Genomic DNA, 82,070 nt, shown 5'->3' with positions numbered 1-82,070 from the left:
GTAGGTTAGAAGGTAGTAAGGAAATAGCCTTACACCACTTTTTGAGACGTAACTCAGATTATCACCATTTACTGTGTTTTTTAGGGCTGTAAGTTATGTTTTTGGCCCTGTATATACAGATTATGTGACTTTGCTGTGGTCGGCCTTCTAAAAACGCGCAGATTATCCGACACAGGTGTGTTCTGACAGCGCCAACGTCACCCAAACAAAAAGCCCCGCTAGCAAGCAGGGCTTTGAAGTACAGTTTTGTCGCCGGTCACGATTTCACACATCGTCACGTGCATCGCGCTCGGCGCGTCGCGAACAAGAAAGCTTACTCCTCCTCGAGAGCAGCAGCAATCTCGTCGGTGATGTTCATGGTGCTGTAGACGTTCTGGACGTCATCGAGCTCGTCGAGCTTATCGATGAGGCGCTGAACCTTCTTTGCATCAGAAACAGAGACGTCAGTTGGGGTGGTTGGAACCATGGTGAGCTCGGAACCCTTAACCTCGATGCCCTGAGCCTCGAGGCCCTTCTGGACGTCCTGCATCTTGTCGTATGCAGTCCAAACGATCCACTGATCGCCAGCGTCCTCGTAATCGTTTCCGCCAGCCTCAGCCACTGCCATCATGAACTCGTCCTCGTCGACAGCGTTCTCGCGGTCAGCAACCTTCTTCTCCTCAGAGACAATAACCTTGTCAACTGCGATGGAGCCCTTGCGCTCAAACTGGAACGCAACGGAACCAGCAGTACCAAGATTGCCACCGGAGTGGGTAAATGCGGAACGAACGTCTGCTGCGGTACGGTTCTTGTTGTCAGTCAGGCAGTCAACGTAAACTGCGACGCCTGCAGGACCGTATCCCTCGTAAACGATCTCCTCGTAAATGGCAGCATCAGCGCCAGCGCCAAATGCCTTATCGATAGCGGCCTGAATCTTTGCGTTAGGCATGGAAACCATGCGAGCACGGGCAACAGCGGCAGACAAGCTAGCGTTGTTGTCCGGATTTGGGTCGCCACCCATCTTTGCGGCAACAGTAATGTTGCGGGAAAGCTTAGAGAACAGCGAGGAACGCTTAGCGTCGATAGCTGCTTTCTTGTGCTTGGTTGTGGCCCACTTAGAGTGTCCGGACATTGCACTCTCCTTCTTTAGAGGTTCGAAAACCTAATTATCACATTAGCCCTTATACGTTACACGAAATCAAGAAGCGAGAAAAGACTTATTTTGCAGATATGGAGACTTGCGCACGCCTGACGCCGAGAAACCCGTGGGCTCGCAAACCTGCGCACCTCCACGCAAGTCCGCGCACCATCGCACACCTCCACGCGCAACACGTCCGCTCCTACTCCACCAGCTCAACGTGGATGGACTCCGCGATCTTCTCGACCAGCGCAAAGTCGCCCAAGCCAGCGCTCATCGCAACGTTTCCGCCGGTAGCCATCGCGCGCGTCAGAGCCTTCTCGACAGCCGACGGATCCTCAAGCCAAACCGACATGAAGCTTGCCAGCGTCGAATCGCCCGCGCATGCCGTCGAAAGCACCTCTACCTGCGCAGCATTTGCGTGCCAGACGTGCTCACCATTGAAGAAGTACGCGCCTTCGCCGCCAAGCGTGAGCAGGATGTTCTTTGCTCCGCGTTCGTGAATCTTGTGGAGGGCGAGAAGAACGTCGGCCTCGTTATGGACGTCGACACCAAAGATCTCTGCCACTTCTTCGTCGTTTGGCTTGATGAGCAGTGGTTTTTTCTCGACAAGTTCTGCAAGGTGTTTATGTGAGATGTCCAGGACCAGCTCAGCGCCGCGCTCATGACACAGATCAAAAAGCTCGTCGTAGAAGGTTGGATCCATCTCAGGAGAAAGCGAGCCGGAGACCACCAGCACGTCTAGGTCGGGCGCAGTGCGCAGCAGCTCAAGCATCTCGTCTTGCTTGGAACGAATAACGGGAGCGCCTGCGTTAGGGAACTTAAGCTCGCCTTCTGGCGTGGTCACAAAAATATTTACGCGGGTGATGCCGTCAATCCACACAGGCTTGACCGAGCAAATCTTAGATGCCTCTTCAACAATATAGTTGCCCGAGAAGCCGCCAAAAAATCCCAGGATAGTGGACTCAACGCCGTAGTGAACAAGCGTAAATGAAACGTTCAGACCCTTGCCGTTTGGTGTATATACGGCATCAGTTGTGCGGTTGACGTGTGTATAAGAAGGAACTCCCGAATTGACGTTCATGTCGATTGCAGGATTAGTGGTAAGTGTGTAAATCATCAAAGCTCCCTCTGAAACAAATATGGACTCGACGAAATCGCCGAGTCCATATTTTACTTCGATTATCTGAGTCTGCACCCAAACTGTACGTAAATTCTGGGCAAAACTCAAACGCCGCCGAGTGTGCTAAGCGTAACGCTTAGCCCTCGACAATCTGGTTGCCGTTCTTGCGGTACTCGTATGCCTTGAAAGCAACAAAGAGAATACCGCCAACAACAGCGCCGATGAGAATGGCGAGAACCCACTTGAGGCCGCCATCGACAACGGGAAGAACCAGGAAACCACCGTGAGGTGCTGGGTCGTGGACACCAAAGAGCAGCGTCAGGATGGAGCCGATGGAAGAACCGATCATCATGATAGGCATGACAGGCCAAATGTTCTTGGTCATGAATGGAATAGCGCCCTCGGTAATGTGGGTGCAGCCAAGAATGAAGTTGACCAGACCAGCGTTGAAGTCGGACTTGGTGAAGTACTTCTTACCAACGACAACAGCAAAGGTGGTAATCAGTGGAGGAACAATACAAGCAGCAGAAACTGCAGCCATAAAGTTGGTACCAAACTCATAAGTTGGGGTACCAACACCAGCAGCAAGAGCCTCGGTCAGAAGAGCAGTACCGGTGACGTAAGCTGCCTTGTTGACTGGGCCGCCCATGTCAAATGCGCACATGCAACCAATTGCAAGACCAAGGACAATTGGACCAGAAGCAGAAAGGCCGCGCAGGAAGTTCATCATGCCGGTGTTGATTGCTGCCATAGGACCAGAAATACCCAGCATAACCAGGCCAACAATGGTGGTGGAAAGCAGTGGGTACAGGAAGATTGCCTTCAGGCCATCAAGGTTCTTTGGAAGACCTGCAAGGAGCTTCTCAAGACCAACGATGACATAACCGGCAAGGAAGCCGCCAACAATACCACCCAAGAAGCCAAAACCAACGCCAGCGCCACCAGCATCAATCATGCCAGTGTTAGGGTTGATTGGAAGACCCTGGATAGCAATCATACCTGCAACAAAGCCAGGAACAAGAGCAGGACGCTTGCCAATAGACTCTGCAATGTAAGCAGAGAGAACTGGAACCATAAGGCCCATTGCAATGCCGCCGATGATCTTGAGCATGGCAGCAAAGCTGTTGTAGTCAGGTGCAGTGGAGCTGAAGGAAGTAATACCCCAGAGGAATGAAACAGCCGTCAGAACACCACCAGCAACAACAAAGACCAGCATGTGGCTAACGCCGTTCATGAGGTGCTTGTAGATGATGTGGCCTACAGACTCCTTCTCAATAGTGCTTGAGACTGGAGCGTCGTCTGCCTCTGCAAGCTCGCCCTCAGGCTGAGCAACAAGAGCGCGGTCGATAAGACCCTCTGCATCCTTAATAGCTGCAGTAACACCAACATTTACCATTGGTTTTCCGGCAAAACGCTCAGCCTGAACGTCCTTATCGGCAGCAACAACTACTGCCTTGGCGTTCTTGATTTCAGCTGCGGTGAGCTCGTTCTCTACACCGACCTGGCCGTGCGTCTCAACCTTAATGGTAAGACCTTTAGCTGCGGCGGCCTTCTCAAGGGCCTCCTTAGCCATAAAGGTGTGCGCAATACCGGTTGGGCAACCAGTAGCAGCAACGATGTCATACTTTGACTCGTCAGCCACAGCACTCCCCTTTCATCCTAGTGCTCGGAACTATTCCAAACACAACCAAAAAAGCTGCTCAATGTTAGCACTGAGCAGCTTTGACAACTACGTTTTTACATAAATTGTAATCAGAAAATTATGTTATTGAACGTACTTTCATTTAGTACAGCGTTTATGACAAAAACTTTGATGTTTTTCTCGCCAAGAGCCCTCACGTACGTACCCTTTTCCAGACGAGAAGATCATGCGCCAAAAACTTGCTTCTACTCAGCGCTCTCCTGGCCAAAACGCTCTTGCCTCAGGCGCAGCGCCTCGTATGCGCAACCATACATTGCAGCCTGATTGCCCAAGCTCGCAGCCTCAATACGAGCGCCCTTGCTTACCGGTAGAGCGTACTGCTCAAAACACTCGCGAAGCTCGGTAGCAAACGTTGCAAACGAACCCGCAACACCGCCTCCAATCAAGAACATGGCAGGATCAACTACGCACGACACCTGCGCCATAGCAAGACCCAGGTAGTGGCACATCTTATGGATAGCAAGGGTTGCGCACTCATCGCCTTGAGCATGAGCCCTAAACACGGACACCGTATCAGTCTCGTGCTCAATAGTCACAGGAACAACACCTCGAGAAACGCATTCCTCCAGGTACAGGCGGACAACACCCTTAGCAGAAGCATACTGCTCCAGGCAACCGTGGCGACCACAACCGCAGGTCAACGTCTCTTCTGGCTCAACAATGATGTGACCAATCTCACCGCCCGCGCCAAAAGCACCCGCAGCAAGCTTGCCGTCTACAACAACACCTGCACCAACGCCGGTACCCAGCGCAATCAGCACAAACGACGGCACGCCCACGGCAACGCCAGCCCACGCTTCGCCCAGAGCAGCGGCGTTAGCATCGTTGACAAACGCGATAGTTGCGTTTGGCAGGCACATATTGATTGCCTGCACCAATCCTTCAGGATCAATATCTACATTGGCGAGAAGACCAACGGTTCCGTCATCTGCAACAGGACCTGGAATATCCAAACCACACGCAATAACATCGTTACGGCTTGCTTTTTGGCCATGAACAATCAGCTTAATAGCATCGGTTACCGTCTGATAACCATCCTGGTTATCAAGTGCGGGCGTCTTGACCTTCTGCTCAGAAAGTAGCTCTCCCTCTGCAGAGAAGAGTCCCAGCTTGATGGTGGTGCCACCAACATCAATGCCCAATACGTATTCCATAAAACCCCCTAGTTACCGCGCTTAAGCGCACCCTCAACAAGTTGCGCAAGAACGTCTTCAACAGCGTATCCTGCAGCCTCAATAGCCATTGGAACAAGGGAGGTCTCAGTGAGTCCTGGGAATGTCTTCAGACCCATGACCATAACGTGATGTCCATCCCAAATAAAATCAATACGAGCAAGATCTCTGCAGCCATAAGCGGTGTACACCTCAAGAGCTGCGCGCTCAAGAGCCTCACGAGCAGCGGCTGGATCTGCGCCAAGTGCTGCCAAAGACTCAGGACGAACTGGACAGAAATGCTGAATACGCTCTGGATCAAGGCGAGCATCCGTGTCATAAATACCCTTGACCACTGAAATCTCTACCGGTGGCAGGGTTTTCTCGCCGTCTGCATCAGAGAGCACAGTAACGCTTACTTCAACACCATCAACCCACTGCTGGATAATGACGGAATCGTCAAAACCAAGTGCGCCGAGAAGTGCTGGTCCTAGCTGGTCAGCGCTATCAACCTTAGAAAGGCCCATAGCAGAGCCGCCGTGAACAGGCTTGACCGCAAGAGGGAAGCCAACGCCACCGCCCAAGCGCTCAGGAACCAAGTCCAGAGCAGCTGCAGCGCCAAGGTCTTTGAATGCGCTTGCGGTCAGTACAATCTGAGGAGGCCAGATGACCTCGGACTCCTCCTTTGACCAGGCCTGACGCACAATAAATGGCATGTCAGCTTTGTTCCAGGCTGCTCTACAAGATGCAGGCCTTGATCCCACATACGGAATCTTGAGGAACTCCAAAAGCGCAGGTACTGCACCATCTTCTCCGCCCGCGCCGTGAAGACACACAAAGGCAACATCGGGTTTCTCGGCACGAAGGGTGTCTACCAGGTGTGCGTCAGCATCAAGTGGTAATACCTCATACCCACGCTTCTCCAAAGCCTCAGAGACAAGAGCTCCACTTTTGAGCGAGAAGTTCCTCTCAAATGAGGCTCCACCCATAATGACAGCAACTTTTGTAGCCATACTTAACACTCCCTTGCAGAGGATTGAGATTCAGAATGAGAAGACTCAGGTAGAGCGCCCGCCTCTAGGAATGCGCGATACAGCGCCATGCGATCTTGGACGCACAAAGACAGCCTGCGGATTGCCTCGTGGATGCGCTCTGGCGTCTCAAATGAGTAGCACAGACGCATACTTGAACTAATACGCTGGTCAGGATAGCAATAAACACCTGGTACAAAGGCAACTCCCTCCTCAATTGCACGAGGAAGCAACTGCTCAGTATTGAGGTATGGCGGGAAGGTTACCCACAGGAACAGGCCACCCTCTGGCTTAGTCCAGGTAACATCTTTGGGGAAGAACTCTGCAAGCGCTGCGAGCATGGCGTCTTTTCTCTCTTTATAGCGAGACTTAGACACCTCAAGGGCCGCCTGCCAATCAACCTCATTGAAGTAGTGCTCGGCAAGAATCATGTTAAAGGGGCTGGTACATAGGTCGGAGCCAGACTTTGCAAGGTTGATGCGCTCAAGGAAATGACGAGGTGCAACCATCCATGCAAGACGCAGTCCAGGGGCAAAAATCTTCGACGTGGTTCCCAAATAAATGACACTTGGATCAAGCGTCTTAAGGCGCGTTAGATCTTCTCCCTCAAAGCGAATAAGACCATACGGGTCATCCTCAACAACAGGGATGTTGTACTGGCGCGCCAGCTCAAGAAGGCGCAGACGTCTTGGCATAGACATGGTGATGCCGGCAGGATTGTTAAAGTTAGGAATGACGTAGATGAACTTAGGCTTTCTGCCTTGGTCCGCAAGCTCTTTAAGTTTTGCCTCAAGCAGGTCTGTTCTGATACCCTCTTCGTCCATATCAATGGTGTGAACAGTAGGCTCATACGCAGAAAATGCCTGGAACGCACCAAGATAGCTTGGACCCTCACAGATAATATCGTCACCTGGGTTAAGAAAGACACGGCCCAAGAAATCAAGCGCCTGCTGAGAACCAGAAGTCAAAATCATCTCGTCAGGATCGGCCTCGACGCCCTGAGCAGCTAAAATCTTGCAGATGGTCCTTCTGCACTCAATACGGCCATCGGAGTTGCCATACTGAAGAGACCTAAGTCCCTCAACAGCAACGCAGCGTCGAGCGCACTCTGCAACCTGGTCAAGTGGCAGCGAAGAAATGTCTGGCAGACCACCAGACAGCGCAATGACACCTGGACGAGACAGGGCCGCAAACAAATCTCGTACTTCGCTTTTTCGCATGGTTTGAACGCGATCTGCGTAAAGATCACTCCATACGTCAAACGAGATTCTGCTGTCATCCATAGAACTCTTACTCCTTACAGGCCATCTTTAGGCAAAAATTGTGCCGAAAAGATGTGCTTATTGTTTTAGGACGTAGTCTTTTTAGTATCGCTCAAATAACAATAAATAACAGGGTAAAATATGACGCAATTGCTAAACGGTTGCATATAACCGGCAAACATACTGGTCACACCTATTTTGTAGAGAGGATTTTTATGGACAGCGCACATAACACTGTTGAACTGAACGCAGCGCTTTCAAATCCCCGCGATGATATCGCCAAACTTGATGAACTTGAGAAGAAGCTCTTTGCCTTCAACTATGCAGCTAATGAGATTGGCTCTTTTGGACCATGCATTGATCCAAAAAAGGCTGCTGAAGAGCGTGGAGAAGCCCTGGCAATCCTTGGCGAGCAGATCCAGGAGACCCTCTGTGATCCTGCTGTTGGCGCACTGCTTGACAGACTTCACGAGAATCGCGCTCTACTTGATGAGACTCATCGCGCACAAGTTAAAATTCTGCGCCGCGACAGAAGTCAGCTGGTAGATGTACCTGTTGAGCTTCAGAGTAATTTTGTTCGTCTTACCACAGAGGCTAATGAGGTCTGGGAGCAGGCAAAGAACAGCGATGACTGGTCACTCTTTGCGCCAAAGCTGGATAGCTTAATTGAGCTTCGCAAAGAGATGTGCCAAGCACGCGATGCTTCCAAAGATCCATATGATCTCTTACTCAGCGATTTTGAGCACGGCACCAACAGAGAGTTCTACAACACCTTCTTCAATAACGTTAAAGAAGTGGTAGTTCCCCTAGTTGCTGATTGCATGGCTTCTAAGCGCCAACCAAGCACCAAACCTCTTGAGGGTAAGTTTGACGTTAACCGTCAGTGGGATCTTGCAAAAGACCTGGTAAAACTCCAGGGCCTTGACGAGGACGCTTATTGGCTTGGTAAAACTGAGCACCCTTACACCGGTGGCCCTGGTATCGGCTTTGTTATGGTTGCCAGCCACGCTTACGAGAATAACGTTCTCTCCAATGTCTATTCCATGCTGCATGAGAACGGTCACGCCCTCTACGAGCAGGGAATCAACTGGGAGTACCGCTTTACCTCTCTGAGCACCGGCACTTCTATGGGCATGCACGAGTCTCAGTCCAGGTTCTTTGAGAACTACGTTGGCCTTTCTGAGGCATTTGCTGAGCCTCTTATTCAGCTTATGCGCAAGCATTTCCCTGGTCAGCTGAATCGCGTTACTGCCTTCCAGCTCTTCTCGGCAGCTAATAAGGTACAGCCAAGTCTCATCCGCACTGAGGCGGACGAGCTCACCTATCCTCTGCACATCCTCATCCGTTATGAAATGGAGCAGGCACTTTTGTCTGGCGAGATTACTGCAAAGGATGTCCCAGCTCTTTGGGCCGAGAAGTACAAGCAGTACCTGGGTGTTACGGTTCCCAACAACACCGAAGGCGCTCTTCAGGATGTTCATTGGTCATGGGGTGAGTTTGGCTACTTCCCAACCTATGCTCTTGGCAGCGCTTATGGCGCACAGTACAAGCACGCCATGATTGCTGAGGGCATGGACTTTGACGCCGTCTGCGCATCAGGGGATCTTGCCCCTATTAGGGAGTGGCTGGGCAGCCGTATTTGGACCTGGGGTCGTGCAAAAGACTCCAAGGAGCTCATCATGGGTGCATGCGGTGAGCCTTTTGACGTCCATTACTACACCAAGTATCTGACCGACAAATACTCTCGCATCTATGGTCTGGCCAGCGCATAAGCGCACGCCGTAGACGCGAGTAGAAATATCTGTCCTCTACCAATTAAACGAAAGAGATGAAATGAAAAAGTTTATCGAGGAGTTTAAAGAGTTTATCCAGCAGGGCAATGTTATGGACATGGCTATTGGTATCATCATTGGCGGCGCATTTACCGCTATTGTTACCTCCCTTGTCAATGACATCATCAACCCATTTATTAAGCTGATCTCTGGTGGCGGTACCGAGGTTTCTGGTCTTTCTATTCCAGTTCCTGGCACCCAGAACGGCATTGACTTTGGTGCATTCATCAGCGCAATCATCAACTTCCTGATCATTGCATTCATTGTCTTCTGCATGGTTAAGGCCCTCAATAAGTTCATGAAGGCTTCCAAGCTTAAGAAGGACGAAGAAGAAGCTGGTGAAGAGGTTGCAGCTCCACACTGCCCACACTGCCTTGAAGAGGTTAAGGAAGGCGCAACTCGCTGCCCACACTGCACTGGTGAGATTGAGGGCGGCGCACACGCTGCGTAAGCTTTACACCAAGCTTTACATCACCGCCCTTTTACACGCGTAAAAGGTTAGCAAGAAAAAAGCAGGCATATCATATGCCTGCTTTTTTGTTAATAAAAGATGTTAGAAAAGGTTGCGGTTATTTCTTACCAGTACCACCCTTGCCGCCGCCACCATTTCCAGATGAGCTGCCGCCATTTCCAGATGAGCTGCCGCCATTTCCAGAACCAGAAGAAGTAGGTGTTACCAGCGTATAGCCGCCCTTACCATCTGGCTGCCAAGGGAACTCAGCCTTTGGTGGATACTCATATTTAGCCCAATTATCCTCGCGGTGATTAATGAGGGCAAACTTGAGAGTATATCCAGGGGTATCAATGCTAAGGAGTTTCTTATCCTCCGCAGTAGTGTACAGAACAGACTTAGCTATCTGTCCGTCTTTTGAAAAGCCCTGAGCAAGAATAGGGAAAGAAAGACCATCTGCCGAAGGCTCCTCTGCAACAATCTGAATAGGGGCAACACTACCGTCTGGATAGAACAGTGCAGCATTTCCTTCCTTATGAGCAGAGAAGGTATACGCTGCACCCGAACCCTTATTCATAGACTCAATCTGTTCACTAGTTAAATCTTCTTTAGAGCCATCTGCATAGTGCAGACCGAAGAGATAGTACGTACCTGGAATGGTGGCAGCAAAATTGACTACCTGACCATCAATATAAGCAATCTGTGAAGTATCGTCAGGATTATCTGAAAGCTTTTTGAAATTAAACGTAATCTCACTTTTGGCATCACTGTATTTCAGATAGTTGTTATCGTCCTTATCAAAAAGCATTGGCACACTATCACCATCATCATACGTACACTGAATGGCAACAGTTCCTTTTGCTTCCCACTTACCGTCATTCTTCACGCCTTTAAAATTGTGCATGAAGAAAGTACCGTCTTCTTTGAAAGAATAGTAAAGAACGGTTCCATCGTTATAGCCCTGATTAAGCATGCCGCCATGGTCAAAGGTTTTGCCTTCCTTTGATCCACCCTTAGTTCCAACACCATTGTCAACACACCAAACACCAGTAACAATCTTGGAAAGATCTCCGGTTAGTGTTGGATTATCTGGAGTCTCCTCAAGCTTAACCAGATTTGACTGAGAAGTCGCATCGCCAGTACCGCCCTGATCGCCATTCTGAGGATCTTGACCAGCTCCACCAAGAACGGAATCAGGATTCAAAATTGCCTGAAGGGCATCACTATTACAAGCGGCAAGCGTGCTAGCAGCACCACCTGCAGCCAATCCCGCAAAAGCGCGACGAGTAATCATCTCTTTGTTCATACGTTCCTCCTATAAGCGTATGGGAGTCCCAACTTTTTATATTCTACTTGAAACGAGTCAAATGTTACAAATTAAGCTGCATTCGACTCATTTATCGTCCTATTTTATATGAGGAAGATGAGAGGTAATCAACGTCATAGTGCCCGTAAAGCGCAGGCTACCAGAAGACGCAGGTGCAATAAAATGCGAGCCCTTGCAAATCCTATGCTCTACTCCGTTGCCACCGTCAGCGCAAACCGCACCTTCTCCCTCAATGACACTTACGCACATAAACGGCCATGGCTGAGCAATAGTTTTTGACTCATGAATCTCATATTTTTCTACCGAGAAATACTTGCAACTCATAAGCTCAGTTTTGCCGTCAATTTCTGGAGCTGTGATTTCTCCAGATGTTGGAGCTTCCTGTGCATAATCGATGACTTCAAGACTCTGTGCTAGATGCAAGTCACGAGGTTTACCGTCATCACCTAAACGGTCATAGTCGTAGACGCGATACGTAACATCGGAGCTCTGCTGAGTTTCAAGAATAAGCGTGCCCGTTCTAATGGCGTGAACGGTTCCAGGATCAATCCTAAAGAAATCTCCAGCCTTGATAGGAACGTAATTGAGCAGTTCAGTCCACTTTCCCTGCTCAACCATGGCTGCAAACTCTTCTTTTGAGGAGGCATTTTGTCCTACAACAATATCGCCATTCTCTTTTGCATCAAGAATATACCAGCACTCAGACTTTCCCAGAGAACCATTCTCGTGTTCTGCTGCGTACATATCATCTGGATGAACCTGAACAGAGAGATCATCTTTTGCATCAAGAATTTTAATAAGAAGCGGAAAACGGTCTCCTCCTGCATTACCAAAAAGCTCTCGATGCGTTGACCAAAGCTCCGAAAGAGTTTTGCCAGCATATGTACCAGAGGCAACTTCACAGTCTCCGCTAGGATGTGCACTGATCGCCCAGCACTCTCCTACTGAGCCTTCAGGGATATCATAGCCATACTCTTCAGCAAGTCTTCTTCCGCCCCAAATCTTATTGTGAAAAAGAGGCTTTAAAAAGATAAGGTCGTTATATGACCCGTCTGTGTTTTTATCTAAATCTAGCATCGTAGCTCCTTATATGCAGTGCATACATGCTTTTCTAATAGCTAACAACTCTATAGTCTAACGGATTCTAATAACCTCAACACTAACTCATTTAGCTGCTTTTGACGGGGTTTCTCGCTAACAAAAAAGGCTCAGCTAAAAGCTGAGCCTTTGCAGTCAACGAACTAAGTGAACTTAGAACATAACGTTGAAGGAATCCATGCTGTAGTCAGAACCATAAAGAGCAAGGATGGTACCACGAACAGTTGCGGATGCGTCCATCTTTACACCTGGGTCAAAGAATGCAAAGCCCTTGGTAGTTGCGTTAGGAGCTGCGTTAACAAACAAGCTCAGCTCATCCTTGCCAATAGCGGTGTCGGTGGTCTGAATGAAGATGTTGGTATCGGTCTTGTTAACAACCTCAACCAGATAGCCGTTGGAGTTCTCAAAGTCAACACCAATGCCGGTAACGGTAACGGTAATCTTATCGGTGTCAATAAGAACCTCAGTCTTATCGCCAGTCTTCTTAATATCATCAACGTACTTCTGAACGTTGGTAACCTGCTCTGAAGTGTTGTGCTTGTCCATCAGAGTTTGATAGAGCTGCTGAGAGTCAGAGTCACCAGCACGAGTATCTGAAGGCTTGGTTGCGGTATTTGCATCAGGTGCAGTCTGCTGCTGTTGCTGCTGCTGACCACCGCCAGTAGTGGTTCCTGGATCAGCAAGATTTGGAATAAGATTGCAGCCAGCAAGTGCAAGAACGGCAGAAGCGGATGCTGCTACGAGGCCGAGCTTATTAAACTTCATAAAGGTCTCCTTTGGGTGATTTATACCTTATAAGAGGATAACGGAAATAAGTAGATATTGTCAATTTTTATGCACAGATGAGCATCTAATGTTCTTCAACTAAGGCTTTAATGCCACCTTGCGTAAACATTACTGCTGAATTTATGTGACCGTCAGCCTCTTCACGAGTCTCATCATTTTTAAGAATGTTGACAATGGTGGTCATTTCAGTTTGAGCAAGCCAGGTAATAATAAACTCATCATAGGGTTTAACCTGTGCAACGTTAGGATAAAGAATGGCTCTGATGGTTGCAGAGATAACCTCAGTCAATTCTTCAAAGAAATGGACAACATGCGGGTTTTCTCGGTTGTTCACAAGAATCTGCACCACGTACCTATTGCCGTACAGAAGGTCTAAGAATTTCTCGAGTGTTTCTTTATTACCCAAAGGAGTGTCTTCAAGATCTCTTTCCTCAGAGACCAGCAGATGATCTTTGTAATCCTCGAGAATCTGAATTGCGCCTTCAGTGACAGGGATCAAAACATTCTTAAAGAGGTCCTCTTTATTCTCAAAGAAGAAATAAAGAGCGCCTGTTGTAACACCTACATGTGCACAAATCTGTCTCAGTGAAGCTTTATCGTATCCCTGTAAAGCAAACTCTTGCTCTGCGGATTTAAGAAGCCTGTGACGTGTGTCACAACTTTCTGTTTGTGGTCGCCTCGACATTGCTGCCGCTCCTTTATAAATGTTTTAAATCCCCTTGTAATAAGGAGATTCCCCCAAATCAATACTACCTTGTTTTAGGGGGAACATATAACAGAAAGTTAACTAATTATGCAGAAATCTATAAGCGTTACATAACAACTTTTGTGATATTTACTTAATTCTTTGATATTGATTAGACGAGAAACACGTCAGAAGCATAATAAAACCCTGCTATGTTACATAACAGGGTTTTAAGACATACCGTTAACCCAAATTATCCTTGCGCTTAATAAATTCTCCGCAGATATATGACTTTCTCAGATACTCGCGATTAAACGGATCTTTGACGGGAACAAAATCCTCTGGAGACTTAGCAAAGTGCATGGCAAAAAGCTCATGGATATGTGGATCAGCCAGCAAATAGCCGCGCGAGCAGTACGCCTGATACATCTGGGCGTCCTCGTTAAATTTAAACGAGCTAAAAGCGCAGTCTGAACAGTGTAGTCCAGCCATCTTGCACATCTCCTACTCTTCAGATAGCCCCATGCAATCTGAACAACGCTGAATCATACGCGTATACAGCAAGTATGGCATTGTAAACAATAAAAATAGTCAAAAATACTTATTCGACGCCAAGAATTTCCGGGAGCGTGTAATCTGAGCCGTTCCCCGAGGAAACAACAGGTTGGAGGTATTCTCTATTGTCATTTCCGTCATGCATAACAGTAGGATTTGGAAGATTAACACCCTCAGCTAAATTCTTCTTCTGCGTCTCTGTAAGCTCCACGCCAGCATCAACAAGATCTTTAAGATGCTCAACCCAAAGTTGATCAAGACTTAAGGAGAAGAAGTCAGCGATAACCTTTGCTTTATCAAATGAAGGCCACTTACGACGCTCAGTGCAAATGTAAGAGACATACGCACGTGACCAATGTGAGAATTCGCACAGGTCTACCTGGCGCTTGCCACTTTCTTGTAACAACCTTGCTACTGTCCTACCCAAACCTGGGTCGGTCTTTTTGGTAACACCTGCCTTAGCCATCTCACAGCCCCATCTGCTCAAACGATGCCTTAAAAACATGCGTATGTTTTATGCATAGTCCCGTGTTGTTACCGTATCATACTACACTAAAATATCTTCAGATACAATTTGTTATGTTGTTTTACAAGCGGAAATTTGAAGAAGATTGCATACCTGTTACGTAAATAAATCATAAGTAGCCCTGCCGCTTGGAATTAATTGGCTATACAAAAGATATGCAAAAATCAATTGAACTATGCAAAATAATGTATCAGCGATTTTATGCAATAACAAAGAGCCTCTACGCCATCTGGCTTCAAGATTTTGAATGATCCATGCAGCTGGTTTCTGACACGTATAAAACCGCAGGAAAATAGCCTAGTAGCTGTATTTTTACTTTTAAATACTTGAAATAATGGGTATATCAAAGATAGAGCAAATAGCTCTAAAGGGATTGCCATGAGGCAGGGCGACATGTGTGCGACCACGTTAATAGTCGTCCTGCCTCCATGGCATACGTTGCCTCGCAAATCGAGAAAACTAAATGGTCGGGGCCATTTAGCGATGAAATTGAGTGTTGGGGGAACTCAATCTCTCAACGCAACGTGTAAACTATTGATAGCAGAAAAAACTTTTTATATATTCGGGAATTAGAAGAATTTTTAAATTCATATAACACTTCCCGATTTTAGCGTAAAAATAGCGCAAGTGCCACACCAAATCCAAGAAATGGTGCAAAAGGAAATGTATACATAAATATACTATCTGAACTGGCAATTTCTTCTTTATTTCTGTCTTCTCTCTTTAAAAATTTACGCCAAATAAAGAACAGAAAGGAAAACATAACACCTAAAATATTTGCTAAAAATAAAAAGACAAATGTCTCTTTTATTTCAAGATAAAGGCATGTTGAGAGAATTAGTTTAATATCTCCTCCTCCCAGAGAAGACATATGACCTATAAATTTTGTAACTATACCTACTGTAATCAGTACACATATAACAAAGAGCTCACTCCATAATGCATTCATCAGTAACTCAGTTCGCTTTTCATTTGCCACAAACCAAATAGGCCATAAAAAAGCGAGCAAAATAGGGATTCTATTTGGAATAGTGCGATTTCGCATATCCGATATTGAAGCCCAGATATACATGACAAAAATAACCAACTCTCTCATAAACACCTCCTCCGTCAACCTTAGCAGCATGGACAAGAATCAACTTTCCACAAAGGTGCCGTTATTTAACTTATTGATGTAACAAGCTGAACATTCAACGTTCTTCTCGCCGCTCTTGGTTTTAGAGAGTCTTTTTGATCCTTCGGGATTTTCTTGCGACAAAAATCGGAAAGCCGTGAATGGTACACTTAGCACTCAGTTTCTAGAAAGGTTTTTCATGTCAAGCTCTTCGTATAAATCAAAACAAATGATTGTTATTCGTCGCGATCTTAAGATGCGAAAAGGTAAAATTGCTGCTCAGGCAAGTCATGCGTGTGTTGAAGCCACGCTTATGGCACTTGCAAAAGAGCATAGACTTGATCAGGTTCGTGTCGCTGATGATCAGAATTGGGTCTATTTGGACCATGCTGACGAAGATACCTCTGCAATCACTAACTGGTTTGATGCTGGCGTTGCAAAGGTATGCGTCTACGTTGATTCTGAAGAAGCGTTGCTTGAGCTTGCTGCTGAAGGAAAAGCTCGTGGCTTTGTTGTGGCCCTTATTAGGGACGCGGGCTTTACCGAGTTCCATGGAGAACCAACATTTACCTGTCTGGCGTTTGAGCCACTGGCTGCAGAAGATATTGATCCGTTAACGGGCGAGCTGCCTCTGTACTAGCGAGAATACCTACATCAAGAAGGTATGGCTCATAACCTCGTCAAAGATAGTGGTAACTACAAACATACCAATTGAGGCATAAAGGATTGCTGCCTGCCAAGAAAGGTGATTGGTCTCGATTTTTGAAATACGAGGATCAAGCTTTCCTTCTTTAAGGCTGATGGGGTCATCAATATCGCGCGTAAAGCCCATCTGACGGTCCTCGTACTCTTTTCCACTAAAGAGCAGACCAACGCCGCAAGCAATAATTCCCAAAGAAGAAATGACGTACATAACACGGCGCACCCAGTCGATGCCCGTAAACATATCCATACCACTGGTAAAGTACGCAAATGCAAAGATAACAGCACTCATTCCAGCTGCTGTAAGACAACCATAACCAAATGCACGCAAGGCACTCAGTGCCAGCTCTTTGAACTTCTCGCCACGAGAAGGTGTTTGTGAAAACTTGCTATCCATACACAACTCCTTGGTTGTTTATTTGTTTTCTGTATAGCTTATAGCGTATAGGAAGTCTGCGCTTGATGATACAATTTCTACAGTAAATCTTGGCAGGAGGACGCATGCGTATCGGCTTTGATAACGAGAAGTACATCACTATGCAGGCGGATCGAATCCACCAGCGTATCAGTGAATTTGGCGGCAAGCTCTACCTTGAGTTTGGCGGTAAACTGCTCGACGACAACCACGCTTCTCGCATCCTCCCTGGATTTGCTCCAGACGCAAAAGCTCAGATGCTTCAGCAGCTTGCTCACGAGGCAGAGGTTGTCTTTGCCATCAACGCAAACGACATTGAAAACGGCAAGCGCAGAAGCGATATTGGCGTTACCTATGCCGATGACGTGTTGAGGCTTATGGACATCTTCCGTGCTCGCGGCCTTGCCATTGGCGGCGTTGTCATTACGCAGTACTCTGGTCAGCCAAAGGCAAAGGCCTATCGTGCGCGCCTAGAAAACATGGGCATTGCCGTGTACCGCCACTACCCCATTGAGGGCTACCCCTCCAATATTGACCTTATCGTCTCGGCGGAGGGCTACGGTAAAAACGAGTACGTAAAGACTACGCATCCTCTGGTTGTTGTGACAGCACCTGGTCCTGGCTCAGGCAAGCTTGCTGTCTGCCTCTCGCAGCTCTACAACGAGAACGCCCGTGGAGTCCGCGCAGGTTACGCAAAATTTGAGACCTTCCCCGTTTGGAACCTTCCGCTCAAGCACCCCGTAAACGTTGCCTACGAGGCAGCTACGGCAGATTTGGGCGACAACAACATCATCGATCCGTATCACCTTGAGGCTCACGGCAAAGTTACCGTTAACTACAACCGCGACGTTGAGGCTTTTCCTGTGCTCAAGGCCATGATGGAGAAAATCGCAGGTACCAGCCCGTATCAGTCTCCAACCGATATGGGTGTCAATATGGTTGGCAACTGCATTATTGATGATGAGGTTTGCCAGGAAGCTTCCAAGGCAGAGATTGTACGCAGGTGGTTTAGGGCTGCCGAGAAACTCGAGCGTACGGGCATGGGTGAGCGTGAACTCACAAAGATTAATCTCTTGATGAAAGACGTTAACGTTGACCAGAACTTCTCGCCAGCTCATGCAGCTTGTCTGCACAAAGCAGAAGAGACAGGAAAGCTTGCGGGTGCCATGGTTATGCCTGACGGCACCATTATTACCGGCAAGACTTCGGAGCTGTTAGGTGCGCCAGCGTCGCTTTTGCTCAACGCCCTCAAATACGTAGTTGGTATTGAGAAGAAGACGTTTATTGTCTCAGATGAGGTCCTAAGGCCTATTTGCGCACTAAAAGAGAACAACTTTAAGCTGGCTCGCACCAGCCTCTGCGCTGATGAGATGCTCATTGCGCTCTCCATCAGCTCAATTACCAACCCATTGGCCGGAAAAGCCGTTGATGCCACCCAACTACTCCATGGATGCGACGCGTATTTCTCGTCAATTATTCCAAGCGATGACGAGTCCATCTATCACAAGCTGGGCATTAACGTGTGTTGCGAGCCAATTTTTGAACAAGGACAATTCTTTCACCAGTGATTTTTAAGAGCTCACATAAAAGCAAGAAAACGAGAAACTCTACGACTCGTTCTAAAACTAAACATACACCTGCTTCTGCAAACGCTTCAAAACGTAAGCAGCGGGCGATGCATATACTTGAGCAAAATTCCCAGAATAATCCTGTTGTTACCTGGGGACTCATTACGCTGGCCATTGTATTTGTGCTGGCATTGTTGCAATCGTGCCAGGGACTTTTCTCCCTCTCTTTTGACAACAACCTGATTATCAAAAACGAGGTCCCCTATGAGTGGGAAAACCTCACCTATGATGCAACGGGACGTGCGCATTATGTGGTGGATGGAGAAGAGCTCACACGCACAGGCGTTGACGTCTCTTCTCACCAGGGTTTTATTGACTGGGAAGCTGTTGCTGCCGATAACATTCAGTTTGCCATGCTTCGCATTGGTTACCGAGGCTCCACCGAGGGTGGTATTCGCGCGGATGAGCTGTTTGAAACCAACCTAAAGGGTGCGCAAAGCGCTGGTCTTGATGTAGGTGTGTACTTCTTCTCGCAGGCTATTAACGTGGAAGAAGCTCGCGAGGAGGCTGCTTTTGTTCTGCAGCAGCTAAGGGAAGCGGGAGTTACAAAGCTTGCTCTCCCTGTTGCGTTTGACCTGGAGCCTTCTCCCGATTACAGCGGCCGCGCCGACAACCTTTCCCCTGCAGAAACTAACGCTATTGCGCGCGCGTTTTGCACCACTATTCAAGAAGCGGGATACCGCGTTATTGTGTATGGCAACAAAGTTGATCTAAATCGCTTTGACCTGGTCTCGCTTGACGAGCCTATTTGGCTGGCACAATACGTTGATCAGCCAGACGTAAACTTTAACTTTTTGATATGGCAATACACCTCAACAGGACAAGTTGACGGTATTACCGGTTCAGTTGATTTGAATTTGGACTTCTCACGCGTCTCTACAAGTAAGAGCCCAAAATAGAGCTGCCACGCCCGAAGCCGCTAGTCGCGTCCGCAGGAGATTGCGCAGACACGTTCGCTGGAGTCTCCGCAGTTCAAAAGGCTATCCGACCTTAACAGAGCCAGTCAGGGTAACGGTAGGGTCAAGTGCCTGAGCATGCGCAAAAGCGCCTCCTGGGCTACATGAACTTACTAGCGTAAATACAACCCACAGAATAATGGCTGCAAGCAATACCGCCAGCGCCACACGACCCAGTCTCATGCGAGAAGAACGACGTCTTCTAGCCGCATATGCTGCCTGAGCTTCATCTCTGGGGTTGAGCGTGCCATAGTGATTGCCGTAAACAGTTCTTGCTCGACCACGTGCACGAGCGGCATCTGCACGGGCATGGTTAACGGGATTTGTTGGGCGATCTTGCGTCATCCTACGCTGTGCCTGTGCACGGCTTCCAACAGCTGCGTGACGACCTCGAACCGCACGCGGAGAGGTAGAAGACTCCCCATTACGGGAGACAGTAGGTGGAACTTGAGCTGGACGCTTTTTCTTACCAAAACCAAAGAGGTTGTTCTCTGCCATCAACAATCCTTGCTAAAAGATTCGTTTACCGAAAAAAGAATACACCGACTTTGCTTTTCTCGCCTTGAAAAGCATCTATCCCGTTACAATAAAGCGCTATACAGACTGATTTTCTGTAAAGTCTGCACAATTGGAGTTCATGGGGGACGTGTGAAGAAACTTTTACTGATGGCAACAGGAGGAACTATTGCTTCTGTTTCCACTGAATCGGGCTTGGCTCCCTCACTTTCAGGAGAAGAGCTTTTAGCCAACGTCCCTCTTGTTCATGACCTCTGCGAATTTGATTTCAAACAAGTCATGAATATCGATAGCACCAATATGCGTCCTCAAAACTGGCTTCAGATCAGAAACGCCATTATTGAGTCGTACGATGCCTACGACGGCTTTATTATCCTTCACGGCACCGATACCATGGCATATACCGCCGCTGCCCTCTCCTACCTCATCCAAAATAGCGAGAAACCCATTGTGCTCACAGGCTCTCAACAGCCAATGGCAAATCCGTTTACTGACGCCAAGCTCAACCTCTACCACTCCGTTCTCTACGCACTCGACGACAGAAGCGCCGGAGTTGTGGTGGTTTTTGGCAACGAGGTTATTGCCGGCACCCGCGCTCATAAACAGCGCACACTGAGCTTCAATGCATTTACGAGCATGAATTATCCACCGCTTGCTCACATCCGTGGCAACAAAATTATTCGTAGTGCGCCAAATGAAGAGCAGGTAGATGGCGGTCTTACAACCTATGAAACGCTCAATACGCGTGTCATTGTGCTTAAACTGACCCCCGAGCTTAATCCATCTATCTTCTACCTTCTGAAGAATGACTACGACGCCATTGTGCTTGAAACCTTTGGTATTGGTGGCATCCCCTCATACGACGGCTCTTTTGAGGAAGCTATCACCGATTGGATCGCGTCTGGTCGCACCGTAGTTATTACCACACAAGTTCCTGAAGAGGGTCTTGACCTGGGTGTATATGAAGTTGGTAGAACCTATCAAGATATGCCCGGCGTTCTCTCTGGAGACGATATGACTACCGAAGCCCTGGTTGCAAAAACTATGTGGATGCTTGGTCAGACCTCCGATCAACGAGAGCAAGAAAAACTGTTCTACCAGGTAATTTGTAACGACAGAATTCCACAGTCCGTGGATACAGAAATTTGCGAGTAGCCGATGAGAGACGCCACATTTAAACCTACCGTGCTCTACCTAATTGCGCTTATCATCTGCGGTTCTAACGGAATCGTTGCAAGCTTTATCAATCTTCCTAGCTACCAAATTGTCTTCTTCCGTATGCTTTTGGGTACGCTCTTTTTGCTCGCGGTTAAGCTTGTGCAAAAAGAGGCTTTTACCATTCAAAACTACCCCAAGGACTTCCAGGCGCTCATTGGATCAGGCATTGCCTTGGGTCTTCAGTGGACCTTCCTTTTTGAGGCGTATCGCCTGGTAGGCGTTGGTATTGCAACGCTTGAGTATTACTGCGGTCCCGTTATTGTAATGGCGCTCTCTCCCCTTTTATTTGGCGAGAAACTCACTGCTAAAAAGATACTAGGATTTCTTGTAGTTGTTATTGGAGCTGCCCTTATTATTGGCTATGGAGTTGGACTGAACCTCTCGCCAGTTGGCCTTCTTCTAGGCGCTCTCTCTGCTGTTCTTTATGCCGTTATGGTTATTTGTAACAGGCAGCTCAAAGATGTTTCTGGTATTGAAGGCACCAGCATTCAGCTGGGCCTTGGCTGCGCTATTGTTGCTCTAGTTACTGTTGTATTCCATGGCATTGAGCTGCCCGCGGACCCAGCGTCGGTAAATTGGCTTGCCGTTTTAACCATCGGCCTCTTTAACACAGGCCTTGGATCATTTTTGTATTTCCCACAACTTACCAAGATTCCAGTTCAGCGCGTGGCAGTCTTTGGCTACCTTGAACCACTATCTGCAGTTATTTTCTCAGCACTTATTCTTGGCGAGCCTTTTGGTCTTCTCAAAATAATAGGCACCGTCTGCATCATAGGCGGTGCCATCTTTGCTGAGCTATCAGGCGCCTCTTCGAACAAATCAGAGGCTATTGAAACTCCACTGTAGCGTCTAAGCTGTGAGCAAGCCGCGCACCTGCGTGCGGGTCGCGCTTAAGCTGCTGCTTACATTGGCATAATTGGAGCGACAAAGACGCGAGCGGCGTTCTCGCGGTCAAGGTCATACAGGTTCTTTGGATCTCCACCAAAGATTTCTACTGCCTTGAGAAGATCGGAAGCATTTGCCTCTTCCTCACCCTGCTCCTTAACGTACCAGTCAAGCAGCTGCATAGTGCGGAAATCGTTTGCCTTCTGAGCAACGGCATAGCACTCGTTAATACTTGCGGTAATGAACTGCTCGTGCTCGTATGCCGCCTTGATTGGCTCAACTACCTTGGAGAAGGTAAGGTCTGGCTTTGCGATTGCCTCCATGGTTGGAGTCCAATCGTTATCAAGCAGGTAGCGACGAAGAATACGTGCGTGAGCAAGCTCTTCCTGAGACTGGATGACATACCAGTTTGCGAAGCCCTTCAGGCCCTGCTCCTCATAGAAATCTGCAAAGGTTAGATACAGATAAGCGGAATAAAACTCTTTGTTGATCTGCTGAGTAAGGATGTTACCAACGTTTGTGTCAAGTGCCATGTTCTTCTCTTTCCTCATAACAATGTTTTCTCATAAAAAATGAGAAGCTCTTTGGCTTCTCATTTTTAATACCCAGTTGTTAGTCTCTTAAACAGATTGCACAAAATCTTAATGATAAAAATAGTTACTATTTTTATCTTCTATTTGAATGCGCTGCGCTTGCGCCACCTATACGTTAGTCGCGGGTGAGCTTGCGGTGAATGCGATGAGGACGAGCAGCCTCCTGACCAAGTCTTTCGATACGATTGGCCTGGTAAGCCTCAAAGTTGCCCTCAAACCAGAACCATTTACCCGGGTTCTCGTCGTCACCCTCCCACGCAAGAATGTGCGTAGCAATGCGGTCCAAGAACCAGCGGTCGTGGCTGGTTACTACCGAGCATCCTGGGAAGCGCTCAAGTGCATCCTCAAGGCTTTCCAGCGTCTCAATATCGAGGTCATTGGTAGGCTCGTCCAGAAGCAGGAGGTTTCCGCCCTGCTTGAGCGTAAGGGCAAGGTTTAGACGGTTCCTCTCGCCACCAGAAAGGACACCAGCGCGTTTCTGCTGGTCAGGTCCTTTGAAGCCGAAGCTGGCCACATAGGCACGGCTTGGAATCTCCGTGTCTCCCACCTTGATGAAGTCGTTTCCGTCGGAGACAACCTCCCAGATAGTCTTGTCCGGATCGATCCCCTGCCTCAGCTGGTCAACGTAAGAAATCTGGACGGTCTCGCCGATCTCAAGTGTGCCAGAAGTGAGCTCCTCCTGGCCAACAATAGCCTTGAACAGCGTGGATTTACCGACACCGTTAGGGCCAATCACGCCAACGATGCCGTTTCTTGGCAAGCTAAACGAGAGGTCATCGATAAGAACGCGGTCTCCAAAGGCCTTGTGGATGTGATCGGCCTCCAGGACCTTCTGGCCCAGACGCGGACCAACAGGAATCTGAATCTCGGTGAAGTCGAGCTTCTTGGATGCACGAGCTTCTGCTTCCATCTGCTCATAGCGATCAAGACGCGCGCGGTTCTTTGCCTGGCGAGCCTTAGGAGACGAACGAACCCACTCCAGCTCAGCGCGCATTTTCTTTGCACGTTTGGCGTCCTGCTGGTTTTGAGCCTCAAGGCGAGCTGCCTTGTTCTCCAGGTAAGTTGAGTAGTTTCCCTCGTAAGGATAGAGCTGTCCGCGGTCAACCTCGCAGATCCACTCAGCGACGTCGTCGAGGAAGTAGCGATCGTGCGTGACGGCCATGACAGCGCCGGGGTAATCATGCAGGAACTTCTCAAGCCAGAGCACCGACTCCGCGTCAAGGTGGTTGGTGGGCTCGTCAAGAAGCAGCAGGTCAGGAGCCTCGAGAAGCAGACGACACAGGGCTACACGGCGTTTCTCGCCACCAGAGAGATGAGTGACGGAAGAGTCTGGATCCGGGCACTGCAGCGCGTCCATGGCCTGGGAGAGCTGGCTGTCCAAGTCCCAGCCGTTAGCTGCGTCAATCTCGGTCTGGAGCTGGCCCATCTCTGCCATCAGCGCGTCAAAATCAGCATCAGGGTTGCCCATCTCAACGCCGATCTCGTTGAAGCGCGCGATCTTAGCAAGCAGGTCACCGAAGGCGAGCTCGATGTTCTCCTTGACTGTTTTGGTTTCATCCAGCGGTGGCTCCTGCTGGAGCAGTCCAACGGTGTAACCTGGGGTTAGCTTAGCCTCGCCGTTGGAGACGTCCTCCATGCCGGCGATAACCTTGAGCAGCGTAGACTTTCCCATGCCGTTTGGGCCCACAACGCCGATTTTTGCACCTGGGTACACGCCGACGGTGACGTCGTCAAGAATGACCTTCTCACCGACTGCTTTACGGGCCTTGTACATCTGATAGACAAACTCTGCCATGTGCTCCTCCTTAAGGGGCTGTCAGATGAAATATTCACATAGTCCATTCTAATGAAATATTGCGAGGACTCCACAGTAGAAGGAGCAGGAAAAGAGGGCGCGCGGGTGCGCTGCGGGGTGCGCGAGCGCGTCACGAGGCGCGCGGGTGCGGTTGCAAAACACGAAAACACACCTAAGTCAGATAATCTGCTCAAAAAGCGTATACATTGCACTCAAAACCTCTATATCTTGCAGATTATTTGACTTAGGTGTGTTTTTCGCCCCGGATTTAGCAGATTATCTGACATAGGTGTGTTGTTGAAGGCTTGAAAATAGTGGTAGTTAAACTATTTATGTATTGTTATTCATCATTACGTATATCGAACATTATTTATACATGAAAATGAATTAAGCCATAAATTGCAATCATGACTTGCACTAAATTGCCGTCTTCAGACGGTTTGTCGCGAGGATTACCAGATTTCCAAGCCATCTAGCACACTCGAAATGCAAATTGCCATTCAACTGCACGTCACAAACGAGCTGGAAGAATGGCAATAAACTGTAGTTGACGTAGCCTTTGTGGGTTTGACCTGACCTCTGCAGTTCAGCGTAGCCTTTTATGGCGTAGCCTGGGCTTTTAAGGTTTGACGTGGCCCTGATTTGCTTTATCTACGGCGTCTTTGACCATCTGCGCGTACAAGGTGCCACCACGATTAATGGAATCTGAATCAGAGCCAAAGTGAACGTAGTCAGTACCTGCCCAAATGTCAGGATTATCCTGAGCAACCTGAGCCCAATCCGCAATGGTAATGAAGTCGTACTGTTGAGCAAGCTCAAGCTCGTGCGCGCGAATAGCATTTGCTCCAGCATTTGGATCGGAGTTTCTACCGTCGTACGGAGTCACAAAGATCAAACGATGGCCTCGCGGCAGCATGTCTACAATCTTGTCCACTGCATCGGAGCCGCCAACAGGATTTGTGCCCAGGGCAACAACAACGTCCTGGTAGAGGGTGTTATTGTCAATCGCAGACTGCAGCAAATCTACGCCCATCGCCACGTTTCTACTAACCGAAGCGTCGATTTGAGCATCGGGCAGCGCATCCTGCAGGTAAGAACGAGCACGCAGCGAAACAGAATCGCCAATGTAGGTGACTCCCTCAACAACGTTGTAGTTGCTTGCCTGCGAGGTATCCGCATGCTTGCGAGTCATGGTCATGGTGCTCTGCTCCTGTAACGAAGCGTTGAGCAGCAGATCGTTCTGGAAATCGCTCAGCTGTGGAGCGGTTAGCGCAATAAAGGCGACGGCCGCAGCAAAAGGAATAAGCGCAAGGCCGGTACCTCGCAAAACCTTCTGACCATCAAGCTTGATGCGCGAGAAAATCTCTGGGGACTTCCCTGCCAGCGCTGGCTCAAGTACATAGAACGAGCAGCTTGCAAACACAAACGAAAGTACCAAGGTTAAGAGTGCAGCTAGGACAGGATTGGTCTTCTCGGCAAAAATAATGTACAAAGGCCAGTGGAACAGGTACACGCCGTAGCTGGTATCTGCCACAAAAGAAACAATTCCAGGCTCCTGGATGCCCTCGGTTTTTTGATGCAGCATGCGAGCAAAGAAAATCATTGCGGCTGCTGCGAGCGAGGCAAAAAGGAAACCAAAGGTGTACGTAAAGAGGTCCTCGAAGTGCATAAAGACGCTCAAGAAGACAAGAACGCCGCAGCTTGCTACAAGGCCCGCGAGCGTCAGTTGCGTTGAAAGCTTCTGCTCAAGCTGGTCAAAGAGCTCGCCCGTTTGAGCAATTCCTGCAACGCACGCCAACAGTGCACCAATAAAGAAGGGGAACACGTGCGTTTGCGTTGAGAAGTACTGGATAGAAAGATTTGTAGAGGTGGATGCACCTGTGGCCATTGCCAAATAGGTAGCAACCAGCAGCACCAGAGAAGCTCCGGCAATCTTTACCTTATAGCTTCTGATTGTTTTGCTGAGGCAAGCAAGCAGCCAAGCGCACAGGCCCCAAAGCACATAAAAGTGCATTTCAACAGCAAGACTCCAGGTGTGCAGATACACATGAGGAGCAAATTGGTTCTCGTAGCTGTTGCCCAGAACAATCTCGAAGTAGTTAGTTACAAAGCCAAGAGCTGCGGCAATCTGATACTTAATGCCGGCGATAAACTCGGTACGCACAAGCAAAAGAAATGGCGTGCACACAAGCACCATAAACACAAGCGGCGGCACAATTCTGTAGAATCGCCTGCGCAAAAATCCAATGACGTCAATAGATCTAAAGCGAACAAACTCGTCAATCAAAAGAGCTGTGATGAGATAGCCCGAGAACGTAAAGAATACGTCGACGCCAATGAAGCCGCCTGGAAGCGCGTCCTTAAAAAAGTGATATATAAGGACCAGAACAAGTCCTGTTATACGTACAAGCGAAAACCATTTAATTCGCACTTTGATAAATCCCTTGCTTAAAAGTTCCTTCGTACACAATGCTGTCTTGCGTAGTGAGCTTTCCCTGGCCGTCTGCCTGGCCTTTTACAAACTGACCTTCGTACGTCCAGCCATCTACTGAGGTGTACGTTCCCGTACCTTGGAAATACCCGTCGACAAATTCTCCCTCGTAGGTATCACCGTTTTCAAAGGTCATCTTGCCTTGTCCATTCATCTTTCCCTGAATGGTGGTGCCGGTATACGTCACCTGATTGTTGCCAAATACCAGCGTTTTTGTGCTTGGTCGGTTAACCAAAACAATCGAGAGGACCGCGAGCACCAAAATAGCAACAACACTTACCAGCTCCAGCCTTTTTCTACTCGCACTCACGGGGCGAGAAGGACGCTGTTCTGGCTCAGGATCTGCTTGATTGCGATGGCGCTTCTCCACACGAATGTTTTTACGTGAAGATAGAGACGTTTTCTGTCGTCTCTTTTTTTCTGGCGCAACCTTAGATCGCGTGTTGTCTACAAGCTGTGCAGCAGGCTTTTCCGTAGGCTTTTCCGCGAGCTGCGATGCAGGCTTTTCTGCAGGCTTACGCTGCGCAAACGACGCAAAAGCAGACGAAAGCTGCTCAGATGTAGTCTGCAGAGAGGCCACTGGACTTGCCGTAGTATCAGCCTTCTCTACGGGAGCCTGAGGTGCTTCTACAGGTGCAACTTCCCTTGCCTCAGATGAAGACTCAGGGACGTGTGCTGCTTTAACCATATGACGAGCGTTTCTTTTTTTAGCAGAAAAACGCGTAGGAGAACTCACTAGGTATTCCAATTCAATCGATTTGTTAACTATTTCATTGTACTAATTTCCTTCAACTTTTGAATTGTCATTTGTCCTATACACATTTACCAGATTCACAGGTACGCCCGCTGTTTTTCTGCGATTTCCTGTTCTAAGTAAAAAGATAGAGGGGTACACTACAAGGTGGTATTAAAAAAGAAACAAAATGTGCTTACTAAAGTGTGTTCTAATTAGAAAGTTACATCATCGACATTACCAGGGAGGCGAAGATGGCGGAAGCAATTCGTAAAGTAAACATCATTGGCCATTTGAACCCAGATACAGACAGCATTTGTGCTGCAATTTCTTATGCGTATCTCAAAAATCAGATTGATAACCCTATCTATGAAGCTCGTCGCGCTGGCTCACTCAACCGTGAGACCGCCTTTGTTTTAAATCACTTTGGCTTTGAAGAGCCGCAGCTTATTACTACGGTTACTCCTCAGATTAAAGATGCAGAGATTCAGGCTCAGCCAAAAGTTGATGCTGGAATGAGCCTCTATGCTGCTTGGCAGCTTATGCAGGACGTTAAGCTTGATACACTCTGCGTTACTGATGAGGAAGAAGAGCTTACCGGCCTGATTGCCGTTAAAGATATTGCAAATGCAAACATGAGCCTTTCCGAGCCAAACCTGCTCTCTAAGGCTAAGACAAGCTATGAAAATATCGTTTCTACGCTTGGCGGCACCATGGTTCTTGGTGATCCTCAGGGCGTTGTTAAGCAGGGCAATATTCGCGTTGGTACCAGCGCTTCCGCCCTTTCAGAGATTGTTGATGCTGGCGATATCATTGTTGTTGCTGGCAACCATGAGAACCAGACTATCGCAGTTGAGCACGGCGCTTCCTGCCTTATTGTCTCTTGCGATGCTCCAATTGCTCAGGACGTCATTGACCTGGCTAAAAAGCGTGATTGCGCTATTATCAGCACTCCTCGCGATACCTTTGAGGTAGCTCGCCTGCTTATCATGTCTATGCCTGTCCGTGAGAAGATGCTCACTGACGACATCCTTAAGTTCAGCGTCAACACCGCAATTGATGATGCTCGTAAGGAAATGACCAACTCAAGGCACCGCTTCTTCCCTGTTATCAACGAGAACGGCACCTTTGCAGGTCTTATCAGCGGTCCTGGTCTTTTGAACCCTCGCAAGAAGCATGTCATTCTTGTTGACCACAACGAGCGCACTCAGGCAGTTGATGGTCTTGAGCAGGCAGAGATCATGGAGATTGTTGATCACCACCGCATCGGCTCCATTGAGACTTCTAACCCAATTACCTTTAGAAACGTCCCTGTTGGCTGCACCTGCACCATCATCTATGGCCTCTACCACGAGTACGGCATCGAGATTCCAAAGAATATTGCTGGCCTCATGCTCTCTGCAATTCTTTCCGACACCCTTGCATTCCGCTCCCCTACCTGCACCGAGCGCGACATTGTTGCTGGTAAAAAGCTTGCAGAGATTTGCGGAGAAGACATTGACGCTTACTCTGAGCAAATGTTTGACGCTGGCGCAGACCTCACTGGTCGTACTGCAGAAGAAGTCTTCCATGGTGACTACAAGGTATTCAGCCGTGGCGGCGTAAAGTTTGGCGTTGGCCAGGGCTCCTTCATGACCGAGTCCAGTCGCAAGGCTGCTGAGGAACTTGTTGGACCATTCTTGGAGACAGCTGCTAAGTCCGAAGAGCTCCCAATGGTCTTCTACATGTTCACCGACGTAAAGAGCCAGGTCACCGAGATGCTCTTCTACGGTGCAAACGCTGCCAATGTCATCGAGCGCGCCTTTAACGTAAAGGTTGATGGCAACATTGCTGTTCTTCCAGGTGTTGTCAGCCGTAAGAAGCAGGTTGTTCCATCTCTCATGGCAACGCTTCAGACGCTCGCCGAGGAAGCCGCCAACTAACACGGGTTTCTCGCGCGTCGGGTTTCTCGCGCGTCGGGTTTCTCGCGCGTCGGGTTTCTCGCTATTGTTTAAATGAGTAACGCCTACCTGCGCACTTGTGAACTGCCTCCCATTTCTTGGACATAAGAAATGGGAGGCAGTTCATATGTAGGTGATTATGATTCTGTAGCGTGTTAACGTTGGCTTTTAGGCCTGGCGTACAAAATAGCGCAGCTTTGGTAGGTTCTGCTGAAGAATCGACATGTTCCTAATCAAGATAGCTAGGCAGCTAGGTGGCCACACTGCCTGATATGCATCTTCATGTATAAACTTCATCTAATATGCTTAAACATGAATAGACTTATATAAGAAATTTAACTATCGATAAATTCTGTATCTACGGAACACACCTAAGTCGGATAATCTGCTCAGATGAGGGCATTTTACACATCTAATGAAGATAATCTGCACGTTTGAGGTAATTTCTGCGTCATGTATACGTCTTTTTTGCAGATTATCCGACTTAGGTGTGTTTTGAACTGCTTTCTATTTCTCGTGTCTAAGAAATGGGAGGCAGTTCATTGCGGGTAGGCGTTTTTCTACAGGAGCTGTTCTATGACGGCGCCAATTCTGTCTCTGATCACCAGATTGGCGCGACCATCGTACGGCGTAGGTTGGTCGTTGATAATGACCATTTTGTTGCCCTCGTAGTAGTCGAGAAGACCGGCGGCAGGCTGTACTACCAGCGAACTCCCTGCAACCACAAGAACCTCCGCTTGTGAGATAGCATTCAGCGCGCCGTAGACCGTGTCCATATCAAGGCCCTCTCCGTAAAAGACGATATCAGGCCTAATAACTGCGCCGCATTGACAGAGCGGCACCACAGACGACTGCCCTTCAATCTGATCAAGCGTGTAGGTGTGGCCGCACTCGGGACAATAAAAACGCGTCTCGTTGCCGTGGAGTTCAAACACACGCTTGCTACCAGCGGCTTGATGCAGTCCGTCGATGTTTTGCGTTACCACCGCGCGCAACTTTCCCGCAGCTTCCAAGTCTGCCAGCCACTTGTGAGCAATGTTTGGCTGAGCCTCCCCCAAATGATGAGAGTTTCTAAAATACGTGTAATACGCTGCGGGATAATCTAAAAACACATCAAGCGAGAAGATCTCTTCAAGCGTAAAGTCTGGCGCCTTGCTGTAGGCAAAAGACTCCTCGTTATCGGGGTCAACCGTTACTCCATTTCCCAGGTCGTAGGCTTCTTTTCCCATGTCATAGCCGTCTTGGCCCAGGCCAATGGTCATGTTTTCTACTTTGATACCGCCCTGGCGATACAGACCGTTAGTACCCCTAAAATCAGGAATACCGCTTTCCGTTGACACGCCTGCGCCACCAAAGAAAACAATGTTATCTGACGACTGAATCCAGTCTTTAAGCTGCTCAATCTTGGTCATTAGGCACCTCTAACCTAAAAAAGGGACCCGGATAAACTGGGTCCCTCGTCTCAAGCGCCGGAGCTCTTGGCGCTGAAAACGCTAGTAGTCAAACTCGTCAGGAACATACTCAGTAAGGCATGCATCCAGACCGGTTTCAATTTCTTCATGGTTCATATGACGGCCAATGAAGCACAGCTTTGTTTGATGATCGCCCAGTTCATCATCCCATTCTGCGCGTAGCTCGGGTTTCTCGTCAAGAAGGGTTTCTCGCTCATCCTCTGGCAGCGATGCGTAGAACATGCCGTTCTCGTAGAACTGGACCTGCTTGCCAGCCTGCTCAAATACGTAGCTCATCTCGGGGTCTTGCGAAATCCAGATGCTACCCTTGACGCGGATGATATTCTTTGGCCAGCTAGCCACAAACTGGTTAAGTTTGTCCAGGTCAAATGGCTGACGGCGGCGATACACAAAGGTAGTAATCTCGTACTCCAAAACCTCTGGGTCCTCGTGCTCCTCAGGGTGTTCCATTGCATCCATCCAAGCAGCGGAGGCGTAGGCCTTGTCAAAGTCAAAACGGCCCGTATTGATAAGCTCGCTCATTGGAATGTCACCGTTGACCGCCTCAACAATAACGGCGTCTTTCTGCAGGCCGCGAACAAGCGCCTTGAGCTCGTGAAGCTGCTCTGGAGTAACCAGATCGGTCTTGTTGAGCACCAGCGTAGAGCAGAACTCAATCTGCTGAATAAGCAGGTTCTCGATGTCGTCCTCTTCAATGTCTGGGTCGAGAAGATCGGCGCCGTTGTGGAACTCCTCAAACATGCGAGCACAGTCAACAACTGCGACGATGTTATCAAGGTTGAGGTGAGAGTGGTTAGTTGCATGCTGGCTCTGATTGCAGAATGCAGAAATGTTATAGGTAATGGGGATTGGCTCGCAGATGCCCGAAGCCTCAATAATGATGTAGTCAAACTCCTCGGTATCGGCCAAATCACCCAACTGAAGTGCCAAGTCATTAGAAAGGGTGCAGCAGAGGCAACCATTAGTTAGAGGAATAACGTCGCCTTCTTTAGCGTAGCCGCCGTCTTTAATAAGACCAGCATCAACGTTAATCTCGCCAATATCGTTGACAATGACTGCTGCGTGAATACCTTCAGTGTTAGAGAGAATGTGGTTCAAAATAGTGGTCTTACCTGCGCCTAAATAGCCGGTAAGCAGCACAATTTTCACCTGCTTTGGTTCAGACATAGTGAGCTCCTTCAAATGTCAAACTTTTATATCAAAGAATAAACTTCTTGCTTGTAAAAGTGGGCCCTGACGCTTAAGTGAGTCAGGGCCCAACCTTCGCGTTACAAATTATCGAGCTGGAAGCTTAGAAGCTGCCGCGATCAATAATCTTGCCTTCCTTCATGATGACGTCCATGTTCTCAGGCGTGAGGTCGCGGATGTTGTTAGCAACGTCGCCCTTGACTACAAGGATATCAGCGGAGAGGCCTTCCTTGACAGCACCAAACTCGTTCTCCTTGCCCAGCATCTTTGCGCCGTTGTAGGTAGCAGCTGCAACAGTATCAAGGATGGAGATGCCAACCTTCTCGACAAAGTCGTACATCTCATCGATGGTGACGTAGCCGTAAGGAGTGACAAAGCTGAAGGAGTCAGAGCCGATGGTAATGGTGATGCCCATATCATAAGCCTTACGCAGGTTAGCGTAGGTGCGTGCAAGGCCCTTCTCGACAACAGTCTCACCTGGGAATGCGTCAAGCTCTGGAGTCCAGTCTGGTGGATAAGTTCCGTACCAAGTTGGCAGGAAGCCGATGGTTGGGGTGAAGTATGTTCCCTGCTCAGCCATAAGCTTCATAGTGCGCTCGTCAAGCTCAAAGCCGTGAATGAGCTGCTTGCAACCAAAGCGGACGCAGTCATATGCAGCGTCAAAGTTATTGTAGGAGTGAGCGTACAGAGGAATGCCTACCAGTGCGCACTCATCAGCAATTGCCTTAATCTCCTCGGTGCAGAAGAGCTGCAGACGGTCGGAGTCCCAACGCCAAATGCCGCCACCGGTTGCCCAGATCTTAATGCCGTCAGGCTCTTCACGGAGACGACGACGAATTGCCTTACGAAGCTCCCATGGACCGTCTACCTGGTCGCCCCAAGGGTGTCCGTCCTTGGAAATCTGCAGTGGCAGGTGGTGAGAGTCACCATGACCAGCAACGCGGCAAAGGCCAAGGCCGGTAGCAAAGATACGAGGACCCTGCATAATACCCATGTTAACGAGGTCGCGAATAGCAATACCGTTACGACCAATCTCAACGACAGTGGTAAGGCCGTGGGTAAGAGCGTCATAAGCCTGCTTGACTGCGCATGCCTGCTTCTGAGCAACGGACTCGATAACCCAGTCGTTATCGTTGTCGGTCAGGTTGCCGGAGAAGTGCAGGTGTGTATCAACAAGACCAGGCATTACGGTATGACCGGATGCGTCACGGACCTCATATCCCTCTGGGACCTCTTTGCGAGGACCAGCATAGGTAATCTTGTCGTCATCGATAAGGACAAGGGAGTCCTCAACTGGTGCAGCGCCAGTACCGTCAACGAGCTTGCCGCCTACAAAAGCATACTTACTCATGTTTCCCATCCTTCCTTTGTTGTCCGCTCACTTCTTTTAAACGGACGAGGTTTACTTGCATAGTAAGCCCGGGTTAACTCCTTTGGAATAAGTTAGCCATAGTTGCCGGTAAGCGGAGCAAAAATACCCATGAACGGATGTTCAGATATCAATAATTTCATATAAACATCTAAAGCATTTGATTACTTCATATTTGCTATGACTACATTGCATAGTTGTGTCAAAACAGTTTTTGTCCGGTATCCGTGGTAAGGTTGAGAAAACAAATTAAGGAGGGGCAATGTCTCAGAATTCTTCGTCGCAGTCCAGCTTTTTTGCACTTATATCTCGCATGCGCTACATTGAGCGCTGGTCGCTTATGCGCAATTCTCGATCAGAAAGTCTTGCTGAACACGCCCTTGACGTGGCCGTTATTTCTCACTGCCTAGCAACTATTGCAAATGTGCGCTATCACAGAAATCTTGACGCAGATCGTGCAGCTCTTATTGGTATATATCACGATGCATCAGAGATTATCACCGGAGATATGCCCACGCCTGTAAAGTATGCTAATTCAGAGATTAGAGATGCCTATCATCAGGTAGAGGCACGTGCCGAGAAAACCATTCTCTCCACACTGCCAGAAGACCTGCAAGATGCCTATGCTCAGGTGCTTACTCACAGCACTGAGGCTTCAGAGAGTGAAGCTTATCTTAGAAAGCTTATTAAAGCTGCAGATAAGATTGCAGCACTTATTAAGTGTATTGAGGAGGCTCAGTCTGGAAACTCAGAATTTATTACCGCTGAAGCCTCAACTCGTGGAGTTGTTGAAGATTTAGCAGATTCTCTTCCAGAAGTGCGCGATTTTATGACAGAATTCCTACCTTCGTACGGAGAAACGCTTGATCAGCTTCTGTAAAGAAACGCTGATTTTGCCCACTTGTTGAGGAGTTGCTTTGCGCGCACTACATGCACGTTTGCCTAAAAACTTTGTTCTGGAAGAGCGCTTAGAGGCGTATTCCAGCGTCATTGAGCCTCATCCAGAGGCTTTGAGAGGTACGTGGGCTTCTGCGTGTGCGCCAATTACTGCTGAGGGACATGTCCCCTTCTCTGAGGTCCGTGTAGACCTTGGCTGCGGCAAGGGATCTTTTACTGCCGCGCAAGCCAAGGCAAATCCTAACGTGCTTTTTGTAGCCATTGATACAGAACCTATCTGTATTTCATATGCTGCTAAAACAATGTATGAAGCAGGAGTGCCTAACGCCATCGTAGTTCCTGGTACCGGCATGAAGATTGATGAGTACTTCTCGCCAGAAGAGATCTCTGTTATTTACCTCAACTTCCCTGCACCATTTCCTCGAATCAGGCAGGCAAAGATGCGCCTCACTGATGCTGAGCGTCTTATGCAATATAGAAATGTTTTGGCTAAAGAGGGTGTTGTTCGTCTTAAAACGGACAGTCAGCCACTTTTTGATTTTTCTCTTGAGCAAGTTGAAGTTGCTGGTTACAACTTTATTTGGAAAACGCGAGATGCACAGACAGATTTTCCTCACGATGTTCCTAGTGAGTACGAACAAAAACTTGGCGCCCAAGGCGCTAAGGTTCATGCCTACCTGATTGCTCCAGGTCCTGTACCAGCAGATTTCACACCCACAGAGCCTGTCAGTCTTGTTGACTACCTTCCAGAAGATTTAGAGTCACTAACCTACGTTCCTCATGGAATGGAAAGCACGGTCCGCAATCTTGCAAACCGTGCTCGTAGACTTCGTAAGAAGGCTCAGTAATTTGTAATTGGCTCTGTGTAGAAACAGCCGTTTGTGAAAACAACCTTTGTAGGAGCGCTCCTTTGCGAGCGCTCTTTTTTAGGCCAGCAGCCCTGACTCTTTTACTTAATCGACTTTATATTCAAAGCTCTAGTGGAATTAAGAACCGCAAGCACCATAACGCCTATGTCTCCAAAGACCGCTAGCCACATGGGAGCCAAACCAAAGGCTGCAAGGATCAAAACAGCAACCTTAACGCCAATAGCAAACACAATATTTTGCTTTGCAATACCCAAAGTATGACGAGCAATCTTTACGGCCTTTGAGAGCTTAGAAAGCTTGTCGTCCATAAGAACTACGTCGGCGGCCTCAATAGCAGCATCAGACCCCAAAACGCCCATAGCAACGCCTACATCAGCGCGTGCAAGAACGGGTGCATCATTGATGCCGTCACCGACAAAAGCAAGGGACTTACCAGCTGTCTTCTGGGCGAGAAGACCTTCAACGGCAGAAACCTTATCCTGTGGAAGCAGTTCAGCACGAACCTCAGTAATGCCCATCTGAGCAGCAATCTCTTCTGCAACGTCGCGTTTATCGCCCGTGAGCATAACAACCTTAGAAACGCCAACGTTTTTGAGGGAAGCGATTGCTGCTGGAGCATCAGCTCGTTCGCGGTCAGAAATAACAATGTGGCCCATGTAGGTCCCATCAACAGCCACGTGAATGATGGTTCCGTGGTTCTCGCACGCTTTCCAAGAAGCTCCTACGCTCTCCATAAGTGCGCTGTTGCCAACAGCAACGCTCTTACCATTCACGTTAGCGCAAATGCCCTGACCAGCAATTTCTTTGATGTCCGTGATAACACAGTCATCGTCCTCGCTTGGATAAGCAGCACGAAGAGCTGCAGCAATGGGGTGTGTGGAGTGCATCTCAACGTGAGAAGCTAGGTGCAGAAGGTCCTTCTCGCCAATGGTCTGAGAATGAACAGCCAGAACCTCAAAGACACCCTCGGTCAACGTACCGGTCTTGTCAAAGGCAACGGTATCAAGGGTAGAAAGCATATCAATGTACGAAGAGCCCTTGATTAGGATGCCCTCCTTCGAAGCAGCGCCAATACCGCCAAAGAAGGCCAGTGGCACGGAAACTACCAGCGCACACGGACAAGATGCAATAAGGAAGGTAAGCGCCCTTACAGCCCAGGTAGAAGCGTTAGCTACAAAGTCCCCCGAAAACAGTGGTGGCAAAAACGCCAGCGCAATGGCACTGTAAACAACTGCTGGAGTATACACGCGAGAAAAACGACGAATAAACCTCTCGCTCTTGGACTTGTTTTGGTTTGAGCTCTCTACCAGCTTAATGATGCGGGAAGCAGTAGAGTCTTCAAAGAGGTGAGTAACGCGGGCGCGTACCACGCCAGAAAGGTTTACGCAGCCCGAGATAATGTTATCCCCCACCGTTGCGTTACGAGGCACGCTCTCACCAGTAAGAGCAACGGTATCAAGACTGGTAGAACCCTCGACGATCTCTGCGTCAACAGGGACACGGTCGCCGGGTTTGACCAAAATAATCTCTCCTAGACCAACTTCTTCTGGAGAGATAGTAAGCAGCTTTCCGTCACGTTCAACCGTTGCGCTGTCAGGACGGATATCCATAAGCTTGGCAATAGATTTCTTGCTGTTATCGGAAGCAAGGTGTTCAAACACTTCTCCTACCTGGAAGAACAGCATGACAAAGACAGCCTCATCAAACATAGGAGAACCGTTAGGCACAAAGCCAATGAGCAAGGCACCAACAGTAGCAATGGTCATGAGCAAGTCTTCGTTAAAGCACTCGCCCTCAGTGATGCTCTCCCATGCTTCTAGAACAACATCGTATCCCGCAACAGCGTAAGGCAACAGGTAAAGCAACAGTGCCTGCCAGAGCTGCAGGTCAAATGCGTGTTCAACCGCGTAAGCAATACCTAGCAAAACAGCAGAACAGACAATGCGAGCAATTTTCACCTTTGTCTTTGAGCTCATAGCTCCTCCTTGGGTTGTTGTTATACCTAGTCTACTCCTCAAATTGATATATGTACATATATTCATACAACAATCTTAAGGAACTTTTCACAAGAAACTCCGCGGGCGAGAAACCCGTGGAGTCCCAGGTAAACCTATAAATTTTGGCCGCAGTTTGATCCAAACGTTCTTCTCACCGATTGGAAAGCTAGTTGATCAGCGACGCGGGAGTTGGAGTAAATCCCTCAAAAATGACAGGCGCACCTTCAAGCTCGGAGGCAATCATGTCCTCCTCGTTCCTAACGGTCCAGGTAATCAGATGTGCGCCCATGGTATTGCAGGCCAGCTTAACAAAGGGGTTCTTACGATCTTCAAACTTGTAAGAAATGAAGTCTGGACGACCAACAGAATTACCAAAGAGAGCTGTAGCGCCAGCTCGTGTAGCAATGTTCATGTGCTTAGTCTGACGGTCAACCAGGAAGTTCTCTGAAAGCTGGCCGCGAAGCATCTCAGGACGATTCTGACGCAGCCACTGCAAAACGCGAGGATCAAAGCTCTCGATGCATGCACGAACGGGACGAAGATCAAGAGCCTGCATAATCTTTTCTGTCAGCTGCTCAGCGTTATTGTTGCGCGTCTTAGCCTCAATAATCAAAGGTGCAGGCAGCTCACCGGAGCCGCTCCATGCATAAGCCTCGAGGACTTCCTCAAATGTTGGAATCTGCTCGTCAGTAGCAAGAAGCCTCAAACCACGAAGCTCTTCCAGTGTGGACTCCTCAACAATCTTCTGTACGCCACAAAGACGATCAAGTGCTGAATCGTGAACAACAACCAGCTTATTGTCTGCGGTCAGGTGAACATCAACCTCGGAGCCAAAGCCCTTCTCGACAGCTGCGCGGAAAGCAAGCAGGGAGTTCTCTGGAATGCCTGCCTCGTTGTTGTAGAGGCCACGGTGAGCATAGCGATGACGAGCAATCTCGTGCCAACGCTCCAGAAGCAGGCGATCATTTTGCTTGCGTGGAGCAATGGAATAAGCGCCGTATGCAGCCAAACCAAGAGCAGCACCAGCCACAACGCCGCCAGCAATTGCAACGTTTCTGAGCGTCTTGCGTTTTTTGGTAGAGGCTAACAAAGCGTCAGAATTCTGTTCATTTTGAGCAGCAATTTCCTCAACAACATCTGCAACTGCGATATCTGCGGCAGCATCCTGATGCTCAGCCAGGGTCTCCCCCATCTCTTCAAGCGACTCTGCAGTGCTTGCAAGTTGCTTTGAAAGCTTGTTCTTTGGGCGAGAAAAACGATTCTCTAGATTAGACTGAAGCTGTGCCTGAGCAGCCAAAACTGAAGTCTGAGCCGAACGAAGTGCAGACTGAGCGCGAGCGACTGATGACTGAATAGCATCGCCGCTTGGCAGTGCTGGCCTAATATGAGCATTAAATCCAGCGGTAATCTGCTCTTTTGCGATATTGCCTGCTAAGTTAGCAGCCTTAGAAGCCGTTGTAGCAAGCAGCTTTCTTCCAGCCTCGGATTGAAGTGCTGCCTTTGCGGCATACTGAGTAATTGCTAAACCTGCAGCTCTAACTGCAGCTCTCTTAATAAAACGACCAATCATGTAAGCTCCCTTCAATCTAGCCTTATTCTATCAGTCCAGTTCTCGCTTTTTCGCTACGTATTGCGACTTTCTGTGCGTAATCAGTATCTTTGTCTGTTCAAAATCGAGTAGTATGTAGTCCACTAACTACTATCTCAGGAGCATCATGGCTGTTATAAAACAAGAACACGCTCTTTACCTGTATAAACTACTCAAAGCAACCATTGGCGTCTCTAAGCAGACTCCCCTCTCTACTGTTGAGGGTGTGCTCATTGAAGACGACCTTGCACCGCAAGATTTTGGCTTTGACGACATCCGCGCTCTCTTGGAGGCGTGCCCTGACTTTATTAAGATCACAGCCTTCAAAAAGGGTTACGTCTACGCAACGCTTTTGACTTTTGACACCTTTGAGACTGCCCTTGTAGCTGGCGAGAAAAACGTCGAGGCTCAAAACAACGGCAAGCCTTGGAAGCGCCGCCGTGGGGCAAAGTCCATTCGCGCACTTAAGCCAAAACACCTGGTAGTTGAAGCGGAACCTGAAGTTGAGGGGCTTCCTGCCCAGGAAGAGTCGACGGAGTCAGAGGAGGTGCCTGTCGTAGAGAGCTCGGAAGAACTGTCTGGTGCAGAAACAGCACTAGTCGCAGAGGAGTCTGCTGCTGAGGCGCCTGAAGAAGACATCCAGCAAGAATCTGCCGATGATGCCACTCCAGAGCCCGCTGGAATCGATGATGTCGCTCCGGAATCTGACGAGACCAAAACACCAGCTCCAGAGCCTAAAGCTGACGAGCCTACAGTGCCCGAACCTGTAGTGCCCGAGCCTACAGTGCCTGAGCCTACCATCTCGCTTACCGTTACCTACAATCCCTACGACGGCTCCGATGAAGAGAAGACGCTTGAGGCCGCTCCTTCAGTATTGCAACAGGCACTGAATGCAACAAGTTCTGTCTCTAGCACTACAGTTTCTGAATCCCAGGCTTCTACGCAGGTAATCAATCAGAATGAGACTCATGCCCCCGCCCCAACATACCCTGCCAATTTTGAGGAAGACGTCCACGTTAACAACGAGCTTCTCGGCATTTTGTATCAGATGGCTCCCGTCGACGCCAACGTTCTCAAGCAGCTAGAAGAAGACTTCAAACTTGCCGAGTCTTCTCGCGCACTCATTTCTAAGGGCGGCACGTTCACGTTTAACACACGTTACAAGAAGCCGCAGACAGACGAGGTTATTACTGCTACTATTCGCAAATCTAAGCGCGGTGCTCTGCGTCCCTGGACGCTCTTGAAGCTCAGCGTTTCTGCAGATGAGCTGCAGGATCAGGCAGTTGATGTACTTCACGGACTGCCAAAGTCTGGCATTGCTTCATGGGAAAAGCTTCCTGCTGCAGCAAAGCAGCTACCTATCAACCCTGTTGACGTGGTTATGAACGAGGCTCCTGTCTCCGACTGGAATGCGCTTTGCACCACCTATCTGAGCGATGCACCCTCGTTACAAGCGGCACAGGCTTGCCTTTCCGCAGCGTACGTCTACAGAAAGAACGAGCAGCAGCTCATGCATGCCGACGCCGACTTCTCGCTCCCCGTCCCAGCTGCCACACCCCTTCTCTTTGATTCAGAGCGTGGATTTGATGACAACTCGCCTCTGGTGCAAAACGCCCTGCGAGCAGCAAAGCGCGGATGGCGCATGGCCGTTGAGCTCTACAATCCATCCAAGCACTGCGTCTACCTTGCACTTCCCACCACCGATGGCGAGAAACCCCTTGCGCTGGTATTTGACACGTCAGCAGAAGGCCCTTATCACGTTGTTACAACACTGACTATTGAAGAAGCGTACCCACTCGCACGTATCTTCTCTGATGGTCTACCCGCATGGATTAGGCCACAGTAGTTCCAGCTCACGGGTAAGCTCTCTTTGCAGAACAGCTCATATAACTGGTCACCAAAAAAGCCGCGTCGTGTGGACGCGGCTTTTCTTGTAAGTGGATTTCTCGACGGCGGGTACACCGGGTTTCTCGTCAAGCGCACCGGGTTTCTCGCCAGCAGGCAGATTACCGGACACCTAACTTAGTCGTGCCATGGTTCAACAGGCCATTCGTTGCCCGTAAGACTCCAGTCTTTCATGTCATTAGCATTGCCATTGATGACAAACTCCCTGACAAAGATGTCTCGCTTGCCATTTGAAATGGTCTCGATGTAGTAACGAGGACGAACGTCTCCCTCGTGGACCTCATCAAGCGGTGTAGTGTAATTGGACAGCGTCTGCTGGTCAACGCCCATGTCCTTCAGCGTCTGCGCCAAAATGTCGTAGTGCCAGACAGGCGCGTCAGAAATCTGCATAGGCTGAGCCGCCTCTTCAGCGGTCTGACCAGCTGGTTTATACATAATGACTGGAGCAGAAGGTGTCTGAATATCGCTGCCCGTCAAGTACCAGTCACCATGATCTGCGGTAATGATGAAAGACGTGTTTTCATACACACCAAGACGCTTAAGCTCAGCAATGTAGGCTTCAACAATTCTGTAAGCCGCGATGGTTTGCTCGTCAACGTTTTGCTTGCTTGGATCTTCAGTGCGCTCAACGTTGCGATCAAGCGTGTAAGGTGGATGAGAGCCAAACAGATGAATGAAACGGAATGAACCGTTCTGACCAGCGCTGTCGTCAATCGAGAGTCCGTAGTGTTGAAGCTCCTGGTAATACTTGAGGTCATCCTCGGTGTATGGCTGTGAAGAGAGATCAACTTCGTCCATGTTGACTGACTTGCGCATGCGCATATTAAGATCCTCGGTGTAATACCAGAAACGGGGCTTAAACACCCAAGGCATGTCCCTGCAGAACGCCGTCTTATAGAGAATGCGCAGCGCACCAAAAACATCCAGCTGATTATCAAGTCCCCTACCAACAGGTGGATGGTAGTTAACGGAATACTTCTGAGCTGTTCCTCTATAACGGTTGTAATTGAGCTGGTCGGTGTACAGACCAGCCTCAAATCCAGCATTCTGGATATCCCTGAGATACTGATCACTCTGTGCCCAGTTATAAACAAAATCGTTGAAATTCTCGCCAGGCTGAGGACGTGTTCCAAAAAGCAGCGATGGCACACCATATCGAGTAGGAATCATAGAACCTACAGAGTTTCTATACCACGTAAATCCTGTTAAACCGGCAAATGTCTCTGGACGTTCATCGTAGAGTCTCTGAACAAAGGCGGTGTCGGTAGTATCAAGGACAAACACCACGACGTTCTTCTTGGAGGAAACATTGTAGAGGCCCTCGCGCGTTGCGATAACCTGCTGGTTTTCGGCATGAGCATCTATTGACGCTGCGATTGCAGGACCCCAGAGACTTGCAACGCCCACTGTCTGGACAATGATAAGAGCGGTTGCGGTTACCAGAAGACCTGTTCTAAGCTGACGTGCTTTTAGGAGCGAGAAGGTCACTGCAGCTGCAATGATTGCCAGCCAGATGAGGCCAGAGACAATCATTTGGGTTGTGAAGTTGGACCAAATAACCTCGTGACCATCTGCAAGTGGCATACCACCGTTCAAGAATACTGCCTGAACGTATGACGCCACACCGACGGCGCCTACAAATGCAACGGCAACGTTAAACACACGCTTACGCAGGAGTGATAGAAGCACTGTAAGAATGATCGTAAGGATAAGACCTGCAATAATAACGGGACCTGCAACATCGTTGAGGTTGAAAGAAAGGTCTCGCGCATTGCTTGCCACCAGCTCAAGTGGGGCTACGACCAAGATAGTAAAGACAGTAAAGAAAGAGACAAGAAATGCGACACCAATACGACCCTTAGGTTTGAGGGTTCCCTCTTTTTGTTCCCTGAGACGAACAGCTTCTGCTGCAAGGATTTCTTTCATCTGAACGTTTGCAGCTTCTGCACCTTTGGCGTCAACCTTGTGAACTTTGCCTTCGACAATCTTATTGGCGTTCTCATCAATCTTAAGCAGACGGAAGAGCACCTTACGAGAGCGCCTAAACGCAACGCCAAGGACCGCAGAGAGTGCAACTACAACTGCTGCCAGCGCCTGGATGGTGTAGGTCATGACAGATGGGTCAACGTAAGCCTGCGCTGTTGCAGGCAGAAGAGCCCACCAAATAATTGTTAACGCTGCAACATATAGTGCAGCGTGCATAAAGAGTACACGCGTCTTGTGAACGGTGGCGCTGCAGGAGTTTCTCATGGTAGAAGTTGTTGTTTTAGTCACGAGAAACACCGTCCTCATCAGTTGTCTTTGTCGCGTCTTTAGTGGAGCTGACGGCGTCGCTTTTCTCGGCGTCGTCAGCAGCGTCCGCAGCAGCGTTCTTCTTGGTAGTAGCGTCATCTGCAACCTCAGCAGCGGCCTCTTCCTGGTGCGCCAAAACGCGCTCAAGAATGAACTTACCTGCGGCTTCTCCACCATGACCGAGGTTAAAGATCATGTTGTTGCGAATCTCTTCAATCTTGTGCGACCAGCTATCGGTCTCCTCAAGCATCTGCGCAACCGCGTCACCCAGACCCGAGAGGTCCTTAGGATCAAAGCTGCGGCCAATCTCGTTTCTAAGCGTAATGTCGCATGGATCCGAATGAATCTTGCTCCAGTCGGGGTTATTCTCCTTCATTGCCGTGTCAATGAAAACCGACGGCTTGAGCGTGGTAAACGAGAACTCCTCAGCAACACTTGACCAGTCAGTAAAGAGCAGGTCAGCCGAGAGAACCGAAGTGTTGGAGCTGAAGTCGGTCTCAAAGGAGAGCTCCTCTGGGTCCGCGTCAGTGTAGCGAGCAAGAATCTCCTCCATACGGGCAGGATAGCGCTTCAAATACTCTGGGTGTGGGCGGACCACAATTCGCCAGCCACGACCCATGAGCTGCTCAAACAGGCCGTCAAGACAGCTGTCCATCAAGTTGTCGTACTGCCACGAAGGACCAATCAGCAACAGGGGTTTCTCGCCAGGTTTGCGCTGACCCAGATTCTGTTTCTGGTAGTTCTTGATTGACCTGTCGAGAAGATCGTAGCCAATAGCAGGCTTTCTCTTGGATGGCGTGTCGTAGTACTTCTCGACCAGCTCAAGATCGTGCTGCTGATGAGGGCCAACGCAGAGGACATCGTCGTAGTAGGTGTACTCGTTGCGCGTTGAGGTGACCGTCATGGAGGTCATGTGGTGGCACATGTACATGTATTCAGCGTCTTTGCGCACGTAGGAGCGCTTCATGTAAGAGCTCTCCAGGTCGCCGAGGGACGTAACCACAACGTCGGCATCTAGCTTCATAAAGAGCGTGATAAGGCGACGCTGACCCAAGTAATACGGAATCAGGCGAGGATGCTGTTTTGCCAGTTCAAAGACCTGGTCGTTAGGGTCAGAGGTGACATAGTGGATACGAATGTCAGAGTTTGCCAGCAGCCACTCGATGGCGCCCTGGAAGTATTTGTAGAAGCCGCTTGACTCGGAGTAGAAAACCAGGTGCTTGCCGATGGTGTCAAAGAAGCGCTTGTAGTCCTCTTTTTCGCGAGCAGCATGAGGATCGCGCTGGAACCACTTGTGAGTGGACTTGGTTGCTGCGTCCATTGCCTCAAACTCGTCACGAGCAGCGTTGAGATCGTCGTAATTAACCTGCTTACGAGGGTCAATAATGATGTTGCATACCACCTGTACCAGGATGGACAGAAGGTTTGAGCAGACCCAGTAGAACGCCATGCCACAGACAACGTAGACTGCAAGTACCAGTGACATTGCGATAGAAAGGCCATTTGTGGTGTTCTTCTCGGCACGAGACTGCTCGCGCTGAAGTGGGTTCAGCTTGTTGGAAGCAAGGCCAAGAGCAACTGAGGACAAAGCTGCCGCCAGTGGCATAATCCAGGTGATACCACCGTCGATGATTGGGGTCATGCCCAAAAACTCTGTGCCAGGCGCGCCAGAATCAGTGATGCCATGGATAACATCAACTAGGCCGAACAGGATGACTACCTGGATTGCCAGAGGAATAAGACTCAATAGCGGGTGATAACCTGCCTTTTTGTTGAGCTCGTTGGAGCGCTCCTCGATGGTCTCCCTGTCGCCGAAGTAGCGAGTCTTTAAGCGGAAGGTCTCGGGCATAAGACGCACCATAACAATAGAATTTTGTTGCGTCCAAAGTGCCAGGGGCATCAGGATGATTTTAGTTGCAAGAGTAAAAAGAAAGATTGCAGCCCACCAACTGCCAGTCAAGTCGTATGCGGGCTGAACGATAAGTGAAAATACGTGCGCAAGCTGCTCCATATACAAACCTTCTACGAGAAAACTCAACAGAAGCCAACAAAACCTAAACCTAAAACCTGCAAAACCAATGGAATTCATAGCAAACTAAAAAACTACGACATCAAAATGAAGTTTGCAGTATCTAAAGTTAACCTGAAGAAACCATTTGTGCATAACTAATTCATGGTATCAAAAAACGCTATTTATCGGCAGTTTAAAGCGAACAATCAAAATGTAAAATCTTTAATTTGAATGGACAAAATTTATTCATAAATTGTTCTTTTTTAAACCATTCTATAAAAGTTACGTAGGCAATTGTCTTTCTCGTTAATCAAAATTTAACCCCTGAAATGGCATTTTATTTGATTTTGGGGTTGCAATCGCAGTTCTGCTGGCTAAAATACTCTCCATGTTATTTTTAATATTCGGCGCAATTGAGCGCTTGTGAAATGAGGAGATTCTATGCAGGCTAATCTGCAGGAGCTAAAAGAGACCTATTCGCGGCAGACGTATAGTGTGTTTTCAATCAACCGCCAACAGAAGATTGCTGACTCCCAAGTTACCTTTTCGCTTGCTCATTCTGTTTTCATCATTCCTGTTTTTGGAGCTGCCGAGATTACTATTGGTGGAAATGAATTTGTCTGCGAAGGAACCACGGTTGTACATGTTCCTGCAGGTCAGACCGTAACGTATCGAACCCTTTACGGACGCTCGTTTGACCATGTAAACATCTACTATGATGGCATTCAGGGCGATGTCACCAGCCCAATCTTCAATGCCTATGTATTTGATCCTCAAGGATTCGACCGCATTCTTGATAAGGTGCTTGACCTGGAAAAACTTAACACCACCCCATCGCTGGACAATCGTGTTGCTCAGATTGTCAATGGCACCGAGCTCATCAAGTCTATGTTCCTACTCACCAACAGCCAAAAGGTTCAGGAGAGCATGGCCGAGGCTCGCACGTATATTGAGCTCCACTTTGCAGATCCAATTACCATCCCTGGCCTGGCTAAACGTTGCGGAATGAGCACTCAGCGTTTCTCCAACAATTTTGTCCAAACATTTGGCGTTCGCCCAATGACATTCATCATTGCAAAGCGTCTTGATCATGCTCAACAGCTGCTTCAATCTGGCCTTTCTGTGCGCGAGACTTCCGAGGCAGTTGGCTATAGCGATCCGTTCTACTTCAGCAGACTATACAAGAAGCACATGGGCGTCACGCCTCAGGATGTTCATGACAGCTATGAAGGAAATGTCCTGATTAAGTAGCTGCTGCTTGATATTACTTACAGAAATTGCTTGCCCAATTACTTGTGGCAAAGCTGGTCGCAGGTTTTATTGCAAATCAAAGGGTCAGAACGTTTCGTTCTGACCCTTTTTGCATAATCAGATTGTTATATTCGTTTCCATGAATACGTAATTTTTGAGCTCAAAATTATGTGCCAAAAAAGGTAAAAAACGCGTTTAGTTGGAAATGAAAATTGAAAATTAGCTGTTTTATCTCCAACTAAGACGATTTTTTACCGCGTCAAAAACTTTTATCTGGGCAAACGTTGTATGCAGAAAAATGAAATCTCCAACTAAACGCATTTTTTACCACTTAGAGACTTATTTAAGCGGTTTCCGAAGAATCTAAGGCATCCACTGCCCCTCCATCAGCCGCCTATCACCATTCTTCGAGCAACTCTTGGACGGAGCCAGTGCTGCATTGCGTCACAAAAAATCCCAGCACCACTAGGTGCTGGGATTTTGTGCTTGAACTGTAGAACTTGTTAAGCAGCCTCAACAACTTTCTCTGAAGTGTTGTCTTTCTTAGCAAAGTGCTCAGCGACATAACCAGTAATCAGTGGTGTCAGGATTGCAGTAACGATAACTGCAGCTGCTACCTGTGCGTTTGCTGTTGCAAGAACAGCACCGCCATACAGGGCTGGGTTAGCCTCTGCCATAGCAGCAGGTGTAAGTGCATTTGCACCTGCGCAGGAAGAAATAGCAACACCAGCAATACCAGATCCGCCAGTTGCACGATCAACAAAGTAGTTGATAAAGCCACCGCAAACGGAGCAGATAACTCCAAGCAGAATACCTGCAGGACCAGCCATGATGAGGGAATCAAACTTCATAGTAGTTCCCATAGCAAAGAAGGTCATAACAATAATAGCTGGCAGCGCGCTGGTCAGCATCTTCTTCATGGATGGGAAGAAGTTGCCAAGCAGAATACCAATAATAATTGGCAGAACTGCACCAAGCAAAGACCAGTTGATTGGGGACTGACCAGTTGCACCAAGAGCAAGCATGGTAACTGGAGGGCCAACTACCAGCGTAGTAATTGCAACTGCACCCTGCTCATACTCGTTGCCATAATCAGCCATCAGGCCTGCATACATGGAGTTGTTTGCACCAGAGCAAGCAGCAAGGATAACCATAGAAGACAGGCCAAGCAGGTTGTCGTTCAAGAAGAACAGAACGGCCAGACCAAGAGCAACGCAGAAGATTACCTTAGAAATGATGATGATTGCACCGCGAAGTGCAGCCTTAGGTGCGCTCTTGAACGAAATTGTTGCACCAACACACAACATGAAAGCGCCAACCAGAGCAGCAGTACCCTTAACGGTCATTGCGGCAGTAAAGCTACCAAGCGTTGGAAAAACGTCTGGAAAAACTGTGTTCATAAAGACGCCGAGCAACAGTGGTACCAGAATGTTTGCACCTGGAATGCGGCCCAGAGCCTTAAATGGATGCTGGATGGAGATTGGTTCTTTTTCAGCCATGTACTCCACCTAGTCCATTACGATGCCGCCGTCGCAGTCGCCAATCTCACCGTTGACGAAGCTAGCAGCGTCGGAAGCAAAGAACAGAATCATCTGAGCTGGCTCAGATGGCTGAGCAGGGCGGCCCAAAGGAATGATGCTGATGACCTTGTTGTACTTCTCAGGATCGTTGGAAAGTGCAGTGGTCATACCAGTAATGGTGAAGGATGGGCAGACAGCGTTACAAGAAATGCCGTACTTACCGCCCTCTTTAGCGATAGCCTTGGTGAATCCGTTAACACCAGCCTTGGAAGCAGCGTAAGCAACGGTGCCAAGCAGGCCGCCGCCAATCTTACCAGCAACAGAAGAAACGTTGACGATGCGAGCGCCGCCACGGTCAATGAAGTGCTGCCAGAGAGCATGGGTCAGGTTGTAAGTACCAGTAAGGTTGGTGTTGATAGTCTTAGCCCACTCAACATCGTCGACCTCTGCAAAAGGAACAGTGCTTACGCGACCTGCGCAGTTGATAAGAACGTTAACGTCGCCGCACTCTTCAAGAATGCGAGCAACAGTCTTCTTAACTGCCTCGCCATCAGAAATGTCCATGAAGAAGAAATAGTTTCCCTCGCCAAGTTCCTGAACAAACTTCTGGCCAACCTCCTCCTTATCGAAAGAGCAAACAACTACGTGTCCGCCACCTGCGACGACACCCTTGGAAATCTCAGCGCCGATGCCTGAGTTACCGCCGGTGACCAGTACGAGCTTACCGGTAAAATCAAATGCCATGCTCTTCTCCTTTGAATCTACGAGCACAAACCATTAGGAAACAACTAAATCATACCTGCATTTACATAACAAATAACAGAAAAAATTATCTTCAGAAACACATTTTTTCATCGATATACTGCCTAGACGAAATAATTGTCATAAATGATACTCAATTTAAACAATTAGCTCTTAACAATCCTCTTTCAAAAGTCGCAAGTTTCACAGAGTGATTACGCAACGCACAGTAACCCCGCAACACACAGTAACTCCGATACGCTCGGCAACTTCGATACGCGTAATGCATCCAAAACACACCTTGTCATTACAGGTCATTTTATCATAAAGTTAGACATAGCTAACTTATAGGCATACAATAAGGCAAAAAACTATTAGTACCCTTCAATCTTTTGGAAAGAGGTCGCTATGAAGCATCTCTCTGCGCGCGCTCCACTGGGCTTGCGCGCATATTTTACCAGCGCCGCAAACTCAACCAGTTCCGTACGTTCTTCTGCACCAGCGTGCTCTACCAGTGCTACACGCACAGGCGTCGCACAGCGCAGCTCGACTATGACCCGCAGGTCAGTGCTCACCTTGCTCGGCGCAAGCTCCGCGGCAGCAATCGCTTCTCTCGCCGCATGTAGTCCACACGATTCTGCAGCCAGCTCAAGCTCCGCGCAAAACCAAAATTCCTCGGCTCCCCTCGTCTTGACCACCTTCACCGTGATCCAGGACATGGCTTCTCGCGTTGCGGGCGAGTTTTGCCAGGTAGAATCCATCACCAAGGCCGGTGCCGAAATCCACGACTACGAGCCTACGCCCGACGACCTCAAGCGCGCGCAAAAGGCCCAGCTCATCCTCAACAACGGACTGGGACTTGAGCGCTGGTTTGAGCGCTTCGTCGATGACTCGCCTGCTCAACGCGCCGACCTCAGCGAAGGCATCACCGCCATCCCCATAGCCGAGGGTGACTACCAGGGTCAGGCCAATCCGCATGCGTGGATGTCGCCCGCAAACGGAAAGATCTATGTCGAGAATATCGTCCGCGCGCTCAGCAACCTTGTCCCTGACCACGCCAAAGACTTCGAAGCCAACGGCGACGCATACAAAAAGGAGCTCGACAACATCTCCTCTCACCTGATTGAGGAGCTTAGCACCCTGCCGGAGAGCCAGCGCACGCTTGTGACCTGCGAGGGAGCGTTCTCGTACCTGTGCCGCGACACCAACATGAAGGAGCTCTACCTCTGGGCCGTTAACGCCGCTGATGAAGGCACTCCGCAGCAGATTGCCAAAGTCGTCGAAACTGTAAAAGCCCAGCAAATCCCCGCAGTATTCTGCGAATCCACGGTAAGCCCCAAGGCAATGCAGCAGGTAGCCGACGAGACAGGTGCTGTCCTCAAAACTGACGAGAAAAACATCTTGTACGTAGACTCCCTTTCGGAAGCTGACGGCCCCGTGCCCACCTATCTTGACCTGCTGCAACACGATGCAGACGCAATCGTATCTGGTCTCATGGGAAGGTAATTGTTCGATGAATCTTTGTGTTTCGCAACTTTGCGCCTGGTACGAGAAAAAAGACCGCGAGAAACCCATCATTTATGACGTGAATTTCTCGCTTTCAACAGGAGATCTTTGCGCACTTGTTGGCGTCAATGGCGCCGGAAAATCTACGCTCTTCAAAGCATTGATGGACACCATCGCATGGGAGGGGTCACTTACTTGGGGTCAGCAACCTCTTTCACAGGCGCGCAAGCAAGGAAAAGTCGCTTACGTCCCTCAAACGGAGGCAATTGACTCAACGTTTCCGCTGCTCGTAAAAGACGTTGTTATGCAGGGAAGATATGTTCATCAGGGTTGGATGCGCATACCTTCCGCTCAGGACAAAAAGCTGGTTGCCCAGGCACTTGAACGCGTTAACCTGGCCGACCTTGCAGATCGTCCACTTGCCCAACTCTCGGGCGGACAAAGAAAGCGTGTTTTTGTGGCACGCGGAATAGCGCAAGCCGCTGAGCTGGTATTTCTCGACGAACCGTTTGCGGGAGTAGACGCTCGCTCTGAGGCCATCATCACCGAACAGCTCAATAACCTCAGTAAAGAAGGCAAAACATTGCTCGTTTCAATTCACGACATCAATTTGGCCCAGCAAAAATTCCCGCTCTGCCTGGTCATCAATAAAACCATAACCGCACAGGGCTCTTCAAAAGAAATTCTTTCTGGAGACGCCCTCCTGCAGAACCTTGGTATTTCCGAAGATACCCACATTGAGGAGGTGCTCCATGCCTGAGGTAGACATTCTCCAATACGCATTCATGCAGCGAGCTCTCATCACCGGAATTGCAACCGCCATAGTCTGCGGGCTTTTGAGCTGCTGGATCACACACATGGGATGGTCGCTTATGGGCGACGCTATCTCGCATTCTATTCTCCCAGGCGTGGTCATTGCTCACCTGCTGGGACTTCCCTATCTGGTAGGAGCACTTGTGTTTGCTCTCATTACCGTGGTGTTGGTCGGACAAGTCAAAAAGAGCCAAATTGTGCGCCCCGATACTGCTATCGGCATTGTATTTACAACGTTTTTTGCGTTAGGAACAGTTCTCATATCCAAGGTTCCAAGTCAAATTAACTTGTCCCACATTCTGTTTGGAAACCTTTTGGGGGTCACTACTCCCGACATGCTGCAAGTTCTTTGTATTGGCCTGCCTATTGCAATCCTGCTCATCCTTAAAAACAAGGACCTGACCTTGCTTTCATTTGATCCCACGCAGGTTCAAGCAATCGGTCTTTCTACTAAAACACTCACTTCATTCTTGCTTGTTGCCCTAGCCCTCGCAATTGTCATATCGCTCCAGGCAGTTGGCGTCATTTTGTCAGTCTCGCTGCTTATTGTTCCGGGTGCCTGCGCAAGGCTTCTTACCAATCAGATGCGACATATGCTCTGGATTTCTCCGCTTATTGCCACGGTCAGCGTTTTGATTGGAATAACAGGCAGTTATTACTTAGACGCCTCTTCTGGAGGAATGATTGGGCTCACCCTCGGCGTGGTTTTTTGTATCATTTTTATACTAAAGAGTTTACCAAAGCTTACTTTTGGACATATACTAAACAAGAACTAAGAAAGGAGGACCAATGCATACACACAACACCTCAGAAGCCCAGCTCACGCACGCAACCCGCGCGCAAAAGCTCTTGCACAGGCAGGCCTCAGCGGCCCTCAGAACATCCATTGGTCTTATGGTCGGAGCTCTTCTTATTGCGATGGTTCATTAAGGCTTCAACTCAAATAATCACCCAAGTTTGGCGAGAAACCCCTTCTATTCAAAGGGCTTCTCGCTAAATTTTTATATAAGTGTTTGAACGAGAATACCTACGGATACTGACGCAAGGTTGGCCAAGATTGAAAGAGTCCATGGGGTGTTACTTACTCTTTTTACCTTGTATATAAGACCTTCGACAGCAATAACAACCAGCTCAACAGTTATGACGTACGCCCAGTACTGAACGTCGTTAGCAACCACATCAACAAGGGCGCTTGTGATAAAAACGGCAATTGGATTAGTAAGCACTTGAGCAGCAACAACTATCAACAGCGCTTGATTGTCTTTAACGCCCAGCGATTTTGCGACAATAAGCTCAACAGTAATAGTCAGAATCAGACAAAACGCAAATATTGGAATAATGGTTATCAAATACGGCAATAAAAATATTTGGTCGTCCATGCCATTAGCCTTCTGCTTGTTTGTCTTCAGCCACACACTCATCTTCAACCGCAAGCTCATTAACCTGATCAGATAGCTCTGCGATTAGAACATCTTCCTCTGCAGCCTCAACAACTTGTGCTGCCTGGAACATACGCTCATGACCAAATGGCCCTGTAGCCACGGAATCTTTGACTAACGTAAGACCTACACCCAACGCAAGTGCCGAGACCAAACTGATACCAGAGAGCATCGCAGGATGTTCAATACGGAATCCTGCGAGCGCAGGCAATGCACCTACAGCTAGTGAGAAACTGGCCAGTCCAAACGCGGTGCCGTTTGCGTTAGGCAAGATATTTGCCAGAGATGCCAACGTAATGGACATAGTAAAGTTGAAGAAAAATACACCCAGAAGGCCCATAACCGGTATCTCCCATGAGGGCACAAACAAGGTGGCTGCAGCAATGAGCGAGAAGATAGCTGTAGTCCTGAAGCCAATACGATCAGCAACCACTCCACCAAGCGCTTTACCTGCAAATACGCCAAGGATACTTAATACCAGTAAGAGCATCTCACTCTTCCAAGGAAATGCCATAACCATGCCAGCATAGCTTCTCAGCGCCACCACAAGGCTCAGCAGTGCAATCGCAAGCAATGTATTGAATGAAAGCTCCGAAATATCAAACGAAACGTTATGCACGTTCCAGTACTTCTTGTTAACCTTTTGTACTACAAGCGTAATAAGCGCGCATAAGAACAATAGCACAAGCAGGGAAAACGCAATCTGAAGTCTTCCCATTTGAGCACTTTGTGTGCCTAAAAAGACTCCAATTGCACCAGTTGCAATAAAGATTCCCGAAGGTCCTGCATGTTTTTGCGAGATATTAAGGACGCTCAGTCCGCCTGCACTATGGAAGAGCGCGTTTCCAATCGCAAGCAAAAGAATTGCAGGCCACTCGAGAAGGGCTATAGGGACCAGCGAAAGAATAACTCCAGCACCCACTAAAGCATACGAAAGTAAGGCGGCATAGGAGTTCTTATCCAGCTGATCCAGCGCAATGCCTATAGGGAGCTGCAGGGTAAAGGCAACTATGTCATACAGTAAAATACTGAGCGCAACAACTTCCATCGAACCCTGGCCAGACTCGCCCAACACTCGGCTTACCGCGCAGAGCATGGTAGATACGCATGCAAAGTCAACTACAAAGTGACAAAGTGCATACGCAAAGGTAGTGACTTCTTTTTTGGGAAGAATCTGCTGCGTTGTGGACAAGGTTTTACCTGCGACGCCTTATGATCATGATAAATCCGACTACAGCCACAAGAACAACGACTGCGATCAAACTTGCATGAGAAGTGGTTAGACCAACTCTTGGCGCATTACCAACTCTTGGCGCATCAATAACATCAGCTTTTGCGATAACGGGTAGCGCAATTGTCATGACAAAAGTGCTGGCAGCAAGCGCAATTTTTTGGGCTGAACCCAAACTAGAACGTAGATGACGATACAGTGACATAGTACCTCCTTCATCAACTTTTTAACATTTTACCAGTACACACGCCGCGTTCCAAATGTACTCCCGTAAACGGCATAAAAAAGCGCCCGACAAAGTGAACTGCCTCCCATTTCTTGTACATAAGAAATGGGAGGCAGTTCATATGCGGGTGATTATGATTCTGCAGCGTGTTAGCGTCGGCTTTTAGGCCTGGCCCACAAAATAGCGCAGCTTTGGTAGGTTCTGCCGAAGAATCGACATGTTCCTAATCAAGATAGCTAGGCAGCTAGGCGGTCGTACTACCTGATATGCATCTCTATGCATAAACTTTATCTAATATGCTTAAACATGAATAGACTTATATAAGAAATTTAACTATCGATAAATTTAGTATCTACGGAACACACCTAAGTCAGATATTCTGTTCAGATGCGGGCATTTTACACATCTAATGACGATAATCTGCATGATTGAGGTAATTTCAGCGTCATGTATACGCCTTTTTGACAGATTATCTGACTTAGGTGTGTTTTGAACTGCCTCCCATTTCTTACGTCCAAGAAATGGGAGGCAGTTCACGAATGTCAGGTGCCCTGCAATCAACCTGGTGTTTAGTCTTGCGGTCATCCCAACTTTTAACCTCGCTTTGACTATGCAGTCCGTTTAGTTCTCAGCCTTCTTGATCTTCTCGCCAAGTTTTTTATCAATGACGACGTAGAGGTAGCCCAGGGCAACAAAGACAACAATCAGGATCACAATGGTCAAAGCAACTGTTGGGACTCCTAGCTTATCAAAGTCCATAAATCCATAAGGCCAGCGAGACTTCTCTTTAATCTGCACGCCAAAGCCCAGGACCAAAACAATAATGTACGCAAAATACGTGAGCGGATACAAAGGCCAGATCAGAGGCTCTTTGAAGCCCATAGTTGGCTTCTCGTCAAAGAGCAGCCAGTCCAAAACGGCGCAGATAGGAATCACATCATGCAGAATAAAATTGTTGAACTTAAAGACGCCGTTTACAAAGACCTCACCATGGTCAAGCAGGAAGTAAGCTACCAGGCCAGTTACGGTAATGCCCAGCATCAGCGTGTGTTTGACCGTTGACATCCATGGCTTCTGAGCAGTCTCGGGATGCTTGTAAGCCTGAAACAGCGCGCCCCAGAAATAGGCAACAAGCAGCAGGTTAGAGATGTTGGTGAAGTAATACAAGAAAGAAACGCGGAAGTTCATTCGGAAGACGCCCGCAGAATCACACAGTACAAAGGTGCCAATCACAGCAATAAATAGCTTAAAAATAAATGACGCTTTCTTAGATTTAATCAACGCAGTGCCTCCTTCTGTAAAGCGAGAGGTCACTGTAAACCTAGCGCGCCTCGACAAAAATACGTAATTCTCAGAGTTAACAGTTATGTTTCAAATGAAAAAGATTCAAAAAAATGCGGTCTTCTCACTTTTGGCGAGAAGACCGTGAAATGGCGAGAAAATCGCAGATGTCAAAGGTGTACAAGGCCAACTAGGACTGCGTTACTGAAGCGCGTGCTTGATTACAAGAATTGGATGGTGTAGAAGCAGCCGAGGTCCTGTGGATTTCATGACTTCTTTGACACGAGCGCGCATCTCTTTGCTATAGCAATGCGATTTGCATTTTGAGCAAAACGTCTTTGTCTCAATGTGAGGACAGCGGTCCACACGCGTATGCGCATACTTCTCAAGCTCAGCGCACTCGTCGCACAGAGGTTCGTGGGCTTTGGTGCGATGGCACTTCTCGCAATAAAAGCGAATCATGAGCGAAATAAGATCTTTTTCCTTTTGACGTTTCTGCGCAATTTCTTCAGGTGTCATCAGCTCACTCGTCCCCCATCAACGGTGTAAACAACATCTGCAATTCCCATGGTAGAAGCCCTATGAGAGACAAGAACCACGGATTTGCGCTCAGTTTCTTTATCAAGTGAGCGCAAGATAATAGCCTCGTTTAGGCTGTCTAGGTTACTGGTTGGCTCGTCGAGCAGCATGAGTGGCGCATCATGCAAGAAAGCGCGTGCAAGGCCAATACGCTGACGCTCTCCGCCAGAAAGTGAGTCGCCAAGCTCTGCAACAGGCGTGTCGTAGCCCTGGGGCAGCGTGGAAATGTACTCGTGAATTGAAGCCTTCTTGCACGCCTCAACAATCTCTTCATCCGTTGCGTCAAGCTTTGCAATGCGCAGGTTATTCTTAATGGAATCGTGGTACAAGTGCGTATCTTGCGTCATGTAGCTCTCAAGATCACGCAGGTTAGAGGTATTAACCTGCTCCAAAGGGGTTCCAGAAATTTCAATGGCACCAGGTGTTGCTGGCCAGAAACGCATCAAGAGTTTAAGCAGCGTAGACTTGCCTGAGCCGCTCTTTCCCACAATTCCCACGATCTTATCGGTAGGAATATCCACAGAAATGTTGTCCAGAATCTGCTCGTTATCGTACGCAAATGAGAGCTCAGAAACACGCACGCCTTCATATGAGATGTCTTTTTGACCCACTACATCTTTAACCAGGGGCTGTTCGTCCAAAATATCCAAAACACGATTGCCTGCAGCAAACGTACTGGTCAGGGTTGTACCAAGTGCTGCCAAAGCCACAACAGGTCCAAATGAACTCATCAATGCAATGGTGACAATGAAAGCTTCATTCATAAGAATCTGCTGGTGATAGGCCAAGTAGAACGAACTAAAGAACATGACTAGTGTTGCGGCAAGAATGACCGTTGAGGTAATCGCATCGTTGACACCAAATGCCTTCTTAACTGCCTGCTGTCTGTCGCTTAACTGATCAGCAAGCTTACTGGAACTCTCAAGCATTTGAGTGCCCGTGTTGTACTGCAGAATCTCGTCAAGACCACGCAGGTTATCAAGGGTAACCGTAGAAAGGTTACCAGCAAGATCTCTTGCCTCAGCAGAGTCTTGCTCGGAGCGTTTAGACATAGCAAGCGGAATTGCCACGCCAACTACCAGGTAAGAAACAAGTGCAATAACACCTAAAATCCAGTTGGTGCTGCCCACAATAAACCACACCATAACAATGCAGAACACAACCGCAATGCAGATAGGCGAGATAGTGTGTGCGTAGAAAACCTCAAGCAGCTCAATATCTGAGGTAATGACACTCATCAGGTTGCCCTTATTTTTGACCTCAAGCTTTGCAGGAGCAAGCTTTCTGAGCGCCGTGAACACACGGTCTCTAATAAGCGCAAGCAGTTTAAACGCAATAAAGTGGTTGCATTCCTGCTCGGCATAGCGCAGCAGACCACGGACCAGGGCAAACAAAAGCATGCCACCAAAAAGCAACACCATAGAAGAAGATGAAGCAAAGCCCATAGCGCTGAGCAGCGCATATGCTCCAAAAATGCTGATGAACGTGGCGGAAAGGTTACCCAAAACGCCCATCAAAATTGCAAGTATCATAAAGCCAGCCAGCGGGCGAACCAGCCCCACCAGCCTCAACATGATGGTGAGCGCACTACGGCGAGAAGTACGTGCAGTTGTGGCGCTGTTCTTAACTTCTGTTTTCATTACGCCTCAACTCCTTTCACATAATTCTCAAGCTCAGTCTGGGCCTGCGTCATTCGTTTGTACTCGTCATTTGTTGCAAGCAACTCTTGGTGCGTTCCACTTCCAACAACGCGACCATGCTGCATAACAACAATCTGATCAGCATTTTTAACGTTTACTAAGCGGTGAGAAATTACCAGCACCATCTTTGTCTGAGCAAGCTGGTGAACCTGCTGCATAATAACGTCTTCACTCTCAACATCAATATTTGAAGTAGCTTCATCAAATATGTACATCTGGCTGTTGTGAAGCAGGGCTCTGGCCAGTGCTAATCTCTGACGCTGACCACCAGACAAGTTGGAGCCCTTCTCGGCAACTGGCGCGTCAAGTCCACCCAAAGACTTTACGAACTCAGCAAGATTGACCTGTTCAAGGGCGTGCCAGAGCTGTTCTTCAGTTGCCTCTGGATTACCCATGGCGAGGTTAGAGCGAACGCTTCCCATAAAGAGATGTGCTTGATGACCAATATACGTAACGTTTTGAAGCAAATTCTGGTCAGAAATGTCTGACAAACTGGTATTTCCAAACAGAACATCGCCAGAATATGAGCGGAGTTTTCCGGTCAGAAGTGCTGCAATTGTTGATTTTCCGCAGCCTGACTCTCCTACCAGGGCATTCAAAGAGTTAGCGCGCATTCCAAAAGAAACATTCACCAAGACGGGTTTCTCGCCGTCGTAAGAGAAAGAAACGTTGCGCAGTGTCAAATCACTGGACTCGGGAACTGTTTTGGTTCCCTGCTCACGAACGGGAGTATCAAGTAGGTCAAAAATCTTGTCTGATGCCGCCATGCCGTTCATGGCAATGTGGAAATAGCTGCCAAGAAGGCGCATGGGCAAGAAAAACTCAGCAGAAATCAAGATGATGAACACACCCTGCCACATAAAGAGGAGGTGGTCATTTACCTGCTGAATTGCAAGAATTGTACCAAGCGCGCTTCCACCAAATGCAACCACGTCCATCACGGTGATGGAGTTGAGCTGCATGGTTAGAACCTTCATGGTAATACGCCTGAAGTGCTCGGCTTCCTCGTTCATCTGCTTGTGTTTAAAATCGTCAGCCTTGTAAATCTTTGCTGTGGTCAGACCCTGCAGGTTCTCCAAAAACGTATCGCCAAGCTGCGTATACTGGCCCCAATACTTAGACAAAAGCTTCTTTGCAAACTTCTGGATAAGAACGATGGTCATTGGGATGAGCGGAACAAATACCAGCAAAACAATGCCAACTACCGGACTAATAAAAAGCAACGTCAGGAATAATGTCAGTGGCGCCAAAGCTGCATAGAAGAACTGTGGTAGATACTGCGCAAAATACGTTTCTAGCTGGTCAACGCCTTCAACTGCCAGCTGAACAATCTCACTGGTCGCATATGAATTTTTATACGAGGGACCAAACTCTAAAAGCTTCTGATAGATTTTCTCGCGAAGGGTCTTTTTAACCCTTTTTGCTGCGTAAAAGCTTGTCTTGTGCTGAGCAAGTTTGCAGAAATACCTGATCACAATAGCAATAAGGCAGAGTGCAATAAACACCAACTGCTCTTCGAGGACAAAATAATCCATGAATAGGGCTTGTATCATTCTTGCCAGAGAATACATAAATACAATATTGGCAAGCAGCGCAAGCCACTGGTAAAGCACGGTCAAGCCAATATATTTTTTACTCTCCTCAATGAGGGCAATGAGGCGTTTGTTAATCATCATATGCAGACTTCTTTCGCCTTTCTTACAAGCAGAATCTTTAATCCACTAACTGTTTTAATTGCTTTACATGTAGTTTTGTCGTTGCATATACGAGTTTGCCTTATGCAACATTTAAAAACAACACACAAAATAGCGAGAACAACTGCTATTTTTGAACACGTTCCCAGTCCTCTTTTGTGAGTACTGAGATACCAAACTGCTCTTCTTTGCCTGTATATTTATTCAAGTCTGTAAAGATTTCTGCTTCTGTGAAGCCACACTTTTGAGCCACTGAAGCAGACCTCTTATTACGCTCAAGATATCTAATAATCACCTGGTCAACGCCATGCTCTTCAAATGCATAGGTAGTAAGAGCTTGAGTGCTTTCAGGCGCCAACCCTTGTCCCCAATAAGGACGACCAATCCAATAGCCAATTTCTGCCTGATGCAACTGCTTTGAGGAATCTTTTGGATCAGGAATTTCTTTAAAGTCCAATGACATCGAGCCAATTACATGACCAGTCTTCATATCCTTTACGGCATAACAGAACTTCTCGGACAATACATTTGCAAGAACCTGCTTGGAATCTTCCAGAGTCTTGTGCGGTTCCCAGCCACAAAGTGGTCCGATCTCTGAATCTTTTGCTAGTTCATAAAGCTCATCCGCGTCAGATGCATGCCATGGAATAAGAAACAATCTCTTAGTGGTAATCATCCAAACTCCTTTTGAAACTCTTTGTCTTACGGCTATTTTTTACTGTCCAATCTGTTGGACACTCATTCTTTAACAAATCCATATTCTATTCTCAACATCTTCTAAGGAGGCTCTTATGTACAGTCCTACAAAGCTTGTTGATTCCTTCGTTGTTTCCGGTCTTCCCTACTACGACGCTCCTCTTGTCTTTGACCAGCTCAAACTTGGCTCAGATCTAACCATTGTTCCTGAACGTGATAACCCTTACGACCCAGAAGCTCTTGCTCTGTACTCTAATGACCACAAGCTGGGCTTTGTTCCTAGAGAAAGCAATTCTCTCTGGAGTACTTTGCTCTTCTACGGACATCAAAACATTGTTACTTGCAAGATCACGCAGCTCAGCGATCACCATGGTCATCTTCTTGTTAAAGCAGGTCTTTACGTCATTGATGCTCGTTAATTGGTACTCGTGAACTGTCCGGTTTAGTCCGTCCGTTTTAGCCCGTCTTCGCCGTTTAGCTAGTCCCTTTCTGTGTTTGGTAGCTCTGAAGAATTCCGCTCAGATACTCTTGATATTTCTGTCTGGTCTTCTTTGGAGCTACTAACTCTATATCTGTTCCAAAGGTTGCAAGCCAACCATAAAACGTTGGAGCTTCCATTACAGAAACATGTACGTCAGCTGTAGTTCCATCAGAACTTGGATTGTTCAAAATAATGTTTTTGCCAAAACGGTCGTACACCGAGCACATCACGCGCTCATTAACACGAAGTGTGACCTCAACAACCTCGCCCGAGTACATGCCAAAGACGCGCTCTTGATACTTGTCTATATCAAACTGATTGATCTGCTCGTTAACTGTGGCGTCAGCATCAGAGACCTCAAGTCTAAACATGCGGTCCACGCGATAATTGACAAAGTTTTGATGCTTATCGTTCCACACAATAAGATAGTAGAAATCGTCAATATACGTAAGTTGAACAGGCGTTTCTTCTCTTACGGGAAGCTCTTCAATAACCTTATCTTTAAAGCCCTTCTTGCGGTACTTAAATGAGACTTTTTTCTTCTGCAAAAGAGCCGTTTGAATAGCATTAAGCGCATAAAACACAGACTCATTTTGCGACTTAATACGACCCTCAACATGGATACGCTTCTTGAGCGTATCAGAGGTAGACTTCCCACCCAGCTCACCGATAAGACTCACCAGGTTATTTGCTTTGCGCTCTGTCAAAAACTTTGACGACTGCACAGCGTCTGCCATCAACATAAGCTCCTCAGCCTGAAACTTCCTGGTTGCCAGGCCATACTCAACAGGATGGCGCTGGTAAGACTGAATGTCGTAACCAAAATTCTGCAGAGATTTGATGTCATCATAGAGTGTTTTACGTTCCACGCTTAGCCCGCGCTCTGCGAGCTTTTCAATAAGCTGAGGTGTGCTCAGACCATGATCGTCATCAGTTTCTTCCTCGAAAATTTTTACGAGGTGCAAGCAGCGGGTCTTCTCGCTTGGCATACTGCCTCCGAAGTCTAGCTCCAATAAAAAACTCCTGTCCATTTTAGTGGACAGGAGTCGAGAAGAACGTATGGTCAGAAACTCTTCGGTAAACGGCATGAAAGTCGCAGACAAACCGTTTCCAACTGATATTTAACCCCAAACTTCTTCAGCAATTTCTTTAACAAGCGCAATCTTTGCCCACTGCTCATCTTCGGTGAGCTTGTTACCAATCTCGCAGCTTGCAAAGCCACACTGGGGAGAAAGGCAGAGGTTCTCCAGAGGTACATACTGAGCTGCCTCATGAATACGCTCAATAACCTTGGCTTTCTCTTCCAGCTGGGCGTGCTTGGTGGTGATCAGACCAAGCACAACTTTTTTACCAGCTGGAACAGAAGCCAGGGGCTCAAAGCCACCGGAGCGATGATCATCAAATTCTAAAAAGAACGCGTTTACGTGCTCTTGAGCAAGAAGAGCATCGGCCACATCGTCATAGCCGCCCTCGCAAGCCCAGGTACTATGGAAGTTGCCACGACAAACGTGCGTGTTAATAGTCAAGTCAGCTGGAGCAGCATCAAGAACGCGGTTATTAATCTCCAAGAGTAGTGCCTTAATCTTCTTAAGACCTTCCTGGTTAGCACCAAAGAAAAGCTCTGCACGTGGGTCAACCAGCACGCCCCATGAGCAGTCATCAAGCTGAAGATTACGACAGCCTGCAGCATATACCTGCTTAATAAACGCACCGTAGCCAGCAACAATATCTTCAAGAAGGTCCTGGTCGTTGGCATAGTACTTGTTAGTCTGCTCGCGATTCATGGGCATAATGAACTGCTCAATAAACTGTGCAGGTGCAGGAATAGTAAGCTTGGCAACGGTTGTCTCGTCCTCAAACTGCTGAACAAAGCGGAAGTGCTCTATAAAGGGATGCTCTTTGGTGAGCTCCACTTTTCCTACGAGGAAGGTGTCGTCAATCTCTGCAGTCTCATCGTGGAAAGGCAGTCCAGTATTAGTTGGCGCATGGCCAATACCTTCAAACGCCCACATAAAATCGAGGTGCCAGGTTGCACGTCTAAACTCACCATCAGTGATGACTTTAAGGCCTGCCTGTTTCTCCTTTTGGATAAGCTCTGTAATAGCTTTGTCCTCTACTTGCTTGAGCTCGTATGCATCAATCTGACCTTTTTCAAACTGAATACGAGCCTGCTTAAGATTTTCTGGACGAAGAAAGCTACCAACAATATCAAAGCGATGTGGAGTAGTTTTATCATTTTTGATTGCCATAATGACCCCTTAGAACTGCTTACGAGAAACCAGTATGACAATCAGCACTTCACTTGTGAAATACAAATACTTAACTAATTCATATAGCTAAAACCTATATCTTAACGTTTACCGTTCCACTCATATAAGAACTGGTCAACATACTCCCGCATGTACTTCTCGCGAGCTTTTCCTAGCTCTTTGCCACTGCGCGTATTCATCATGTCTGTCAGTAAAAAGAGTTTCTCGTAGAAGTGGTTGAGCGACGTTGATTTGTGTGAGTGGTACTCCTCGCCGCCCATGTTGAGAGTTGGTGGTTCATCTGGGTCATACATACCGCGGCCATGACTTCCGCCATAGGCAAAGGTACGTGCGATGCCAACAGCACCAAGCGCGTCCAGACGATCTGCATCTTGAACACACATACCCTCAAGCGTTGAAGGAACTACCGAGTCTGTTCCTGAGAAAGAAACCTCATCGATTGCGGTACAAATTGCCTGGATAGTGGCCTCGTCGACAGCATGCTGGCGCAGAAAACCAACGGCCCTATCCTTATGCTCATGCGTCTCTGGAGAAAGCTTGATGTCATCAACATCGTGCAAAAGCGCAGCAAGGGCAACAATCTCTTGATTTGCTCCTTCCTCCTGCGCAATTCTTACAGCCATTTTGTACACACGCAACGTGTGGAAGTAATCGTGGCCACTAAAATCTGTGGAGAAGACCTCTTTTACAAAGTCCAAAGCGTCATCGATAATTTTTGAGTCCATAACTCCCCGCTCAACACATTCAAACGTATCTCTCGCGCATTATTTGCGTAGACCGCGCATCCTCTTAACTGTCTTTTTCTTAGTGTACAAAGCTTCTCTTGCTAGAAAATTTTGAACTCCAAATTTCATGAAATTGTTAACTATCCAGCTTCCACTATTCAGTTTCCGCATAACTCACATTTGTCTTAAAATTTAATACATTTCTATTGCAATTTTTATCCGTTGCACGTTTATGACAAATGTCGAGAAAATCGTTAAAAATAGAGCAATTTAAATGCCATTTTTCAGCGTACCAAATATTTTGATTAAATTATTTATATAACATGAGATGAAGACGTTTTTTGAAATGTGTTCAAACTATAAAAATCGCTGGTTGAGCTAACAATTTTTACCAAAATAATAGATAATTATCTATACAAAAAATGCTCTGAATATGTGTCATTTGTCTCCATCGTGCTTATCGTGATTTATCACTTTTGGCACAAGCTTTAATTGCAAATTTTGTTGGGGTATTCACTATTTGTTAGGGGTAGGTATGGAAAGAAAAAACAAGAACTTTGCAAGCAAAGGGGCAAAGACAGCTATGTCTTTGGTACTCGCGCTCTCTTTGGTCCCTTCTTCAGCGTTAGCAGAAATTGCTAGCACTCAAGAAGTAACTCAGACGCAAGAAGTTGCAGCAACTCAAACAAGTGATGCAACTGCCTCAACTTCGGAGGCAACTGCAGAGAGCTCTACTGAGGCTACCACTACCGCAGAGTCTACTTCCAACCAGCAGACTTCTGAGCAGACTACTGCTCCTGCAGATAGATCTTCTCGCCGTGTTACAAGAAGCCTTTCTTACATCTCAACTGAGCTCTGGGTAGACGGAACCAACGGTAGCGATACTAACGAGGGCTCCAGCTCCGATCCTGTTAAATCTCTCCAGAAAGCACTGGAGCTGTGGGGAGAAACTTCTTCAATCTACACCATTCATCTTAAAGGCAACCTCAATCTGACCTCTACGGTTACCATTCCTTCTGGTCTTACACTCAAGATTGAATCTGAGGGCGCAACGCTTACTGGCACTGGAAACAGCATTGACGGTCTGGTTCTATCACCTGGCTCAACGCTGACCGGCACGGGCACCCTTACCATGTCTGGCTTCAAGACAGCACTCACTGCACAAGATGGCTCAACCATCACCGATGGTACCTATGTCTTTAGAAACAATGCAGGCTCCAGCGGTACTCGTGGCATTTCTCTTGGTGGAGCCGTTAGCGGTAGCACTAACAAGAGCAGCGTTACCATCACCGCAGACGATAAGAGCAATACAAACTTCTTTGAGTCTGGTGTCACCTTTGAAAACGCTACTATCAAAGTAACTTCACAGGCTCGTACCTGGAATGACGCTCGCAACCTCAACCTTAGGAACACAGACCTTACCGTTGAAGGCTTTGGTCAGACTTTCTACGTCAACCAGCTCAACATGAATGATTCCACCCTAACCATTAACCCATCTTTCTGGGGCCAGACGGGCATGACCATCCAGGGAACTTCCAATATTGTTAACTCCACCATTAATGCTAATGCTGGCTCAACTTCTGGCATTTCTGTTGGTGTAGCTGGTGGAACAGTAAACGTTACTAACTCAACCCTTAACTTCACTAACGGTGGAACTGGCGGCCTTAACGTCAACACTGGTGACGTCATCATTAACAACTCCACGATTAAGGGAGACGGTCGTAACTCTGGCGCCCTCTTTGGAGCCCAGACTAACGGCTCCATCCAATTCACCGGAAACAGCCTGGTAGAAACCCCTGCTACCAAGAACTCCGATAACGGCGCTGGCCAGACTCGTCAGAACTATAACGTTGTTGGCGGCTCTTACCTGATCAAATACGCACCAAGCTACAACAGTGGCTTTGGTAGCACTATCCCTACAAACGGTGCAGCTAACGGCAACGAGGTTCTCTCGCTCTTTACCCTTGCTGACCCATCAACTAACTCTCTGAGCCTCATTAATGCTAGCGGAGCATCCTATACCTACCCAGTTGCTAATGCTTCAAGCGATGGCCAGAAACACGTTTGGGCACCTGCCGCAACCGTTACTTTTGACCTCAATACCCCAGGCGTTACCGGCGTCAACCCAACATTTGCTGACGGCACTACTGCTAACAAGACTGCTCTTGCTATGCGCGGCAACTCTCTTGCAACTGCATCTTCTGTAGCAGGAGGCTCCACTACCCTACCTGCAGATCCTTATGCGAGTGGTCAGGAGTTTGACGGCTGGTACTACACCGACGCTGCTGGTACCGAGCACCAGTTCACCGCTGATACCCAGGTCACCTCTGACATGACAGTCTATCCACATTGGAAGGCCAACACTGCTTGGCTCTATATCAGGTATCACAACGGCAACGGCGTTACCGTTATTGAGCGCGTTGCTACAAATGCTGGTCGCACCGTTAACGTTCTTTCTAACACTGACGTTAACAATCGCGACAGCAACTTCAACATTGCAGGTAAAACCTTCAAGCGCTGGACCACTCAGGCAAACGGCGCTGGCGATGAGGTAGCAGCTAATTCCAGCCTGGCTGTTCCTGCAGGTACTGATACCGTTGATCTGTACGCAGACTGGGAAGAGCAGCACCTTACCGTGTCCTTCTCGGCAAATGGTGGAACCTTCTCTGCGAACAGCGTCTTTAAGCAGAATCCAAACGTCTTTGACATCACCACCGATGCAAACGGCGGAGAAGTTGCAACTATCAAGACTCACCCAACTGTTGCTGAGCAGACCAATATCAATGCACTGCTTCAAAACCTTAGCGGCAACACTCTCAGCGCTACAACGGCTGGAATTGCGAGCCCTACCAGCTCTAATACCAATACTGCCTATACAGATATTGCAACTTTTGAGAACCACATTCTGGACAACACGGATGATCCAATGACCTTCTTTGGCATTGTTATTGGTCACAACTACCACTACTGGTTCACTGACGCTGCAGGTAACTCCCCTGCAACCATTAACGGTGGCGCAACGCTTACCAACGACGTCACCTACTACCTCAAGTGGAAGGAAGATCCTTCCATCCAGAGAGTAGAGCTTACTAGCGATCTTCCTGCTGATATGTGGAGTGACTCTCAGAGCAACACCACTCAGATCAAGGAAGTTACTAACGATAAGAGCTTCAGTCTTACAGGCGCTATTGACGCTACTTCCGTCATTAATCAGATGAGCGCTTTTGAGAATGGCATTGCTGGCGGCCTCGACGACCTAACCAAGATTACGCTTTCTGGCACAACTTCTACCTTTACTGCAAAGCTCACGCTTCCTGCTGGCGTTGTTGTCCCAGCTAATCCAACAGTAACTACCTCTGGCCTTGGTGATCTCTTTGAGGTTACAAACGTTTCTGTGAACGGTCAGGAAGTTACCGTTACCCTGAAGCTCAAGGGCACTTACACCAACTACAAGCAGCTCAAAGACGCTGTCGAGACAGTTGGCAAAGACGATGCAGCTACCGCAGAAATTGCAAGACCTCTTACCGTAACTGTTGATGGTCTCACACTTGACCCAACTCAGGTAACCAATGGTCAGGAGCTCACTGCTACAGGTACTCTTACTGGCTCCTTTGAGTCTTTTGCAAAGAACACCGTCACCAACGTCACCAAGAAGTTCGAACTTTCTTGGAACGGCGTTCAGATTGCTGCAAGCAGAGACCCTCGTGGTACCGGCATTCAGCAGACTCTGATTGTGAACAACCCAATTGAGATGAACCTTCCTGCAGATATGCTTGCTGACGAGAATACCGAGCATGACCAGGTCATCACTATGAAGGCAGGTTCTACCTTTAACCTCACTGGTTCAATTCTTGCTTCCTCTATCCAGGAGCAGATGAACAACATTGAGCGCGCCTACCCTAATACCAACCATGACACCATTACGCTGAGCAACCTGAAGTTCAAGTTCACAGCAACTCTGACTGTTCCTGAGGGAATGACACTTCCAAGTAACCTTGATGCCAACACCATCCAGGCTTCCAACTTTGGCAGTGGCTTTAAGGTCAGCGATGTCCAGGTCAACGGTCGTACGGTTACCGTCACCTTTGAGCTCAGCGATCCTTCCTCCATTAGAACGTACTCTGACCTCGAGCGCATTGTTGATGAGGCAAGTGCAAACGATGGCTGGATGAAGCTCACCATTCCTGGCGTCACCATTGACTCCAATGTTGCTGCAGGCACCCAGCTCACCGCTGTCGGCACCGTTACCGGCTCCTTCAGTGCTATTGCTGATTCCGCAGCTGGCAACCGCAAGGTCTTCTCGTTCACCTGGAATGGTGTCCAGTGGCCAGACGGTAAGGACGCTGTTGCAACTGATAACGACACAATCCAGCTAACCATTACTGTTGCAGAGGAAGAGACTCCAGAGACTCCTTCCACTCCAACTAAGCCATCTAAGAAAAAGAAGCAGAAGACTCCATACACCGGAGATGCTTCTGCTGCAGCACCTCTTGCTGCACTTCTCGCTGGTATGAGCGCTGTAATGACTTCACTTGGCATTACTAAGCGTCGTAAGAATAAGTAAGAAAGAAAGTGATTGGTTCTGTATCGCTCTAGTTAGGATGTGCTATGAAAAGTAAGGCAAGGATTGTAGCGGGATTGCTTTTAGCTGCCGTTGCATTCGTCGCAGCATTGCTGCCTAACCTTAGCGTGGCTTACGCAGAAGACACTACAGGTCTTCAAATCAATGCTCTGAGCATTGAAGATGCGTCGACTCACGCCCAAGTTGCTGACCTTCTTGCAGGTCAAACTCCTGCTCTTAAGGCGGGAGTCACCTACGCCTTGAATGTTGGCTACACAATCCCTGCATCGTTGCAGTTCTCCCCAACGTACCTCAACGTGAGGTTTGGAGACGGACTCTATGTCACAGGTCTTCCAGGTGCAACGTTTACCGTTGGTGGCATCTCAAACACCAGCTTCTCTAACCTGGTTACCACACCTACGGGAACGGGAACCCTTCCTTACGGCTATCCTGGTGCAAGTTCCGAGAAGAACCGCAGTGGTGATTTGGTCTACATGACCAATAACGGCCTTACCCAGGTTTCTTCCAGGGGAGAAATTCAGTTCAAGCTTGACGACGCTGTTGAGAACCAGAGCGCAAGCCAGGTTATCGCAAATGCGATTCGTGTTAGCTTGAGTACCGCTGCAACACAAAACATTGATCCACACACCTCATCTGTTACTGCAGCTGACGCCATGACCTATGGTTTCTGGGCTGATCAGTCCACCGAGGTTCTCTCTAAGGGTGGCACCACCTCTACCCTGCAGGTTTCTACCACAGGCTCTAAGGTACTCACCGAGGCAAACAGCAAGACTACAGTTCAGGTTGTCTATCCAAGTGATATGGAGCTTGTTGGTGTCAACGAGACCAGCCTCTACAACACCCCAGGTACCATCGTCTCTACTACCGATGACGGCACTAACAAGACCGCAACAGTCGAGTGGAACGAGCCAGGCTCTTACGCAGGTACCCCAACCTTTAAGCCACAGATTAAGGTTCCTGCATCAAGCACCAGACCTAACAACTCAACCTTTAACGTCACCATTAAGAACCTCACTATGTCCGTTTGGAATGACACTCCAAACGTCAACCGTACCTCCGCAAACGCTTCTTCTACGCTTACGGTTACCGTAATTGACGGTCTTAACCCAGAGCGTCTTACCACACACGCTCTTGTCGATACAGCTCCTAACTGGGCATACAAGAAAAACGATACCTACAACGTTCGTCTTGGCACCTATCTCATCAAGAATGAACTCTCCTCAGACACCGCTCCAAAGACGCTCGAGATGACCATCGATCAGAACCAGACCGCTATCATCCGTGGCGTCACCATCCCTTACAAGGCTGGTATGACCTATGGTCCAATCCACTGGACCGCATCGGACGGCACGAGCGGAACTGCTGACCCAAGCATTCTGCGTACCTCTGGTGTCTCCGCACTTATCACCAACACTGCCCTTGGTCTTGATATCAATACCTCTATCACTTCCATCAAGGTTGACCTTGGTCCAATTCTTGGCGGATACGATGGCATTAGGCCAATGAGCGATCTTCTCGACACATGGAATCCAAACAACAAGCATGTCACTGACGAGTACTACGGCTGGAGCTACATCTCCAACGGCGTTTACGGCTCTTGGAAGAAGGGCACTAACGCCGACGTTGTCACTAACGTCAAGCTCTACGACACTGGTACCACTCCTGACGCAGGCGTTACGCTGACCGCTAAGTCCGGCGCACCTAAGGTTCTTAACGGCGTTGGTAGCATCGATAAGACCCAGATTAACGGCGGCGAGACCTTCAAGATTTCTGGTCGCATCGACGACGCAAACTGGGACTGGAACCCTCTTCAGGAGCCAGTACTCTACGTCATCATGCCTGAGGGCTTCACTTACAGCAACCTCACCGTTTCTAACGGCACGCTCAGTGCTCCTGAGTTTGTAGGAACGTACGATAAGGACGGCGTAGCTGTTAAGGTTTGGAAGTACACCATTGATGTTGGCGACGAGACTCGCGGCCAGTATCAGCCAGACTTTACCAGCAAGAACATGACTCTGAGCATGGATGTCCACACCACTGATCTTGCAGGCAAGGGCATCTACCACATCAATGACTTTGTTGGCATTACCACCAAAGACTTCAAGGAGATTGGTGCTCAAATTAAGTCTGAGCACTGGGACCGCAGCAACTGGAACACTTCCCAGTACACCAGCCTGTTTGGCAACAGCGTCAACTCTGGCGAGACCATGGTTTCTCTCTCCGAGCGCCCTGGTATCAACATTGCACAGGCATCTGCTATTGCCGCTGCATCTACCCTTTCTGTAAAGGACGTCATCTCTGGAACCGTTACTGACTACACGTACGACTCCGCTAATCCAGGCGCAACTACCCCTGTTATGCAGCGCGATGACACCGCAACTGTTCACATTGCTGTCCGCAATAACACCGGTAACACTGCAAATACCACGCAGCTATTTGTTCCTTTGCTCTCCAAGTCTGCAGACCGCGGTGCTGGCATCAATCCAGAAGGTGCAACTCAGCTTCCTCTTACACTTGAAGGCGTAAGTTCTTCTTCCAACTTCTCTTACCAGTACATCAAGCTGAACCCTGGTGTTACCTACACTGCAAACCATGCTCCACAGCCTGGCGACTACACCGTAGTCACTAATCCTGCTGAGGCCGACATGGTGCTCTTTACTTCTACACGCGCTCTTGCTGCAAACAGCGGCGGCTTTGTTGACGTCACGTATAAGGTTGCCGACAACGTTGACGCTTCCTACGACGGTAATCGCAGTGTATTCAGCAGCGTTCTTGACTACGACATTGCTGGTAACCACTCCACTCGTACCCTCTCCACTCACGCTCTGAGCTATGCAGGCATTGATCTCAAGATCAATAAGGTCTGGGACGATAACAACAATGCAGCTGGTAAGCGCCCATCCACAGCTGATTTTGGTGCTAACAATCTGGTTCTCTCTAACGATAAGAACCTTGATACCAGCACCATTGCGCCTGAGGTTACCGATAATGGAGATAACACCTACACCATTGTCTACAAGGGTCTTCGTAAGTACGTAGACAATACTGCTGCTGATACTGTTTCGTACACCATCACCGAGAACGTTCCTAATTCCTACGTTTCAACTAGAAGCAGTATTTCTCGCGTTGAGCAGTACACCACCACTCAGTCGCTGGTAAATGTCTACAATGTCAGGCCTACCATTGTGACACCATCCGTTACCAAGATTGTCGAGGGTGATTACCCAGTTGTTCCTATACCTGGAGGGCCTTCACCTGCGTCTCTGGTTAATTCTTACCTGAGCTCAAGTAACGTTAGCGCAGCAGGCGCCACAAGCACTGCAAGCGCGACAAGCGCCGACGACACTGCAAGCGGCAGCTTTGCCGAGAGCCTGATCAACAACTTCCTGGCAAACGGCTCTGAAGACGAGGGCGACGCTCCTAACGTCTTTATCTTTGAGATGACACGCCTTGATCCATCCAGCCCCATGCCTGAGGGATCTACCGGCAATACTGCTCGTACACGCAGGCTTCTCGGTGGCGACGCTGTATTCCGCAACATTACGTTCACTCAGCCTGGCACCTACGTGTACACCATCAAAGAGGTTACCGGCACCCAGAACATCCAGTACGATCAGAGCGTCTACACCGTTACCTATAACGTTGCTGACGACGGCACTGGCCAGCTTGAGGCAACACGTACTATGACCAAGACTGACGAGGACGGAAACGTTACTACCGTTGACCTTGGCGAGCATAACGATGCAACAGGCGCTGTCTTTACTAATGTCTATCCTGATCCACTGCCAGCCAGGGACTATCCAGTTGTCCAGAAGGTTGTTACTGGTAACGCACCAGATGCTCCAACCGACTATCCATCAGTTCTCCCCGACGACAACGGCGGCAACCCACGCACTGCAACAACTCAGGATGTCTTCAAGTTCACGCTCACCCGTAACGATCCTTCCTACCCAATGCCAAACAACGCAACAACAGATAGCGTTGAGACTTCTGTTGCAGTTTCTGGCGATAATAACTTCGGTGAGCTAGTCTTTTCTCAGCCTGGCACCTATGTTTACACCATCAAAGAGGTTACCGGTACTAACCAGAGGGTTACTTACGACAAGTCCGTCTACACTCTCACCTACACCGTCTTTAAGAATGATGATGGCGAGCTTGATTTCACCTATCACATTACTAAGACCGCTGAAGATGGAACCGTATCAGAGGTTGATCAGTGCGAGTGCAACAGCACGCCTCCTCTGGTCTTCACTAACGACTATCCAGAACCTGAGCCTCAGCCAACACCAGATCCTGAGCCAACTCCTAGCTCTGATCCACACAAGCCTTCTAAGACTAAGAAGAAGCGCGTTCTGCCAGACACTGGCGATGTCGCTGAGCTTGTAATTGCTTCTGTTGGCATGGTTGCTTCTGGCATCACTGCTCTCGGCTTTGCACTAAGGGCTCGCAAGCAGAAGTAAGATAAAACTGCTAGAGCGATCTTCTCGCACACAAAAACAGCCGCCTTCACAAGAAGGCGGCTGTTTTCCTTGGACAAGACGTTTTTCTCGCCAGAGATTACTCCCCTAGCAAAGTCTGTAAATCATAGCCGAAGGACTTAACAAACTCGTAAGCGTCCTTCTGCCAATCCTCTTTGAAGACACCAGGGGCGGTCTCGAAGAAGCTAGAGTCCAAATAACGAATAATAATGAAGTTGCTGTTTGGCTGGTCGAATCCATTGCCCCTGCTGAAATCAATACCGTGACCAGTATTTCTTCTCATCGCGGCCTCAAGAATAGGTACTGTGAGCTCGTTGACGGGAACTACAATGTCTGCCCTATCAAAAAAACCACCTTTTTCTTTAGTGAAGACAAAGAGATTGTTGAGTGCGCCACCAGCAACACACTGAACTCGACGAATGTCGGAAAGCTTGACCTGATGCTTTGCGCCGGAAATCACGCCGTTTGCGATACTAATCTTTTTCTCCTTGAGGCTGAACCCAAGCTTAGTGTTTAACGTATCAAGGTTATTGGGGAACTCAGTAGTTAGCTTATTGGCTGCAAAAGCGAGGATGATAGTCTTGGTATCAAGAATGTTATGGCCAAAACCACGATACTTGAGATCTGTGTCAATGCTAGCGAGGTTATGACCGTCGTTATCCTTAAAGGTAATCTCGTAAGGACCGTTTGAGCTGCAATAATTCAGTAAGAAGATTGAACCGACTTCTGAAAACAAAACCTTGACCTCTGGCTTTCCATTACCTGGAACATAAGCCAGACCATCTTTTGTAACGGTATAAGAATACTTATCGTCGCACTTAATAGATACCTGACGGTCATCAAAAATGCTTCTCATGTGCCTTTTACCTCCACGTTTTGCAGTACAAGAAATAACTAGGAACTACCTAAAATTATATCGTGTTGCTGGATAATTCTTTGGTACACGCTAATTTTTCGGCGGATGAAGTCAACTTGGCGTTGGCAGAGCCGTCAAAATCGTTTGAGCAATTTGATTTCTGCATAATGGAATCTGTTTATTCATAATCGTGAATACCGCAATTTTAGAGTACTGATTTTAGTGCCCAAAAAGGTAAAAAAGCCGTTTAGTTGGGGATGAAAATTGAAATTTCGTTATTTGAAGCCCAACTAAACGCATTTTTTACCATAGTTAAAAGTTTTTCCTGGGCAAATGCGTATGCAGAAAAATGTAACCCCCAACTAAACGCATTTTTTACCACTTGACGCTAAAGCGGAAGTGGGAACTTTACAAAACACCAGGATAGCGACACGACGTTATAGTTCTGCGCCGTACATACGGTGGCCTTGGCAGCTTGGTTGCTTTGGTGGCCTTCCACGCGCCACGCAAAACAGGCTCCTGGTTTTACCAGGAGCCTGTTTTTAGTCAGCTATCAGCGAGTTCGAAAAGCCTGGCTATTAGCTGTTCTTCCTTCTCAGAGCAATACCAAGACCACTCAGGGACAGAGCTGCAGCTCCAACGATTGAAGCAATACCTGAAGCGTCGCCAGTGTAAGGAAGACCTGGCTTCTTAGGCTCTGGAGTAGTAGGTGGCGTGGTTGGAGGAACAACAGGAGCAGTGTTGGTCACTGTGAAGCCATCGTCCTGATTACCTGTGATCTGGGTTGTGTAGCCAGAAATAGGAGTCTCGGAGATGGTGTATGCGTACTCGTGACCATCAGTCTTGTCGTAGAACTCAAGGTTGCTGAAGGTGTGCTTCCAGTCGTCAGCCTTGGTGATGGTTACCCTATCAACCTCGACACCGTCACGATACAGAACAATCTCAGCAGAGTCGCCTTCCTGGTTCTCCCAAACCTTGGTGACCGGAATGTCGCGAGTCTTCATGTTGGTGTTGGTTACTACATAGTTAGTAGCGTCGCCAGTAATCTGGGTGGTGTAACCATCAACTGCATCCTCAGTAATGGTGTAGTTGATCAGAGCACCATTGTTGTACTGGTTAAGGTTGCTGAACGTATGCTGCCAGTTGTCTGCAGCGGTCAGAGTAGCGCTCTGAACCTCAACACCATCAGCGAGCAGGTGAATAGTTACGCTATCAGCAGGTGCACCAATCCACTTCTTTGTTACTGGAACAGAAACCTTACCTTCAATGGTGTTGGTAACTGTAAGCACAGTAGCTGAAGAGCCGGAATAGGAAGGTGTGTAGTGAGCAATTGGGTCTTCCTTGACGGTGTACTCAATCTCGTGACCAGCAGTGTAACGTGGCAGGCCGTTGAAGATGTGAGACCAGTTGTTACCTGCGTTCAGGTCAAACTCGCCAACCTGAGTGCCGTCTGCATAGAGCCTGACGTGAACACTAGTAGGACGTAGACCCTGAGCATTCTCGTCGTCAACCCAGACCTTCTTAACTGGGATGCTCAAAGCCTCAGGAGCATGCTGGTTTGTAATCTCAAAGCCATTGATGCTTGTGGTGTAGCCAGGTACAGCGTCCTCAGAAACGGTGTAGGTAATCTCTGTGTTGCCACTGAACTTAGGCAGGTCAGAGAAGGTGTACTCCCAGTTGTCAGCAGCGGTAACAGTCTTGTGCTGAACCTCAACACCATCTGCAAGAAGTCTGACAACAATGGAAGCTGGACGCTTACCGTCGTTGTTGTTGGAGTCGTCCCAGAGCTTCTTACCAGAGACGGAGACCTTCTCCTGCTGCAGCTGGTTGGTAACACTCAGTGCAACGGAATCGTTTGGTGAATTCTCATCTGCCTGACCAGAAGTAGCAGTTACCTTGTACTTCTTTCCATTGTAAGTGACCATGCCATTAGCGTCTGTGCCTACCTCTTCAAGAGTGTAGACGATAGGAGTCTTTGTGCTGGTTCCATCGTTGTGAGTTTCAATGGTGTACTTACGAAGATGCGTGAACGAAGCAGTCCAGTTGTTAGCTGCGGTAAGGTCAAGCGTCTTACCAGTATCAACGCCGTCGGCAAGAAGCTTTACGGTAATGGAGGTAGCATCTGGCTGAGCAATTGCGTTGCCGTCAGCGTCAAGCCACTTCTTCTCTACCTTGACATCCATGATGTCAACAAGCTGGTTTGCGACCTTCTCGGTACGACGCATAGCAGCTTCGTTGTTGTAGATAACGCTCATGTCGTTGTATGCAAGAGCCTCGGAGAGGTTTGGATCGTACAGTGGTGCCTTCATAGTAAGAACCGCAGACAGAACGGTGTATGGAGGCAGAATAGTGCCATCCTTACCAACAATCTTGATTGCCGTTACCTTGGTGTAGTCAGCTGGAGTCTTAGTCCATTCTGGGCTGTTAATCTCGTTGATATCGTTCTGAGCTGGGTGTTCATCGGTGCGATAGTAAATCTCGTACTGGGAGCTGACATCAGTTGAACCAATCCTCAGATCAATAGGACCCTGAAGTGTATTGCTGAAAGCAGAGTTTCTGCCGTCGCCCACATATGGCAACACGTCGTACATAAGAATCTTATTCATTGGCGTGTTGTAGTAGTTACGAATGCTCAGACGATACTGGAAGAGTCCGCTGGTATCGGTGACGCCAGCAAAGTCAGTCATGATAGTAGCCGAGGTAAATGCCCTACCGTAGAATGTACCGCCGCCAGCGATGTTTGGCTCAAGACTACGGATGTGCTTGTCGGACTGGATACTCTCAACGTTGTTGCCAAGAACCTTTGCAGTTGCCTTAAGAATAGTCTCGTCAGTGACACCATTCATATTGATGTCAAGGTCATCCTTGACAAAGTTACTGGCGTTGTACATACCAGAGAAATCATCTGGTGTGCCGTGAGTCCAGTTTGTTGCATAGAAGTAGACGTCATTATTGTTGTTCAGAACGTCATTCTCGGCCTTAGAAGGAATAATGTCGTCGTTGATTACCAGGTTCCTAATCTCATAACCCATGGTTCCATACTGATACACGTATCCAGACGGAAGGGTAATCTTGATTGCATTGCGTCCGGTCTCGTTGTAGTTCCTGATGTACTCAACCTTCTCAGGCTGCAATGAGTCAGCAATTGGTGAAACCGAGGTATTCTCGTCATAAGAAACGCCAGCAGGGAGAAGATCGACAAAGGTTGGATTCTTCAGGTAACGAGCAGGTGAAAGCTCTGTCAGCGCAAAGCCCACGCGAGCACTAAAGCGCTCGTTAGGCATACCTACACGCTGGTACCAAGAGGACTTGGACAGCCAGACCTTCTCGCTAAATGGAGTAAAACGAGTATCCCAATTTGCGGAGAAGTTCATTGGGGTCTTGGTGCCGTCGGTATTAACTTTATTGGCGTTGACCTTGATGATGTTGGTAAGAGGTCTGTCGCTGTAAACCTCGCCAAATGGATTCATGAACATCATCTGGATGTTGAAATCAATGTTGCTGGTTGGCTGCAGGGTTACGTTCTTGAAGTAAATACCAATCTTCCTGTACTGAGGAGACACAGCGGAAGCGTTGGATGGATCAAGTGTACCCTGGTTGATCTGGTCCAGATAGGACTGCAGCTGCTGCTGGCTTGCCGAGTTCATGTCAGCACGGTAAAGCCAGTTTGCACCGTTCTTCCTGGTAGGAATGATGTCATAGCTGCCGTCAGCCTTGTAGCCACGGACCTCAATCTGGTCCATGGAGAGTCCAACTCGCTGACCAACTGCAACAAGATTGCCGGTCAGGGCGGTCATAAAGAGACGGTTGTCGGTGTTAGCAACGTCCTCGATGAACTCGATGTCGGTGAGTGGGGTGTCCAGCTTGTTGACCAGCTTGATAGTGTAATCAAGCTTCCTAACAGCAAGGCCGTTTTTGTCAAACTGAATGGTTACTGGACCACGCTTGCTGAGCATACCGTTGCCGCTGAAATCATTACCAGCAAGACGGAATTGCTTAGAGTCGTCATCAAAGTTGTGCTCGTTGCCAGGGACTTGGCCAACAGTCTCTTCTGCTGCACTTGGGTTGTAAGGGATGCCCTGAACCGTTGCAGTGTTGTTGAAGATCACGCGATTAGTGCCGTTGAGATAGCGAGCTCCCGGGAAGGAAAGCTTGAGCTGGGAATATGCAGGAAGGTTATCTCTGATGTAATCGTTAAGAATGGTGATTCCTGCAGGAATATCAAATTTGAGGGTTACGGTACGTCCATCTGGGCTGAGCGTCCAGTTAGGGTTCTTAGCTGGGTCAAAGTGAGCGGTAACGGTTTGACCTGCTGCATTTACGTACGTAGGAAGGGTATCGGTGATGATGATGGAGCGATAAGCGCGATAGTACTGGTAAAGCCTAAAGTTGAAGATAACGTCTGCGGTTTTATCGTTGGAAAGAGCGGACGAATCACCTGGGGCGTTAATGCCACCATACAGGAGCTGGTCGTTGGTCTCTTCACCTGCAACCTGCTTCATGAGCCAAGGCTTGTCGTAGGTAATGGAGTATGTCTGATCAGGCATATTAGCAAGCTCGGTGCCGTCTGCATTGTACACACGAACAACTGGCTTGAGCTGGAAATCTGCTGGGGTAACCATGTCTCTGAAGCTCATAACGTAAGGGAGCTCCAACTTAACGGTAGTATCGATAGTATTGAGGTACAGACGCTTAATGGTCTTGCCATCAGGGGTAACGATGGTCTCCTCGCGCTTGATAATAGGCTGTGTAGCTGCTGCTGGAGTAGCAAAGTTATCAAGATAAGTGTCAGGAGTAATGTTGTTGGTGTTGTTGATATCCGTAGCGGACTGCTTAGTGTTTACCTCAATCTCCAGGTAAAGACCGTCGATTGGCTTATGAAGGCCAGTTGCGTCAATCTCAATACCTGTGGAGATATTTGCATTGCCCTTAACGGTTGTGGGTGAAGTGGGCTTAAGGTTAACAGTAAGCTCTCCATCAGCGCCAAAATCAATGTTTTGTGTTAACGGATAGGTCACTGCCTTTGCAACAGTGCTTGTACCCAAAATAATGATACCGGTGAGCATCATTATTGCTGCAAACATAGTTGCAAACGTCTTCTTAAAGTTGCTCATATCAACCCCATCTTTCCTATCGAACATACCCCTGGAGATACATAAAGCTCCACTAAACATACTAATGGTTTTTGACAAAATATTTAAAGAAATATCGTGTTCAAATAAATTTTTTTATTTCAATCTTGGACAAAGACTTTGAAAACTGACTAAATTGCGCTCAATTAATGCTACAAAGTGCGTAGATTTAACTTCATTACTCCTGGCGAGAAAAACGTGCGCACCAAACCATTCTTTTTTCCATTTCTTTTATGCTCCTTCAAAAAAATTGGCTGGCGTATACGCGTCAGCCAAAAATAATTCTTCGGTCAGTACTTTCTGCAAAAAATGATACTGGAATAAGTACATATCAACAATAAACAGACATCCCTATGAATAAATAATCAAATTAATTCCACAGTTTTCTTCACTTTTGGGGCTGGGAGCGGTCTTCAGCGAGCTGCCAAAACTGTAGGGTTTCTCGCCAAAATGTTGTGGATACAACAAATGAGCGTAACAAACAAACGTAAAATAGAGTTACTGCTAAGCAATCTGCAAGTAAAATTAAACAAACTGCTGTTGGACACTATGGGAGAGTCGTGCCAGAACGAACCTACATTTCCAGATCAACTCACCTGATGGGCGCAACTATCACCATTTCTTTATTGCCACCCTCCAATGATTCGCAGCAAGAGCGCACTGCAGAGCAGCTACTTGACGATGTCTATAAACTCCTTAACATCTATAACCAGCGGTTTAGCGCAAACGACGCCAATTCCGAGCTTATGCAGATCAATCATGCAGCAGGCAAGCATCCTGTCCCCGTTGACCCCGAGCTGTTTGAGCTCATTCAAATTGGCAAAGAACAAAGCCTTATACCTGCAAGTCATTTAAACATTGCACTTGGCCCCTTGGTACAAACCTGGCGAATCGGCTTTTCTGACGCTCGCATTCCAAATAACGCCGAGGTCACGCACGCGCTGTCGCTTACTGATCCACAACTCATTGAATTGGATCCTCTGAGCTGCACCGTGTTTCTCGCCAAAGAGGGCATGAAGCTGGACCTGGGATGCTTGGCCAAAGGCTACATCGCCGACAAAATTGCAGATTATCTGAAAAGTCAGCACGTCACTTCCGCCCTTATCAACCTTGGCGGTAACATTAAGACAATTGGCGCCAATGTGCTCGCGAACAGGCCGTGGCAGATTGGCATCCAGGATCCGCGACAACCGCGAGGCACCAACCTTGCTGTGCTGCCTATTTGCAACCAGTCCGTGGTGACCTCCGGTACCTACGAAAGGAAACTGCAGGTAAACGAGCACACCTATCACCACATTCTTGATCGAAGCACGGGCTATCCAGTTGACACGCAACTTGCGAGCATCACGATTATCTCGGACAACTCGCTTGATGGAGAAATTTGGACCACGCGTCTTTATGGCGAGAAACCCCGTCAGCTCCTTGCCCGTGTGGAACAAGAAAAAGACATCGAAGCGCTCATAGTAACCACTGATAATCGCGTATATTATTCGTCGGGAATCTCGCCTGAGTTCCTTGCGTAATTCAGAAAGGAAGTTTGATGCTTAACTTTGTTGGCCTTATTGGCACCAATTCAAAAGAGTCAAATAACCGAAGACTCCTGCAGTTTATGCAGAAGCACTTTGCCGACAAGGCCTCCATTGAGCTGGTGGAGATCGACAACATTCCCCTGTTCAACAAGCCTCAAAAGATGAAGGTTCCCGAGGTTGTCTCCGAGCTTGCAAAGAAAATTGAGGCCGCAGACGGCGTCATCATCGCAACACCAGAGTACGACCACTCCATTCCAGCTGTGTTGCAAAACGCGCTTGCTTGGCTGTCCTACGGCATCTTCCCTATGGTCAACAAGCCAGTCATGATTGTCGGCGCATCCCTGGGCACGCTCGGATCTTCTCGCGCACAGCTTCAGCTCCGCCAAATTCTGGACGCTCCCGAGCTCAAGGCCGCAATCATGCCAGGTTCCGAGTTCCTTCTTGGCCGCGCCCCTCAGGCATTTGACGAGAAGGGCAGCTTGAAGGACAAAGTTACCGTCAAGAAGCTTGACCTACTCTTTGACGATTTCCGTCTGTTTGTGAAACTCAACGAGAAAATGGCCGCATCGCGCGAACTTCTCCGCAAAGAGGCCGAGAACTTTGACTGGGAAAACCTGTAGGCCTGGAAGGAACTACTACTATGAAATTTGTCGGAATCGTCGGTTCAAATGCGGAGATTTCCTATAACCGAAAGCTTCTGCACTTCATCAAAAAGCATTTTGCCAAGCAGTTTGAGCTTGAAATCCTTGAGATTGATAACATTCCCCTGTTCAACCAGGACCTCAAGTGGGACGAGAACTTCCAGATCCGCCTGCTGTACAACAAGATTACCCGTGCTGACGGCGTCATTATTTCTACGCCCGAGCACAACCATACCATCTCACCTGCGCTTAAGAGCGTCATCGAGTGGCTCTCCTACGATGTGCATCCATTTGAGAACAAGCCTGTCATGATTGTCGGAGCTTCTTACTACGACCAAGGAACTTCTCGCGCGCAAGTGCATCTGCGCAAGATTATGGATGCTCCGGGCGTAAACGCATACGTTTTGCCTGGTAACGAGTTCCTTCTTGGAAAGGCCAAGCAGGCTTTTGACGAGGACGGCAACATTATCGACGAGCGCACCGTCGGCTTCCTGGGCCTTTGCCTGGATAACTTTGTCAAATACGTAGAGGTGATCTCCAAGTTGAAGAAGCCAAAGCCAATCGCGCCAGAGGATCTGGACGTAACCAACTCAATTTCCACCACTATCCAGGGCATTGATCCCGACGATCCTGATTGGGTCGAGAAGGCCGCCGAGCTTGTGGGCGCGGTCTCGGGCGACACATACGTTAAGCTTGACCACGGCATTTTGACGGTCAACCAGATTGACATGTTCCTGAAGGCAATGCCATTTGAGCTAACTTACGCGGACGACAACAATCAGTTCCTTTACTACAACAACGCTCATGACAACCCAGACACTATGCTGGCAAAACGCGTGCCAGCGCAATCGGGCAACCGTCTTTCCACAGTTCACAGCTCTCTTCCCGAGGGCCGTATGAAAAACGTTGAGTTTGTCATTGGCGTGCTTCGCAACGGCGACAAAGAGGACGTTCGTACCATTGTCCCAGGTACTCCTGCCGATATCATTAATACCCACAACTACCAGGCAATGTATTATCCTGACGGTTCGTACGCTGGCATCAACGAGATTGTCTTCAACTTCAAGCCATGGTTGGATTGGTACCTACAAACCACAGGTCAGCGCCTCGTAAGCGCTAGCGGAGCTGTTGTTCCACCAGCTGGCGCTCCCACCCCTGCTGCTGGTGCTCCCGCACCAAGTGCAGGCGTAGATGCTACCTCGGGTGCAAGCGCCTAACGTGCAGTTACGCGCCGCGACGCGCAACACGCGATGCGTGACTACGACGCGTGTTCGCGATACAGCTACCTGCGTCTGCGTGCGACCAAACGTAATAATGCACAACTGAAGTGATACACTTCCCTCGCCTTCCAGAAATAAATCTCTGGAAGGCGAGTTTTTTGTATTAAGTTGCAAAATTTCTATTTAGGCTAAATATGTATTCATTTCTACGAATATCTATGCACAGATATTCAATTTTGTGTATCACTCAATTTTTAGA

Annotated in this window: 63 protein-coding genes; 22 read left to right on the top strand and 41 right to left on the bottom strand. The window is 48.3% G+C overall.

Features of this window, described 5'->3' with window-relative positions; all coding sequences use genetic code 11:
• Window positions 1–313: 313 nt before the first annotated feature.
• From ACO5GU_RS04925 to ACO5GU_RS04900, 6 genes are all read right to left on the bottom strand, one after another.
• Window positions 314–1,111 (bottom strand): YebC/PmpR family DNA-binding transcriptional regulator, encoded by a 798-nt coding sequence (locus ACO5GU_RS04925; RefSeq protein WP_035428351.1) that lies wholly within the window; start codon window positions 1,109–1,111, stop codon window positions 314–316.
• Between the two features lie 208 nt (window positions 1,112–1,319).
• Window positions 1,320–2,237, bottom strand: coding sequence for a 1-phosphofructokinase family hexose kinase (locus tag ACO5GU_RS04920; protein WP_484930333.1), 918 nt, complete (start codon window positions 2,235–2,237; stop codon window positions 1,320–1,322).
• A 139-nt stretch (window positions 2,238–2,376) separates the two neighbouring features.
• Window positions 2,377–3,882, bottom strand: a complete 1,506-nt coding sequence (locus ACO5GU_RS04915; protein ID WP_035432739.1) for a PTS fructose transporter subunit IIC — start codon at window positions 3,880–3,882, stop codon at window positions 2,377–2,379.
• 245 nt (window positions 3,883–4,127) lie between these two features.
• On the bottom strand, window positions 4,128–5,096 hold the full coding sequence (locus ACO5GU_RS04910; protein ID WP_035432737.1) for an ROK family protein: 969 nt from the start codon (window positions 5,094–5,096) through the stop codon (window positions 4,128–4,130).
• Window positions 5,097–5,104: 8 nt separating this feature from the next.
• Window positions 5,105–6,106, bottom strand: a complete 1,002-nt coding sequence (locus ACO5GU_RS04905) for a D-alanine--D-alanine ligase family protein (RefSeq protein ID WP_484854170.1) — start codon at window positions 6,104–6,106, stop codon at window positions 5,105–5,107.
• 2 nt (window positions 6,107–6,108) lie between these two features.
• Entirely contained in the window at window positions 6,109–7,407 is a 1,299-nt protein-coding gene (locus tag ACO5GU_RS04900; RefSeq protein ID WP_484807111.1) for an aminotransferase-like domain-containing protein, read from the bottom strand.
• Between the two features lie 194 nt (window positions 7,408–7,601).
• On the opposite strand from ACO5GU_RS04900, the gene ACO5GU_RS04895 reads away from it, so the two are divergent.
• Together ACO5GU_RS04895 and mscL are read left to right on the top strand one after the other, a co-directional pair.
• Complete coding sequence (locus ACO5GU_RS04895) at window positions 7,602–9,158, top strand: carboxypeptidase M32 (RefSeq protein ID WP_484930332.1); 1,557 nt, start codon at window positions 7,602–7,604, stop codon at window positions 9,156–9,158.
• Window positions 9,159–9,219: 61 nt separating this feature from the next.
• Complete coding sequence (gene mscL, locus ACO5GU_RS04890) at window positions 9,220–9,669, top strand: large conductance mechanosensitive channel protein MscL (RefSeq protein WP_475003183.1); 450 nt, start codon at window positions 9,220–9,222, stop codon at window positions 9,667–9,669.
• A gap of 118 nt (window positions 9,670–9,787) precedes the next feature.
• Here the strand turns inward: mscL and ACO5GU_RS04885 are convergent, their stop codons facing one another.
• The 7 genes from ACO5GU_RS04885 to ACO5GU_RS04855 form a co-directional block, all read right to left on the bottom strand.
• Window positions 9,788–10,975, bottom strand: a complete 1,188-nt coding sequence (locus tag ACO5GU_RS04885) for a hypothetical protein (protein ID WP_484800795.1) — start codon at window positions 10,973–10,975, stop codon at window positions 9,788–9,790.
• Window positions 10,976–11,074: 99 nt separating this feature from the next.
• Complete coding sequence (gene manA, locus ACO5GU_RS04880; protein WP_484886186.1) at window positions 11,075–12,073, bottom strand: mannose-6-phosphate isomerase, class I; 999 nt, start codon at window positions 12,071–12,073, stop codon at window positions 11,075–11,077.
• Window positions 12,074–12,247: 174 nt separating this feature from the next.
• Window positions 12,248–12,859 (bottom strand): hypothetical protein, encoded by a 612-nt coding sequence (locus ACO5GU_RS04875; RefSeq protein ID WP_484809020.1) that lies wholly within the window; start codon window positions 12,857–12,859, stop codon window positions 12,248–12,250.
• 85 nt (window positions 12,860–12,944) lie between these two features.
• Entirely contained in the window at window positions 12,945–13,565 is a 621-nt protein-coding gene (locus ACO5GU_RS04870; protein ID WP_484880112.1) for a TetR/AcrR family transcriptional regulator, read from the bottom strand.
• Window positions 13,566–13,808: 243 nt separating this feature from the next.
• Window positions 13,809–14,057 carry a hypothetical protein gene (locus tag ACO5GU_RS04865; protein WP_035428329.1) on the bottom strand — a complete coding sequence of 83 codons (249 nt, stop codon included), beginning with the start codon at window positions 14,055–14,057 and terminating at the stop codon, window positions 13,809–13,811.
• Window positions 14,058–14,166: 109 nt separating this feature from the next.
• A complete protein-coding gene (locus ACO5GU_RS04860; RefSeq protein WP_484860122.1) occupies window positions 14,167–14,586 on the bottom strand; it encodes a helix-turn-helix domain-containing protein in 420 nt (139 codons plus the stop codon).
• A gap of 667 nt (window positions 14,587–15,253) precedes the next feature.
• A complete protein-coding gene (locus ACO5GU_RS04855; protein WP_313995507.1) occupies window positions 15,254–15,742 on the bottom strand; it encodes a prepilin peptidase in 489 nt (162 codons plus the stop codon).
• A gap of 217 nt (window positions 15,743–15,959) precedes the next feature.
• On the opposite strand from ACO5GU_RS04855, the gene pth2 reads away from it, so the two are divergent.
• On the top strand, window positions 15,960–16,400 hold the full coding sequence (gene pth2 / locus ACO5GU_RS04850) for an aminoacyl-tRNA hydrolase (protein WP_484886187.1): 441 nt from the start codon (window positions 15,960–15,962) through the stop codon (window positions 16,398–16,400).
• 9 nt (window positions 16,401–16,409) lie between these two features.
• Here the strand turns inward: pth2 and ACO5GU_RS04845 are convergent, their stop codons facing one another.
• Window positions 16,410–16,859 (bottom strand): hypothetical protein, encoded by a 450-nt coding sequence (locus ACO5GU_RS04845; RefSeq protein ID WP_035428323.1) that lies wholly within the window; start codon window positions 16,857–16,859, stop codon window positions 16,410–16,412.
• 104 nt (window positions 16,860–16,963) lie between these two features.
• Between ACO5GU_RS04845 and ACO5GU_RS04840 the strand changes: the two genes are divergently transcribed.
• Window positions 16,964–18,445 (top strand): DUF1846 domain-containing protein, encoded by a 1,482-nt coding sequence (locus ACO5GU_RS04840; protein WP_484821065.1) that lies wholly within the window; start codon window positions 16,964–16,966, stop codon window positions 18,443–18,445.
• Between the two features lie 107 nt (window positions 18,446–18,552).
• Window positions 18,553–19,404: a glycoside hydrolase family 25 protein gene (locus ACO5GU_RS04835; RefSeq protein WP_484930331.1), complete on the top strand. Its 852-nt coding sequence runs from the start codon at window positions 18,553–18,555 to the stop codon at window positions 19,402–19,404.
• A gap of 81 nt (window positions 19,405–19,485) precedes the next feature.
• On the opposite strand, the gene ACO5GU_RS04830 is transcribed toward ACO5GU_RS04835, so the two are convergent.
• Window positions 19,486–19,959, bottom strand: a complete 474-nt coding sequence (locus ACO5GU_RS04830; protein ID WP_484930330.1) for a hypothetical protein — start codon at window positions 19,957–19,959, stop codon at window positions 19,486–19,488.
• A gap of 150 nt (window positions 19,960–20,109) precedes the next feature.
• Here ACO5GU_RS04830 and ACO5GU_RS04825 point away from each other — a divergent pair, with 150 nt between their 5' ends.
• Together ACO5GU_RS04825 and ACO5GU_RS04820 are read left to right on the top strand one after the other, a co-directional pair.
• The gene (locus ACO5GU_RS04825; RefSeq protein ID WP_484930329.1) at window positions 20,110–21,132 is read left to right on the top strand and encodes an asparaginase; all 1,023 of its coding nucleotides are present in this window, start codon (window positions 20,110–20,112) and stop codon (window positions 21,130–21,132) included.
• Between the two features lie 3 nt (window positions 21,133–21,135).
• Complete coding sequence (locus ACO5GU_RS04820) at window positions 21,136–22,041, top strand: DMT family transporter (RefSeq protein WP_484930328.1); 906 nt, start codon at window positions 21,136–21,138, stop codon at window positions 22,039–22,041.
• Window positions 22,042–22,097: 56 nt separating this feature from the next.
• Here ACO5GU_RS04820 and ACO5GU_RS04815 read toward each other — a convergent pair whose 3' ends face one another.
• From ACO5GU_RS04815 to ACO5GU_RS04800, 4 genes are all read right to left on the bottom strand, one after another.
• Window positions 22,098–22,613 (bottom strand): ferritin, encoded by a 516-nt coding sequence (locus tag ACO5GU_RS04815; RefSeq protein WP_484866632.1) that lies wholly within the window; start codon window positions 22,611–22,613, stop codon window positions 22,098–22,100.
• A 175-nt stretch (window positions 22,614–22,788) separates the two neighbouring features.
• Window positions 22,789–24,468, bottom strand: a complete 1,680-nt coding sequence (gene ettA / locus ACO5GU_RS04810) for an energy-dependent translational throttle protein EttA (RefSeq protein ID WP_484825344.1) — start codon at window positions 24,466–24,468, stop codon at window positions 22,789–22,791.
• A gap of 619 nt (window positions 24,469–25,087) precedes the next feature.
• Window positions 25,088–26,899, bottom strand: a complete 1,812-nt coding sequence (locus ACO5GU_RS04805) for an acyltransferase family protein (protein WP_484930327.1) — start codon at window positions 26,897–26,899, stop codon at window positions 25,088–25,090.
• Window positions 26,889–27,695 carry an MORN repeat-containing protein gene (locus ACO5GU_RS04800; RefSeq protein ID WP_484930326.1) on the bottom strand — a complete coding sequence of 269 codons (807 nt, stop codon included), beginning with the start codon at window positions 27,693–27,695 and terminating at the stop codon, window positions 26,889–26,891. The genes ACO5GU_RS04805 and ACO5GU_RS04800 overlap by 11 nt, the downstream gene beginning before the upstream one ends.
• Before the next feature lie 251 nt (window positions 27,696–27,946).
• Between ACO5GU_RS04800 and ACO5GU_RS04795 the strand changes: the two genes are divergently transcribed.
• Window positions 27,947–29,614, top strand: coding sequence for a putative manganese-dependent inorganic diphosphatase (locus tag ACO5GU_RS04795; protein WP_484930325.1), 1,668 nt, complete (start codon window positions 27,947–27,949; stop codon window positions 29,612–29,614).
• A gap of 578 nt (window positions 29,615–30,192) precedes the next feature.
• Here the strand turns inward: ACO5GU_RS04795 and ACO5GU_RS04790 are convergent.
• The 3 genes from ACO5GU_RS04790 to ACO5GU_RS04780 all read right to left on the bottom strand — a co-directional run bounded on the left by ACO5GU_RS04790 (window position 30,193) and on the right by ACO5GU_RS04780 (window position 33,643).
• Window positions 30,193–31,044 carry an SIR2 family NAD-dependent protein deacylase gene (locus ACO5GU_RS04790; protein ID WP_484930324.1) on the bottom strand — a complete coding sequence of 284 codons (852 nt, stop codon included), beginning with the start codon at window positions 31,042–31,044 and terminating at the stop codon, window positions 30,193–30,195.
• An 81-nt stretch (window positions 31,045–31,125) separates the two neighbouring features.
• Window positions 31,126–32,271 carry a CobW family GTP-binding protein gene (locus ACO5GU_RS04785; RefSeq protein WP_484825338.1) on the bottom strand — a complete coding sequence of 382 codons (1,146 nt, stop codon included), beginning with the start codon at window positions 32,269–32,271 and terminating at the stop codon, window positions 31,126–31,128.
• Between the two features lie 124 nt (window positions 32,272–32,395).
• Window positions 32,396–33,643 (bottom strand): metal-dependent hydrolase family protein, encoded by a 1,248-nt coding sequence (locus tag ACO5GU_RS04780; RefSeq protein WP_081933327.1) that lies wholly within the window; start codon window positions 33,641–33,643, stop codon window positions 32,396–32,398.
• Between the two features lie 280 nt (window positions 33,644–33,923).
• Here ACO5GU_RS04780 and yfbR point away from each other — a divergent pair, with 280 nt between their 5' ends.
• Window positions 33,924–34,541, top strand: coding sequence for a 5'-deoxynucleotidase (yfbR, locus tag ACO5GU_RS04775; protein ID WP_314006936.1), 618 nt, complete (start codon window positions 33,924–33,926; stop codon window positions 34,539–34,541).
• A gap of 37 nt (window positions 34,542–34,578) precedes the next feature.
• Window positions 34,579–35,406: a tRNA (guanine(46)-N(7))-methyltransferase TrmB gene (gene trmB, locus ACO5GU_RS04770; protein ID WP_484930323.1), complete on the top strand. Its 828-nt coding sequence runs from the start codon at window positions 34,579–34,581 to the stop codon at window positions 35,404–35,406.
• A gap of 101 nt (window positions 35,407–35,507) precedes the next feature.
• Here trmB and ACO5GU_RS04765 read toward each other — a convergent pair whose 3' ends face one another.
• Window positions 35,508–37,403 carry a heavy metal translocating P-type ATPase gene (locus tag ACO5GU_RS04765; RefSeq protein ID WP_484930322.1) on the bottom strand — a complete coding sequence of 632 codons (1,896 nt, stop codon included), beginning with the start codon at window positions 37,401–37,403 and terminating at the stop codon, window positions 35,508–35,510.
• A gap of 187 nt (window positions 37,404–37,590) precedes the next feature.
• Window positions 37,591–38,994 carry a glycerophosphodiester phosphodiesterase gene (locus ACO5GU_RS04760; protein WP_484930321.1) on the bottom strand — a complete coding sequence of 468 codons (1,404 nt, stop codon included), beginning with the start codon at window positions 38,992–38,994 and terminating at the stop codon, window positions 37,591–37,593.
• Between the two features lie 145 nt (window positions 38,995–39,139).
• Here ACO5GU_RS04760 and ACO5GU_RS04755 point away from each other — a divergent pair, with 145 nt between their 5' ends.
• The gene (locus ACO5GU_RS04755; protein ID WP_484930320.1) at window positions 39,140–40,858 is read left to right on the top strand and encodes a DUF3825 domain-containing protein; all 1,719 of its coding nucleotides are present in this window, start codon (window positions 39,140–39,142) and stop codon (window positions 40,856–40,858) included.
• Window positions 40,859–41,034: 176 nt separating this feature from the next.
• Here ACO5GU_RS04755 and ACO5GU_RS04750 read toward each other — a convergent pair whose 3' ends face one another.
• Together ACO5GU_RS04750 and ACO5GU_RS04745 are read right to left on the bottom strand one after the other, a co-directional pair.
• On the bottom strand, window positions 41,035–43,191 hold the full coding sequence (locus ACO5GU_RS04750; protein WP_484930319.1) for a hypothetical protein: 2,157 nt from the start codon (window positions 43,189–43,191) through the stop codon (window positions 41,035–41,037).
• Window positions 43,184–45,220, bottom strand: coding sequence for a YidC/Oxa1 family membrane protein insertase (locus ACO5GU_RS04745; RefSeq protein ID WP_484930318.1), 2,037 nt, complete (start codon window positions 45,218–45,220; stop codon window positions 43,184–43,186). Before ACO5GU_RS04745 ends, ACO5GU_RS04750 begins: the two co-directional genes overlap by 8 nt.
• Before the next feature lie 441 nt (window positions 45,221–45,661).
• On the opposite strand from ACO5GU_RS04745, the gene ACO5GU_RS04740 reads away from it, so the two are divergent.
• On the top strand, window positions 45,662–46,471 hold the full coding sequence (locus ACO5GU_RS04740) for a helix-turn-helix domain-containing protein (protein ID WP_484801228.1): 810 nt from the start codon (window positions 45,662–45,664) through the stop codon (window positions 46,469–46,471).
• Between the two features lie 503 nt (window positions 46,472–46,974).
• Here ACO5GU_RS04740 and ACO5GU_RS04735 read toward each other — a convergent pair.
• Together ACO5GU_RS04735 and ACO5GU_RS04730 are read right to left on the bottom strand one after the other, a co-directional pair.
• Window positions 46,975–47,970 carry a 2-keto-3-deoxygluconate permease gene (locus tag ACO5GU_RS04735; protein ID WP_313995937.1) on the bottom strand — a complete coding sequence of 332 codons (996 nt, stop codon included), beginning with the start codon at window positions 47,968–47,970 and terminating at the stop codon, window positions 46,975–46,977.
• A gap of 9 nt (window positions 47,971–47,979) precedes the next feature.
• Window positions 47,980–48,735, bottom strand: a complete 756-nt coding sequence (locus tag ACO5GU_RS04730; protein WP_313995940.1) for an SDR family NAD(P)-dependent oxidoreductase — start codon at window positions 48,733–48,735, stop codon at window positions 47,980–47,982.
• 405 nt (window positions 48,736–49,140) lie between these two features.
• On the opposite strand from ACO5GU_RS04730, the gene ACO5GU_RS04725 reads away from it, so the two are divergent.
• From ACO5GU_RS04725 to ACO5GU_RS04710, 4 genes are read left to right on the top strand one after another with little or no spacing between them, the layout of a single operon-like run.
• Window positions 49,141–50,238, top strand: coding sequence for a metal ABC transporter substrate-binding protein (locus tag ACO5GU_RS04725; protein ID WP_484930317.1), 1,098 nt, complete (start codon window positions 49,141–49,143; stop codon window positions 50,236–50,238).
• A gap of 7 nt (window positions 50,239–50,245) precedes the next feature.
• Window positions 50,246–50,998: a metal ABC transporter ATP-binding protein gene (locus ACO5GU_RS04720; RefSeq protein WP_484930316.1), complete on the top strand. Its 753-nt coding sequence runs from the start codon at window positions 50,246–50,248 to the stop codon at window positions 50,996–50,998.
• A complete protein-coding gene (locus ACO5GU_RS04715) occupies window positions 50,991–51,827 on the top strand; it encodes a metal ABC transporter permease (RefSeq protein ID WP_484807399.1) in 837 nt (278 codons plus the stop codon). Before ACO5GU_RS04720 ends, ACO5GU_RS04715 begins: the two co-directional genes overlap by 8 nt.
• A gap of 13 nt (window positions 51,828–51,840) precedes the next feature.
• A complete protein-coding gene (locus tag ACO5GU_RS04710; protein ID WP_484825328.1) occupies window positions 51,841–51,981 on the top strand; it encodes a hypothetical protein in 141 nt (46 codons plus the stop codon).
• A 71-nt stretch (window positions 51,982–52,052) separates the two neighbouring features.
• On the opposite strand, the gene ACO5GU_RS04705 is transcribed toward ACO5GU_RS04710, so the two are convergent.
• The 8 genes from ACO5GU_RS04705 to ACO5GU_RS04670 all read right to left on the bottom strand — a co-directional run bounded on the left by ACO5GU_RS04705 (window position 52,053) and on the right by ACO5GU_RS04670 (window position 59,877).
• The gene (locus ACO5GU_RS04705) at window positions 52,053–52,466 is read right to left on the bottom strand and encodes a hypothetical protein (protein ID WP_484825327.1); all 414 of its coding nucleotides are present in this window, start codon (window positions 52,464–52,466) and stop codon (window positions 52,053–52,055) included.
• A complete protein-coding gene (locus ACO5GU_RS04700) occupies window positions 52,435–53,682 on the bottom strand; it encodes an MFS transporter (RefSeq protein WP_484907392.1) in 1,248 nt (415 codons plus the stop codon). Before ACO5GU_RS04700 ends, ACO5GU_RS04705 begins: the two co-directional genes overlap by 32 nt.
• 4 nt (window positions 53,683–53,686) lie before the next feature.
• Complete coding sequence (locus ACO5GU_RS04695) at window positions 53,687–53,926, bottom strand: hypothetical protein (RefSeq protein ID WP_484825325.1); 240 nt, start codon at window positions 53,924–53,926, stop codon at window positions 53,687–53,689.
• A gap of 642 nt (window positions 53,927–54,568) precedes the next feature.
• Window positions 54,569–55,228 carry a Pr6Pr family membrane protein gene (locus ACO5GU_RS04690; RefSeq protein ID WP_484930315.1) on the bottom strand — a complete coding sequence of 220 codons (660 nt, stop codon included), beginning with the start codon at window positions 55,226–55,228 and terminating at the stop codon, window positions 54,569–54,571.
• Window positions 55,229–55,429: 201 nt separating this feature from the next.
• Window positions 55,430–55,747 carry a nitrous oxide-stimulated promoter family protein gene (locus tag ACO5GU_RS04685; RefSeq protein WP_484825323.1) on the bottom strand — a complete coding sequence of 106 codons (318 nt, stop codon included), beginning with the start codon at window positions 55,745–55,747 and terminating at the stop codon, window positions 55,430–55,432.
• Window positions 55,747–57,447, bottom strand: a complete 1,701-nt coding sequence (locus tag ACO5GU_RS04680; protein ID WP_484930314.1) for an amino acid ABC transporter ATP-binding/permease protein — start codon at window positions 57,445–57,447, stop codon at window positions 55,747–55,749. Before ACO5GU_RS04680 ends, ACO5GU_RS04685 begins: the two co-directional genes overlap by 1 nt.
• Window positions 57,447–59,183, bottom strand: coding sequence for an ABC transporter ATP-binding protein/permease (locus ACO5GU_RS04675; RefSeq protein WP_484930313.1), 1,737 nt, complete (start codon window positions 59,181–59,183; stop codon window positions 57,447–57,449). Before ACO5GU_RS04675 ends, ACO5GU_RS04680 begins: the two co-directional genes overlap by 1 nt.
• A 145-nt stretch (window positions 59,184–59,328) precedes the next feature.
• A complete protein-coding gene (locus ACO5GU_RS04670) occupies window positions 59,329–59,877 on the bottom strand; it encodes a GNAT family N-acetyltransferase (RefSeq protein ID WP_484930312.1) in 549 nt (182 codons plus the stop codon).
• A gap of 115 nt (window positions 59,878–59,992) precedes the next feature.
• On the opposite strand from ACO5GU_RS04670, the gene ACO5GU_RS04665 reads away from it, so the two are divergent.
• A complete protein-coding gene (locus ACO5GU_RS04665) occupies window positions 59,993–60,316 on the top strand; it encodes an HIRAN domain-containing protein (protein ID WP_313995979.1) in 324 nt (107 codons plus the stop codon).
• Window positions 60,317–60,371: 55 nt separating this feature from the next.
• On the opposite strand, the gene ACO5GU_RS04660 is transcribed toward ACO5GU_RS04665, so the two are convergent.
• The 3 genes from ACO5GU_RS04660 to ACO5GU_RS04650 form a co-directional block, all read right to left on the bottom strand.
• On the bottom strand, window positions 60,372–61,367 hold the full coding sequence (locus tag ACO5GU_RS04660; RefSeq protein ID WP_484930311.1) for a helix-turn-helix transcriptional regulator: 996 nt from the start codon (window positions 61,365–61,367) through the stop codon (window positions 60,372–60,374).
• A 132-nt stretch (window positions 61,368–61,499) separates the two neighbouring features.
• Window positions 61,500–62,627 carry a 5-methyltetrahydropteroyltriglutamate--homocysteine S-methyltransferase gene (locus ACO5GU_RS04655; protein WP_484930310.1) on the bottom strand — a complete coding sequence of 376 codons (1,128 nt, stop codon included), beginning with the start codon at window positions 62,625–62,627 and terminating at the stop codon, window positions 61,500–61,502.
• A gap of 101 nt (window positions 62,628–62,728) precedes the next feature.
• The gene (locus ACO5GU_RS04650) at window positions 62,729–63,373 is read right to left on the bottom strand and encodes an HD domain-containing protein (RefSeq protein WP_484911432.1); all 645 of its coding nucleotides are present in this window, start codon (window positions 63,371–63,373) and stop codon (window positions 62,729–62,731) included.
• Between the two features lie 535 nt (window positions 63,374–63,908).
• On the opposite strand from ACO5GU_RS04650, the gene ACO5GU_RS04645 reads away from it, so the two are divergent.
• Complete coding sequence (locus tag ACO5GU_RS04645) at window positions 63,909–67,937, top strand: beta strand repeat-containing protein (RefSeq protein WP_484930309.1); 4,029 nt, start codon at window positions 63,909–63,911, stop codon at window positions 67,935–67,937.
• A 44-nt stretch (window positions 67,938–67,981) separates the two neighbouring features.
• A complete protein-coding gene (locus ACO5GU_RS04640; RefSeq protein WP_484930308.1) occupies window positions 67,982–72,415 on the top strand; it encodes a Spy0128 family protein in 4,434 nt (1,477 codons plus the stop codon).
• 97 nt (window positions 72,416–72,512) lie between these two features.
• On the opposite strand, the gene ACO5GU_RS04635 is transcribed toward ACO5GU_RS04640, so the two are convergent.
• Together ACO5GU_RS04635 and ACO5GU_RS04630 are read right to left on the bottom strand one after the other, a co-directional pair.
• Window positions 72,513–73,289: a hypothetical protein gene (locus ACO5GU_RS04635; RefSeq protein WP_484930307.1), complete on the bottom strand. Its 777-nt coding sequence runs from the start codon at window positions 73,287–73,289 to the stop codon at window positions 72,513–72,515.
• Window positions 73,290–73,867: 578 nt separating this feature from the next.
• Window positions 73,868–78,403 (bottom strand): Cna B-type domain-containing protein, encoded by a 4,536-nt coding sequence (locus tag ACO5GU_RS04630; RefSeq protein ID WP_484930306.1) that lies wholly within the window; start codon window positions 78,401–78,403, stop codon window positions 73,868–73,870.
• Window positions 78,404–78,981: 578 nt separating this feature from the next.
• Between ACO5GU_RS04630 and ACO5GU_RS04625 the strand changes: the two genes are divergently transcribed.
• Genes ACO5GU_RS04625 through ACO5GU_RS04615 form a run of 3 tightly spaced genes read left to right on the top strand, consistent with a single transcriptional unit; the run spans window position 78,982 to window position 81,808 of the window.
• Complete coding sequence (locus tag ACO5GU_RS04625) at window positions 78,982–79,944, top strand: FAD:protein FMN transferase (protein WP_484930305.1); 963 nt, start codon at window positions 78,982–78,984, stop codon at window positions 79,942–79,944.
• Window positions 79,945–79,961: 17 nt separating this feature from the next.
• Window positions 79,962–80,570: an NADPH-dependent FMN reductase gene (locus ACO5GU_RS04620; protein ID WP_484930304.1), complete on the top strand. Its 609-nt coding sequence runs from the start codon at window positions 79,962–79,964 to the stop codon at window positions 80,568–80,570.
• 20 nt (window positions 80,571–80,590) lie between these two features.
• Window positions 80,591–81,808 (top strand): NAD(P)H-dependent oxidoreductase, encoded by a 1,218-nt coding sequence (locus ACO5GU_RS04615; protein ID WP_484930303.1) that lies wholly within the window; start codon window positions 80,591–80,593, stop codon window positions 81,806–81,808.
• Window positions 81,809–82,070: the final 262 nt, after the last annotated feature.

Source organism: Lancefieldella sp., assembly GCF_057237245.1.
Note: the sequence above shows the minus strand (reverse complement) of the source record. Positions and strands in the feature narration are given on the sequence as shown.

Bases quoted from the DNA above. Each gene is read 5' to 3' on its own strand.
- mscL (WP_475003183.1), top strand. From the start codon at position 9,220: ATGAAAAAGTTTATCGAGGAGTTTAAAGAGTTTATCCAGCAGGGCAAT.
- ACO5GU_RS04675 (WP_484930313.1), bottom strand. From the start codon at position 59,183: ATGATGATTAACAAACGCCTCATTGCCCTCATTGAGGAGAGTAAAAAA.
- ACO5GU_RS04695 (WP_484825325.1), bottom strand. From the start codon at position 53,926: ATGTCACTGTATCGTCATCTACGTTCTAGTTTGGGTTCAGCCCAAAAA.
- ACO5GU_RS04830 (WP_484930330.1), bottom strand. From the start codon at position 19,959: ATGGCAGAGAACAACCTCTTTGGTTTTGGTAAGAAAAAGCGTCCAGCT.
- ACO5GU_RS04650 (WP_484911432.1), bottom strand. From the start codon at position 63,373: ATGGACTCAAAAATTATCGATGACGCTTTGGACTTTGTAAAAGAGGTC.
- ACO5GU_RS04820 (WP_484930328.1), top strand. From the start codon at position 21,136: ATGAGAGACGCCACATTTAAACCTACCGTGCTCTACCTAATTGCGCTT.
- ACO5GU_RS04720 (WP_484930316.1), top strand. From the start codon at position 50,246: ATGAATCTTTGTGTTTCGCAACTTTGCGCCTGGTACGAGAAAAAAGAC.
- ACO5GU_RS04735 (WP_313995937.1), bottom strand. From the start codon at position 47,970: ATGGCTGAAAAAGAACCAATCTCCATCCAGCATCCATTTAAGGCTCTG.
- ACO5GU_RS04790 (WP_484930324.1), bottom strand. From the start codon at position 31,044: ATGACCAAGATTGAGCAGCTTAAAGACTGGATTCAGTCGTCAGATAAC.
- ACO5GU_RS04620 (WP_484930304.1), top strand. From the start codon at position 79,962: ATGCTTAACTTTGTTGGCCTTATTGGCACCAATTCAAAAGAGTCAAAT.
- ACO5GU_RS04855 (WP_313995507.1), bottom strand. From the start codon at position 15,742: ATGAGAGAGTTGGTTATTTTTGTCATGTATATCTGGGCTTCAATATCG.
- ACO5GU_RS04665 (WP_313995979.1), top strand. From the start codon at position 59,993: ATGTACAGTCCTACAAAGCTTGTTGATTCCTTCGTTGTTTCCGGTCTT.
- ACO5GU_RS04680 (WP_484930314.1), bottom strand. From the start codon at position 57,447: ATGAAAACAGAAGTTAAGAACAGCGCCACAACTGCACGTACTTCTCGC.
- ACO5GU_RS04615 (WP_484930303.1), top strand. From the start codon at position 80,591: ATGAAATTTGTCGGAATCGTCGGTTCAAATGCGGAGATTTCCTATAAC.
- ACO5GU_RS04685 (WP_484825323.1), bottom strand. From the start codon at position 55,747: ATGACACCTGAAGAAATTGCGCAGAAACGTCAAAAGGAAAAAGATCTT.
- ACO5GU_RS04870 (WP_484880112.1), bottom strand. From the start codon at position 13,565: ATGTCGAGGCGACCACAAACAGAAAGTTGTGACACACGTCACAGGCTT.
- ACO5GU_RS04785 (WP_484825338.1), bottom strand. From the start codon at position 32,271: ATGTCTGAACCAAAGCAGGTGAAAATTGTGCTGCTTACCGGCTATTTA.
- ACO5GU_RS04710 (WP_484825328.1), top strand. From the start codon at position 51,841: ATGCATACACACAACACCTCAGAAGCCCAGCTCACGCACGCAACCCGC.
- ACO5GU_RS04760 (WP_484930321.1), bottom strand. From the start codon at position 38,994: ATGATTGGTCGTTTTATTAAGAGAGCTGCAGTTAGAGCTGCAGGTTTA.
- ACO5GU_RS04745 (WP_484930318.1), bottom strand. From the start codon at position 45,220: ATGGAGCAGCTTGCGCACGTATTTTCACTTATCGTTCAGCCCGCATAC.
- ACO5GU_RS04835 (WP_484930331.1), top strand. From the start codon at position 18,553: ATGCATATACTTGAGCAAAATTCCCAGAATAATCCTGTTGTTACCTGG.
- pth2 (WP_484886187.1), top strand. From the start codon at position 15,960: ATGTCAAGCTCTTCGTATAAATCAAAACAAATGATTGTTATTCGTCGC.
- ACO5GU_RS04795 (WP_484930325.1), top strand. From the start codon at position 27,947: ATGGCGGAAGCAATTCGTAAAGTAAACATCATTGGCCATTTGAACCCA.
- manA (WP_484886186.1), bottom strand. From the start codon at position 12,073: ATGCTAGATTTAGATAAAAACACAGACGGGTCATATAACGACCTTATC.
- ACO5GU_RS04655 (WP_484930310.1), bottom strand. From the start codon at position 62,627: ATGGCAATCAAAAATGATAAAACTACTCCACATCGCTTTGATATTGTT.
- ACO5GU_RS04910 (WP_035432737.1), bottom strand. From the start codon at position 5,096: ATGGAATACGTATTGGGCATTGATGTTGGTGGCACCACCATCAAGCTG.
- ACO5GU_RS04845 (WP_035428323.1), bottom strand. From the start codon at position 16,859: ATGGATAGCAAGTTTTCACAAACACCTTCTCGTGGCGAGAAGTTCAAA.
- ACO5GU_RS04865 (WP_035428329.1), bottom strand. From the start codon at position 14,057: ATGGCTGGACTACACTGTTCAGACTGCGCTTTTAGCTCGTTTAAATTT.
- ACO5GU_RS04635 (WP_484930307.1), bottom strand. From the start codon at position 73,289: ATGAGAAGCATTTTTGATGACCGTCAGGTATCTATTAAGTGCGACGAT.
- ACO5GU_RS04905 (WP_484854170.1), bottom strand. From the start codon at position 6,106: ATGGCTACAAAAGTTGCTGTCATTATGGGTGGAGCCTCATTTGAGAGG.
- ACO5GU_RS04780 (WP_081933327.1), bottom strand. From the start codon at position 33,643: ATGAGTAAGTATGCTTTTGTAGGCGGCAAGCTCGTTGACGGTACTGGC.
- ACO5GU_RS04840 (WP_484821065.1), top strand. From the start codon at position 16,964: ATGCGTATCGGCTTTGATAACGAGAAGTACATCACTATGCAGGCGGAT.
- ACO5GU_RS04630 (WP_484930306.1), bottom strand. From the start codon at position 78,403: ATGAGCAACTTTAAGAAGACGTTTGCAACTATGTTTGCAGCAATAATG.
- ACO5GU_RS04925 (WP_035428351.1), bottom strand. From the start codon at position 1,111: ATGTCCGGACACTCTAAGTGGGCCACAACCAAGCACAAGAAAGCAGCT.
- ACO5GU_RS04920 (WP_484930333.1), bottom strand. From the start codon at position 2,237: ATGATTTACACACTTACCACTAATCCTGCAATCGACATGAACGTCAAT.
- ACO5GU_RS04660 (WP_484930311.1), bottom strand. From the start codon at position 61,367: ATGCCAAGCGAGAAGACCCGCTGCTTGCACCTCGTAAAAATTTTCGAG.
- ACO5GU_RS04815 (WP_484866632.1), bottom strand. From the start codon at position 22,613: ATGGCACTTGACACAAACGTTGGTAACATCCTTACTCAGCAGATCAAC.
- ACO5GU_RS04765 (WP_484930322.1), bottom strand. From the start codon at position 37,403: ATGAGCTCAAAGACAAAGGTGAAAATTGCTCGCATTGTCTGTTCTGCT.
- yfbR (WP_314006936.1), top strand. From the start codon at position 33,924: ATGTCTCAGAATTCTTCGTCGCAGTCCAGCTTTTTTGCACTTATATCT.
- ACO5GU_RS04755 (WP_484930320.1), top strand. From the start codon at position 39,140: ATGGCTGTTATAAAACAAGAACACGCTCTTTACCTGTATAAACTACTC.
- ACO5GU_RS04860 (WP_484860122.1), bottom strand. From the start codon at position 14,586: ATGGCTAAGGCAGGTGTTACCAAAAAGACCGACCCAGGTTTGGGTAGG.
- ACO5GU_RS04900 (WP_484807111.1), bottom strand. From the start codon at position 7,407: ATGGATGACAGCAGAATCTCGTTTGACGTATGGAGTGATCTTTACGCA.
- ACO5GU_RS04715 (WP_484807399.1), top strand. From the start codon at position 50,991: ATGCCTGAGGTAGACATTCTCCAATACGCATTCATGCAGCGAGCTCTC.
- ACO5GU_RS04895 (WP_484930332.1), top strand. From the start codon at position 7,602: ATGGACAGCGCACATAACACTGTTGAACTGAACGCAGCGCTTTCAAAT.
- ettA (WP_484825344.1), bottom strand. From the start codon at position 24,468: ATGGCAGAGTTTGTCTATCAGATGTACAAGGCCCGTAAAGCAGTCGGT.
- ACO5GU_RS04645 (WP_484930309.1), top strand. From the start codon at position 63,909: ATGGAAAGAAAAAACAAGAACTTTGCAAGCAAAGGGGCAAAGACAGCT.
- ACO5GU_RS04640 (WP_484930308.1), top strand. From the start codon at position 67,982: ATGAAAAGTAAGGCAAGGATTGTAGCGGGATTGCTTTTAGCTGCCGTT.
- ACO5GU_RS04670 (WP_484930312.1), bottom strand. From the start codon at position 59,877: ATGATTACCACTAAGAGATTGTTTCTTATTCCATGGCATGCATCTGAC.
- ACO5GU_RS04740 (WP_484801228.1), top strand. From the start codon at position 45,662: ATGCAGGCTAATCTGCAGGAGCTAAAAGAGACCTATTCGCGGCAGACG.
- ACO5GU_RS04875 (WP_484809020.1), bottom strand. From the start codon at position 12,859: ATGAAGTTTAATAAGCTCGGCCTCGTAGCAGCATCCGCTTCTGCCGTT.
- ACO5GU_RS04885 (WP_484800795.1), bottom strand. From the start codon at position 10,975: ATGAACAAAGAGATGATTACTCGTCGCGCTTTTGCGGGATTGGCTGCA.
- ACO5GU_RS04730 (WP_313995940.1), bottom strand. From the start codon at position 48,735: ATGGCATTTGATTTTACCGGTAAGCTCGTACTGGTCACCGGCGGTAAC.
- ACO5GU_RS04725 (WP_484930317.1), top strand. From the start codon at position 49,141: ATGAAGCATCTCTCTGCGCGCGCTCCACTGGGCTTGCGCGCATATTTT.